The following is a 115,343-nucleotide window of genomic DNA, read 5'->3' as shown; positions in this document are numbered from 1 at the left end:
ACGTTAACTGAACCATCTGGTTTACGGCTCCACGGGCAGCCCCATAGCTCTAGTTGGGTCATTTCTGTTGGGCAGTGTTCGACAAAATAGTCGACAACATCTTGCTCACACAGCCAGTCCCCACCAGCTACAGTATCATTAAAATGATAGTCATAGGAGTCATGAGCCTGAGTAACTGCTGCTGATCCCCCCTCTGCGGCCACAGTGTGACTACGCATTGGGTATACTTTTGAGACCAGAGCAATCTTGATATTGGGATTTGCTTCAGCGGCAGCAATTGCTGCACGTAAGCCTGCGCCCCCGGCCCCGATAATCGCTAAATCGGCATTGAAGGTTTGCACTGCGCTTCTCCATTGTTCAAGTGTAAAATTGATAAATTCTTTTAAATACTTTTGATAATTAGCTACGTCATTTTCAGTTCAACTTAAAGCTAAACTACGAAATATCTGTTTTTTAATAGTAAATAATATAATAGCTAATAATGACTTATCATGCTGTGAATTATAGCGAATAGTCCTCAAGATAAATTTGATATAGAGGGGTGTTTTGGCCAAATTTAGCGATAAAGTGTGAGATAGATCTTCTTTTTATAAATTGTTTTTACATTACTGGATTTTCTAGGCTGTTAACACCGAATAAAAAGGAATTTCAAATGATTATCATTAAATTTACATAGACTTTTAGTGTATAAAACCAAGTGAATTACTCAGGTTTTATCAATAATAAGTGATTAATACTATTATTATAGCTGAAGAGTTTAATTCATATTGAATGCTAATTTGCGAGGAGTCTCACTATTTATTATTTAGAATAAATTTAATTTTGAACAGAAAATTTTAAAATAGATTGAGAAAGCGAATCGTTTCGCTTTTTTAGTAACAGATATGTCACATAATATAAGAATTAATCATGTTTCTGGCTACTTTCATTACTCTTCCCACCTCTGTAGGATAAAGCTAAAAGTAAAGGCTTTGCCTAATCGTATAAAGCAAGAGATAATCAGGCTATCTCTACTTACTCATCATCATGCCGACAGTTGCAAGTATTTACGTTCAGATAAATATGCATTATCAGTGTAAATGCATTGTGTGTTGCCTGTGAGGTGGGTACACTGCACGACTAAGTTTATTTTGGAGTCATCTTAATGAGTGATATAGCGAATTGGCAGCCAACCGCCCCCATCGCTAACCTGTTACAGCGCGCAAAAATAATTGCGGAAATCAGACGTTTTTTTACTGATCGTTGTGTACTTGAAGTCGAAACCCCCGCAATGAGTCAGGCAACAGTCACTGACATTCATCTTGTTCCATTTGAAACGCGTTTTGTGGGCCCTGGTGCAGCGCAAGGTATTAATTTATATTTAATGACCAGCCCTGAATACCACATGAAACGTTTATTAGCGGCCGGTAGTGGTCCTATCTATCAGTTAGGTCGTAGCTTTAGAAATGAAGAAGCAGGGCGACATCATAACCCTGAATTTACCATGTTAGAGTGGTACCGCCCGCATTTTGATATGTATCGCTTGATCAATGAAGTGGATGACCTACTGCAACAAGTTTTAGAATGTGAGAGTGCAGAGCTACTTTCATACCAACAAGCATTTTTACGCTATTTGGATATTGACCCGTTATCTGCTGAAAAAAGTGAATTACGTGAGGTTGCAGCCCGTTTAGATTTGAGCAATATCGCGGATCAGGAAGAAGATAAAGATACCTTACTTCAACTGCTATTTACCATGGGCGTTGAGCCTCATATTGGTAAAGAAAAGCCTGCAGTCGTGTATCATTTCCCTGCAACCCAAGCGTCTCTTGCCGTAATTAGCACGGAAGATCATCGTGTTGCTGAGCGTTTTGAGGTGTATTATAAGGGAATGGAACTAGCAAATGGTTTCCATGAACTCACTGATGCAAGCGAACAACGCCAGCGATTTGAACAAGACAACCGTAAGCGAGCGGCAATGGGGCTACCTACTGCACCTATTGATGAGCACTTGCTCGCGGCTTTAGAGCATGGTTTACCTGATTGTTCTGGTGTCGCTGTTGGGGTTGATAGGCTGATTATGATTGCTTTAAATGCAGATAAAATCAGTGATGTGATCGCATTCCCTGTCACTATCGCGTAATTTATTTTCAAAACCGATTAGACTTGCTGCCAAACATAATATGTTTGTCAGCAGTCTGAATGCAGCCAAATGGCTGCATTCTTATTTTGTCCCAGAAAACTATTTTTGTTTCTGTTGCTCTAAGAACTTAACCCCTAAATCAGGGAAGTCGGTGAAGGCACCATCGACATCAGCTTGGTTATAAATGATGTCATAAAGCTGTTGCCCATCTTTGGCGTATTTTGGCAGCTTATCAACCCGGATAGTGAACGGATGCACTGCCATTTTGTTATCATGAGCTTCTTTAACCATGCCATTCACTTTGATATTAGTTGGCGTGGATTCTTCACTAATTAGCATATGATAATCAGGGCCAATGCCATCTGCATAGGTTGCAATTTCTTTCATTGCACCCGGTTTCATCATCCAATCATAATTATAATTAACCCAAGTTCCGTCAGGTTTTTGCTCTTGAGTTTCGTTCCAATCGGTGTAAGCAATCAATTGAATTAATTTAAGATCTATCCCCATTTCTGGCATCAAGGTATTTTTGATACGTTTTAGGTCATTAGGGTCAAATGACTGTAGATAAACGTTGGAATCCTTGGTGGTATAGCCATACTCTTTAAGGACTTCGAGTGTTTTTTTGGTGATATCTTTGCCTTCTTGTAAGTGGAACCAAGGGGCTTTAATTTCTGGGTAGATACCAATATTTTTACCCGTTGATTTGTTTAGTCCTTGAACAAATTCAATCTCTTCTTGGAAGGTATGAACGCGGAAGTCTGATTTGCCCATTGGGAAGCGGTTCGGATAGCTTTGCACTTTTTTACCATCAACAATATCAAATCCTTCTGTAAAATTGAGTGATTTGATTTCATCAAGGGTAAAGTCAATCGCATAGTAACGGCCATCTTTACGGGCGCGATCAGGGAAACGTTCAGCAACATCTGTCACGCGATCGAGATAATGGTCATGTAAGACCACGAGCTCGTTATCTTTCGTCATAACTAAATCTTGCTCAAGAAAATCAGCACCTTGTGCGTAAGCCATTGCTTTTGCAGGTAGGGTATGTTCCGGTAAGTAACCACTTGCACCACGATGTGCAATGACAACTTTACTTGAAGCTTGAGCTACAGCAGACACTGACATCACTAAAACCATACTAGCCACCAATGTTTTTAATGGAAAGCTCATGATTATATCTCCTTGGCACTTTATTTGGGTAAAAAAATGGGCTACATCATTTTTTGATATAGCCCACGAGTCTAGCGATTAACAATGAACATTTGATGAATGTTTATTGTGAGTTTGCTAATTCACGTTTATGTTTGCTTTCGCTCAACATCACGATAAACAGTAGAACAACCGCTAATGCTGAACCACCGATCATGACAGCGAAGCCACCGTCCCAACCGAAGTAGTCTACGGTATAACCAACGATAGCACTTGCTGCTACAGAACCACCGAGGTAGCCGAACAAGCCTGTGAATCCTGCGGCTGTACCTGCTGCTTTTTTCGGTGCAAGTTCAAGGGCGTGCAAACCAATCAACATAACAGGACCATAGATTAGGAAACCGATGATCAACATACATGCCATATCAACATTTGGGTTACCAGCTGGGTTCATCCAGAACACGATAGTTGCAATGGTTACCAGAACCATGAAGAACACACCAGTGGCTCCACGGTTACCACGGAAGACTTTATCCGACATCCAACCACACAGTAACGTACCTGGGATACCTGCGTATTCATATAAGAAGTAAGCCCATGAAGATTTGTCCATTGCGAAGTGTTTAACTTCTCGCAGGTAAGTTGGAGACCAGTCCAAAACACCATAACGCAGTAAGTAAACGAACACGTTAGCAATCGCAATCATCCATAACAGTTTGTTTGGGAAAACATACTTCATGAAGATTTCTTTTGCAGTTAACTCTTGCTCATCTGATGCTTTATAGTCAGTTGGATAGTCGTTTTTGTACTCTTCAATTGGAGGAAGACCACAAGACTGCGGGGTGTCGCGCATTAACGCAAATGCAATGATTGCAACAAGGATAGCAGCCAATGCAGGCATATACAGCGCAGCTTTCCAGTCGTTAAACCATGCCATACCTAACATGAACAGTAATGGAGGGATACCACCACCGACGTTGTGCGCACAGTTCCAAACCGAAACGATACCGCCACGTTCTTTTTGTGACCACCAGTGAACCATGGTACGTCCACAAGGAGGCCAACCCATACCTTGGAACCAACCACAAAGGAACAGTAATACGAACATTACCATGATGCTCGATGTTGCCCATGGCACGAAGCCCATGACTAACATCACCGCGGAGGCGAGAATCAAACCTGCTGGTAAGAAATAACGCGGGTTTGCACGGTCGGAAAACGACCCCATAATAAATTTAGAAAATCCGTAAGCAATTGAGATCCCTGATAATGCAAAACCAAGGTCACCTTTAGAGAAACCTTGTTCAACAAGATATGGCATCGCTAACGCAAAGTTCTTTCGGACTAGATAATACGCTGCGTAACCAAAGAAAATACCCATGAAGATCTGCCAGCGAAGCTTACGATAGACAGGATCTACCTTATCAGCTGGCAGCCTCTGTATATGAGGTGCTGGTTTAAAAATGCTTAACATATACGCCTCCGATGGCATGCTAATTTTTATTTACACTTCCATTCTCTACTTCAGAGAAATATTGAGTGTTTATTATTGGTGAAGTAACAAAAACGAAAATAATCGAGTAATTTAAGAGTCTTTATTTTCTTAATTGCTCTAAATTGTAGTCGTTAAAAAACAATTTATCTGTAATCTAACGCACAATTATTGATTTTGTTTATGAGGTTGCATAGTAAATGACATTTGTGAATGGAATGGAACTAGAAATGTTAATTATTTTGTGATTTTCATCACGATTTTGCTCTTTAAAACACGGAAAATGGATCTATTGCTTTCGTTTTTGTTCCTTATCAAACATTGATCGCGTTTCTGGACTATATTTAATAATAGATTATAAAAATAGAACCTATACTTATCTATTATAGAAACGTTTATTAATGTGAGGAATGCGACATGAATGGCTCATCTGTGACTGAAACGGATGTCATCATTATTGGTGGTGGCGCAACAGGTGCAGGGGTCGCTCGTGACTGCGCTCGCCGAGGTCTAAGAACCGTTTTGCTCGAAAGGCATGATATTGCGACTGGTGCGACCGGGCGTAACCATGGATTACTTCATAGTGGCGCGCGCTATGCAGTCACTGATGGTGAGTCTGCCAGAGAATGTATAGAAGAGAACAAGATTTTAAAGCGTATCGCGCATCACTGTATTGAGCGAACAGATGGCTTGTTTATTACCCTCCCTGAAGACAGCTTAGAGTATCAGCAACAATTCATTACGGCTTGCCAAACTGCAGGCATTGATGCGACGGCGATTGACCCTAAAGAGGCGATTCGTCTTGAACCTTCCGTTAACCCACATCTAATCGGTGCGGTTCGTGTTCCTGATGGCACGGTTGACCCATTTCGTTTGACTGCAGCAAATATGTTAGATGCCAGAGAGCATGGCGCGAAAGTGTTAACTTATCACGAAGTCATTGGTTTGATTCGTGATGGTGATACTGTACGTGGCGTGACGGTTTATGATCACCATGCCAAAAAACAGTATGATATTTATGCAGAAATTGTCGTTAATGCAGGCGGGATTTGGGGACAAAAAATCGCAGAGTATGGCGAATTAAAAATTAAAATGTTCCCTGCAAAAGGGGCATTATTAATTTTAGGCCACCGCTTGAATAACATGGTGATAAACCGCTGCCGTAAACCTGCAGATGCCGATATTTTGGTTCCCGGCGATACGATTTCCCTGATTGGCACCACATCGACTCATATTGAATATGATCAAATTGATAATATGTATGTCACCCCTGAAGAGGTGGATATTCTTATTCGCGAAGGTTCAATGCTGTCTCCTGCACTTGCGACAACGCGCATTTTACGTGCGTATGCAGGCGTTCGACCATTAGTTGCCAGTGATGATGACCCATCAGGGCGTAATGTGAGCCGTGGTATTGTGTTGTTAGACCACGCTAAACGTGATGGCTTAGAAGGTTTCATCACCATTACGGGTGGCAAGTTGATGACTTATCGCCTGATGGCGGAATGGGCTACAGATAAAGTTTGCGAAAAACTGGGTCATAGCGCCAAATGTACAACCGCAGAAGCGCCGTTACCGGGCTCGCAGCACAGCGCAGAAGAAGCCTTACGTAACGTTGTTTCTATTCCTGCTCCTATTCGTGGCTCAGCGGTTTACCGTCATGGCGATAGAGCTTCTGCCATTCTCAGTACGGATAGGCTCGATAAAAGTTTAGTTTGTGAGTGTGAAGCCGTTACTGCTGGTGAAGTACGTTATGCTGTTAATTCATTGACGGTCAATAACTTGCTTGATTTAAGACGTCGTACCCGAGTGGGGATGGGAACTTGCCAAGGTGAATTATGTGCTTGCCGGGCTGCAGGCTTACTCAATCGTTTTAATGTCACAACACCTCATGAAACAGAGCAACAACTGGGCCACTTCCTGAATGAGCGATGGAAAGGTGTACGTCCAATTGCTTGGGGGGATGCACTGCGTGAAAGTGAATTTACCAGTTGGGTATATCATGGATTATGTGGCATGAACGAAGCGACACTAGGTAAGGGTGCACAGAAGGAGGCTGATAATGAAATATGATGCTGTGGTAATGGGCGGCGGCCTAGCCGGGTTACTTTGTGGTATTCGTTTAACACAATCAGGCCTGTCTTGTGCAATTGTTAGCGCCGGGCAAAATGCGCTGCATTTTTCTTCAGGTTCATTAGATTTACTTACACACTTACCGGATGGGCAAGTTGTTGAAAAGCCATTAGAAATGTTAAATGCTTTACAAGCGCAGGCTCCGACTCACCCTTATAGTATTATTGGTCAGGATCAGATTAATGAATTGGCGAATCTGGCTCAATCCTTATTACAACAAAGTGGCGTTCGTTTAAAAGGCAGCAGTAAAGAAAATCATTATCGCATTACACCTTTAGGCCATAAACGCATGACGTGGCTTAGCCCTGAGTCTGTCCCAACGGTGGGTTTACACCAAAAAATGGCAATGGGGAAAATTGCAGTTGTTGGTATCGAAGGGTTTTTAGATTTCCAACCACAAATGGTGGCGGATGAACTACAGCGTGATGGGATAGAAGCCAGTTCTCATTATGTTCATTTACCTTTACTTGACCGTTTGAGAGAAAATCCGAGTGAATTTAGGGCAATTAATGTCGCTCGTTGGTTGGATAGGCCGGAGAATATGGCGCAAATGGTTGAAGAAATTCTCCCGTTAGTGGCTGATGCCGACACCATATTCATGCCTGCTTGTGTAGGACTTGATAGTGATGAGCCATTAATTGAGTTACAAAAACGGTTAGGTAAACCCTTATTCTTACTGCCGACTTTACCGCCATCATTATTAGGTATTCGTTTACATGAGTTGCTATTGCGTCAATTTCGTCGCCAAGGCGGTATTGTGATGCCTGGTGATAAAGTCACTTCAGTGAATTGTATCGATGGGGTAATTGATTCGGTACAAACTCGCAATCATGGTGATATCTCTTTAAAAGCTAAGCATTTCGTTCTAGCGACAGGGAGTTTTTTCAATAATGGGTTGGTAGCCGAATTTGACCGTGTCTATGAGCCTTTGATGCAATTGGATCTGTGTGAAATTTCAGAACGTGCAAAATGGACCAATAAAGAGTTTTTCGCTTCCCAGCCTTATATGGCTTTTGGCGTGAAAACCGATGAAAAACTACGCGCACAAAAAGAGGGAAAAGCCATTTCTAATCTTTATGTAGCAGGTGCCGTATTAGGCGGTTTTGATCCTCTTACTCAAGGTTGTGGTGCGGGCGTATCAATGATTAGCGCATTATATGTAGCGAATCAAATAATCAATGAAATGAGTAAAAATAAAGCGATGCAGGCGGAGGTGGCGCAATGAGTATTCAAGATGCAAGCTTTGAAAGCTGTATTAAATGCACTGTGTGTACTACTTATTGCCCTGTTGCAAAGGTTAACCCTCTGTACCCTGGTCCTAAACAAGCGGGGCCTGACGGTGAGCGTTTACGTTTAAAAGACCCAATGTTATATGACGAGGCACTTAAATATTGTACTAACTGTAAGCGTTGTGAAGTGGCTTGCCCATCTGATGTAAAAATCGGTGATATTATCGCACGCGCACGTAATACTTATAGCCAGCAAAAACCTAAAATTCGTGATGCAATATTAAGCCACACGGATTTAATGGGCTCGTTATCGACACCATTTGCACCCGTGGTGAATACCATTACAGGGTTAAAACCGGTTCGTCAAATTCTTGATAAAGCATTGAAAATCGACCATCGCCGTGAATTACCTAAATATTCGTTTGGGACTTTCCGTCGTTGGTATGCAAAACAAGCTGCTGAACAAGCCAAATATGAAGAACAAGTTGCATTCTTCCATGGTTGCTATGTGAACTATAACCATCCTCAACTTGGGAAAGACCTGATCAAAGTCTTCAATGGGATGAATATTGGCGTTCAATTACTTAAACGCGAAAAATGTTGCGGTGTTGCGTTAATTGCCAATGGGTTCATGAAACAAGCGAAACGCCAAGCGAATGTTAATCTTGAATCATTACAAGAAACGATTCTTGAGAAACATGTACCTGTGGTGGCGACATCATCAACCTGTACCTTTACTATCCGTGATGAATATACCCATGTTTTAGACGTCGACACTTCAGCGATGCGTGACAACATTGAGCTGGCAACACGTTATATCTATCGCCTACTTGAAGAAGGGCGTGAATTGAAGCTCAAACACACACCGTTAAAAGTGGCCTATCACACACCATGCCACATGGAAAAAATGGGTTGGACTTCCTACACGTTAGAGTTAATTAAACGTGTACCAGGTGTTGAGCTGATTGTGCTGGATTCACAATGTTGTGGTATTGCTGGAACATATGGTTTCAAAAAAGAAAACTATGAAGTTTCTCAAGGGATTGGCGCAGGATTATTCCGCCAAATCGAAGAAAGTGGCGCTGATATGGTGATTACTGACTGTGAAACCTGTAAGTGGCAAATTGAGATGTCGACAAGTAAGAAGTGTGAGCACCCGATTTCACTCCTAGCAAGAGCGTTATAGCATGTAATTAATTGAATTGTAGGGTTGTTATTCTTTGTTTTAGCTCAGTTAAACTTATTTGGAGATAGCATTTAGCTATCTCCTTTTTTGTTTAGTGCTGATTGACTAACTGTTTTTTATCTGAGTTTGCAAAGAAATATTTCAAGATAAAATTCAAAAGCACACCATAAGCAGGTAAGAAAAATAGCATGCAAATAAGTAACTTGAAAACATAGTCAACTAACGCGATTTCGACCCAGTTTGCGGCCATAAAGGGGTCGCTACTGCGGAAAAATGCAATAAAGAAGAATGCGATAGTATCAATTAAGTTACCAAAGAACATAGCGCAGGCAGGTGCCACATACCAACGTGCATTTTGGCGCAACTTATTGAATACGCTGACATCTAATATTTGCCCAAGTACGTAAGCCATAAAGCTTGCCGCGGCGATACGAGCAACGAATAGGTTGAACTCAGATAAAGCGGTAAAACCTTGCCATTCACCTTGGAAAAACAACGCTGAAATAACGTAGGAAATCAGTAATGCAGGCAACATGACCGCAGTTATAATTCGGCGAGCCAGCGGTGCACCATAGATACGTACGGTTAAGTCAGTAGCAAGGAAAATAAATGGAAAAGTAAAAGCACCCCAAGTGGTATGGAAGTCAAAAATATTAATTGGCAACTGCACGAGGTAGTTACTAGAGGTAATGATTAAAATATGAAATAACGAAAGCCAAATTAACGCAGTGGCTTTTTGCTGCGCAGTAAAATTAAACATATTGTACCTTTTTAGTCACAATGGGGTGAGGGAACCCATGAAATACATCCCAACATTTGGGAACAGCGCATCATACGCTCGTTGCGCAACAAAAGCAAAACTGTTCATTTATCAATGAGCGTTTTATTATATAATCAGTCTATTGATTCCTTTTAGAAGTGTTTTTTAATGTCTGATTTATTTGCTAATCCAACGAAAACCCTTGATACGCTAGGGTTACGATGCCCAGAGCCTGTGATGTTAGTGCGCAAAACAGTTCGTAATATGGCTGATGGGGAAACGTTGTTAATTATTGCTGATGACCCAGCAACCACACGCGATATCCCAGGTTTCTGCCGCTTTATGGAGCATGATTTATTAGCGGTAGAGGCTGAGAATGCTCCGTATCGTTATTTGTTACGTAAAAAATCGAGTTAACCGCCATTAGCTAATTGCATTGTATCAATCCCTGCCAAAAGGCAGGGGGATTATTGTAGATTTAATACTTCCTGATGAGTTAACCCAGTGAGCTGACAGATAAGCTCAATACTTGTACCGAGTTGTAAACCTTTCAGAGCAACTTCATGTTGTTTTTTGTTTGCTCCAATATCTATGCCTCTATTTACACCAATATCTATGCCTTCTTGTATTCCTTGATTTTTTAATCGTTGCGCAATGTTCATAATCGCCTCTTGGTTATTTTCAATTTGATCAATAAGTTGGTTAACCACTATTTCAAAGTGAGGTGAATCCATAGTAATAAATAAGTAATTGAAAATAGTGATGATGTCATCGCTATGATGATAATTTTGATTCATCGCTTCAGCTAGCAACTGCGTGACTTTTTCTATGTTATCTCTTAAGTCCCTATGCTTCATCGCGAGTTCCATAACCGCAACTTTGCGATGGTTTACGAGTTCATTATCATCAATGACAGTAATATCGACGAGCGGAAATGGTTGACTATATAAGTTTGATGCAATTTCTGGCCACGGAAAACAGTGTGTCCACGGCTTAGCATATGGATAAGGCGTTACCTTTCCATGATAAAATAAAACTGGCACAACCAGGGGCAAATCATGATGGCCTTGTTGTAAATGTTGATTCATGGCAAGGAACGAATAATGCATCATCCGCCAACCCATTAGCTTATCGGGTGTTGATTGGTGTTCAACTAACATATAAATATAGCCTTCACCTTGCTGTGTCTCGACAGTGTAGAGCATATCCGAAAGACGAGTTCGTAGCTGGTTATCAATGAAAGAAGAATTTGTTATCGCTAATGTTTTGAAATCACATAATTGCTTAATATGGCTGGGTAAGTGAATATCAAAAAAGTCACGTGCATTATCAAGTTTAGACATAAACCCTTTAAATGCAGCGTCATGTGGCGTTGAACTGTGATTTTTTACCATACCCAATACCCGCTAATACCTTGCCAAAAGAGTGATTTTCAAAATGCATTTTAGCGGAATCTGGGGTTGATGGAGAAAAAGTTAGTCCTAATTCTTAAGTTAAAATTGTATTTAACGTATTGTAATAACAGTATTTATTGGAAAGGTTGTAAAAGAAAAAACGCCACTTATTGTGGCGTTTAAATCAGTTGATATAAATTACTTTTTCACTTGAGGTAATTTAACGCGTAATAGGCGCACTGCGTTTGCTGTTACGAGTGCTGTTGCACCGGAGTCAGCAAGAACGGCGACCCAAAGCCCGGTAATTCCCAACAAACTGGTGACGAGGAATACGGCTTTTAACCCTAAGGCAATCGCAATATTTTCACGAATGATTTTTCGTGTTGCGCGAGATAGCGCAATAATCTCTGCAAGCCCAGTTAAACGGTTATGAGTTAACGCGGCATCGGCAGTCTCTAATGCCACATCCGTACCACTGCCCATGGCAACACCGATACTAGACGCTTTCATTGCTGGAGCATCATTAATGCCATCACCGACCATCATCGTGCTGTGGTTTCGGTTAAGCTCCATAACCGCAGTGACTTTATCTTCCGGTAATAACCCTGCGCGGTATTCCATGCCTAATTGGCCTGCAATAGCACTTGCTGCTCGAGGGTTATCACCTGTCAGCATCACGGCATTCACGTTGAGCGCTTTTAGCATGCTCATCGTATCCGCAGCATCTTTGCGCAATGTATCTTGCAGTGCGGTTAAACCAATCACGCGGTTATTTTCGAGTGTGACAACAACGGTTTTCCCTTCTGCTTCTAAGGTTTCTACTTTACTTTGCCACTCACTGTTTAATGGCGTATCAAGGCGGTTTGGTGCGCTAACAAGGATATGTTTGTTATTAAGGTATCCTTCAATTCCTTTTCCTGCCAGTGCCTTACGCTCTTGCGCTTCAGTGACAGTCAAAGAAAGTTCTTCCGCTTTATTAACTACTGCTTTAGCAAGTGGGTGGTGAGAGCCAACTTCAACAGATGCGGTGATTTGTACTAATTCACTTTCTGACAAGCCTTCAACAGGGACTAAGTTAGTGACATGGGGTTTACCTTCTGTCAGTGTGCCCGTTTTGTCTAAAGCAATGGTCGTGATAGTTCCCAGTTGCTCCAATGCGGCTCCCCCTTTAATTAAAGCACCGCGCCGTGTAGCAGTTGCTAATGCGGAGGTAATTGCTGCAGGGGTTGAAATCACTAATGCACAAGGGCAACCAATCAATAACAGTGTTAACCCGCGATAAATCCATGTTTCCCATGGTTCGCTGAAGAAAATAGGTGGAATAACAATCACTAATGCGGAAATCAGCATGATGATTGGTGTGTATACACGGCTAAAGCGATCAATAAAACGTTCTATTGGTGCGCGACGTTCTTCTGCTTCTTCAATCAGCTGTAAAATGCGGTCAATCGCATTTTGACCCTGCTCTGATACCACCTGCATTTGAACGGCTCTATCAACAGATAAGCAACCTGCAGCCACTTTATCTCCAACATTACGTTCGACAGGTACAGATTCACCCGTTAACGCACTTTCATCAAAGCTGGCAAAACCAGATACTAACACGGCATCGGTAGGTAAACGCCCACCTGGTGCGATTTCGATAATGTCCCCGGGACGTAACTGCGCAACAGGAATAGTTGTTTTTTGCCCATTTTTGATTAAAACGGCATCTTCTGGAACCAGTGCCATTAAGGCGCTAACACCTCGTCTGGCCCTTCCGGCAGAATAAGATTCCAACATTTCGCCTAACATAAACAGTAAGATAACCATTGCGGCTTCTTCTGTTGCTTGAATAAAGATTGCGCCTATTGCGGCAACCGTCATCAATGTTTCGATGGCAAAAGGTGAACCCGTTCGCATTAAGCGTAATGATTTACGGGCAATTGGGTATAACCCAAACAGGGTGGTTAAAATAAAGGCAATATTACCCAACTGTGGATTGATAAATTCAATCCCCCAACTAATAGCCATTAAAATCGCTAAAATAATGACGGGCTTAGCTTCACTAATTAAGCTTGGTGGAGCTGCTGCCGCACTATTGCTACCGACTTCAAGTAATTCATAACCCGCAGTTTCAACGGTAGAGCGAACTGCCACACTAATATCTGTGTTGGCATCAACCACAAGTTTTTCTGTGGCAAATAATACTTTGGCTTGTTTTACTTCACTGATTTGCTTAACTGCAGTTTCAATTTTATTTGCGCAACTTGGGCAATCCATACCACGGATTATCCAGCTAAAGCGCTGGCTAGCCGCTTGGGTAGGCTCAACTTCATTCGCGACATCCGGAGTTAAACCACAGCTATTACCATGCTGGTGGTTATGTCCCTTATGATGATTGTCATTTACTGCATGCTCATGTGCAGAATGGTCCCCGATATGATGATGAGCTTCTTCATCGTCATCAGGGTTTTTCTTCACTGCACTGTGCTCGGAAGTATGTGAGTCGTTACTCACTTTTTTGTCATTTTCAGCGATAGCAGATGAGCAAGTACTGTTACTAGAGCAACAAGAACTGCTATGTACATGATTTTCTTTATGAGAGTGTGAGTGCATAAGCGCCCCCTTATCAAACAATGATTCGTTTTATCATTCATTGTTGATAAGTCTACACTCTGGAGTCTACTCCAGAGTCAAACCAAAAAGGGGGAGCCAATTGATAAAATTCTCAAATAGCACTTTTAGTCAATTGGCTTAGTCTTTGCGGGTAGTAATTACAAGTAAATTGCCCGCACAATAAAGAACTGCCCAAGGAAATAGAGCGCTGCAACAACAGCTTTTGAAGCTTTAAATGGAAGACGGAATCGAGCAATTAGCCAAACACAGTTAGAAAGAAATAGCAGAGATGCACCAACCATGATTGAAAAATTATATTCACGGCCGAGACCAAAATATTGGTCACCAGCAACCCATGCCATAATCATACACATTATTAGTGATGCAAAAACAATGGCTTGAAGATTTTCAAGTTTACCCCAAATAAACACTAAAGTAATGGCAGCGACAATCAGAGGGGCGGCTAGCCAAGGTAGATAGAGCCCGAAATTTAGCTGCATTCCAAAGCTGATGGTGTAAATCAAATAACTTAAGAACATCAATGCGACAGAAGCTAGTAAGTGCTCACTTGAAAGCATACGAGAAAGATCTGCAACAAGAGAAACTAGCAATCCAGCAAGAATGAGGTAGTTTTGCAGGTTAAGATCATCGGAACTCCACCCCCAAAGTAATAAAAGCAGCAGTGTGATCGGGCGAAATAACCAACGTTGCCACCCAGGTCCTCGGTAGGCGGCATCGACATATAACCAACCAGAAAAGAGTACTGCGAGGAATGGCCAACTAATCATATACACATCCTTATATGTTCAATGAATGACACGGCAGTGGTCTGGCAACTTAGAAACGTGTCCTGTTTAGTTAAATAAGATAAACTATCATGACGGATTTTTTAAGTGAAAAGCATACATTATGAACAAGCCCATACTATTGATCATTGTTTTAGCGGTTATTGCGGTTCTTGCTACTAAGCGTTTTTTTGACCAACGCAAGCAAAATGAAATTAATGATAACTCTTTGCTGGTGAGCTATTTGGTCAAGGTGGATAACAAAAAGGATTACCCTTATCCTAATATGCGTTCTCGTGAACGAGATGTTGTTTCCCCTGAAACCTTCCGCTATGAAATTTATTTCAAAACGCGCTCAAGCGGCGAAATTATCAAAACGATTGTGACAGAAGAACAATACCAAAGCGTAGCGTTAGGCAGTGAAGGAAAACTCACGATGCAAGGTACTCGGTTTATTCGTTTCGAGCCTGCATCATAAAGTTTTTACTGGTCTGATTGCCTTTTCTTTGCTTCTTCTAAAGCGGCTTTGGTTTTTTTCTGCATGGCTAACATTTCGAATACGCCAAAAAAGAAAATGCGTAGTTGAACTAAACCAGAGATTTTTTCCCCTTTAGGAAGCGTTGCTTTTAGGAAAATAGTTTGCAGTGCATGCATAAATACCATGAACACCATTGCAATATCCATGAAATATTTCAATGGCTTAGGGAATGGATGGACGAGGTTAAAGACCATAAAACCCCAAACGCAAATCATGAGCAGGCGTCCAATATTGATAAACATGTTTTTGTCCCTAAAGTGAAGTTCGAATAAAAAGGCGATATGCGACTTGCCCAGCTATTTTTTCGCGATGAAGTTGCCAGTTAGCTGGAATGTCAGTAAGTGGTGACTCCGCTTCTGACTCAACGTATATCCAGCTTTCTTCAGCTAACCATTGATTTTTTTCTAACAATTGAATGGTTTCATTGAGCAGTCCTTTGCGAAATGGTGGGTCAATGAAAACGACATCAAAAGGTGTACCTGCTTGGCTTAAAAAATTTAGGCTGTTGTGATTCACTACGGTTGCGTTATCAGCTTGTAAGCGAGTTTTATTTTCAGTCAATAATTGGGCGTTGTGTTTATCGAGCTCAATAAAGGTGACTGTTTCTGCAAAACGAGAAAGTGCTTCAAAGCCCAGTGAGCCACTGCCTGCGAAGCAATCTAAGCAACGCGCATCTCGAATGATTGGCATCAACCAGTTAAATAACGTTTCTTTAATTCTGTCTGTAGTTGGGCGTAAGCCCTCACTATCACGAACTGGCAGCTTTCTTCCGCGCCATTTTCCACCGATAATACGAATTTGCCCTAAAGAGGGGGATTGTGGTTTTTTTGCCATAATGTTTATTGCTGCTTAACGGGTTTATGTACTTAAATTTGATTGTTACTATTGTATACCTGTCAGGCGATAAGTTGCAGTGTTGTTATCTCTGATTGGCCGTATTTCAATTATAGTGCTTCATTTTCACAGTTTTAACACGAAAATTCAGATTAAATTGGCAGGATTTTTCTTTCAGATATGTGTTGCTGAGCGATGAAATGGTAGACTGCATATATTTTTATTGCGATTTGATTATCGAGTGCCATATTTTTACCGCGAGGAGTGTAGTGGCAAATGGCTAAAGACAAGAAAAAAGGTTTTTTTTCATGGTTGGGGTTTGGGCGTAAAAATGAAGAAGAAACCCAGCAACAAGAGCAACAACAAACTCAACAAAATGATGTGGTTAATGACGTCGAAAACCAATCAACCCATGAAGCTGCGGTTGATGCCGCAACAGCCGAAGCGGAACGTCAACATCAAGCTGAGCAAGCTGCTATTAAAGCGGCAGAAGATGAAGCTCAGCGTCAGTATGAAGCACAACAAGCTGCGATTGATGCGGCAACCGAGCAAGCAGAACGTGAGCGGGAAGCTAAACTAGCAGAGCTTCAAGCTGCCGAAGAGCAAGCGGAACAAGCACGCCAAGAAGCCGAAGAGAAAAAACTGGCGGAAGAAAAAGCCGAGCGTGAACGCCAAGAAGCGGAAGCAATGCGTCTTGCTGAAGAAGAAATGGCACGTCAGCGTCAAGTTGAGTTAACTGCGATTCAAGCGGCAGAGGAAGCGGAAGAGCAGCGTCGCCAAGCAGAGTTAGCTGCAATTCAAGCTGCCGAAGAACAAGCCGAACGCGAACGTCAAACAGCAGAAGCGGCGCGTTTAGCGGAAGAACAAGCCGAACGCGAACGCCAAGCAGCAGAAGCGGCACGTTTAGCGGAAGAACAAGCCGAACGCGAACGCCAAGCAGCAGAAGCGGCGCGTTTAGCGGAAGAACAAGCCGAACGCGAACGCCAAGCAGCAGAAGCGGCGCGTTTAGCGGAAGAACAAGCCGAACGCGAACGCCAAGCAGCAGAAGCGGCGCGTTTAGCGGAAGAGCAAGCCGAACGCGAACGCCAAGCAGCAGAAGCAGCCCGTTTAGCGGAAGAACAAGCCGAACGCGAACGCCAAGCAGCAGAAGCAGCCCGTTTAGCGGAAGAACAAGCTGAACGCGAACGCCAAGCAGCCGAAGCAGCCCGCTTAGCGGAAGAACAAGCCGCCGAAGATGCGAGAATTGCAGAGGAAGAAGCTGAAGCTGAGCGCTTACGTTTAGAAGAAGAAAAAAATAATTTACCAACAGAGCAAGAAAAACCTAAAAAAGAAGGTTTCTTTGCTAGGCTAAAGAAAGGGTTATTAAAAACTCGCCAGAATTTAGGTTCAGGTTTTTTTGGGCTGTTTTCAGGTAAAAAAATTGATGATGACTTATTTGAAGAGCTTGAAGAGCAGCTATTGATTGCTGATGTCGGGGTTGATACCACTCGCAAAATCATTGATAACTTAACGGCACATGCGAGCCGTAAAGAGCTCAAGGATGCAGAAGTGTTATATGGCAAATTGCGTGAGGAAATGTCTGATATTTTAGCGAAAGTGGATAAACCACTCGTGATTGAAGACAAAAAACCCTATGTTATTCTTATGGTTGGTGTTAACGGGGTCGGGAAAACGACAACAATTGGTAAATTAGCACGTCAATATCAGTCGGAAGGGAAAAGCGTCATGTTAGCCGCGGGGGATACTTTCCGTGCAGCAGCCGTTGAGCAACTTCAAGTATGGGGAGAGCGCAATAAGATCCCTGTGGTCGCTCAACATACTGGCGCAGATCCTGCATCGGTTATTTTTGATGCGATTCAATCAGCGCAGGCGAAAGGGGTTGATGTTTTAATTGCAGATACCGCTGGGCGCTTACAAAATAAATCGCACTTGATGGAAGAGTTGAAAAAAATTGTCCGGGTGATGAAAAAACTCGATGAAAATGCTCCCCATGAAATTATGTTAACGCTAGATGCAAGTACTGGACAAAATGCGGTAAGTCAGGCAAAACTTTTTGATGATGCGGTCGGTTTAACAGGTATAACATTGACTAAGCTCGATGGCACAGCAAAAGGTGGCGTAATTTTCTCTATTGCCGACCAATTTGGTATTCCAATTCGTTATATTGGTATTGGTGAGGGTATTGAAGATTTACGTCCATTTAAAGCAGATGACTTTATCGAGGCTCTATTTGCCCGAGAGGAATAATTTTCGATGATTCGCTTTGAACACGTTAGTAAAGCTTATCGCGGTGGCCGCCAAGCACTCCAAGGGGTTGATTTTCATCTTCAACCTGGAGAAATGGCATTTCTAACAGGCCACTCAGGCGCAGGTAAAAGTACATTACTTAAACTGATTTGTGGAATTGAACGCCCAAGTGCGGGTCATATTTTATTCAATGGTCATGATATCAGCCGCTTGAAAAATCGAGAGATCCCGTTTCTGCGCCGGCAGATCGGGATGATTTTTCAAGATCACCACCTGTTATTTGATCGAACGGTATATGACAATGTCTCAATGCCGCTAATCATTTCTGGTGCTAGTACCGAGGATATTCGTCGGCGAGTTTCCGCTGCATTGGATAAAGTTGGGTTATTGGGCAAAGCGAAAAACTTCCCAATTCAGTTATCTGGTGGGGAGCAACAACGTGTCGGTATTGCCCGAGCGGTGGTGAATAAGCCAACGATGTTATTAGCGGATGAACCAACAGGTAACCTTGATGGTGAATTGTCTGAAGGAATCATGCGTTTATTCGAAGAATTCAATCGTGTAGGGGTGACCGTTTTAATGGCGACCCATGATATTGCATTGATTGAGCGTCGTAACTGCCGTGTTCTTACATTGAGTGAAGGTCGTATGCTTGGAGGTCAACATGGCTAAGAATGTCCGTAAAAGCAAGCCGGAACGAGCCAAGCAATCGAAAAGTAAAGCATTAAAAGGCGGTTGGAAAGAGCAGTGGCGTTACTCGTGGTTGAATGCGCTCGCTGACATGCTAAGACAGCCTTTGGCCACCTTTTTGACTATCATGGTTATTGCGATTTCACTCACATTACCGAGCCTTTGTTATATTGTGTGGAAAAACGTTTCGCAAGCCGCGGAGCAATGGTATCCAACACCACAACTCACTGTTTATCTTGATAAATCTCTTGATGAACAAGGTGGGCAAAATGTAGTAACACAACTGCAGGCTCTTGATGGGGTTGACCATGTGAATTACCTTTCACGTGACCAAGCCATGAGTGAGTTTCGCAGTTGGTCCGGTTTTAGTACTGCACTCGATATGCTAGAGGAAAACCCTCTGCCTGCAGTCGCAATAATTACGCCTAAAATTGATTTTGAAGGTTCTAATGTATTAACAACACTGCGTGATAGAGTCAGCCAAGTCGATGGCATTGAAGAAGTTCGCATGGATGATAGCTGGTTTGCGCGGTTAGCTGCACTAACGGGTTTGGTTGGGAAAGTCGCTTCTGTCATTGGGGTTTTAATGATTGTGTCACTATTCCTTGTGATAGGTAATAGCGTACGGCTCAATATTTTTGCTCGCCGTGATACGATTAATGTGATGAAGTTAATTGGTGCTACTGATGGGTTTATCATGAGGCCATTTTTAAATGGTGGCCTTGTATTGGGTGCATTAGGTGCCATTATTTCCCTAATTATGACCTTTCTACTTGTTTGGCAGTTAGCGGACGGTGTGGCAAAAGTAGCCAGTGTATTTGGTACGCAATTTCAGATTGAAGGATTGTTATGGGAAGAGTCTTTATTAATTCTACTGTTATCCGCTATGGTTGGTTGGATAGCGGCATGGTTGGCAACACTTCAACATTTACGACACTTTACACCTGAGTAATATGTTGTTTTTTCATCATTTTTATTCAAGAGTCATGATTTGATTATATCATGACTCTTTGATTCTATTGCAAATTTTCGTTAAAAATGAACTTAGTCTGAATTGTTTTGTCCTACATTGACCTACTGTTAACAAATTTTGTATATAATTTATTTAACGCGGTTAAACTGGTAGACTAAAAATGTTTACCTCATGGCTAACCAATGCGGTTATCAATACAAACTAATCTGTTTCCTATTATTTTATTGAGGATCTGAATGACCAAAGACATGCAATCATTAGCTCTTGTTCCACAAGGAAGTATTGAAGCCTATGTTCGGGCTGCTAATGCTTACCCGATGCTCACCGCTGAGGAAGAAAAGGAACTTGCTGAACGGCTGCATTACCATGGTGATCTGGATGCTGCAAAGCAACTGATCTTATCGCACTTGCGCTTTGTTATTCATGTTGCTCGTAGTTATGCAGGGTATGGTTTACCACAAGCTGACTTAATTCAGGAAGGTAATATCGGCCTGATGAAAGCGGTGCGTCGTTTCAATCCTGAGGTTGGCGTTCGTCTTGTTTCCTTTGCGGTTCACTGGATCAAAGCTGAAATTCATGAATATGTTTTACGTAACTGGCGTATTGTCAAAGTCGCGACAACAAAATCGCAACGTAAGCTATTCTTTAACTTAAGAAAGAATAAAAAGCGTCTTGGTTGGTTTAACCAGGACGAAGTTGATATGGTTGCCCAAGAGTTAGGGGTAAGTACTAAAGATGTGCGTGAAATGGAATCACGTATGGCTGCACAAGACATGGCATTTGATATGTCAGATGACGATGACAGCAGTGATTTTGGTGGCCCTGTAGCCCCAGTCTTATACTTACAAGACAAAGCATCAGACTTTGCCGGTTCAATTGAAGATGATAACTGGGAAAGCCATGCAACTGACCGCTTAGCAGATGCGTTGGATTCTTTGGACGAGCGCAGTCAGGATATCATCCGAGCTCGTTGGTTAGACGATGACAACAAAACGACGTTGCAAGAACTCGCTGATAAATACGGTGTTTCTGCAGAGCGTGTTCGTCAGCTTGAAAAGAACGCAATGAAGAAGTTACGTTTGGCGATGGAAGAAGACGAAGATAGCGAAATGTAATTTATGACTGGCCAATTCGTTGTTCACTAAAATTATCTGCATTTATTACCCGTTAAGAGGTGGATAAATGCAGATAATCATTTCTACTTTTACATTTTTTATTGTTCAATTAATCACCGTATAACTCTAGCGGTAAGCCATCGGGATCTGTGAAAAATGTAAAACGCTTTTGGGTATAGGGGTCGATGCGTATGGCCTCACAAGCCACACCTTGCTCAGTTAAATAAGCTACCCATTTATCTAAATCATCAACACTGAAGGCTAAATGGCGCAGCCCCGTGGCTTCAGGATAACTCAACCTTGCGGGCGGATTAACAAAACTGAATAATTCAATTTGGTAATGTTCACCAAAGGCTAAATCCGCTTTCCATGAATTATTTTCTGGGCGGAAATGTTCTTCAAGTAGATTTAACCCCAAAATACGGCAATAAAAATCCTTACTGACCTCAAAATTGGATGCAATAATAGCAACATGATGAATTTTATTTAACTTCATGCTGTTTTTCCCCATATATCAGGTTGTGCGGTGGTATTGAAGCCATTAGCAGCCAAGAATAGCCGCACCGCTTCTTTTTCTTGTAGGGCTACCCCGCTAATATCAAATTTCCATAGTGTAATGTCAGGAATAGCTTGGCAAATTTCTTCTAATAAATATGAGCCAACACCGCGTCGGCGAGTGACCTCTCGTACGCAAAAATCCTGCAAAGTGGCAGTGTTATGATCCACCGTAATTTTTGCAGCTCCAAGAAGGCGTTCATTAAAACGGGCGGCATAGAATAGGTCACCTGCTTTGCACATTTTGGCTAGTTCAAAAGGACTCTGGTCAGGCCAGATTTTATGTAAGTCCAGATATTGTTGCTCAGTAGGATTGACCAGCGGGATAATAGTAAGTCTCATGATATTTTGTTTGTTTCCCTGTAAGAGTTGCAGTCACTCATCCTGCCAGAGTGATCTACAACCGATTTTTTGATTTTAGAGAGAAAAATTTGGTGATACTGAATTTTCCGAATTTCACTCGGATTAATTTAAATTTAACCCGAATATAACACTAGTATTTACAAAAAACCTACTTTAACACATCAGTTTTTTATTCTGCTTCTAATGTAAAAACCTGCCATATACATTTGCTATTTAGCATAATTATCTTGTTTAATGTTATGAAATATATAGCCTTATTCGCTGTATTTTGAAATCTCAGGCATTTTACCTGTCAACTATAATAATCTACTACAAATCAAACACAAACACTCAGAACCACGAAGACGGGGACGATAAAATGAAGAATATGAATAAAGCATTATTAGCGGGCTGTATTGCGATGGCATTCAGTTCAGCAGGATGGGCAAAGGAAATTAAAATAGCGGTTGTTGGCGCGATGTCAGGGCCTGTAGCTCAATATGGTGATATGGAATTTACAGGGGCACGCCAAGCGATCGCAGATATTAATGCTAAAGGTGGCATTAATGGAAACACATTAGTGGCAGTAGAATATGACGATGCCTGTGACCCGAAACAAGCGGTTGCGGTGGCAAATAAAGTGATTAACGATGGTATCCGCCATGTTATTGGGCATTTATGTTCCTCTTCAACACAGCCGGCATCCGATATTTATGAGGATGAAGGTGTCATTATGATCACCCCAGCTGCAACTAATGCGGATTTAACCACACGTGGTTATCAAATGGTTCTGCGTACAACCGGTTTGGATTCGGACCAAGGACCCACTGCAGCTAAGTTTATTATGGAAGATATCAAACCAACTCGTATTGCTGTTGTGCATGACAAACAACAATATGGGGAAGGTTTAGCCCGTTCTGTACGTGAAAGCCTCAATAAAGCTGGCGTTAAAGAAGTGATGTTTGAAGGGGTAACGGCGGGTGACAAAGACTTTTCCGCTTTAGTGGCAAAATTGAAGAAAGAGAATGTTGATTTTGTTTACTTTGGGGGATATTACCCAGAGATGGGGCAAATTTTACGCCAAGCGAAGCAAGCTGGCTTGAATATTCGCTTTATGGGGCCTGAAGGCGTCGGTAACTCTTCATTATCAAATATTGCAGGTGATGCCTCTGAGGGCATGTTGGTAACTTTACCAAAACGTTACGACCAAGTTGCGACTAACCAACCAATTGTTGATGCCATCAAAGCGAAGAAAGAAGACCCAACAGGGCCATTTGTTTGGACAACTTATGCTGCTATCCAAGGTTTAACGACGGCAATGGAGCGTACTGGCAGTATTGAGCCTGAAGATTTAGTGAAAGACCTGAAAGCAAATCCGGTCGAAACTGTCATGGGAACATTAAGCTGGCAGCCAAACGGTGACCTGAAAGGGTTTGAGTTTGGTGTATTTGAGTGGCACAAAGATGGGACTTCCACCTCTGTAAAATAGTACTCAGCAGTGTTCCAGCATAGTGAATAAGAACCGGAAGTAAGTCACTTGCTTCCGGCTTCTGTTCTCTATAGAGGACAAGTAGTTCGAAAGGATAGTCTTATGTCAGATCAAATTCTGTATTTTATTCAGCAACTTCTGAATGGTTTAACCCTCGGTAGCACTTATGCACTGATAGCTATCGGCTATACGATGGTGTATGGCATCATTGGGATGATTAACTTCGCCCACGGCGAAGTGTACATGATTGGTAGCTATGTCTCTTTTATTGTGATCGCAGGCTTAATGATGCTTGGGATTGATATCGGTTGGATCCTTGTTGCTGCGGCCTTCATTGCGGCAATTGTGGTCTCTAGTGCCTATGGTTGGAGTATTGAACGGGTTGCTTATCGGCCGGTCCGTCATTCTAAGCGATTGATTGCATTGATCTCTGCGATCGGAATGTCTATTTTCCTGCAAAACTATGTCAGTTTGTCACAAGGTTCGCGTGATTTAGCCCTACCCAGTTTGATTACAGGGCAATGGGTTCTCGGTGAAAGCGATGGTTTTGAAGCCACGGTGACTAAGATGCAATTGACCATCTGGGTGGTTACCGTGCTTGCGATGTTAGCTTTGACGCTATTTATTCGCTATTCAAAAATGGGAAGAGCCTGCCGAGCTTGTGCAGAAGATCTTAAAATGGCCAGTTTATTAGGCATTAATACCGATCGCGTCATTTCATTAACTTTCGTTATTGGTGCCGCAATGGCGGCTGTAGCGGGTGTGCTATTGGGGCAATTTTATGGTGTGATTAACCCCTATATTGGTTTTATGGCAGGAATGAAAGCATTTACTGCGGCGGTATTAGGGGGAATTGGGAGCATTCCCGGCGCCATGTTAGGTGGTTTAATCTTAGGTGTTGCAGAAGCGATGGCCTCTGCATATTTAAGTACAGAATATAAAGATGTTGTGTCATTTGGTTTATTGATTGGTGTGTTGTTAATCATGCCAACCGGCATTCTGGGACGCCCGGAGGTCGAAAAAGTATGAGAAAAGAAAATTGGATTAATGCCATTGTGGCTTCAGTGACTTTTTTCGTATTGGCTCTGTTCATGATGGGGTTGCAGCTCGCTCTTGATGGCACAAAACTGGTTGTTACGGTTGGGGATTCTGTACGTTGGAACTGGATCATTGCGGGTATTATTGTCATCTTTGTTTACCAGTTGGTTCGTCCGACATTAAATAAAGTATGGCAAGGAGTTCCTAAAAAGGCGTGGGCGATCCCTGATTTTGATGGTTCGACAGCCAAGCAAAAGATTCTTGCAGCTGTAATTATTATTGCCGCAATTATTTGGCCGTTTATTGTTTCTCGCGGAAGCGTGGATATTGCCACCCTGACATTAATTTATGTGATGTTAGGCTTAGGGTTAAATGTGGTTGTTGGGTTATCTGGGTTACTGGTTCTTGGGTATGCCGGCTTTTATGCCATTGGTGCTTATACTTTTGGTTTATTAAATCATTACTATGGTTTTGGTTTCTGGGAAAGTTTACCGATTGCAGGGTTAACCGCTGCGTTAGCCGGTTTTTTATTGGGATTCCCTGTTCTAAGGTTGCGGGGGGACTATCTTGCAATAGTGACGCTCGGCTTTGGGGAAATTGTTCGTATTTTATTACTGAATAATACCGAAATCACTGGCGGGCCAAATGGGATCAGTCAATTACCGAAACCGACTTTCTTTGGTTTGGAATTTAGCCGTACCGCTAAAGATGGCTGGGATACCTTCCATAACTTTTTTGGCTTAGATTACAGCCCTGGTGACCGTATTATTTTCCTGTATTTTGTCGCCTTGTTATTAGTAGTCTTAACTTTATTTGTTATCAATCGCTTACTGCGTATGCCATTAGGTCGTGCATGGGAAGCATTACGCGAAGATGAAATTGCCTGTCGCTCATTAGGGCTAAGCCCAACTCGAATAAAATTAACCGCATTTACTATTAGTGCGGCCTTTGCGGGATTTGCAGGGACGTTATTTGCCGCACGACAAGGCTTTATCAGCCCAGAATCTTTTACCTTTGTGGAGTCGGCATTTGTGTTAGCCATCGTCGTTTTAGGGGGAATGGGCTCACAAACTTCCGTGATTTTAGCCGCAATTATCTTAGTCGTATCACGGGAAATGATGCGTGACCTTAACCAATACAGCATGCTGTTATTAGGGGCATTGATGGTGCTGATGATGATCTGGCGACCACAAGGCCTATTACCGATGAAACGTCGTCAAATGCAGGTGAAAAAAGTCCCTGAAGGGGAGGGCGTATGAGCCATATAACAACGCCTTTGCTACAAGTTAATGGCTTAACAATGCGTTTTGGTGGGTTACTTGCCGTCAACAATGTTGAGTTAACCATTAATCAAGGGGAAATAGTTTCACTGATTGGCCCGAATGGGGCGGGTAAAACCACCATTTTTAACTGTTTAACGGGGTTTTATAAGCCGACCAGCGGCACGATTTTATATCGTGAAAAACACCTTGAAGGGCTGACAGGGCAGTCTATTGCTCGCCTTGGCGTCATCCGAACATTTCAGCATGTGCGGTTATTTAAAGAAATGACGGTGATTGAAAATTTACTTGTGGCGCAACATCAACATTTAAAAAGTGGCATTTTTTCTGGGCTATTGAAAACCCCTGCGTTTCGTCGGGCAGAAGCTGAAGCGCTTGATAATGCGGTAAAATGGCTTGAGCGTGTTGATTTACTCCCCTTTGCCAATCGACAAGCGGGTAATTTAGCCTATGGGCAGCAGCGTCGGTTAGAAATTGCTCGCTGTATGGTCACTCGCCCTGAAATATTAATGTTAGATGAACCAGCAGCAGGTCTTAACCCTAAAGAAACCAATGATTTGGATGACTTGATTGCTGAGTTACGAGCTCATCATAATGTTTCAATTCTCTTAATTGAACATGATATGAAATTAGTCATGGGAATTTCAGATCGCATTTATGTCGTGAATCAAGGAACGCCATTAGCGAATGGGACACCGAGTGAGATCCGTCAACATCCTGATGTGATAAAAGCCTATTTGGGGGAAGCTTACTGATGCTAGAGTTTAAAAAAGTTTCTACCCATTATGGAAAAATTCAAGCACTACATGAAATTAGTTTGAATATCCAAAAAGGTGAAATTGTGACCTTAATTGGAGCAAATGGTGCAGGGAAAACCACCTTGCTCAGTACGCTTTGTGGCGATCCACGTGCATCGGAAGGCCAAGTCATCTACCGAGGCGTGGATATCACCCAATTGCCCACTTCGAAAATTATGCGTGAAGACATTGCATTAGTACCCGAAGGGAGGCGTGTATTTTCTCGTATGACAGTGGAAGAAAATCTCGCAATGGGGGGCTTTTTTGCCGATCGCCAACAGTACCAAGAACGTATTGAGCGAGTTTATAAGCTATTTCCAAGGCTGTATGAGCGTCGAAGCCAGCGTTCAGGAACGATGTCTGGCGGTGAGCAACAAATGCTAGCGATAGGCCGTGCTTTAATGAGCCAGCCAGAGTTACTCTTACTTGATGAGCCATCCTTAGGCCTTGCTCCCATTATCATTATGCAAATTTTTGATACGATTCAGCAGCTACGCGAAGAAGGAATGACAATTTTCCTTGTCGAACAAAACGCCAACCAAGCGTTGAAACTCGCAGACCGTGGTTATGTGTTGGAAAATGGGCATATTGTGTTGGAAGATAGTGGCAAAGCGTTGCTAGCGAATGAGGCAGTACGAAGCGCCTATCTAGGCGGCTAAAATTTTAGTCATCCTTCACGCTGTGGCGTTGTTGGCTTCATTCGGCTGTTTGGGTCACATACTTAATGTATGCTCCTAATTTTCGTCATCCTTCACGCTGTGGCGTTGTTGGCTTCATTCGGCTGTTTGGGTCACATACTTGTGTATGCTCCCCAAGCTATCCTCATTTTGCCGCCTAGCCACAACGCGAATGATTTAGAAAATTAAATCATCATTCACTTTTTCTGATTGCTCGGGTTATCTGTTGATGCAGGTAACCCGTTATTGTTTCTGGTGTACACCATTTTGAGCGGTACGCATGGGTTTTCTTGCTATACATAGTTGCAACGTTCTGTGAAGTGACTCGCAATTTCGCTATTTACTTGTTTCTATGCATAAAAACAAATGTATATACAACTTTTTCTCTAGAAACATACAGCTACTTGTTGTTGTATAACTTCTCTTGTGTTCCAACCTTCACACTTCCTACAAAATTTCAAATTTAAATGTATATACTTTGTGAAGTAAATGTATATATATTTGAGTCATAGATAAACACCCTAAATGAATGGATAGTCTCGAGTAAGTTGATAGAAAATTAATTTATTGATTTTTAATTAAATAATTAATTTTAGAACACAGGTGCATCGTCACTAACTGGGTATCTCGCAGATTATTATAAATAAAATTGTTAATTTAAAGTTAATTAAAAATGGATGATAGGGGATACAACCATGTTAAATCGTACTGACTCAACTCGAGTGATCCGCGCACCACGTGGCAGTGAGAAAACCTGTAAGAGCTGGCTGACAGAAGCGGTATATCGCATGATCCAAAATAATTTAGACCCTGATGTTGCTGAGCACCCTCAAAGCTTAGTGGTCTATGGCGGTATCGGTCGAGCGGCACGTGATTGGGAATGCTATGACAAAATTTTAGATGTGCTGACCACACTAGAAGATGACCAAACATTACTCGTGCAGTCAGGTAAACCCGTCGGAGTGTTCCCTACCCATCCAGATGCGCCTCGCGTATTGATCGCAAACTCAAATATTGTTCCTCACTGGGCGAATTGGGATCACTTTAATGAGTTAGATCGTAAAGGCCTAATGATGTATGGCCAAATGACGGCTGGTTCTTGGATCTACATTGGTTCTCAAGGGATCGTCCAAGGCACCTATGAAACGTTCGTTTCACTGGCCAAACAACACTTTAATGGTAACGCAGCAGGGCGTTGGATCTTAACGGGCGGTTTAGGTGGAATGGGCGGAGCACAGCCATTAGCAGCAACCATGGCGGGCTTTAGCATGATAGCGGTGGAATGTGATGAAAGCCGTATCGATTTTCGTTTAAGAACTCGTTATGTGGACAAAAAAGCGACGACATTAGATAAAGCACTGCAATATATCGAGGAAGCCAAAGCAAATGGCCAGCCAGTTTCTGTTGGGCTATTAGGTAATGCGGCTGATGTTTACAGTGAATTGGTGAAACGCAATATCACTCCTGATTCCGTCACTGACCAAACTAGCGCCCATGACCCTGTACACGGCTACTTACCACAGGGTTGGACACTCGACCAATGGCGTGAAAAACAACAAACCGCACCTGCTGAAGTGACCAAAGCAGCGAAAAAAAGCATGGCAGTCCAAGTGGATGCGATGTTAACGATGCAAAAGCGTGGCTCAGCGGCTTTTGACTACGGCAATAATATTCGCCAAATGGCAAAAGATGAAGGCATTAGTAATGCCTTTGATTTTCCAGGCTTTGTTCCTGCTTATATTCGCCCTCTGTTTTGTGAAGGTATTGGCCCATTCCGTTGGGTTGCGTTGTCAGGTGACCCAGAAGATATCTATAAAACAGACCAAAAAGTAAAAGAATTATTACCAGATGACAAGCACTTACATAATTGGCTCGATATGGCACGTGAGCGTATCGCATTCCAAGGGCTTCCTGCACGTATTTGTTGGGTTGGTTTAAAAGACAGAGAAAGATTAGGCCGTGCTTTCAACGAAATGGTGAAAAGTGGTGAGTTAAAGGGCCCAATCGTGATCGGCCGTGATCACTTAGATTCAGGCTCTGTGGCTAGCCCTCACCGTGAAACGGAATCTATGAAAGATGGCTCTGATGCGGTATCAGACTGGCCTTTATTGAACGCACTATTAAATACCGCAGGTGGAGCAACATGGGTCAGTTTACATCACGGTGGTGGTGTTGGTATGGGTTTCTCACAACATTCAGGCGTCGTCATTGTGTGTGATGGAACGGACGCCGCTGATAAGCGTTTAGCTCGTGTTTTACATAATGACCCTGCAACGGGCGTAATGCGTCATGCAGATGCAGGTTATGACATCGCCATTAACTGTGCGAAAGAGCAAGGCTTGAACTTGCCGATGGTGAAGTAATGTCCTTTGCCAGCTGAAGTTGAGCTGGCATCTTTCTGGAATAAAAGGAATTCAGTATGAATGCTGCGTTGACTCAGAAAAGACAAGGGCCACTGGCGGGGATCAAAGTGATCGATTTAAGCCGAGTGTTAGCTGGCCCTTATTGCACAGGTATGATGGCCGATCTTGGTGCTGAAGTGATCAAAATTGAAGTGCCTAACCACGGTGATGACAGCCGCCATTTAGGGCCATTCATTGATGGGGAAAGTGTTTATTACGGTTTAATTAACCGAGGTAAACGCAGTATTGAATTGGATCTTAAAGCGGATGAAGACCGAGCGATTTTATTCCAGCTAGTCAAAGAAAGTGATGTGGTGGTTGAAAACTTTCGCCCTGGTGTGACTCAACGACTCGGTATCGATTTTGAGAGCCTAAAGCAGCACAACCCTAAATTAATCTACGCCAGTATCTCTGGATTTGGGCAAAACAGCCCACTCGCCAGTTATCCCGCTTATGACATCGTGGCACAAGCGATGTCAGGCCTAATGAGTGTCACTGGTTTCCCAGAAACAGGGCCTACACGCAGTGGTGAGTCAATTGGCGATGTGTGTGCAGGGATGTTTGCCTCATGGGCGATAAGTAGTGCGTTATTTGCGAGAGAGCGTCATGACGAAGCGGCACAGTATATTGATGTAGCGATGGTGGATGTCTTACTGAGCATGCAGTTAACTGGGCTTTCAAACCTATTTGCTCATGATAAGGCTCCGAGCCTAGTGGGTAACCGCCATCCAGTATCTACGCCATTCGATACTTATCAGGCAAAAGATGGCTTAGTGGTTATCGCGATTGCGAGTGAAAAGCTATTCCAACGCTTTTGCGAATGCATGGAAAAACCAGAGTTATGCCATGACTCACGCTACCTTAATGACCCGAGTCGAACACAGCACCAAGCTGAACTTAGAAAAGAGATTGAAAGTTGGACACGCCAAAAAACCGTTGAAGAGGTATGTGACATTTTATTAAACGCGGGCGTTCCTGCTTCACCAATTCATAATTTACACCAAGCAACACAAAGTGAGCATGCCCAAGTGAGGCAAGTTCTGACGCACCTGAATGATGGGGGAACGCCTTTGGTTTCTCAACCGGTTTTTTTCAATGGAAATAAACCTCATTCAACCCGCCGTGCACCAAAATTAGGTGAGGCAAACTTAGTGTATAAGCCAGCGAGAACAACCATTAAAAATGCGGAGACGATGCAATGAGTTTTGATATTAATGAAACAGAACAAGCGGTTGTGGATGCGATAGAAAAAGTTTGTCATGACATTTTACAGCCGAATGCACAAAGATACGATGAGACAGAAACCTTTTGCGCAGAAAGTTTACAAGCGTTAGGAGAAATGGGCTGTTGGGGAATTAATTTACCTGAGCAGTATGGCGGTTTTGGTATTGGCAGTGTGGCGATGAGTCAGGTAGTCGAAGCTGTTGCTGCCGCTTGTGCTTCGACTTCATCGGCTCTAACGGCACATTTTTTGGCGACAGATTCGATTTTAATTGGTGGTACTGAAGAGCAAAAAAATTATTGGTTACCAAAAGCCGCTGCAGGGGAATTATTAGGTGCATTTGGCTTAACTGAGCCGGCTGCAGGTTCTAATCCTGCAGATATGCGAACCGTGGCAACTCGTGAAAATAGTGGCTGGCGTATTCGGGGTAATAAACACTATATTACTAACGCCAAAGAGGCTGACTTTATCGTGTTGTATGCGAAAACGGATGTAGAAGCGGGAGCCCGCGGGATCAGCGCATTTATGATCCCTAAAGGCACGGAAGGCGTGGCATTTTCTCAACCTGAAAAAACAATGGGATTACGGGGTAGCACGATTTATGAATTAGCGCTGAATTGTTGGCTACCGGAATCGGCATTATTGGGAGAGGAAAATAAAGGGTTCCATACCGCGATGGAAGTTTTAGATAAAGGGCGTGTTGAAGTGGCCGCAACGTCACTCGGTATAGCTCGGGCTGCGATGGAAAGTGCTTTAGGTTGGGTAAAAGAACGCCAAATTGGTAAAAAGCCCTTAGCCGCATACCAAGGAACTCAATGGCGTATTGCGGATATGCATACCCAGTTGGAGGCCGCTCGTATGTTGACTTGGCAAGCTGCGGAATTACGTGATTCAGGGGAGCGTTTTAGTTTGCAATCTGCGACGGCGAAATTGTTTGCCGCTGAGTGCGCGGGTTTTGTTACGGATGCAGCATTACAGCTTCATGGCGGCTACGGCTATATTCGTGACCTTCCCCTTGAACGTTATGTGCGTGATGCACGGATTTTACGGATTTTTGAGGGCACATCAGAAATACAAAAAATTATTATTTCACGTGCCGTTTTAGATGCCCACTAAGTTATTTTAAGTATTGAGCCGAGTAAGCGGGACAGGCGTTTACTGGTTTATGGAGCACCATAGGAAGCACTACCTGACAACAGGATCATGGAATTAAAAACACAACAACAATCAGGTTTAAGAATGTATTTCAATTAGTTATTTAGGGTGAATAACAGATAAAACATCACCCAGCGTAATGCTTAATAACTGTACCTTACAACTGTAGTTATTGCGGTTCCATTACGATTAATTGGTTCATTCTTTAAGCCAGCCTTGCTTAAAGAGGAGTTACCATGACAGTTTCAAACGACATCGCTACAGGGCAAAAAAACCGGCAGGAGAATGTACCTTTAATCGAAGCGCGTTCCATCGATTACATTCCAGAGTCCGAGCGCCACGGCACTTTATCAAGCCAATTCACACTTTGGTTTGGCTCTAATTTACAAATAACTGCAATTGTAACCGGAGCCTTGGCAGTCGTACTGGGTGGGGATGTATTCTGGTCATTAATTGGCTTATTTATTGGCCAACTGTTAGGTGGTGCCGTGATGGCCTTGCATGCGGTGCAAGGGCCAAAATTGGGGTTACCACAAATGATTTCGAGTCGTGTACAGTTTGGCGTATACGGTGCGGTCATCCCTATTTTATTAGTTTGCATGATGTATGTCGGGTTTTCTGCCAGTGGTACCGTGCTGGCAGGGCAAGCGGTCGGTCAGTTATTACATGTGACGGATTGGGTTGGAATTATTATTTTTGGTGTGGTGATTATCGGCATCACAATTTGTGGTTATCGCATCATCCATATTTTAGGGAAAGTAGCGAGTGTTATCGGCATAATTACGTTCTTCTATCTATTTTTCCGTCTATTTTATATGAATGATGTTTCGGTTTTACTGGAAAACCGTCATTTTAGCTGGACTAACTTTTTATTAGCGATGTCATTGTCTGCTTCTTGGCAAATTGCATTTGGGCCTTATGTTGCGGACTATTCACGTTATTTACCGACTAAAACTCCGACAATCAAAGCCTTTTTGGCCGTAGGTTCAGGTACAGTCATTGGTACGCAAGCATCAATGATTTTAGGGGTTTTTGCCGCAGCGCTTGCCGGCAATAAGTTTGCGGGTAACGAAGTCTCGTATATTGTGGGCTTAGGTAGTACTGGTTTGATAGCGGCTCTGTTATATATCAGTATTTTCTACGGAAAAGTGACGATAACTGCACTGAATGCTTATGGCAGTTTTATGTCTATGGCGGCAATTTGGTGTGGCTTCCGTGGGAAAAGCCAAATTTCTCGTGGGCAAAGGTTGTTCTTTATTATTTTAATGGTCAGTTTCTCAACCTTACTTGGACTAGCGGGCCAGCATTCATTTTTAAAACTCTTTTCTGCTTTCTTATTGTTTTTGCTTGCATTCTTTACCCCTTGGAGCGCAATCAACTTGGTTGACTACTATTGGGTCACTAAAGGCCGCTACGACGTTCCTGAACTCGCAAACCCAAATGGCCGCTATGGGCGCTGGAATAAAGTTGGGATATTTACTTACATTGCGGGTGTGTTAATACAGTTACCCTTTATTTCAACAGGGTTTTATACCGGGCCTTTAGTCGAAAAACTCGGTGGTGTTGATATCTCATGGATTGTGGGCTTGGTGGCAACCAGTGTTATTTACTATGTTGCGATTAAAAAATGGCCTATGTCAGTGGCAGACCGATTGATATTACCCACAAGTAAATAACCATTTCATCAAAAACTAGCATTAAAAATAGTAAAAATTGAGATAGCCAGTAGCAGTGTGAATATCACTGTTACGGTTTCTCTCAACCTAAAAAACGATTTTAGAACATCATCATACCCAATAATCGTTGAAGAATTGGGATAGGAGTTGCTATGAAAATTTTAGTCGCAGTGAAGCGAGTAATAGACCATAACGTCAAAATAAGAGTAAAAGCCGATGGCTCAGGCGTTGAATTGGCGAATGTCAAAATGGCCATCAACCCCTTCGATGAAATCGCTGTCGAAGAGGCTGTACGTTTAAAAGAGGCGGGAAAAGCGACAGAAGTTATTGCTGTTTCCGTTGGTGATATTGGCTATCAAGAAACATTACGCAGTGCGATGGCGATTGGGGCTGACCGTGGCATTTTAGTCCAGAGGCCTGGAGAATTAATTTTAGAACCACTGGATATTGCGCGCTTACTTCAACGAATCGTGGAAAAGGAACAGCCGGATCTTATTTTATTAGGCAAACAAGCTATTGATGATGATTGTAATCAAATAGGCCAAATGCTTAGCGCATTATTGGATTATCCGCAGGCGACATTTGCCTCACAAATTAAGCTTGAGGGCCAACTACTGCAGGTTACAAGGGAAATTGATGGCGGGTTAGAAACGTTAGAGATGCCATTACCCGCGGTTATCACAACGGACTTAAGGCTCAATGAACCTCGTTATGCAACTTTGCCTAATATCATGAAAGCTAAGAAAAAAACGTTAGATATTATCGATATTGCTGATATGAATTTTGCTCTATTAGGGCAAATTAAAACGCTTAGTGTCTCAGAGCCTAAAAAACGGGCAGGGCAATGTACATTGTTAGGCAGTGCGACAGAGCTAGTCAGTGCATTGCAAGCGAAAGAAGTGATTTAATCGAGGAAAATATCCATGAGCCAAATATCTGTATTAGTGGTTGTCGAGCATGATAATCAAACAATAAAAAATTCTACTTATCATAGTATTAACGCTGCAAAACAGCTTCTTACCGCGGGTGATCATTTGCACTTATTAATTGCAGGAGATGAGACGGAATTGGTCGCTCAGCTAGCTGCGAGTATACAAGGTGTGAGTAAAGTTCTAGAAATACAATCAGATAACTTGAAAAACCAACTCGCAGAACCGATGGCTCACGCCGTGGTTAATATTGCAAAGGAATATACCCATTTACTGTTTCCTGCGACGACATTTGGGAAAAATATAGCCCCACGGGTTGCTGCAACGTTAGGGGTAGCACAAATTTCAGACATTACTCAAGTTATTGATTCTCAAACCTTCATTAGACCTATTTATGCAGGAAATGCGTTAGCAACAGTACAAAATAATGGCCAACAAGTCGTGATTACGGTGCGTAGTTCGGCATTTTCAGGGGGATATGAAACACAAAATAATGCTGAAATTGAAACCATTTCCCTTGCCGATATTCCCTTGCGCAGTCAGTTAAAAAGCCAATCTCTAACCCAAGTTAGCCGTGCGGAATTGAGCTCTGCAAAAGTGGTTATTTCAGGAGGGAGAGGTTTGAGCTCTGGTGAAAATTTTGCACTATTGGAAACAATAGCTGACAAATTGGGCGCTGCGGTTGGTGCCTCACGTGCTGCGGTCGATGCAGGTTTTGTTCCGAATGACTATCAAGTCGGACAAACAGGAAAAATTGTCGCGCCAGAATTATATATTGCAGTAGGAATTTCGGGTGCTATTCAGCATGTTGCAGGCATGAAAGAAAGTAAAGTAATCGTTGCGATTAATAGTGATCCTGAGGCGCCGATTTTCCAAGTTGCGGATTACGGCATTGTTGGCGATCTGTTTGAGATCTTACCGGAATTTGACAAAGCATTAGCGTAAGAGGTGGACGAATGGCTATCGACAAGATTGATAAGATAAACGAGGCTCCCGAGCGGGAATCGATGGAGTTCGATGTCCTGATTGTCGGTGGTGGACCCGCAGGGTTATCTGCAGCAATACGATTAAAACAGCTAGCCGCAGAGAAAGGAACAGATATCTCGGTTTGTTTAATTGATAAAGGCGCACAGATAGGTGCTCATGTTTTATCTGGTGCAGTGATTGATCCACGGGCTCTCGATGAATTGCTGCCAGGCTGGCAGCAAAAAGTTTCAGGCCCCTTAACACCTGTAAACCATGACCGTTTTTTATGGTTGAAAGAAAAAAAAGCAAGTCATTTACCCCTATCTTTATTACCAAACTGTTTGAAAAATGATGGTAATTTCATTGGCAGCTTAGGGCAGGTAAGTGCGGCTCTTGCTGTTGAAGCTGAAAGATTAGGGGTTGATGTTTTTGCTGGTTTTGCTGCAACTGAAGTGCTATTTGATGAGACAAACCAAGTAATTGGCATCACCACCGGAGATATGGGGCTTGATAAATCAGGTAACCCAACGGCGATGTATCAACCGGGTATGAATTTACTTGCGAAAATGACCTTTTTTGCGGAAGGGTGCCGAGGTCAACTCGGTAAACAATTAATCAACCATTTTAATTTAGCCGCAGAGAGTGGCAAACAAACCTATGGTTTGGGAATTAAGGAAATCTGGCAAATTCCAAAAGAGCAACACCAAGCAGGGTTAGTTGTCCATTCTGTTGGTTGGCCACTAGATAACCACACCTATGGCGGTGGTTTTGCTTATCACTATGGAGATAACTTAGTCGCAGTGGGTTTGGTCGTCGGGCTAAATTATGAAAACCCTTATTTATCGCCATTTGATGAGTTTCAACGCTTAAAAACTCATCCCGCTTTTAGTGAATTTTTATCGGGTGGAGAACGGATCAGTTATGGTGCTAGAACGATGGTGGCGGGGGGATTAGCCGCGTTACCTGAATTAAGCTTTCCTGGTGGGGTGCTAATTGGCGATGATGCAGGTTTTTTAAATGCGGCCCGTATTAAAGGTACCCATTGTGCCGTTAAAAGTGGCGCACTAGCGGCAGAAGCGTGCTTTAGTGCTACCCAGAATGGAATGGTTGATTATTTACAGTTTAAAAAGCAGTTCCGCCAACTATTTGAAGAGAGCTGGTTATATCAAGAGCTTTACCAAACACGGAATTTTAAGCCTTATATGAAAAAAGGGTTAGTAGTTGGTTCAATGCTATTTGGTGCAGAACAACTGTTATTAAAAGGGCGTAGCCCGTGGACGTTGAAATTAAAACAATCGGACCACGAAGGAATAAAAGAAGCGAAAGGTTTTACACCGATAAACTACCCAAAACCCGATGGTAAATTAATTTTTGATAAGCCTTCTTCCGTGTTTTTATCGAATACCAACCATGAAGAGGAACAACCCTGTCATTTAAAACTGGCTGATACTAATGTCCCTATCCAAATTAATTTAATGAAATATGCCGCACCTGAGACGCGTTATTGCCCCGCTGGAGTCTATGAAATTATAGGGAATAAAAGTGAAGAAAAACTGCAAATTAATGCACAGAACTGCCTGCATTGTAAGGCTTGTGACATAAAAGATCCGTTACAAAATATCACCTGGACCGCTCCCCAAGGAGGGGAAGGGCCTATTTATCAAGGAATGTAAAACGAATTTATTGTGATGTAGATGTGCTTGATATTTTTTGTTTTATCAGTCGCTTTGGGGCAATTTTGCCCCATTTTTTTATTTCTGCATTAATTCTCAATTCGCGAATGTAATTTTAATTTGTAGCGCGAACCAGCGGTGATCATTTTAACATAGCTAATTAGGGTACTACCCGTCCAAGTGCGTCGACTAAGTTGTAAGCAAGGTGAGCTTTCTTTAATTGATAATGATTGAGCGATGGACTTTGTGGCTAATGCGGCTTCAATGGTATGTTCCATTTCACTGACAGGAAAATGGCGTTGCAAATAACCGCTAGGTGTTTCTGTATCGCCATATTTTTGCTTCACAAAGTCAGGCACAATGGCGTGGTTAACATAACGTTCTTCTAACATTAAAGGAATATCGTTTTCAAAATGAAGAACTTTACAGTAGCCCACATCACTTCCTTCGCTAATTCCGAGCTGTAGCGCGATTTCTGCTGATGCGGAAATAGTTTTAAGTTGTAATTGGTGACCGCTATATTTGTTACCGCTCGTTGAGATCTCATCAAAAATATCAAATGCTTTTGTAACCGGAAGCTCATGTTTTTGGGTGGCAACAAATGTGCCTTTCCCTGCAATACGATTTAGGATCCCTTTTTGGCTTAACTCTGAAATGGCTTTATTCACCGTCATACGGCTTACATTAAATTGAGCGCATAGCTCTAATTCTGTCGGTATTTGAGTTTCAGGCTTAAAAATACCTAAATCAATACTGCGTAAAATGTAAGACTGAATTTGCTTATATGCAGGTTGTGATGTCATCGCTATTATTCAAAATTATTGTTAAAGGAAGGAGTGGTAAAATTGCTTTATTGCCACATTTCACTCACAAACTTTGTATTGAATGCAAGTTTATCAGTAATTGCCGGCTTTGCTAGTAGGAGACACCTATTTCTAATGATTAACCTGAGTTAAATAACAGTTTAGGGTGCTCGTCATTGTCTGAATTATTTTATTATAAGGTAAGTTTTACTAGGGCTATATACCTTTATTTATTATCATAATGTTAAATTTACTTAGCGAAATAGGCATTTACTCATGCGAGTTCAATATTTCCATGTCAGTCTTACTCAATGTGATTATCAAAATGTCAGTCCAATGGGGATGGTAAGATTGATTGCCTCTGAAAAAGTATTTTTCTTTAATCAGGATGATTTTTCAAATAGCCAAATTTTTTTAGAGCGCATACAGCAAGGTGACTCTTTGGTTATTTGTGCAGAAGAGATGAATGATGGAAGCTATTGGGTTGAATGGGTTTACCATGCAGAGCATGGCCGGCTTGAACCTGATAGAACCGTTAGCTTCAATCGTTCATTAGGAAAACAATACTTAATTTCGTTAGCCTTAATGGCCCTGATACCTGCGGTGTATTACTGTTTTACTGAGGCAGACGACAGTTTCTTGATGATCATATTAGTGGCCATTTTGGGTTGTGCTGCTTTCTCTGGGATCGTTCTTTTTGGCTTAGCACTCGCACAAACAAAGCATATTTTAAGTCCAAAACGAAAGTTAATTTTGAAAGCGCTAGATTCACTTATTGCTGGGAAATATAAACTGTTTGAAGAAACTTCATATATTGAAATCGACGGTATCAAAAATCCTAAATCTAAGCCTGTAAAGTTACATAAAGCCGCTGAAATTAATGTTGATAAAACATCACTATCAGTTACAAAAGGCAAGGTAAATATCACTGCAAATTACAACCTTACGATCGCTGCAGGAGATACTCTCCAAACACTCAATAAAGTTAATTTACAGATTAATAAAAAACACATGGGAGTTTTAGTCTCAGCAAATGAGCCTCTTTTTAATAATCATAAACTATTTATTGCGCAGGAGGATGAACTTGAGGTTTTACATAAAAACATTCAGGAAAATTCAAAGGAACAAGTGGTTTTTGGCATTCTCAATCATCAAGACGGACTAGCATATAGTCTGATTGGTAAAGGTGCTCCACAAGAAAGAGGGTTCTATATTGGTTTATGGGGTTTTATTTTTTGTATTCTAGCGCTTTTCATTCTAGTTGCTGGTTGGGCATCTATTAGTGAAACCTTTGAAAAAGGCGGCTATTGGGATTATTGGGACTGGATGAATATTATTGATACTGGTGTCATGTTTATAAGTTTCTCAGGAACTATTTTACTCGGAATAAGCTTCCTTATTGCTTTATGTGTGGCGATTTATTTTAAAGTGTCAAAACGCGGTAATGCCTATTATCAATCTCAATATTTTTTAAAACAACTTCGTCGGCAGCACGGTAAAACAGATTATGTGACGGAGGTGCGTTCATGAACCCATTTCTCAGTAAACGATTCCTTATTTTAACGTTTATTTTCTCATTCAGTTTATTGTTAACTCTTTTTATTTTTATTCGTGGTGGCACGGAAGATTGGCAATGGCAAAACCATAATGAAAATAGTGTAGCAATAGGTAGCTATGATTTCGCAACGACATTTCCATCTGAAAAGGGGATGCTAATAATAGCTCAAAAAAGCAGCCGTTCTAGCTATTATTATTCTTATAGTCCTTATGAAACGTTGAGTGAATATGATTACCAGATATTGTTTGCAGATAATCAAGGTGTCCATTTTATTACGTATGGTGACCAAAGCTTCTATAATGCTGTTTGTGAAAGAAATGAGTGCTTAATCATGCTAAGGGATGGCTACCGTACTATTAATTTAACCAACTTTTCGGTAAGTGAATTAATTCCTTGGGGAGATAAGCCCAGTACTCTATTTTCGACATTAATTATGGGTAAAATTTATCAATCTAAAGGTTCTCCTTTTTATGTGGTTGCGGATAATGAAAATATCTTTATTAGCACAGATAAAGGAATGACATGGGAACATTTTATGAATGTTCGTGATTTAGCTAAATCATTATTCCCTGAGGAAATTGCGGGTAATTCAAATTTCTCCTACGCGACTTATCGAGATAAAATCGTAATGTGGTACAGCTATGGTAATCAAATGGGATCGCTAGAAGTTATTATGGATATCCCCACTAAACAGGTTATTAGTAGTAAATGGCTACCTGTCAGAATTAATGAATCAGCACAAAATCGTCATGGCGATATTTTTGTGGTTGCTCAGGAGCCTTCACGCCGTTTATTTTCTTTGATGCAATTCCAGACTAATGGTGATTTTGACGTTATCGCAGAAAGCGGTTATAACCATTTGAACAGCTTAAAAGTTGGTAATCAGGGGGTAATTGTTTCGAATTCAGTTAGAGGTTCACAACAATACTTAATGATGGATATTGCAACGAAAGAGATCCGTTATCGCCCTGAATATCCTTTGTATAACAAAATATATAATATGACGGACCAATCCTTGATTGAAATAGAAAGTAGTTATTCTAATGAAAGTAACCTGACTAAGGGAACGTCTATTACTTATCAATCTTTGCATTGATATGCGATTGTGATTTAGCGTGTTCTCATTCAAGAAGGATAGGGGAAACTCTATCCTTTTTTATATTGGTTACTTAAAAGGTTGATTTAATGCGGAGATGGGGATAGCTTGCGGTAAAAAATTTCGAGTTAAGATGAGTAAGAGGGCCTTTCAATGGTAGATTGAAAAATAGATAAAAATTAATCAATTCTAATTAATTATATGGAAATATTACCTTTAATCAGAAAAAACAAATAAAATAAAAGAAATATAGATAATAATATATATTATTATCTATAGAGGGTGATATTCGATATCATCACTAAAGATTACTAATTAAATTATTTTTTTAAATTTATCCATGTTTAATCAAACGGTTGATTTTATTTTAGTAAACCTTAGTGACTTTATGAATATTATCGTAATTGAAAATTAAGCTAAACATAAGGTAAAAAATAGGTAGTATTGACTAGATCCTATTCTTCATTTAATGCAAAATAACAGTGCAAAAATTAATTCTAATTCTAATTTTATTTTAATTGAGATAGCTAAATGAATATATCCAAAATCAGTATTGCATCTATTTTTATTGCAAGTGCATTATTAAGTGGTTGCGCTAAAGAATCTTCTCGCTCTTTAGCTGTAGAAAAAGTTGCGACATATAATACTCAATATTCAGGTCCAAAAAGCCCAATATCAATAGGGAAATTCGATAATCGTTCTAGTTATATGAATGGTATTTTCTCTGATGGTGTAGATCGTTTAGGTAATCAATCTAAAACCATTTTGATGACACATTTACAGCAAACAGGTCGTTTTAATGTATTAGACCGTGCAAATATGCAAGAGCTTAAAGAAGAAGCTGGCATTAATGGTCAGTCTCAACAGTTAAAAGGTGCAACTTATGTGATTACTGGTGATGTTACTGAATTTGGGCGAAAAGAAGTTGGGGATCGCCAGTTATTCGGTATTTTAGGTCGTGGTAAATCACAAGTAGCATATGCCAAAGTCAATTTAAACGTTGTTAATGTTCAAACATCTGAAGTGGTATTTTCTTCACAAGGTGCTGGTGAATATGAATTATCAAATAGGGAAGTGATTGGTTTTGGTGGTACCGCTAGTTATGACTCAACATTGAATGGAAAAGTATTAGATTTAGCCATTAGGGAAGCTGTAAATAACTTAGTTTCGGGTATTGAAAGCGGTGCATGGCAGCCAGCTAAATAAGGAAATACGATGAAAATTAAATTATTGGCTGTTATGGCCGGTGCGATTTTATTAAATGGCTGTGCCAATGAACCAAAACCATTATATAACTGGGATGGTTATCAAACAACGGTTTACCAATATTATCAACAAACAGAAACTAGCCCCCAAGAACAAATTCAAGCTTTGAAAAAGAATTTGGAAATGAGCAAAGCAAAAGGTTTGGCAACTCCGCCAGGGTTACATGCACATTTAGGGTTATTGTATTCAACAACCGGAGCGGTTGATCTTGCAATGCAAGAATTCACTGCAGAAAAAGCATTGTATCCAGAATCTGCGGCTTACATGGATTTTCTCATGAAAAATAAAGGAAAAGTAAAATGAAACATTTACTTATAGTCTGCGGATTGGTGATGACATGGTTATTAACGGGATGTGTTCAGCCAACTAAAGTTGATTACACGGCATTTAATCAAAGTAAACCAAAAAGTATTCTGGTGCTATTACCACAAAATAGTTCACCAGAGATACAGGCAAGTCATGGTTTATTATCACAAGCGACCTTTCCTTTAGCTGAGGCGGGTTATTATGTGTTCCCTGTTGCTGTTGTTGAGGAAACTTTTAAGCAAAACGGGATGACAAATGCGGGTGATATTCAGGCTGTTCCTCCAGCAAAATTACGTGAAATTTTTGGTAATGATGCGGTACTCTATTTGAATATCACTGAATACGGAACAAGTTATCAGGTTATTTCCAGTGATACTCGCGTTACAGCGGATGCAAAATTGGTTGATGCTAGAACAGGGGCGTTACTATGGAGTGGCTCCGCAACTGCATCGAGTGCTGAAAATAATTCCTCGTCAAATGGTATTATTGGGGCGTTAGTGTCTGCTGTTGTTAACCAAATCGTAGATACAATGACAGATAAAAGCTATGCAATTGCAGGTATAACAAGTGTTAGGTTATTATCTGCTGGTAAGCCTAATGGTATCTTATATGGGCCTAGATCACCTAAATACGGTAAAGATGCTCAGTAATTATTAATTATTTGAATAATGGGTAAAATAGGATAAAACTATTTTACCCATTTTATTTAAGTTATCTTTTATTTAAGTTAAATTAATGTATTTAATTATGTTGTTATATTAAGTATATGTATTTTTTACTAATGTAGTTAAACTAAACTTAATAAAATTAAACTCTTATTTAATAAATAAATTAAGACTGTGACTTGAGTCAAGTTGTTCCAGCCTCTCTTACTAATAATGTGATAGAGGTACAATATTATGACAATAGCGATTACTTTAGTAATACAACTGTTATATATATAATAGTTGTCGGTTGTACTAATTCCTCGTTGATAGGAGTCATAGTATGTTCTTGTTAAACGAATCTCTTATTTCAAGGTATTTCTTCTATATGAAGAAATGGTTCAATATTGATATCTCTTTAGCCTTCTTTTTCCCAAATAAATAACCTTTCTATTTTCCTTTCTTAAAGTTTTTTTAACTTATTTCACTATGGGTTAAATCTCTATTATTTAATGAAAAATTAAAGGTATTATCATGGCTAAAAGAATCGTAGAACCATTCCGTATTAAAATGGTAGAAAATATCCGTATTCCATCAAGAGAAGAACGCGAAGCGGCGTTAAAAGAAGCAGGATATAACCCATTTTTACTACCAAGCAGTGCGGTTTATATTGATTTATTAACTGACTCAGGTACTAATGCGATGAGTGACCACCAGTGGGCAGCAATGATTACTGGTGATGAAGCGTACGCAGGATCTCGTAACTATTATGATTTAAAAGATAAAGTGAAAGAGATGTTTGACTATGATTATGTCATTCCTGCTCACCAAGGTCGCGGTGCTGAAAATATGTTATTCCCTGTTTTATTGAAAGTAAAACAGGAACAAGGCGGTGCTAAAAAACCGGTATTTATTTCTAATTTCCACTTTGATACAACAGCAGCACACGTTGAATTAAACGGTTGTAAGGCAATTAATATTGTTACCGAAAAAGCCTATGACTCGGATACTTATGATGATTGGAAAGGCAATTTTGATATCCAAAAATTAAAAGATAATATTGCTGAGCATGGTGCAGAAAACGTTGTTGCAATTGTATCTACTGTAACTTGTAATAGTGCGGGCGGTCAGCCAGTATCAATGGCGAATTTGAAAGAAGTTTATGAGATTGCTAAACAACATAATATCTTTGTTGTCATGGACTCGGCTCGTTTTTGTGAAAATGCGTATTTTATTAAAGAGCGTGATCCTAAATATAAAAATTCGACAATTAAAGAAATTATTCTTGATATGTACAAGTATGCTGATGCATTAACGATGTCAGCGAAAAAAGACCCACTATTAAATATCGGCGGGTTGGTTTGTATTAAAAATGACGAAAAAATCTTCACACTGGCAAGACAACGCTGTGTTCCAATGGAGGGTTTCGTGACCTATGGTGGCTTAGCGGGTCGTGATATGGCCGCAATGGTACAGGGTCTTGAAGAAGGGGCTGGTGAAGAATATCTGCATTATCGTATAGGGCAAGTTAAATACTTAGGCGACCGCTTACGCGAAGGTGGTATTTCAATTCAATATCCTACAGGCGGGCACGCAGTATTCGTCGACTGTAAAAAACTGGTTCCACATATTCCAGGTGACCAATTCCCTGCGCAAGCTGTTATAAACGCACTTTATTTGGAGTCTGGTGTTCGTGCGGTTGAAATTGGTTCATTCTTATTAGGCCGTGATCCTGAAACGGGCAAACAAAAACATGCAGACATGGAATTTATGCGATTAACTATTGCGAGACGCGTATATACCAATGACCATATGGATTACATTGCAGATGCTCTCATTGGGTTAAAAGATAAATTCGCAACTCTGAAAGGTCTTGATTTCGAATATGAACCACCAGTATTAAGGCACTTTACTGCAAGATTAAAACCAATTAAATAATAGGTCGTTCTTATGGTTCCCGTGCAATGCGGGAGCCTCATCCTTATTCTTAAGGTAAACACCATGAATAATTCGGCAGCCAAAAAAGAACCCTCCATAATGGTAGGGGGTTTTGTGCTAGGCGGTGCCATGATAGGGGCGGGTATGTTTAGTTTGCCCACTATTATGGCTGGAGCTTGGTTTATTAACTCTGTAGTTATCTTGTTAGTTGTTTGCTTTTTTATGTTTCATTCAGGGATTTATATTTTAGAATGTATATCGAAATATGGATCAGGAACGAATTACTTTTTCATATCTAAAGAATTATTACCAAAATGGGCATGCTATATAGCTAATATGGCATTAATATTTGTACTCTACATATTAATATATGCCTATATATCAGCCGCAGGTTCAGTGATTAAAGAAGCCGCCGCCATTTATGGATACAACATCAACTTAAGGTTAATATTTATTATCTTTACATTAATATTAGGTGCGAGTATTTGGTGGAGTGGCGTTGGAGCAAGCCGTTTAACATCATTATTTTTATTTATTAAAATAGTTTTATTTATTTTGGCTTTCTCTGGGTTATTTTTTATTGTAAAAACAGATTTGTTATTAACTTCACCGGTTGAGGGCGGACAAACAGCATTGCTACCTTTTGTCTTTATTATTATCCCCTATGCAATTACTTCTTTTGGTTATCATGGGAATGTTTGTAGTCTATATAAGCTTTATCATGAGAATGAAAGAAAGGTTGTTAAGAGTTGTGTTATCGGTTGTGTATTAGCACTGGTTCTCTATTTTCTTTGGATCATGGGGACAATGGGAAATCTACCACGGGCAGAGTTTTTAACAATTATTAATAAAGGCGGTAATTTAGACGCATTTATTGAATCATTATATGCAGTGCTGAATAGCAAAAATATTGCGACATTCTTACTGTGGTTTTCTATTAGTGCTGTATTCTGTTCATTCTTAGGTGTCGCAATTGGGTTATTTGATTACATTCTTGCTTCGCTAAATTTTAAAGATAACCCATCAGGTAGAATGAAATCTGCATTATTATGCTTCTTGCCTCCTCTTATTCTTTGCATGTTATTCCCAAATGGTTTTTTGATCGCAATAGCTTATGCAGGTATGGCGGCATGTATATGGGCGATTATTTGCCCTGCAGTTATGGCATTAAAGGTAAGAGAGCGTTTTCCTGAATCTAAATTTAAAGTGTGGGGCGGAAAGGGGTTAATCTATGCCGTAATCGCTTTTGGTGTCTTTGGTATTATTTGCCAATTGTTAGCGCAGTTTAATTTGTTACCGATATACCGTTAATTTTTCAAAATACAAGCTGTAAAATAACTGCAAAGGTACAGTGAGGGTTCGCTGTACCTTTTTTCTGTCCAACAATATGGCTGACTGTAAGCTAGTATTGAAATATGACCGTTTTTTTAAAGTACATTTTAATATTTTGTCCTTGATAAATAATGGGTTTAAAGGTCATTTTTTTAATCGCTTTCACCGCTTCTTCTTTAAAACCTAAATCAGGGATCTTGTTGTTTAATATTTCAACGGATTCAACTTGGCCATCTAATCCAACTAATAACCGAATTTGTATTTTAACCACTTTTGTATAGCCTAAGGAGCGAGCCTCTTTTGGATACTTAGGGGTCGCATCCTGTAAAATTGTATAGGAAATACCACTCGAACCGAGTGCGGTATAACTCCCATCACCATTAGCAGCGAATTGGTTATTACCCGATAATATATTATTCCCTTTACCACCTTGACTACTTTCTGAAGTTGATGAGGTGGTGGAAGAATGATTTTTAGCCGCTGAATTGGATGGTGTTTCTTTAGCTGTTTCTAGTGAGTCTTGCTGTGTTTCATGGCTTATTTTATTGGCAATAAGCTGATTTTCTGTGTTATTTCGAGTGTCATTGTTCAGTAATTTACTTTGTTTTTCTTGTTTTTTTCCTTGTACGGGCTGACTGATCTCCGGTTTTATATTTACTTTGGTTTTCTGTGTGAGCAAAGGTGATTCAATTGTATTATCAACGGGGACATTAACAGGAGTTAATGAATTTTTAAGTTGGGTTTTTGAGGGTATTTTACTTTCATTAGGTTGAGACTTGCTAAGCTGCTTCAATTGTGAAGCAGCTTCAGCCTTCGAGGAGGATTCTGATATAACTTCTTGTAATTGCGCTTGTCTCTTACTACTCTGCTCTCCTGAGCCCCCAGCGGAGCCCATTGGTCCCCCTAGAGATAGCGTTATCGTTTCCTCACCTTCGACCATAGGTAGCGCCCTACCTGCTTGTAGGGCGATAAACATAATGGCAATGATATGGATAACGAGTGACAGTGCTAAAGCAAGTTTATAACGAAAAAACGGGTTTATAGTCACTGAAACATTTCCTGTTTAAATCAATAGGTGGCTTTGATACCTGCAAAGAATGAGCGCTCATTTCCAGGAATCAATGAGCCGTAGCCTGCAGTAACATAGTCGTAGTAAGTTTTATTCATTAAGTTAGTGACCCCACCATATAATTCAATGTGTTCAATCGGTGTGTAACGAACACTCAGGTCAATGAGCTCACGTGATTTAACAACGCCATCTTCTTCTTTATTGGCATCAGAAAGGAAGTTATTGTACGAACCATAATAGGTGTACTGAATATCTCCTGATAAATCCTCAGTAAAGTCGTATTTTACTTTTAGTTTAACGGAGTGCTCTGGCACTTTAGTTAAACCACTTTTCGTGTAATCAATGGTGTTTTTGCCATTTTCTTCCAAGAATTGGCGGCCATGGTTGTTATAATCAGAACGTCCTCTGAGCCATGAATATGATTCTTGGAAGGTGAAATCACCGAGCGTTTGCTGGAAGTCAACATCGGCTCCCCAGCGGCGAGTTTTTAACAAATTCATTGTCTTCGCATCATTGACGCTAGTGAGATAAATGCGATTTAACTGATTATTTGTATTGGATGTCCAGAACGTGACATTGACAGTACTAAACGCTAATTTGTCTCTTAAGCCGACCTCAAATAAGTCATATTTCTCATCTTCTGCCTTAGTCGGCGTGTAAATTTTTTCACCATTAACGACCGATTGGTCACTGATTTGCAAGCCATCGGGAAGGGTGTAGCCTCGTTCATATCGCCCATAAACTCGACCTGTATCGCGATAAAGGTAAGCAAGAGAAAGTTCTGCAGCGGTATTCCAACGGTCTGAAGTACCTGATCCATTTACCGTACCGCTTTTATCAAATGACCATTCCGCCAATTCACGTCTTAGCCCTTGAGTAAAAACAAATTGATCTGATTTCAGGCTGTTAAGGACATAAATTGCCTTTGTGGTTTTATCATAATCGAAATTATGAGGAACCCCATAATATCGGCCTTTACTGTCCTTTTTATAGCTTCCAATATAATGAATAGAAGCCTTTTGTTTGGAATAATCTATGCCCAAAAGTAGGTTACTATCATCAAGATAGCCGATATCTAATTTGATTTTTGTTCCGTGGCTTTTTTGATTAACTTTTTGTTCCCAGTTGGCATTATTAGTATAAAAACCATCAGTGTAGAAAACATCAGTAGCAAAATTGAGTTTATCCGTAAATGCATTTTGGTAACTTAAATTATAGCTATCGACCTCGCGGTCACCAGTCAAATAACCGCTGATTGTTTTTTTAATTAACTTACCATTTTCATCAATACCGACAGTGACGGTTTTGTCTGGTGGAACGTAGTCTTTACCATACTTTTTGATATTACGTGATGTGAGCGTTTTTACGTATTGGGAACTTTCAGTGAGATGGCTTCCTCGCAACATCAGGCTTTGATCTGAAGTGAGATCCCATCTTCCACCTAATGAATAATATTCTGAATTACGGTAGGTATCTTTATAGTAAAGGTCACGATTTAGTTTACTGGCTGTGCCTAAAATTGAAAATTTATCATTAACCCGCGCTCCCAAATTAGCATTTAAACGGTATCCTTCTGAGTTCCATTCAGATAAAACACTTGTTTTGGGATTAGCCATACTTCTCAGGTTAGACGTGATATTAATGACTCCACCTGCAGTCCCTGAGCCGTAAATAACGCTTCCACCACCGGGAATGATTTCAATACGCTCAAGTTGTTCAACGGGAATAATATCGTAGTTAGTGGTGTAAGGGTGATTTGCTAATGTGGTAATTGGAGCCCCATCAAGTAATACTTGTAGGTTACGTTGTGAGGTTTCAGCCCCTTGTCCTCGCAAGTCTATATTACCTTGCCCAGAGGTATCGACACTAATACCAGGAACGGATTTAAGCACATCAGAGATTGTGCGATTTCCTTTACCTTGAATATCTTCTTTTGAAATAACAATAATTTGCTTGGTATCTCGTAAACGTTCTATTTCAACGTAGTCAGGCCTTGCATAACTATCTTGTAGCTCAATTGCATCGGTAGCATCTTGAAGCTGCGATGATTTAAGCTCTTTATTGGCTGCATGAGTTGTAAAAGAAAGTGTTGATAAAATAATGAAACAAATAAAATCTGGCTTAAATTTAACCATATTGTTTCCAACGGAGGAAATGTTTTTCATTGGAGTCGGTTTGCCTTTTTGTAATGATAATGCAAATGATAATCAATCTTATTATATTATTATTAATTTCAAGATCAATTAATTTAAACCAATTTATTCTATGTCTAATTATTTGATTTAAGTGGAAATAAATTGTTGACTTAGGGGGTATATGTTACTGAGGGGATGGTAGCTTTTACGTCAGGATAGACATGAAAATAGTATTCGAGATGGTTCATTTACTCAGGTTGGATTCTTGTATTTAGCGATCTACTTCAAATTACTCACATTAATCTCAAATTTTTAATTTTCTCTGATTCCCAAAATCAAATAGTAACCCCCTTGAAATATAAGTATTTTTACCTATTTAGGATAAAGAACAACCAAATCTAGCGGTTAAAATATTTTCCTATAACGCCGATAAAGTTAAATATTGTCAGATTATCCCACCAAAAGAGAAATTCTATGCAGAAACTTCGAAATTACTCAATTCGCACTGTGGTCTTCGTATTGTTAAGTATTTTGTGTCTGATCTTGGGGGGAACGAATGTATATAGTGGTTGGTCACTATCACGCATTGCTGATGGAAACGATATTGATAGGCAATTAGTACAACAAATGACGGTGATCAGTCAGGGAAATGACCAATACTTCCGTTTTGTTACACGGTTAACCCGGGTAATGGAAAGTAAAGGTGAAGGAAAAACAGTGGACTATGGCCCCGTCAGAGAGGCAATGTCCAATATGGAAAAATATTTAGAGCAGATGAAATTGATTTCCCCAGGGCCAATGACTCCTGAAATTGCAGAGCAGGTAATTAGCAGTTGGCAAGCACTACTTGATGATGGGGTAAAGCCTCAATTAGCCCTTAGTATGGAAAGTGATACCAATAAATATTTGTCCCACGCCCATAATATCACTCCCGCATTGAGCCGAGCGTTTGGTTCTTCAATTCAAAAATTCAACCAGACAGCAGAAGAGTTGATTAGCCAAGCTCGAAATCATGTTGATAACGTGATGGATATTACGCGAATGGTTATGATCATCACTGCAATATTAGGGATCTTTATGCTCATTTTTACGGATCGCTATATGGCAGAAATGATGCAAAAACCACTAGGTTTACTGAGACAGCATTTTATTGATATCGCAAAAGGTGATTTAAGCCATCCTGTACAGTCATTCGGAAATAGCTGTGTAGGAAAATTATTTCCAATACTTGAAGGGATGAGAAAAGATTTAAGTGAATCGGTCAATACAATCCGACAAGGAAGTGACAATATTTATTTGGGGGCAAGTGAAATTTCAAACGGTAATAGCGACCTTTCATCTCGAACCGAAGAGCAGGCCGCTGCGTTAGAAGAGACGGCAGCGAGTATGGAGGAAATTACAGCAGCAGTTCAACTGAATATGGAAAACACACTTCAAGCTAATCAGCTAGTCGGTGAAGCGTTCGTGGTCGCGAATAAAGGGAATAGCATTGTTGATTCAGTTGTCGTTACTATGAGTGAAATATCCCAAAGTTCACAAAAAATCGCAGATATCATCAACATGATTAACGATATCAGTTTCCAAACTAATATCTTAGCGCTCAATGCTTCTATCGAAGCGGCTCGTGCAGGTGTGCATGGGCGCGGTTTCATGGTGGTCGCTGCAGAGGTGCGTAAGTTAGCGAGCCACAGTGCAGAAGCAGCGATGGAAATTGAACGGTTAATTGCAGACTCAGGAACTTGTGTACAAAAAGGAACTGGTTTAGTGAACGAGATGGGCAAAACGATGGAGCATATTTTACAAGGAATTAATGAGGTGACAGCAATTATGGAGCAAATCACCGTAGCTTCAGAAGAGCAGAGCAAAGGGATCGCCCAAGTTGGGGTCGCTATTACACAGATGGACGGTGTTACACAGCAAAATGCCTCTTTAGTTGAGCAAGTGGCTACAGCAGCCAACTCATTAGCACAGCAAACTCAAGACCTACAACAAGCGGTTCAGAAGTTTAATCTATCTGCGGCTTGATAATAAAAAGCCCTCACTGGATTACAGTGAGGGCTCACAAAAATACTGCATTAACCGACTAGGATTAGTTCATGCCGTATTTTTTCAGTTTCTTACGCAGAGTGCCGCGGTTGATACCCATCATCAGGGCTGCACGGGTCTGGTTTCCACGGGTATATTGCATAACCATGTCCAACAAAGGCTGTTCTACTTCAGCCAATACCAGCTCATATAAATCATTAACATCTTGATTATTTAATTGAGCAAAATAGTTCTTCAGTGCTTGCTTGACTGAGTCACGTAACGGTTTTTGAGTTACTTGATCTTGTGAATTTACAGTAGCAACGGTTAGTACGTCAGAATTTACGCGTTGTTCGAACATAGTTCTGTCAGCTCTTATCTTTATTTACGCAAAAATTTTCAAAAAATGCCTCCAACACCTCCAGCTGTTCGCTGGCATCCTCAATGGTGTTGAATGAGCGCCGAAACTGGTCATCAGGTGCATGTTCTTTCAAGTACCAAGAAACATGTTTGCGCGCAATACGGGCTCCTTTGCCTTGACCATAGAAGTCGTGCAATTCCTGTACATGCGCTAGCATAATACGTTGTACCTCTGCCATAGGCATCGGTGGCAATATTTCACCTGTGTCCAGATAATGCTGGATTTCCCGGAAGATCCAGGGTCTTCCCTGAGCCGCTCTGCCTACCATCAAGGCATCCGCCCCTGTGTAGTCTAAAACAGCTCTGGCTTTTAGCGGGTCAGTAATGTCGCCATTGGCAATAACCGGAATGGTAACAGTCTGCTTAACTGCCCGAATATTGTCATATTCAGCTTCCCCATTAAACAGACAGGCTCTAGTTCTGCCATGAATAGTGAGAGCTTGAATGCCGCAATCTTCGGCCAATTTGGCAATCTCTATGCAGTTTCGCTCTTCAGGTGACCAGCCTGTGCGGATCTTAAGGGTAACTGGCACATCCACTGCTTTGACGACACCTTCAAGAATCGATTTCACGATTTCTGGGTAGCGTAGCAGTGCCGAGCCTGCAAGCTTACGATTCACTTTTTTAGCTGGACAGCCCATGTTGATATCGATGATTTGAGCGCCACTCTCAACGTTGATTTGAGCCGCGGCAGCCATTTCATCGGGATCATTGCCAGCTATTTGCACTGAACGAACCCCAAGTTCATCGCGATGAACCATTCTGAGTCTAGATTTGTCGGTCTTCCAAACTTGAGGATTAGAAGAAAGCATCTCTGATACTGTCATCCCAGCACCCATGTCATAACAGAGTGACCTAAACGGTTTATCTGTAATGCCTGCCATGGGGGCAGCAATAAGGCAGTTTCTCAACTGATATTGTCCGATTCGCATAACTAAATGGGGGCCATACTGTGACTGCAAGGGCGCGTATATTACGCATTTTTTACGAGATATGAAAGGACAAACTTTGAGCAAACGGTTATTTATCACTAATTTTTTTATCTTGCAGGTTTGCAATTATAAAATTAGTTATATTTAACAAATAGTTAAGTTGGTTCCATAACGATTTATTAAAATAACTGTTGTGCTGTTCAAATCTCGTGCAGAACAGATTATCGCCAGCTATTGAGCAATATTTGAGCTATAAGATAATCTATTCTGGCGTTGTTTTCAAAGAAATTATTCTCTGATTTTAATAAAAAAAATCACTAAAAATGCTTGACACCCGTAATCCGGCACCATTCTTCTTTTTCAGCGACAGGGTCAATGTCAAAAGTTGAACGGTATGCATCCGCAACACTTTCAGCTTGACTGGCGAGTACACCAGAAAGACCTAATAACCCACCCGGACGTGGTAGTACACTAATCATAGGGGCAAGTTCACGTAATGGGCCAGCAAGGATGTTAGCAACCACGACATCGGCTTGTAAGTCATTAGGTTGGTCTTTCGGTAAGTATAGGGATAAACGCTCTGAAACACCGTTACGTTGCGCATTATCGCGGCTTGCGGTGATAGCTTGGGGGTCGATGTCGATCCCAATCGCATGAGCGGCACCTAATTTTAATGCAGCGATCGCTAAAATTCCGGATCCACAACCAAAGTCGATCACGGTTTTACCTTCGAGATCAAGGCCGTCTAACCATTGAAGACATAATGAGGTGGTTGGATGTGTTCCAGTACCAAAGGCGAGACCAGGATCTAACATCACATTAACCGCTGTTGGATCGGGTACATCACGCCAGCTTGGGCAGATCCATAAACGTTCTCCAAAGCGCATTGGATGAAAATTATCCATCCACTCTCTTTCCCAATCTTTGTCTTCTAATTGTTCGATTTTATGGATAAAACCCGTGCCCAGTAGAGGACTATTTTCTAGTTGAGCGACGACAAGTTTCATGTCGGTTTCTGCATCGTAGAGCCCGATAACATCTGTATCACCCCAAAGACGTGTTTCCCCTGGAAGTGGCTCAAACACGGGTGTGTCATGGCTATCTTGAAAAGTGACGGATACCGCCCCTGTTTCGATTAACTCATCGCCAAGGTTTTCAGCATCTTTTGCGGTTGAGTTTAGTCTTATTTGTATCCAAGGCATTGTTTTTTCTCTTCTAAAATGCTCGTCATTCTTCACGCCATAGCGTTGTTGGCTGCGCTCACTAACTCTAGTCACATACTGGTGTATGCTCCTAGGGATTAGCTCGTTTGCCGCCTATCTATGACGCGAATTATCTAGAGCATTGCATTTGTTCATTTACATTAGGTAACGCCAAATTCACCTATCAGTAGATAGGAATCAGTGAGTGCTAGTTACCTGTTCGTTTGCTGGTGATTGTACTGGATTTTTGCCAAAAAGATTACCGACAAAAAAGGCAATAAGACTAAAAATCAGTGATGGGACGATAGCGTGAAAGCCCATGATTTCAATTTTAAAACTTGCCAATATGGCATAGCTGACGCCACCGACGACCATACCACTGATTGCACCTGTTCCATTGGCTTTTTCCCAATAGAGCCCGAGGACTAATGGCCACAAGAAAACGGCTTCTAAACCACCAAAAGCCAGTAAGTTCAGCCAGATAATCATTTGAGGCGGGTTCCATGCTGCAACTAAAAGCAACGCACCTAAGACCAAAGTGGAAAGGCTAGAGATCCGCGCAAGACGCTTTTCATTTTTGATTTGCTTTGGCACAGTGTTCAGATAGATATCTTTTACGATGGTCGCTGAGGATTGCAGCAGTTGTGCGTTGATCGTCGACATAATCGCAGCCATTGGTGCCGCTAGGAAGATCCCCGCAGCGAAAGGTGGCAGAACTTGTACCATCAAGGTCGGGATCACTTGGTCTGGGATCGTGAGGTCAGGTAAAATTGCGCGACCGAGAGCGCCTGCAAAGTGCATACCAAACATCAGCACTGCCATGACGATAGTTCCCAAAATAATGCCGCGGTGAACCGCTTTACTGTCTTTATATGAAATACAACGTACTGCGGTGTGAGGTAAGCCTATCACCCCAAAACAGACCAAAACCCAAAATGACGCTAAAAATGGCCCGCTTAAAATGTCATCTGCACCTTCAGGCGATACCAATTTCGGGTCTATGCTATGCATTTTTTCTATTGCAGAGGGTAGACCACCGGCATGGTAAATAATCGCCACTAGTAGGATCACCGTGCCTAATAGCATCACTAGCCCTTGCAGTGCGTCATTTAATACGCTAGCTCTAAACCCACCAATTGCGGTGTAGAGTGCGATGGAAACCCCAAAAATTATTAACCCGTAAGTATATGGAATACCTGCTGCTGTTTCTAATAAGCGCGCACCACCAATAAATTGCACTGTCATGGCACCAAAAAAGGCAATGAGCAGGCTAACACTGGCAAACCACACTAAAAATCGGCTTTGGTAGCGTGCATACAGCATATCGTTGAGCGTAACGGCATTATAGCGACGCGCCAAAATAGCAAATTTTTTACCAAGTACGCCGAGGGAAAGCCAAATAGCAGGCAGTTGGATCATCGCCAATAGCACCCAACCTAGGCCATATTTATAGGCAGCTCCCGGCCCACCAATAAAAGAACTCGCACTAATATAGGTAGCGGTAATGGTCATCGCAAGGACAAAGCCGCCCATTGAACGATTACCTAAAAAGTATTCATTTAAAAACTCGCCTTTTGTTCGTTTTTTATATGCATAAATGGATAGCAAAAAGACGAGAGCTAGGTAGCCGACGAGAGGCAGGAGAACTTCAATCTGCATCATTCTCCTCCAGAGAGATGTCTTTAAAAATCAGTTTAACCATTATAATGCAGAGCAAAATAAAAATGATGGGTAAGATGAGACAAGACCATTCAAACCACAGTGGTAGCCCTGTAACTCCAAGTGTATTGTCCGGCAGGTAGGCACTAATAACCCAGCCGACTAGATAGGCGATAGTCAAATAAAATGACCAGCGTGCTTCTTTATTTGATTGAAGAAAACGTTTATCCACCCGTTATTCCCCTTCATTCCCATAAAAAAATAATCAGCAATTGTACGATAATCCGTGGGCTGAGTGTGAAAAATAGCAGAAGAAAAGTGCAATAAAGCGTATTTAGCATAAAAAAATACCGTAACGCAGCGCGTTACGGTATCGATTAACGATGAGTTAAACAGGTTATCGCTGACTTATTCAGCAATACCCAGTTTTTTCTCTAAATAGTGGATGTTAGTTCCGCCTTTTTGGAAATTTTCATCGCTCATAATCATTTGGTGCAGTTCAATATTGGTTTTAATACCATCGACGATAAGTTCGTTTAACGCATTTTTCATACGAGAAATAGCGATTTCACGAGTTTCACCATAAGTAATTAATTTACCAATCATTGAGTCATAATACGGAGGTACAGTGTAGCCTGCGTAAATATGAGATTCCCAACGTACGCCAAAACCACCAGGAGAGTGGAAACGGGTGATTTTTCCCGGACTAGGGATGAAGGTATTCGGGTCTTCTGCGTTGATACGGCATTCCACAGCATGGCCGTGAACCACAATATCTTCCTGCTTAACTGATAATGGTAACCCAGATGCAACACGCAGCTGCTCTTTAATCAAGTCTACACCAGTGATCATTTCAGTGACTGGGTGCTCAACTTGAATACGGGTATTCATTTCGATGAAGTAGAACTCACCGTTTTCAAATAAGAATTCGAAAGTACCTGCACCGCGATAACCGATTTCAATACACGCATTGGCACAGCGCTCACCGATATTGCGGCGAATTTCAGGTGTAATACCTGGAGCTGGTGCTTCTTCAACCACTTTTTGGTGGCGACGCTGCATTGAACAGTCACGCTCAGCCAAGTAAACCGCATGGCCTTGGCCATCAGCCATGACTTGAATTTCAATATGACGTGGGTTTTCAAGGAATTTTTCCATGTAAACCATATCATTATTAAAAGCGGATTTCGCTTCAGCACGTGTTAGGTTGATAGAAGATTCTAAATCTTTCTCATTACGTACCACACGCATACCACGACCACCACCACCACCAGATGCTTTGATGATGACAGGGTAGCCGATACGTTTCGCGATGGCTTTATTTTTTTCAGTGTCGTTCCCTAATGGGCCATCAGAACCCGGAACGCAAGGTACACCGGCTTTTTTCATCGCGTTAATGGCAGAAACTTTATCACCCATTAGGCGGATGGTTTCAGCTTTTGGACCGATAAAAACAAAACCTGAGTTTTCAACTTGTTCTGCGAAATCTGCATTTTCAGCCAAGAAACCATATCCTGGGTGAATTGCTTGCGCACCTGAAATTTCCGCTGCTGAGATAATCGCAGGGATATTTAAGTAACTTTTCGCTGATGCTGCTGGGCCGATACAAATTGTTTCATCAGCCAGTAACACGTGTTTTAGATCGCTATCTGCCGTAGAGTGAACCGCTACTGTTTTGATGCCAAGTTCTTTACAGGCACGCAAAATACGTAATGCGATTTCTCCACGGTTAGCAATAACAATTTTTTCCAGCATGGAAACGCCTCGTTATTCGATGACAACTAATGGCTCGTCAAATTCTACTGCATCACCGTTTTGCAACAGAATGGCTTTAACAACGCCTGCTTTATCTGCTTCGATTTGGTTCATCATTTTCATCGCTTCAACGATGCAAAGTGGATCACCAACGCTGACCGTTTGACCAACTTCGACAAATGGCTTCGCTTCTGGGCTTGGTGCGCGGTAGAAAGTACCGACCATTGGTGAGCGAACTTGGTGACCTGCAACTGCGGCTGGTGCAGCTGGCGCTACCATTGCTTCAGATGGTGCAACTGCATTAGCCAGAGCAGGTTGTTGTGCAACCGGTGCTGAGTAATACTGTTGAGGTGCAGCCATAACCTGAGCAGCAGGTGAAACGCGGCTGATACGTACTGACTCTTCCCCTTCAGAAATTTCCAGTTCAGAAATGCCAGACTCTTCGACCAGCTCGATCAGCTTTTTAATTTTACGAATATCCATGGATATGATTCCGTACTCTTATATTTGGATTGAATTAATTAGGCGCAGACGGTTAACCGCTGCCTGTAAAGCAAAACTATAACCATCAGCACCTAGACCACAAATTACACCGATAGCTTTATCGGAGAAATAAGAATGTTGGCGAAATGATTCCCTAGCATGCACATTAGACAGGTGGATCTCGATAAACGGGATACTCACCGCGAGTAATGCATCACGTAGTGCAACACTGGTATGTGTGAATGCAGCCGGATTGATGAGGATAAAATCAACATCATGACGTGCAGCATGAATTTTATCGATGAGTTCAAATTCTGCGTTTGACTGAAAATGACTCAGTTTTACTCCTAGCGGGTTTGCCTCTGCCTCGAGCTTGGATACGATATCAGCAAGAGTTTGGTTGCCGTATTTATCAGGTTCCCGTGTACCTAGCAGGTTCAGGTTTGGCCCATTCAAGAGTAAAATGTGAATATCTTCTGCCATTATGCTGCTAACTCCGACGATATTATCAATAGCCCGACAACATAACGCGATGCTAAGCGTTTGTCATCTTTTATCATAAAAATAAATGGATTTTCTACTGACAAAGTCCGTCATTATAATTATTTCGTGACATATAGCAGCAAAATACTGGTCTTATCAGAGAAATTACCCGAATTTATTTTTGAAAATGTGCGGTAATCCCTATTTAGGCGGGAGTACCGCAATAAATGCGTTACTCCGCTAGTAGGTTAACTAGCGTACGCCCAGTGACTTCATTTTTTAAGAGTTTTTTTGCATATTCGACACAATCTTCTAATTTAATCTCATTGCTGACTTGCTCATAGAAAGCCGCGGGGAGAGTATCTGCAAGGCGCTGCCATACTTTAGTGCGATTTGCAGCAGGGTAGTAAACAGAATCCACACCTTGTAGGCGGACATTACGTAAAATGAATGGCATGACGCTAGTTGGTAAGTCGAAGCCACCGGCTAAACCGCAGGCAGCAACAGTACCATTATAGTGCGTTTGTGCAAGAAGATTGGCGAGTAATTCACCGCCTACAGTATCAATCGCCCCTGTCCATAGCTGTTTGTCTAATGGCTTAGCAGGGTGAGTGAAATCACTGCGAGGTAATACTCTCTTGGCACCTAAACTTTGCAGGTAACTGCTGTTTTCTTCTCGACCTGAAATCGCGACAACCTCATAACCCAGTAGAGACAGTAATTGCACGGCAGTACTACCAACACCACCGCTAGCGCCACTCACGATGACTTCGCCTTTATCTGGCGTCACACCCGCTTCTTCTAAAGCGTTTACGCAAAGCATAGCGGTAAAGCCAGCAGTGCCAATAACCATCGCTTGCTTTAAAGATAAATTCTCTGGAAGAGGCGTTAAATATTTAGCCGGAACCCTTGCTTGAGACGCTAAACCCCCCCAATGCGTTTCACCAACCCCCCATCCAGTCAGTAGCACATGTTGGCCAACTTGGAAGCGTGGGTCTTCACTGTGGTGGATCTCGCCTGAAAAATCGATACCAGGTACCATCGGATATTGGCGAACAACTCCCGCCTTTCCACAAATGGCTAACCCATCTTTATAATTGAGTGTGGACCAATGAATATCGACTATAATATCACCGGCCGGGAGCATTTCTGTCGTTAGAGGTTGAATGCCAGAGATAATTTTATCTTCCGATTGTTGCAGGATGAGAGCTTTCATCTTTCACTCCTAATAAAATGATTAAATATGTACTTTAAAAGTGCCTAAAATTTGCGGGTAATTCATTGACGTAGTGACAGTGTTTAAGCTATTAATATTGTAATTAATTTGTAAAAAATAATTTTTTTCTGGCATAAATAGGCTTTTATCATGCAAAATATCGCATCTCGACGGATTCATTTTGCGTATTGACATAAATTTGCCGCGTTTTTGGTAGATAATAGAGCGAACACCCAGCGAATTCACCCAATTTGTATTGGAAATAGCCAGTGTGTAGCAATAATAAAAAGAACTAAATAATATTTGAACTTGTTGCCCCAATAACTTGTCACACTGGGAAGAAAAAGATGGAGTATATAACAACCAAAGAGTAGATGTTTTTCTGTATAATTTTATCCTGTAGGTAAAGAATACAATTAATATCTATTTTTGGGGTTTTTATCTGCTTCGTTTACATAAGAAGCATGTACAGTACGGTACGTGAAAAATAGATGAATTAACCATATTTATAGAAGCAGCTCATTAACGCCTTGAGGCAGCTTCAAGTGGTTGGTAGAGTAGACGGGTTTAAATTCGTCCCCAGCTTGCAGGATAACTCTTTCGTTATGTTTAAAAAATTTCGTGGCATGTTTTCTAATGACCTGTCTATTGACTTGGGTACGGCCAATACCCTTATTTATGTCAAAGGACAAGGCGTAAAATTAAATGAACCCTCTGTAGTTGCTATTCGTCAAGACCGCTCTGGATCGCCAAAAAGCGTTGCTGCAGTCGGTGGTGAAGCGAAGCAGATGCTGGGACGTACACCAGGCAATATTTCGGCAATCAGGCCAATGAAAGACGGTGTTATCGCTGACTTTTTCTTGACTGAAAAAATGTTACAGCACTTCATCAAACAAGTTCATAGTAACAGTTTTTTACGCCCTAGTCCGCGAGTCCTTGTTTGTGTGCCTGTTGGTGCAACACAAGTTGAGCGTAAAGCCATTCGTGAGTCCGCGCTAAGTGCGGGTGCGCGTGAAGTCTTCTTAATTGAAGAGCCGATGGCTGCAGCTATTGGTGCTGGGTTACCTGTATCAGAAGCTACAGGCTCAATGGTTGTTGATATTGGTGGTGGTACGACAGAAGTCGCTGTTATTTCTTTAAATGGCGTTGTTTACTCTTCTTCGGTACGTATTGGTGGTGACCGTTTCGATGAGTCTATCATTAACTATGTACGTCGTAATTACGGCTCGCTGATAGGTGAAGCGACAGCAGAACGCATCAAACATGGAATTGGTTCTGCTTTCCCAACCGATGAAGTTTACGAGATTGAAGTTCGCGGTCGTAACCTTGCTGAAGGTGTGCCTCGCGGATTTAAAATGAATTCCAATGAAATTTTAGAAGCATTGCAAGAACCCCTGACAGGAATTGTCAGTGCGGTAATGCTAGCACTTGAACAGTGTCCTCCTGAACTGGCCTCAGATATCTCAGAACGCGGTATGGTCTTAACGGGTGGTGGCGCGCTTCTTCGTAATTTAGATCGCTTATTGATGGAAGAAACGGGTATCCCGGTTATTGTTGCAGAAGATCCACTAACTTGTGTCGCGCGTGGCGGCGGTAAAGCGTTAGAAATGATTGATATGCACGGTGGCGACCTGTTTAGCGAAGACTAAATGGCCTTTTAGAAACGGTTGGGGAGGTTCTCCAACTGTTTTGACTATTTTTTGTTCCTCTGACATTAGCGAAACTTAGCCACACATGAAGCCAATTTTTAGGCGAGGTCCATCCCTACAGTTACGCATATTTTTTGCGGTAATCATTGCACTTGTACTGGTGGTGATTGACCATCGTTTTGAGCCTTTCAATAAAGTCCGTAACTACTTAGACACGGCGGTTAGCCCATTCTATTTTTTAGCGAATGGCCCACGCCAATTTCTAGATAATATTTCGGAAAGTTTCTCTTCAAGAGAACAACTGCAATTCGAAAACAAAGCCTTACGACAAGAGCTATTACTGAAAAAAGCGGACAACTTGCTTTTAGAGCAACTTAAGCAGGAAAATGCACGCTTAAGGGAGTTACTTGGCTCACCACTTCGCCAAGATGAACACATGATGGTAACGCAAGTTATTTCAGGCGCGAATACGCCATATCGTGACCAAGTGGTTATAGATAAAGGCAGTAATGAAGGCGTTTATGAAGGGCAGCCTGTTATTAGTGATAAAGGTGTTGTTGGCCAAGTGGTTGGGGTAAGTAATTTTAATAGCCGTGTCCTGCTAATTTGTGACACTACCCATGCATTGCCTGTGCAAGTATTACGTAATGATGTTCGTGTGATTGCAGCCGGTTCTGGATGTGCTGATGATATCCAATTAGAACCGTTACCTGAAAATACCGATATTCGTGTTGGTGACGTCCTTGTCACGTCAGGGCTAGGGGGGCGTTTCCCTGAAGGTTATCCAGTAGGGGTGGTCTCTGCCGTAAAACACGACACACAACGAGCGTATACCATCATTAGCGCGAAGCCGAGCGCCGAATTGCAGCGTTTACGTTACCTTCTGTTATTATGGGGAAATGATAACGACCCTAAAACGCCACTACAGCCTTCGGAAGTCTATCGGGCAGCAAATGAACGCTTAATGAAAGTATTGCCGCAAGTATTACCTAACCCGAATGAAATTCAGGGGCCTCCATTGCCACCCTCAATGGCTCCGACGTCACAACCATAAGTAGAGGAAACACAGTATGGTTATGGGCAAGAGAGTAAATTAGCATGGATGAGTATCGTGGAAATGGCCGCGCCATCATTTGGTTATCGTTTTTTATTGCCTTGATTTTGCAAGTCATGCCTTGGCCGGAGCAACTCAGCTTTTACCGGCCATCATGGCTTCTGTTGATTCTCACTTATTGGGTGATGGCGCTACCACACCGTGTGAGTGTTGGCACGAGCTTTATCTTAGGGATTATCGTTGATTCCATTCAGGGTTCAGCACTGGGGGTACATGCCCTCTCTTTTAGCATTATTTGCTATCTCGTCTCTTATAAGCACCAGTTGTTGCGTAATATGGCGCTGTGGCAGCAAGCGTTGGTGATTATGTTGCTGACTATCATTCAGGATCTTGCTGTTTTTTGGGCTGAATTTTTATCATCACAAGTATTATTCCATCCGCAAGTATTTTGGAATAGCTTAGTGAATGGTATTCTATGGCCATGGCTATTTTTGCTTTTACGTAAAACTCGTCGGCAATTTTCAGTATGTTAGCATGTTAGTTGTCACTCTGACTGGGAATACAGTTTATGTGTTTAATTTATCTTGCGTCTGGCTCACCCCGTAGACGTGAACTTGTTCAGCAACTTAATTATACTTTTGAAATCTTACGTCCAGAGGTAGAAGAGCTGTGGCAGGAAGGGGAGACGCCTCAAGACTATGTTCAACGTCTTGCACGAGATAAATCTTTAGCTGGTGTTGCGATAGCACCCGATAATCAACCTGTTTTGGGCGCTGATACTATTGTTGTTCTTGCAGGCAAAATTTTGGAAAAACCGCGCGATTGCCAGCATGCAGAAGAGATGCTAAGTGCGTTATCGGGAAAAACTCATCAAGTGATGACGGCGATTGCCTTATCCAACCGTCAACAGACGATACAGTCACTAATTGTGACAGATGTGACATTCCGCGAGTTATCTTTACTCGAAATACGGGATTATATACAGTCAGGAGAGCCAATGGATAAGGCTGGCGCTTATGGAATTCAAGGCATTGGTGGGCGTTTTATACGTAAAATCAATGGCAGCTACCATGGGGTTGTTGGTTTACCACTGGTTGAAACAGACGAGCTAATTCAGCGATTTTTAGCGTTAAGTGATGGTAAGGGGAAGTCATGACTGCGGAACTATTAGTGAACATTACACCATCTGAAACGCGCGTTGCTTATATTGATGGTGGGATATTACAAGAAATTCATGTTGAGCGAGAAGCAAAAAGAGGATTAGTAGGGAATATTTACAAAGGCCGCGTGAGCCGTGTCTTACCGGGGATGCAGGCGGCCTTTGTTGATATTGGTCTAGATAAAGCGGCCTTTTTGCATGCTTCGGATATTATGCCCCATACGGAATGCATTGCGGGTGACGAACAAAAAAACTTTCATGTCAGGGATATTGCTGAGCTCGTTAAGCAAGGACAAGATTTAATCGTTCAAGTCGTCAAGGACCCCCTTGGCACCAAAGGCGCTCGCCTTACTACAGATATAACTCTCCCTTCTCGCTATTTGGTCTTTATGCCAGGAGCTTCCCATGTAGGCGTTTCTCAACGCATTGAAAGTGAAGTTGAAAGAGAACGCCTAAAAGAGTGTGTTTCACAGTATTGTGATGAAAATGGTGGTTTTATCATCCGTACGGCAGCAGAAGGGGTCGGGGAAGAGGAAGTTAAACAGGATGCGGCCTTCTTAAAGCGCCTGTGGGCGAAAGTGATTGAACGAAAAAAACGTAATGTGACTCGCACAAAAATCTATGGTGAATTAGCGCTTGCTTACCGCATTATCCGTGATTTTGCAGGTGCTCATCTTGATCGTATTCGTGTTGACTCCCGTTTGACCTATACTCAATTGCAAGAGTTTATCGAAGAGTATGTACCAGAAATGACGGCTAAGCTCGAACTTTATCAAGGTAATCAGCCAATATTTGACTTGTTTGACGTTGAAAACGAAATTCAGCGAGCCATGGATCGAAAAGTGGAGCTAAAATCAGGTGGTTATTTGATTATCGACCAAACTGAAGCCATGACGACGATTGATATCAATACTGGGGCATTTGTTGGCCATCGTAATCTTGAAGAAACCATCTTCAATACTAATATCGAGGCGACTCAAGCGATAGCAAGGCAACTGCGTTTACGTAACTTAGGCGGTATTATTATTATTGACTTCATCGACATGGTTGACCCTGAACATCGTCGCCGTGTGCTAGCATCATTAGAACAGGCATTGAGCAAAGATAAAGTCAAAACCACCATTAATGGTTTTTCGCAACTGGGTTTAGTTGAAATGACGCGTAAGCGCACAAGAGAAAGCCTAGAACATGTGTTATGCGACGACTGCCCAACTTGCCAAGGGCGTGGAACCGTTAAGTCAGTAGAAACAGTTTGTTATGAAATTTTACGTGAAATAGTTCGCGTTCACCGGACTATCGATGCAGATAGGTTCTTAGTTTATGCATCCCAAGCGGTGGTTGATGTCCTTAAAGGGGATGAATCACATGCCCTTGCAGAAGTTGAAATCTTTGTTGGGAAGCAAGTTAAAGTTCAGACTGAACCTCTTTACAGTCAGGAACGTTTTGACGTCGTAATGATGTAATAAGGAGATTTGAGTGAGACGACTGCCACGTGTAGCACTGGTGACGACCGCGGTTATATTATTGCTGTGTGCATTAGTGCTGTCAGGGCTGCGTTTTCTTCTGCCAAATATTGACAACTATCGACAAGATCTGGTCGATTATGTTGAAAAAAAGACCGATGTATCTGTACAAATTGGTAAAATCGAAGGGGCTTGGCAATCTTTTGGCCCTGTACTGACGTTATCCGATGTCGCTTTACAGAGTAAAACTACGGATGTTACCGCGAATACCATTACTGTTGAATTAGATATCTGGAGCTCATTATTTTCTCTACGCTGGCGCTTTCGTGATTTAACCTTCTATCAGTTAAATGTTGATTATAAAGTTCCTTTAAGCCTTGGAGACTCCGCGAAAGGCGAGTCTTTAGATAGCATTGAAGAGCTATTTTTACGGCAATTCGACCACTTTATATTAAAAGAAAGCCAATTAACCTTCCTCACACCTTCTGAACAAAAAACAACGCTGATTTTACCCGAGCTTTCATGGCTGAATGACAATGAACGGCATCGTGCTCAAGGTTTTGTGAGTCTTGAAACCATTAATAAGCAGCATGGCTATCTGCAAGTAAAGCTTGATGTGTCAGATAAAAACGGCGTGTTAAGTGACGGCATTTTTTATCTACAAGCGGATAATATTGATATGCAGCCATGGCTTAGCCGCTGGCTGCGTGACAATACTTCATTGCGGGATGCCAATTTTAGCCTGTCTTCTTGGGTAACCCTGAGAAATCATCGAATTGACAGCGGCCTTATTCAACTACGACAAGGCGAAGCTAACTGGGGAACGGGCGAATTAGCCCAAAACCTACAAGTTAATGATTTGCTTTTGCGAATGAAAAGGCAGGGGAATGGGTGGTTATTTAACATTCCTGAGCTTGATACCTTGAAAACCAATGAGTTTATCTGGCCACAAGGGAGCGTCTCTGTATTGTATTTGCCTGCCAGCAAAAAATATCAAGATAATGACCATTGGCGCATCCGTGCTAAAGATATTGAACTCGAACGTTTAAGCGAAGTTTTGCCCACATTTTCTTTTTTGACTCCTGAAATGGTACAAGATTGGCAACATCGCCAACCAACTGGTGTAGTGAGTGAATTTGCGCTTGATATCACACAAAACATGCCTGAAAACGTACAAATCAACATGGATTGGCAAAATGTCAGCTGGAAAAAATGGAAAGAGTTGCCTTCAGTTAATCATTTTTCGGGTGTTTTAATTGGTGGCATGCAAAGTGGTAGTGCCACAGTTAGCTTGCAAGATAGTGAAGTGGACTATCGCGATGAATTTAAAGCTCCTTTTTTAATAAAGACGGCAACAGGTCAGTTCCATTGGGTAAATAATGACAGTGAATTTAAACTGTGGAGCCCATCATTAGAGGTACAAGCTCAGTCTCTTTGGGCAAATGGTGAGTTTCGTTACGCAAAAGCGAAAAAAGGAAATTATGCCGATCTCGCCATTCTTGCCGGAATTCGTTTAGATGATGCAGGGGATGCGTGGCGTTATTTCCCACAAAAATTAATGGGGCAAGATGTGGCGGATTACCTGACGAAAGCCATTATCGCAGGTAGTGTAGATAATGCGACGTTGGTCTATAAAGGTGACCCAGCTCATTTCCCATACGATAACAATGATGGGCAATTCCAAGTTTATGTCCCTCTGCGTAATGCGACATTCGAATATGACAGTGAATGGCCTGCATTATTGAACTTAGATATGGATTTAGACTTTAGGCGTGCAGGGCTATTTATGCATGCACCAACGGTAAAACTGACGGATGCCACAGCAACCAATCTTGATGCCAATATCCCTGATTACACTAAAGAAATGCTGTATATCAATGCAGATATCAATGGAACTGGAAAACAAATCCAGCAATATTTTGTGCATACCCCGATGAACCACTCAATTGGCGATACGCTTGAAGAGTTACAAATTGGGGGAACTGTTAATGGCCAGTTAGGGTTATCTATTCCTCTGGTGGCGGGTAAGGATGTTGTCGCCAAAGGAAAGGTCAATCTCAATAAAAACGATTTATATATTCAGCCAATTGATAGCACTATTTCTGCTTTGACGGGCAGCTTTGAGTTTAACAATGGAGATTTACGCGGTGAAAACCTGCGTGGACACTGGTTTGAACAGCCAATTACTGTCGATTTCACTACCACTGACCAAGCAAAAAATTATTTAGTGGATGTGAATATTAGCGGAAACTGGGCGGTGAATAAGTTGGCAATGTTACCTGCTGAGATTAAACAAAAATTATCAGGAACCACTGACTGGAAAAGCCAAGTCGCTATCACCATTCCGAATACGGCAAAAGAACCCGTTGGCTTACAAATAGACGTCACCGCAGGGCTAAAACAACTGAAAAGCCAACTACCTGCTATTGATAACGCTTTGTTAGCAGAGCTTGGGCAAATTAATGTTCAAGCAAAAGGAACCACAGAACAGTTGGTGGTTGGTGGTGATATCGGTAAGCGCATTGGTTTTAATACTCAATGGGGATTGAGTGACAAACCTCTGAGTTTATTAAAAGCCCATATTGCCCAATGGCGTGACGGTATTCCTGAACTCCCTAAAAACTCAGCTTTTATTGTCGATTTGCCAGCGATTACTGATATGAACTGGGAGAAATTAGCTGGGTTACTAGTGTCATCCCATAGCCGCGAAGGTGGTATGAATATTGGCTTGCCGGATATGCTCCAGGTCAATATTCCATCAATCTACCTCGCTGGGCAGCAATGGAACGCAGTAAACTTTTCTTATGATTTACAACGGCCTGAGCAGTTGGTCAGTATCAACAGTGAAAACCTAAAAGGCTCGTTACAAATCTTTGCTTCACAGCCTTGGCAGGTCGCTATTGATTATTTGTATTACAACCCTAGCACTTCCTCTAGTGCTCAAATCAATGACCTTGCCACAACACAATTTGATTTTAGCCAATGGCCACAATTGCAGTTTCATTGTAAAGAATGTTGGGTTGCTGGGCAGAAATTGGGTGAAATTAGTGCGAATATCCAACCTAAAGGGACGTTATTGCAACTGACCGATGGCACGCTAGATAACAGTGTTACGAAATTAACGCTAGATGCTATTTGGAATAGCGAAAACGGCAATAAAACGCAAATTGCAGGTTCATTGACCGGCGAAGCTTTTGACGAAACAGCAGCGTATTTTGGTATATTGGTTCCCATTATCCAATCACCTTATACTATTGAATTTGATTTAGATTGGGCTAATTTGCCTTGGTCACCAGATATTGCCTCTTTAAATGGTAAAATGTCTGCAAAATTGGGTAAAGGAGCGATTGCACAAATGGGGGGCGGTCGTGCAGGGCAAATATTGCGTCTAGTCAGCTTTGATGCGCTGTTGCGTAAACTACGATTTGATTTTAGCGATACATTTAGTGATGACTTTGATTTTGATTCCATTAAAGGTGATGCGACCATTAAAAATGGTGTACTGGTTTCGAAAAATACCTATGTTGATGGTTTAGTTGCCGATATTGCTTTTAATGGTCAAATTGACCTCGTTAAACGCCAAATTAATGTTGAAGCCGTCATTACACCGGAAATATCTGCTACAGTAGGAGTAGCAACCGCGTTTGTGGTAAACCCATTTGCAGGCGCTGCCGTATTTGCGGCAACGAAAGTGCTCGGTCCACTATGGAGTAAAGTTTCCGTTATTCGTTACCGAGTAACAGGTAGCTTGGACGAGCCGAAAATTGATGAAGTATTACGTCAACTGAAGGAGACTCAAGAGTAATGAAAAATGGCAACGTTGCACTTTTGCAGTTATGTAGTGGAAATAATACTAAACACAATTTGGCGCAAATCGAACAACAGATCAAACAGTTACCAGAAACTGTTGAGTTAGTACTGACACCTGAAAACGCATTGTTATTTGCAGATGCAGCGACCTATCGTAAACAAGCGGAAGAGCAAGGAAAAGGCCCTTTGCAAAAAGCGATCAGCGCAATGGCCAAACGTTATCATGTTTGGATTTTAATTGGCTCAATGCCAATGATTAGCCGTGAAGATCCCGAACGTATTACAAGTAGTAGCTTATTATTTGATGCTGAAGGAAACATTAAAGCGCGCTACGATAAAATTCATATGTTTGATGTCAATATCGAAGATGAACAAGGCACTTATAACGAATCCGTGATTTATCAGCGTGGTGAACATATTACCGTTGTTGATACGCCGGTGGGTCGCCTTGGTATGACGATTTGTTATGATTTACGCTTTCCTGGTTTATTCCAAGCATTACGTGAGCAAGGTGCAGAAATTATCTCTGTACCAGCGGCATTTACTCGTTACACCGGTCAAGCACATTGGGAGCCGTTATTACGAGCTCGTGCGATAGAAAACCAATGCTATATTTTAGCACCTGCTCAAGTCGGTGTGCACGGCACACGTCGCACGTGGGGGCATAGCCTTGCGGTTGATGGGTGGGGTAAAGTGATGAAAAAGAACGTGGATGCCGTCGCTTCTACGGTACTGAATATTAAAACAGACAGCTTGAGTGTCATGCGCGAGCAAATAAAAGTGGTGAAACACAACCGTTTTAGACCGCAATTGACATCATTGATTAAAAAAGAAACCAAAGAGTAACGAATATGAGTTTAGTTTCTGTCAGCGAACATTTGCTGGCCGCCAACCGCCTTGGGCAAGAAAATCTGTATGACATTTTAGGTTTGTTATCTGAGCGCCATCTAGATTATGCGGATCTGTTCTTTCAATCGAGCTTCCATGAGTCATGGGTGCTTGAAGATAGGATCATCAAAGATGGCTCTTACAATATCGACCAAGGTGTTGGTGTGAGAGCTGTTAGTGGTGAAAAAACGGGTTTTGCTTATGCAGACCAAATTTCGCTACACGCGCTGACACAAAGTGCTACCGCTGCACGCAGCATTGTGAATGAGCAAGGCTCTGGTAAATCACAAATTTTAACTAACGTTGAATATAAAAAATTGTATTCAGTGGCAGATCCACTGCAAAGCTTATCGCGGGAACAAAAAATTGATTTGCTGCATCGTGTTGACCAAGTTGCACGCGCAGAAGACCCGCGTGTCATTGAGGTCAATGCTAGTTTAACCGGTGTTTATGAGCAAGTGTTAGTCGCCGCAACAGATGGTACTTTGGCGGCAGATATTCGCCCGTTAGTGCGTTTGTCAGTCAGCGTGCTGGTGGAACATGACGGCAAGCGCGAACGCGGTGCAAGTGGCGGTGGTGGTCGTTATGGTTATGAATATTTCTTGGAAATTCACCAAGGGCAAGTAGTTGCTGAACAATATGCACGCGAAGCGGTGCGTATGGCACTGGTGAACTTGTCTGCAGTTGCGGCTCCTGCGGGAATGATGCCTGTTGTGCTAGGTGCCGGTTGGCCTGGGGTTCTATTGCATGAAGCGGTGGGGCATGGTTTAGAGGGTGACTTTAACCGTCGCGGCACATCTGTATTTTCAGGCCAAATTGGTGAACAAGTCGCATCACCACTGTGTACCGTCGTGGATGATGGCACGATAGCGGGCCGTCGTGGCTCTCTCGCTATTGATGACGAAGGGGTGCCTGGGCAGTATAACGTCCTAATAGAAAATGGTATTTTACGTAATTATATTCAAGATAAACTGAATGCACGCCTGATGGGAGTTACTCCAACAGGTAATGCACGTCGTGAATCTTATGCGCACTTACCTATGCCGCGTATGACCAATACCTACATGTTAGCAGGGACATCAACGCCAGAAGAAATTATTGCTAGTGTGGATAAAGGCATTTATGCACCAAACTTTGGTGGTGGTCAGGTAGATATCACCTCAGGTAAATTTGTATTTTCAACATCAGAAGCTTACCTGATTGAAAAAGGTAAGATTACTTCTCCTGTGAAGGGGGCTACGTTAATAGGCTCAGGTGTTGAAGCTATGCAGCAGATTTCAATGGTTGGTAATGACTTAGCGCTAGATAAAGGTGTTGGTGTTTGTGGCAAAGAAGGCCAAAGTGTTCCTGTTGGTGTAGGCCAACCTACATTAAAACTGGACAAACTGACCGTTGGCGGTACCGCATAATCGTTTATGGCGATATAAACTAGGCTCTGCTCGCCCTGGTGACAACTTCTTGTCGGTGTTGTGACTAGGGCGATTGTGTGCCTGCAAAGCACAAAACAACTGAGGTGTTATGAATAAACGTTTTTTACCTGTCGTATTGATGGCTATTTTGATTGTGATTAGCCTTTATTTCAATGGTGGAGATAAAACACCATCTGAACCATCCATTAATCAAAGCAATCCACCTTCTCGTGAAGCGATAACACCAAAAGAAACACCACAACCGATTGATAAGCTAACTGCACAAGACAACGTGGTTAGTTTTATGGAAAAATATCAAAAACTTCCAGCTTTCTATATGACGAAGAAACAAGCCCGTGAAGCCGGATGGGATGCGAAAAAAGGTAACCTTTGCGATGTGTTACCTGGAAGAGCAATTGGCGGAGACCGTTTTTCTAACCGTGAAAAAAGTTTGCCAATTGCACAAGGGCGTCAGTGGTTTGAAGCAGATATCAATTATCGCTGTGGTCATCGCGGGGCAGACCGTTTGCTATACTCATCGGATGGAATGATTTTTGTGACTCATGACCACTATAAGAGCTTTACTCAAGTCCACTAAAGGAAAATCATAATGAGCAAACAGGTGAGCTTTGATTTCAGACATATAAACTCATTGAATGATTTTTATGATCAATTTGCTCAACAATTTTCCCTTCCTGATTGGTTTGGCTATAATCTTGATGCCCTGTGGGACATGGTTTCCGCTGGCATTGAGTTGCCTGTAACCATCACGTTTTCACATATGACAGCCGAACAACGTATAAAATTCGCAGATGTTATTGATGTGATGAATGACGCACAAGATATGTGGGAAGAAGAGTTCGTTTTTGCTTTAGATATAACAAAAAGCTCTAACTAATATTCCTATCACTCATGGTAAAGTCTAAATAAGATAACTGAGCTGATAGGGGTCTTTAGGATGAATAACGTTACCTGCACTGCATTTCCGCTAAAAGAAAAAAAATTCCTTATTGTTCACGGCTATACGGCATCCCCTGATAAAAATTGGTTTCCATGGTTGAAATCAGAGCTTGAAGCCTTAGGCGCTTTTGTTAACGTCCCCACCATGCCTGATTCTTTAACTCCCGACCCTAAAAGGTGGCAGCAGCGCTTACAACACTTACCTTTTGATATTGATGAAAATACGGTTTTGATTGGTCATAGCTTAGGTTGCATTACCGCATTACGATTTTTGCAAAATACGAGGCAATCGGTAGCGGGTTATGTATTGGTATCAGGGTTTGATGAAACGCAAGAAACATTGCCAGAATTACAGCATCACACCCTTGAGCCATTGAATTATGATGAACTCATACAGATAGCAAATAATCGAATATCGATTATATCAACCAATGATGAAATTGTGTCACCAAGGTCTTCGAAAGCATTGGCAGAGGCTTTAAAAACACAGGTTATTATTGAAGAATCTGCCGGGCATTTCCTTGATAGAGAAGGCTATACTGAGTTCAAAACACTACTTGATACAATCAAAGCGCATTTTAGCTAGTTATGGCTGGTAAGAATACTAGGTACATTTACCAAGAAAAATCCCCTAGCCGTAGCGTAGGGGATTATCGATTAAGCCATTTCAGACAGATCTTTCAAATATTGAAAGATTTGGCGATAGGCTTTTGGCGGTTTATTGCCTTCACGCTCTTTTTTCGCATTACGGACTAATGCACGCAATTGTTGCCTGTCTGTTTGTGGGAACAGGGCAACTACGTCTTCAATGACTTCATCACCGCCATCTAATAAACGGGTTCGTAAGTCTTCCAGTTTATGTAAAATGACTACTTGTTGGTTGTGACGGTTTTTAAGCTTATCCAGAGCCTCTGTAATCGGCTCAACCTCACGTGAACGTAATAACTTACCAATCAATTGTAATTGGCGACGACGGCCTTCACGTTTGATTTTTTGAGCAAGTTCAATAGCTTCAAGTAATTGAGTATCTAACGGAATACGTTCTAATTCACTTTTACTTAAATCAACGAGCTCAGCCCCTAATTTTTTGAGGATCTCAGCATCGCGCTTAATTTCGCTTTTACTGACCCAAATGATTTCCTCGTCTTCTTCGTCTTGCGGCGCTGGGATATCATCCAGCCAGTCATCAGGCTGTTTGGCCATATCGATTTTCCTTTTTACCGAACACAGTGGTTTAATTACGCGTAATTAATATGATTTACTGTGTTGTGAGTGTTAACATTCATCTATTATATATTGTAACTGGGAAAACCCCTCTATGACTACCTAGCATTTACGTGTTAGGGCAGAAAATCACGTTTCCCCCATATTATTGATTGGACTAAAGCATGAGTGTAACTGAACAAGTCACTGAACAACGTAAAAAACTCGAAGAAGCCGTCGCACACGCATTAGAATTTGCAAAAACACGTTGTGATGCTGCGGAAGTCGCAGTAAACAAAAGCACAGGAATTAGTGTGAGTACCCGCCAAGGGGAAGTCGAAAATGTTGAGTTTAACAGTGATGGGGCATTAGGGATCACCGTTTATCATCAACAACGTAAAGGTAGTGCCTCTTCTACAGATTTAAGCCCTGAAGCGATTGAACGCACCGTTCAGGCGGCAATTGATATCGCTAATTACACCTCAGAAGATCCGTGTGCAGGGCCGGCAGACAAATCTTTGTTGGCTTTTGAAGCTCCTGACCTCAATTTGTTTCAAGCGAGCGAACTTTCTCCCGAAGAAGCTATCCGCTTAGCATCAGTTGCAGAAATGTCAGCATTAAATGCAGACCCCCGCATTGTGAATACCGAAGGCGGCAGTTTTAATGGGCACTATGGTGTACGTGTGTTTGGCAACTCCCATGGTATGCTGCAAAGCTACTGCTCAAGCCGCTATTCGATGTCGAGTTGTGTGATTGCAGAGCAAAATGGTGAGATGGAACGTGATTACGCTTATACGATCGGTCGTAGCTTAGACGCATTACAGTCCCCTGAGTGGGTAGGGCAGGAGTGCGCTCGTCGCACCTTATCTCGTTTGTCACCTCGTAAATTACCTACGATGAAAGCGCCTGTTATTTTTGCGGCCGAAGTGGCAACAGGTCTATTTGGCCACTTAGTTGGTGCTATTAGTGGCAGCAGTATTTACCGTAAATCTTCTTTCTTATTAGATAGCCTAGGAAAACAAATTCTACCAAGCTGGCTAACTATCAATGAGCAACCGCATTTAATGGGGGGATTAGCATCATCACCTTTTGATAGCGAAGGTGTTCGCACTTGTGAACGCAATATCGTCGAAAATGGTGTTCTACAAACGTGGTTGATGACCAGCTATTCAGCAAGAAAGCTAGGTTTACAAAGCACTGGCCACGCGGGCGGCATCCATAACTGGCGTATTGCAGGCCAAGGGCTTTCATTTGATGCATTACTGAAACAAATGGGAACAGGGCTAATCGTTACTGAGTTAATGGGTCAAGGGGTGAGTGGGATTACAGGAGATTATTCTCGTGGCGCTTCAGGTTTTTGGGTCGAAAATGGTGAGATTCAGTACCCAGTGAGTGAAATTACTATTGCTGGAAACCTAAAAGATATGTGGGCGAATATGGTGACTATTGCTGATGATATTGAAACTCGCAGTAATATTCAGTGTGGTTCGGTATTGATCCCAGAAATGAGCATTGCAGGAGAGTAACTCCTTTTGTTCTTCCTCTGTTTTGTGTGAAACAAGGCGCCTAATACATTTGTTATTGGGCGTTTTTTATTCTATAAAATAGTATTTACCACTGTCACTGCGGTGTCGTCGCTCTGTCGTCATGCTGTCGTGGTCATGATTGCATTATGCTGACAGTATAGCCATCTCCTAAGATCATTCGATTTTTAAAGTAGGTTATGATGGAAAATAAAATTAAACAATTGAGATTAGCGCGAGCTTGGTCTCAAGAACAGCTCGCTCTACTATCATCACTGAGCACAAGAACTATCCAACGAATTGAAAACGGTGAAGTACCTAGCTTAGAAACACTCAGTGCATTAGCATCAGTATTTAATGTGAGTGTGTCTGAACTGACATCTACACCTTTACCCGAAAGTATTGAGCTAGATAATCGGATAGAAGAGGCTAAAAAGCGGGTAAGAAATGAAACAAAGTTACTTAAAAATATAATAACAGCGATTATTGTATGCGTAATACTGTATACCGCTAATTATATTTATACACCAGAGAGCCATTGGCCTATTTGGGTTAGTGCTATTTGGGGCGGGTTGTTAGCGATAAAGGTAATCAAACTGTTTTTATTGGATAAGCTCTTTCACCAATGGGAAAATAATAGATTGATAAATATGACTAAAAAGCACTAGCTTATATCCTTACTACCTATTAAAACAAAAAAGGCACTCAATTGAGTGCCTGAATAGGTTAGAGGACTTGCCTGAGTTTTTTAAATAAAACTTTTTTCGCTAAGCCTTCTTTAATTCAGCCGTTGTCGTGATTAACGGTGGAACTCACCAGCTGCTTCTGGTTGATAAACGATTTCAAGTACACGAACACGTGTTTGAACACCGTTTGGCAATTCCCAGCTGATTTCATCGTTTACATGCAAGCCCAACAAGGCTGCACCAATCGGAGCCATCACAGACAGTTGCTCCGCGCTATCTTTCAGTGACGCTGGGTAAACTAAGGTGCGTGTGCGTTCTTCGTTGCTGATTAAATCCAAAAAGCGAACGGTACTGTTCATCGTGACCACATCCGCAGGGATTTCTTGTGGGCTAAGAATATCTGCACGGTCAAGTTCATCATTGAGCGCTTCGGCAACCGGTGTGCCCGCATAAGCCGGCTGTTCCATCAGTGCATCTAAACGTTCAGCATCTAAATCATTGATAATAATTGTTGGCTTTGTCATACCACACTCCAATAGAGACATACAAAGCAAACACCCCCCACCCATAAGGTAGGGGGTGTCGCTAGAAATAAGTTTGTTTAAAATATTAGGCGCTATACGCTTTAAAGGGAAGAGATCATGATCACGATCTCTAAGCCTGCCTAGATAAAAATCTACTGATTGACATGCTATAGCTAGCTTGAAACTCTGCTATTTTTCATCATTTCATCAACTATTCTTCGTCAAACCTGTTTTCGAATAGGTTGATAATTGCAGACAAGGCCTGATTTTCATCCGGACCGCTAACCTCGATATCAATCTTACTGCCTTGTTCTGAGTCTAACATCAACATCGCAATAACGCTATCGGCCTCCGCCTCAATTTGATTATTATTACGCAAAATAACTCTAGAGTTAAATTGTTTAACTAAATCATAGAGTAACATGGCAGGCCGTGCATGCATCCCAAGCCGATTTTTGAGCGTTATTGTGGCTTTTACGGTCATTGCTGTTATTTACGCTTTTCCAATGTTCTGTGGCGTGACTGCACATTTTTACCACGGGAACGGAAATAATCGGCAAGTTGTTCTGCGACGTATACTGAACGGTGTTTCCCTCCTGTACAGCCAATCGCAACAGTTAAATAGCTACGGTTATTGGTTTCTAACATCGGTAGCCATAATTCTAAATAACTACGAGTTTGGTAGATGAAGTTATGGACTTCAGTATGCCTATCTAAGAATGCAGCAACGGGCCGGTCAAGACCTGTCATTGGGCGTAATTTCGGATCCCAGTGCGGGTTTGGTAAAAAACGCACATCGAATACATAATCGGCATCAATAGGAATACCATGTTTGAAACCAAAGGATTCAAACACCATTGTCAGTTCACGCTCACGTTTGCCCATCAAACGTGTTCTTAGCATTTCAGCTAATTCATGAACGGACATTTCTGAGGTATCAATAACTAAATCAGCACGAGAGCGTAAAGGTTCAAGTAGCTCATTTTCCTCATCTATTGCGCTTTCAAGCGAAAGATTTTTACTTGAAAGTGGGTGCAACCGACGAGTGTCACTATAACGACGTATAAGCGTGTTACGGTCGGCATCTAGAAACAATAATTGAGGAGAGAAGGTTGATGGTAATTTATCAATCGCTTCTTCGAAAATCTCTGGATTGTCGGGCATATTACGCACGTCGATGCTTACCGCTGCTGAAATATTACGATCAGCCAGTGAATTCGCTAACTCCGGCAGTAATACAACCGGTAGGTTATCTACGCAATAGAAACCCATATCTTCCAGCGCACGTAAGGCAACGGATTTCCCCGAACCGGAACGGCCGCTGACTATCATCAGCACCATGAGCTTGCTCCCTTTTGTTTCTTAATAATGTGTTTCTTGAAAAGCAGTACTTGCCAATTAATATTACTTAGAAACCATAACAATATCATTTGCATATGGCAAGATACATAATTTATCGCTTACTCTGTAATTATGCTGTATAGCTCTTCATCACTTTGTGCACTGCGCAGGCGTTTACAGAGCGTTTTATCGGCTAATTTTTTGGCGATAAGCGACAACGTATGCAGGTGCGTTTTACATTGGTCTGATGGCACGAGTAAAGCGAAAAGCAAGTCAACAGGCTGGTTATCAATTGCATCAAAAGCAATCGGCTCTTCTAAATGTAAAAAGACACCGACAGCACGGCTACTTTCATCTTCGTTCAGCTTTCCATGAGGAATGGCAATACCGCCGCCAATACCTGTTGTGCCAACTTTTTCTCTGGTTAATAACGCTTCAAATACCGTATTTTCAGGTAATTCCAATTCAACGGCAGCCAGCTCACTAATAATTTCTAAAGCTCTTTTTTTACTGGTGCACACAATATTATTACGTGTACAGGCTGATGATAAAACAACGTTTAACTGGATTTCTATATCACTATTCATTTTATTGTTCACTTAGGACTACAAAACCAGATGATGTATCCCACCATCTGGTTTGAAACATTATTCGGCTAATTAATAAGCCGCGTCAATGTATTAATGTTGTCTCAGTTTTTCTTTATGTTTGGTTAATTGGCGCGACAGTTTGTCTACGAGTATATCTATAGCAGCGTACATATCGTTTTCTTCCGCTGATGCGTGGAGATCCGCTCCATTAACTTGCACGGTTGCTTCAGCAATTTGCTGAACTTTTTCAACTTTCAAGACAACTTGGATACCATTAATACGATCAAACAATTGCTCCAATTTTTTGAGTTTTTTCTCAACAGTCTCGCGCAATGCAGGAGTAACTTCAATATTGTGTCCAGTAATCTGAAATTCCATACAATCTTCCTTATTTTATCAATTAAACCAGCTGCTTACGCTGGTTAGAGGGCGGAATGGATAACGATTCTCGATACTTAGCAACAGTTCTGCGAGCGACTTGAATGCCTTGTTCTGCCAGCATACTCGTCAATTTACTGTCACTCAATGGTTTTGCTGGGTTTTCAGCAGCAACCAGTTTTTTCACCAATGCTCGAATTGCGGTTGAGGAGGCTTCGCCACCTGTGTCCGTATTAACATGGCTGGAGAAAAAATACTTCAACTCAAAAATGCCTCGTGGACTATGGAGAAACTTTTGAGTTGTTACTCGTGAGATGGTTGATTCATGCATGTCCACTTGATAGGCGATATCGGCCAGTATCATCGGTTTCATATATTCCTCACCCAGCTCAAAGAATTCTTGTTGCTGTTCTACAATACAAGTCGCGACTTTTAAGAGTGTCTCGTGGCGGCTTTCAAGGCTTTTAATCAACCATTTTGCATCTTGCAGATGACTACGAATATATTGCGAGTCATCTTCATTTGCTGAATTATTTAGCATCGAAGCATAATGGTTATTAATACTTAGTTTAGGGATGCTATCTGTATTTAACTCAACTTGCCAGTGCCCAGCAATTTTTTTCACTAAAACATCAGGAATGACGTATTCTGATTCCCCAGTATTGATGGATTGGCCGGGTTTTGGATTCAGCGTTAAAATCAGGTCTATCGCGGTTTTTAGTGCATCTTCTTTTAAGCGAGTTAATTTACTCAGCTGGCGAAAATCACGGTTAGCCAGCAAATCAATATGGTTACTAATAATGCGCTTTGCATCTTGTAGCCCATCAGTTTGCTGAGGATACAGCGACAATTGGATTAATAAACACTCTTTTAAATCTTGTGCTGCAACACCCAGCGGGTCGAAATGCTGAATACGCTTTAGGACAGCGATGACTTCTTCTATGCTAATTTCAGGGTTATCAATCCCTTCATGTATATCAGAAATTGCTGTTGTCAGATAACCGGAATCGTCTATTGAATCAATAATGGCAGTAGCGATTGCCCTGTCTGTGTCAGTAAAAGGGGTCAGCTCAGCTTGCCATGTCAAGTAATCTTGCAGCGTTTGTGTCGTTTCACCTTGATAAACAGGCAGTTCATCAAAACTATAATCGTTACTGGTCCCTGACGGTGTTCCTGCAGTATATATTTCATCCCAATCAGCATCTAAAGGGAGCTCATCTGGCATATCATGATTTTCAAGAGCGTCTTTGGTATCGAGTTCACTGGTATCGGTATTTTCATTTAGGGAGTCAATAGATTCGGGCTCGGAATTCAACTCTTCTTGTTCAAGAAGTGGGTTGGTTTCCAAGGCAAGTTGAATTTCTTGCTGAAGCTCAAGTGTAGACAGCTGCAACAAGCGGATAGCTTGCTGCAATTGAGGGGTCATTGCAAGTTGTTGACTGACTCTAAGCTGCAAACTTTGCTTCATGAATCTGTTTTATTCTCCCTAAAAAATGACAACACGATAATTTATAACCGGAAACCTTCACCTAAGTATACACGTTTCACTTGTTCGTTCTCTAAGATCATGGTTGGTGACCCATGCGCAATTAAGTGCCCTTGGCTGACAATATAGGCTCTTTCACACACATCTAAGGTTTCCCGCACATTATGGTCGGTAATTAAAACGCCGAGGCCGTAATCTCTTAAGTGCTGAATGATTTTTTTGATATCTAAGACGGAAATAGGGTCTACACCCGCAAAAGGTTCGTCTAATAAAATAAATTTTGGGTTAGCAGCAAGTGCACGCGCAATTTCCACACGGCGGCGTTCCCCACCGGATAGCGACTGCCCCATACTGTCCCGAAGATGGGTGATACTAAATTCTTCCATCAATTCCTCAGCACGTTCTTTACGTTGCTGGGAGCTCAAATCTTCGCGAATTTCTAACACAGCCATTAAGTTATCATAAACGCTGAGGCGGCGAAAAATTGAGGCTTCTTGAGGAAGATAGCCAATTCCACGACGAGCACGTTCATGCAGTGGTAGAAGGCTGATATCTTCACCATCAATCATAATTTTGCCAGCGTCCCGCTGAACAATACCCACAACCATATAAAAGGTTGTGGTTTTACCGGCACCGTTTGGTCCCAACAAGCCAACGATTTCTCCTGATTTAACTTCCAGGCTGACATCTTCAACGACCTTACGTTTTTTATAGGCTTTAGCTAGATTTTCAGCGGTTAGTGTAGCCATAACAGTTATTTACTCTTACTTGCTGATGAATTTTTATTCGCTGCTGGGCCTTTTTCTTGCAATTGGGCTGGCAGTATTACAGTGGTGACGCGTTTACCTTTATCACTAAATGCTTCCATTTGCTGCGTAGGAACCAAATAGGTAATTTTGTCACCTTGGATATTGCTGTCTAACTGCTCAAGATAAGCATTGCCTGTTAAGGTGACGAGCTGTTTATCGACCTCATAACGGGCTTTGCTGGCATGGCCTTTAATTGGTTTGCCATCATCCTGTAATTGGTAAAAGGTAACCGGGGTACCAAAGGCCTCAATCACAATTTTATCCGAGTCACTACTTGGACGTGTTACAACCACTTTATTGGCTCTGATATCAATAGAACCTTGTTTAATAACAACATCATCAGTAAAGGTGGTGACGTTTTTTTCTAAATCAAGAGATTGTTTGACCGAATTAATCGTCATTGGCTGCTGCGTATCACTTTTTAATGCCATTGCAGGTAGGCTAAGAGCCAAGATTGCACTGGCAACAGCTCCTTGAATAAAACGTTTCTTAGTTACTTGATTCATTTTAATGCTCTTCTGGTTGTAACACATAATGAGTTTTAACATCTTCGATTAATTCAGCCGTTCTTGTACGAAGGTTTCCCTTCATTTTCATACCGGTAGAATTGAGACCTTGTCCAATAATGGTCACTTTATCATCAGATGAAACGTCTTGTGTTGTCAAATTGACAACTGCACTCTCAGTTGTAATTCGTTGGATCTGCGAGTCTTTGGTTAAGCTATCAACCTGAACATCGCTATATAAATAGAGAATTCTATCGTTCGTTAACCTAGCCTTGAAAGCCTTAACCGTCCAAGTTGGCTCGCCCGCTTCGTTATAAGTGGTTAGAACCGGTTTTGAAAACCACGTGATTTTTCCTTCAGTGTAGTTATCTATTTTATCTGAAACGAGTTTATACGCTAAATTACCCGTTGGATTATAGACAAAAGTCACTGAATCATCAGTTTGATAATTAGGTTGACCATCATTAATTACTTTATCCTCTTGGTTGTCAGAATCACTACCTGCTAAATTCCAGCCGATAAGCCCTAATACAACCAAGGATAAAATAATAATTAACCACTTCTTCGCATTGCTCATGAATTCAATCTATTCGTTATATTGATAAACCTTTTGCTTCTTCCAGTTTGCCTTGAGAAAGCAAAATAAGGTCACAAAGTTCGCGGACTGCGCCTTTTCCTCCGCCAATGCGAGTCACATAATCCGCTCGCGGTAATAACAAAGGATGGGCATCCGCGACGGCGACGGATAAGCCTACTTTAGCCATAACAGGCCAGTCAATCAGATCGTCCCCAATATAAGCTATTTCTTCAGCTGATAATTGTAGTGTATCTAACAGTTCGTGATACGCCAAAAGCTTATCGCTTTGACCTTGGTAAAGATATGTAATGCCTAATGTTTGGGCCCTATCTTCAAGAAGCTTCGCTTTTCTTCCTGTAATGATGGCGACCTCAATACCGGAAGTTAATAAGCAACGTATCCCATAGCCGTCACGGACATTAAAGGCTTTGAGTTCTTCGCCATTATTTCCCATATAGACCAAGCCATCAGACATGACACCATCAACATCGCAGATCAATAATTTGATTTTTTCTGCTTTGGTTAAAACAGTATTGGCAACAGGGCCATAGCAGGTTTCCAACAAGGTAGACGTCATGGTATTTCCTTATGTTATACAACACCTGCTTGAAGCAGATCATGCATATGTAGCACACCAACTAATTTGTTATCATTTGCAACTAATAACGAAGTCACATGCCGAGATTGCATTAAATTAAGCGCTTCAACCGCTAACATGGTTGGTGATACTCGAATTCCACCGGGGGTCATTAAATCAGCAATTTTAGCGTTATTCAGGTCGATTCCCATATCAAAGATACGGCGTAAATCCCCATCAGTGAAAATACCTTCAATATTCATATCATCATCACAAATAACGGTCATACCCAGTTTTTTGCGGGTAATTTCCACTAAAGCCTCGCGTAAAGACGCACTTTTAGGAATATGGGGGATTTCATCACCCGTATTCATTAAATCACGAACGAGGAGTAAAAGTTTGCGCCCAAGTGCGCCACCCGGATGCGAAAGTGCGAAATCATTCGCAGTGAAGCCGCGGGCGGTTAATAAGGCTATCGCTAATGCATCTCCCATCACGAGTGTAGCTGTTGTACTCGTGGTAGGAGCAAGCCCCAATGGACAGGCTTCTTGAGGGACTTTGATACATAAATGAACATCTGCATATTTTCCCATATTACTTTCAGGGTTGTTAGTCATACAGATTAAAGGCACTTTAATTCTTTTTAAAACAGGAAGTAAGGCTAAAATTTCTCCTGACTCACCAGAATTTGAAATGGCTAACACAACATCGTTATGAGTAATCATCCCAAGGTCACCGTGACTGGCCTCTCCCGGATGAACAAAAAATGATGGTGTTCCTGTACTCGCTAGTGTGGCGGCAATTTTACGGCCAATATGCCCCGATTTCCCCATTCCCATTACGACGACTTTACCTTCACAGTTAAAAATGAGCTGGCAAGCGCGGTCAAAGTCAGTATTGATATATTGTTCTAGGTTTTTTAAACCTTCGTGTTCGATATGGAGAACTTCTTTACCTACTTTCTGAAAATCGAAGTTTGACATTTCTAGTTCCATGCGTAGCTTTTAAGTTAATCGGATTAGCGAAATTAAATTGTATAACGAATACTTGGTATCAGTAAGTATTTTGTCAGTTAAGCTATTTTTAATGTTAGTTTTATACTTAATGAGTATTTTTCGGGACTTCGATGTAGAATTTAATACGTACAAGACGATTTCATTAGCATCTTGAACCAAAAATGGATAGGCAAATTCGAGTATCCTCAAGCTAGGTAAATCACAACATTCTAAGAGCTATCTGCTGTTAATAGTGAAAGCTTTTGCTGACTATAAGTAAATTATATTGTTTTTTCTCTGTTATCTGAAGGTAAAAACAGGGTTGTAACACTAAAAGTCATATTTTCAACGCTATAATACTATAAATTCTATTTTGTTGTGATATTTGACGATTTTCAGTTTATCTTTCGGTAACATCTGAACGGATAAAAATATTTACGCGTGGTGTATAACGAGTTATTTAACAATGCAAGCACAGACAGACAACTTAATTGAAGTACGGAACATGTCCTTTACTCGTGGAAGCCGGAAAATATTTGAAAATATTAATCTGGCGGTTCCTCGTGGAAAAATTACGGCAATTATGGGGCCATCAGGGATTGGTAAAACCACATTACTGCGCTTGATTGGTGGGCAATTACGGCCAAATGAAGGTGAAATTTGGTTTGATGGCGACAATATTCCAGCGCTGTCACGCTCAAAGCTGTATCAATCTCGTAAAAAGATGAGCATGCTGTTTCAATCCGGGGCGTTATTCACGGATATGAACGTATTTAATAACGTGGCTTTCCCTCTACGTGAGCACACTAACTTGCCAGAATCGCTGATTCATACGACGGTGATGATGAAACTAGAGGCGGTTGGTTTACGTGGCGCTGCTCAATTAATGCCATCTGAGTTGTCAGGAGGTATGGCACGGCGTGCTGCGTTAGCACGTGCTATCGCGCTTGACCCAGATTTAATCATGTTTGATGAACCTTTTGTCGGCCAAGATCCGATTACTATGGGTGTTTTGGTTAAATTGATTGATGAGCTTAATCAAGCGCTGGGTGTCACCTGTGTCGTGGTTTCCCATGATGTTCCAGAGGTATTGAGTATCGCAGATAATGCTTATATTGTTGCGCAGCAGCATGTCATTGCTCAGGGAACGGGTGAAGAATTGCGAGAAAACCAAGACCCTCGTGTACGACAATTCCTTGATGGCATTGCTGATGGGCCTGTTCCATTCCGTTTTCCCGCCAATGATTATCTGGCTGATTTATTAGGGTAAAATAAAATGATATTAAAGGCGATAGCAGGCTTCGGACGCCGATGGATTGATATATTTTCCGCGTTTGGTCGAGCAGGTTACATGCTGTTTCGCGCCTTACTCGGTAAACCAGAGTTTCGTAAACAATGGCCATTACTGATGAAGCAATTGTACGCCATTGGTGTGCAATCATTGCTGATCATTGCTGTCTCTGGGTTATTTATTGGGATGGTTTTGGGGTTACAAGGCTATTTGGTTCTCACGACGTTTAGTGCTGAAGCTAGCTTAGGTATGATGGTGGCGCTTTCACTATTGCGTGAGTTAGGCCCTGTTGTAACCGCATTGTTGTTTGCTGGACGAGCGGGCTCTGCATTAACTGCTGAAATTGGCTTAATGAAAGCGACAGAACAAATTTCTAGCCTTGAAATGATGGCGGTTGACCCTCTAAGGCGCGTTATCGCGCCACGTTTTTGGGCTGGTTTTATTAGTATGCCGTTGTTATCTCTAATTTTTGTTGCTGTCGGTATTTTAGGTGGCGCACTAGTTGGGGTTGACTGGAAGGGGATTGATGAAGGCTTTTTCTGGGCTTCAATGCAATCTTCCGTTGATTGGCGGCTAGATTTAGTAAACTGTGTGATTAAAAGCTTAGTCTTTGCTATCACAGTTACTTGGATCGCATTATTTAATGGCTATGATGCCATCCCAACTTCGGAGGGGATAAGCCAAGCTACAACAAGAACAGTTGTGCATGCGTCATTGTCTGTTTTAGGACTGGATTTCGTACTTACCGCACTGATGTTTGGGAACTAAGTCATGCAAAGTAAAAAAAGTGAAATATGGGTTGGTTGTTTTATGTTGCTGGCGATTGCCGCAATTATCTTTTTGTGTTTAAAAGTCGCTGATTTAAAATCGATAGGAAGCCAATCCACCTATCAAATTTCAGCATCTTTTGAAAATATTGGTGGCTTAAAAGAAGGCTCGCCAATCAAAGTGGGTGGTGTGGTGATTGGTCGAGTTGCCAGTATCACGCTAGATAAAAAGAACTATGTTCCTGAAGTTAAAATTGATTTATTGAGTGAATACGACAATATTCCTGATTCGAGCTCACTATCAATTCGGACGTCAGGGTTGTTGGGAGAACAATATATTGCGATGAATATTGGTCCAGATGACGAAGAATTAGGTATCGCAATCTTAAAAAATGGCGGGCGTCTTGAAGATACTAAGCCGGCTATGGTATTAGAAGACTTAATTGGCCAGTTTTTATATAAAAGTGGTGATAGCCAAGGTGCAGAGCCAGAGTCAACTGCACAGTAATTTGGTGTTCCCTTTGAAGAATAAAGGAATGAATTATGTTTAAACGTTTAATGATGGTTGCTATGTTGGCAATCGCGCCATTTGCCATGGCAGTAGACCAAACCAACCCTTATAAATTAATGGATGAAGCGGCGGCGAAAACGTTTAACCGCTTGAAATCAGAGCAACCGAAAATTAAGCAAGACCCCGAGTATCTTAGAACAATTGTTCGTGAGGAATTATTACCTTATGTACAAGTTAAATATGCAGGGGCTTTGGTGTTAGGAACCTATTATAAAGGGGCAACTCCAGCACAGCGTGAGGCTTATTTCAACGCATTTGAAGATTACCTCGAACAAGTCTATGGTCAAGCATTGGCAATGTACCATGGCCAAACGTATCAAATAGCCCCAGAGCAACCGTTGGGAGATAAAAACATTGTCGCCATTCGCGTGACTATTGTTGATACCAACGGCCGTCCTCCCGTCCGTTTAGATTTCCAATGGCGTAAAAATAGTAAAACAGGTTACTGGCAAGCTTACGACATGATTGCAGAAGGCGTGAGTATGATCACGACTAAGCAAAATGAGTGGGGTGATATTTTACGTAAGCAAGGTGTCGATGGCTTAACAAAACAGTTAGAAATCAGTGCAAAAGCGCCAATTACTTTAGAAGAGAAAAAGTAATATGAGTCAGTTGTTAGCATGGGAACTCAATGAAACAACACTTTATCTCACCGGGACGTTAGACCGTGATTCGCTAATGTCGTTTTGGGATAAAAAAGACTCATCGCTGGAACGCATTGAAAATATAGATGTTTCTGGTCTAAAACATGTTGACTCAACAGGGTTGGCGATGCTAGTTCGCTTAAAAGGTGAATTCCAAGCTAAAAACCGTTCACTGAATATAACCGGTGTCAGTGATAACTTGAACACATTGATTGAGCTATACGGGGTTCAAGGGGTTATCCTCAATTAGGTTAAATATCCTAAATTGGGTCAAGTTATGTAAAAATAAGCGCCTCTATGTGCTTTTCGGCACGAGAGGCGTTTTCTTTGGTTTAAGTGTTAAGCCTAATCCTTTAGGATAGAGGATTGAGCTCTGACTGTTCTTATTGCGATGCCTCTGTATGCTATGCATGCAATTTGCACTATTTAGAGTAAAATTATAAATCACAAATAATTAATAAATTGAGTCATTATGGATACCAACGAAATTAAGCAAGTATTGATGGAAAAATTGTCTCTGAATGAGGCTATTGTTACTGGTGATGGTAGCCACTTTCAGGTTATCGCGGTCGGTGACATGTTTGACGGTATGAGCCGTGTTAAGCAACAGCAAGCAATTTATGCGCCTTTAATGGAGTATATTGCGGATAACCGCATTCATGCTTTGTCTATTAAAGCGTACACCCCTGCGCAATGGGAGCGCGATCGTAAACTTAGTGGCCTTTGATTACAAAGCCTAAGCGAACAGACTGTAAAATTCGACATACGAGAATACTTGAATGGATAAGTTTTTAGTTAAAGGACCAACCCGCTTACAGGGTGAGGTCACTATATCTGGCGCAAAAAATGCGGCATTACCAATTCTGTTCGCTGCTCTGTTGGCTGAAGAGCCAGTAGAAATACAGAATGTCCCTCATTTGAGGGATATCGACACAACGATTAAATTACTGAATCAACTTGGTACTAAAGTACAACGCAATGGCTCAGTGTACGTCGATGCAAGCACTGTAACGACATACTGTGCACCTTATGACCTTGTTAAAACCATGCGTGCATCCATTTGGGCTTTGGCGCCATTGGTCGCTCGTTTTGGTCATGGTGAAGTTTCTTTACCAGGCGGCTGTGCTATCGGTGCTCGTCCAGTTGATTTACATATTTCAGGTTTAGAGCAATTAGGCGCAAAGATTGCTTTAGAAGATGGTTATGTAAAAGCAACGGTCGATGGCCGCTTAAAAGGTGCTTGCATTGTGATGGATAAAGTCAGTGTGGGTGCGACAGTCTCTATTATGACGGCTGCGACTTTAGCTGAAGGAACCACAACAATTGAAAATGCGGCACGTGAACCTGAAATTGAAGATACTGCTAATTTCTTAAATACCCTTGGTGCAAAAATTACGGGTGCAGGGACTGACCGTATTGTTATTGAAGGTGTTGAACGTTTAGGTGGGGGTGTTTATAAAGTACTACCTGACCGTATTGAAACGGGAACATTTTTAATTGCAGCCGCGGTTTCGCGCGGCAAGGTTATCTGTCGTAATGCTCGTCCAGACACTTTAGATGCGGTGTTAGCTAAATTGCGTGAAGCAGGAGCTAAAATTGAAATTGGTGATGACTGGATTAGCCTAGATATGGAAGGCAAACGCCCGAAAGCAGTGACATTACGTACGGCGCCACACCCAGGGTTCCCAACGGATATGCAAGCACAGTTTAGCTTACTTAATCTTGTTGCTGATGGTGCTGGCATGATCACTGAAACGATTTTTGAGAATCGTTTTATGCATATCCCTGAGCTAATCCGTATGGGTGCTCATGCTGAAATTGAAAGTAATACTGTGTTATGTCATGGTGTTGAAAAATTAACCAGTGCACAGGTGATGGCAACGGATTTACGAGCTTCTGCGAGTTTAGTTATAGCGGGTTGTATTGCGGAAGGGACAACGACAGTTGACCGTATTTATCATATTGACCGTGGCTATGAGCATATCGAAGATAAACTACGTGGTTTAGGTGCTGATATTCAGCGCGTGCACTCAGATGATTAATACCTTGATAAGGTAAATAGGCTGGTGGCTTTATTTACCCATTCGATGAATCAAAAAAGGTTGTTCGATATCGAACAACCTTTTTTATGCAAATGTATTTCTAATGATTACCCAGCCGGTTCTTCAGGAATTTCTTCGATAATCACATCAATATTTTTAATTTCGCCATCTCGTAAAATTTGTACTGCCGTTTTACTTCCGGGACGGATTTCTGCAACTAAATCCATAGTTTCCGCGGCTGAAATAGCCGGTTTACCATCAACCGATAAAATAATATCCCCTTGCAGTATACCAGCCTTAGCCGCTGGCCCATTTGGGGCAACTTGGAAAACCCGTAAGCCTTGTATTTGATTGATATTATTGTTATTTGACCTAATTTGAGGCAATTCGCGTGCGGTAATACCAATATAACCGCGGATCACTCGGCCATCACGAATTAGCTTATCCATGATTTTGGTGGCTAGTGCGGTAGGAATAGCAAAGCTTAGCCCTTCAGAACTAATGCCTTGACCTGCAGTGAAAGAAAGCGTGTTGATGCCTACTAACTCACCTTCGGTATTAATTAATGCTCCGCCAGAGTTACCTGAGTTGATTGAGGCGTCGGTTTGAAGAAAGTTTTGTCGGCGAGTAGAGCTTAACCCAACACGACCTGTCGCACTGATAATCCCCTGAGTAACGGTTTGACCTATGTTATAAGGATTTCCAATTGCCAGTACGACATCACCAACATGAGTGACTCGTTGCGTATTAATTGGAATAACAGGTAAGTTATCGGCATCAATTTTCAATACGGCGAGGTCAGTCAATGGGTCTGAGCCAACTAGGAGGGCATCAAAAATAGCACCATCTTGTAAAGCTACTAAAATTTGGTCTGGGTTATCAACCACATGTTTATTCGTGATGATGTAGCCATTTTGGCTCATGATCACACCTGAACCGAGGGATTTTAATTCACGTCCTGATTGAGAAAAACTGCCTTTTGAACTGCTATAAACATAGACCACTGCAGGTGCAGCACGACGTACCGCTTTATTATAACTGACGGGCTCACTATTTGTTTTACCATATAATAAGTCGGCTAAACCTTGAGGGCGCAAAGAAGGAACCGCAACGATAATAATCAATGCAGTCAACAGGCCAAGCATGACAGATAAAGTTAGCTTCTTCACCATAGGATATAGAATATTTAGTTATTGCTTAAACATGTTCAGAGCATAACATAAAAAAACAGGTACAGCAGAGTGATACTGTACCTGTTTTATTGGTTTTCAGATGGTTTTTGATGAATTAATTTCTCATCAGTAAATATAAGGTTTCACCATCACGCAATACTTTCATGGCTAATACCGGAGGTTTAGCATCGATAATCTTACGGAATTGTTCAATCGTCTCAACACGAGCGTCATTGACACCAAAGATTAAATCGCCTTTTACTAGGCCAATGGCAGCCGCCGGTGATTTAGGCGCGACGCTATCAACTTGAACACCTTTGGTGTTGCTTACCGTTGCATTCGAAATCGTTGCACCTAATAAAGATTCACTCAATTTTTCGGCTTTAGTTGCAGAGCCTTCGTCGTTCTCGAGAACCACTTTGACTTCCATTGGTTTACCTGAGCGAATCAAGCCAATAGTAATTTCTTTACCAATTTGGCTAGTACCGATTTTAGCTCTTAACTCTGCAAAGCTATTAATACGTTTACCATCAACAGAGACTAAAACGTCACCGGATTTAATGCCTGCTTTAGCTGCGGATGATTTAGGTAAAACTTCGCTCACGAAAGCGCCACGCTGTGCATCAATATTGAATGCTTTAGCGATATCGGAGTTCATTTCAGTACCTTTGATACCTAAGATCCCGCGTTTTACTTCACCATGCTTAATTAACTGCTCGCTAAGGTTTTTAGCCATATTACTTGGGATCGCGAAGCCGATACCGATATTACCGCCGCCAGGTGCTAAGATTGCGGTATTGATACCGATTAATTCACCGTTTAGGTTAACGAGTGCGCCACCAGAGTTACCACGGTTAATGGAAGCATCGGTCTGGATAAAGTTTTCTAGACCTTCAAGGTTCAAACCGCTACGGCCTAATGCGGAGATAATGCCTGATGTCGCTGTTTGCCCTAAACCAAATGGGTTACCGACGGCAACCGCAAAATCACCCACACGTAATTTGTCGGAGTCTGCAATACTAACAGCTGTTAAGTTTTTGATATCTTTTGCATTACTGATTTTCAATAACGCGATATCTGTTTGCGGGTCTTTACCAATTAAGTTAACGGCAATTTCACGGCCATCATTTAATTGAATTTGAATTTTGTCAGCGCCATCAATAACATGGTTATTGGTTAAAATATAACCTTGCTGAGCATCAATAATGACCCCCGAACCTAAGCCTTCAAATGGACGTACGCTTTGTTGCTGTTGTGGTACATTTGGGCCAAAAAAGAATTTAAGTTCTTCTGGAATTTGCTGGTTTTGTACGCGCGTACCCGACACGTGAATATTAACTACAGCAGGCAATACTTTTTCAAGCATTGGAGCTAAGCTAGGCATGTTCTGGCTTTGTGCTGTTGCAGGTAAAGTTGCAGGTAATGCTGCGCTACTTACGGCAGGGATAGCCGCTAAAGATAAACCTAAACTCATTGCTACCGCGGTAAGAAAAAAGTTTTTTCTTTTCATAATTTAGTCGATTCTCTCAAGAATAAATTATCAACTCATTGTAGATACAATTTTAGAATAAACACAATGCGTTGAGATAATATTGGTTGGTATCAGATTCAATTTTACTGATGACTATGACTACCGATTATGCGCAAAAGTTCCCCTTACGGGTAGCGAATATCCACTCTTTTACATCTATTTACATGCAACTTAAGTGAAACCATAACTTCTATACAGTAGGTAAATAAATTATTAATTTATATTTGGATGGAAATCTTGTTCAGAATTATTAAATAAAAATTTAATCATGAAAGATACACGGAAAGCGACTAAATTTAGTGTATTTGGTAGAAAATCACCAGTAAGTGGTGCTTACTGGTGATAAAAGATAAAAACTTACTTCTCTTTCTCTTCGATAGGCCTGAAAAGACCCGATGCACCATCTGAGTAATCTCTTGGTGGCATTTTAACTGGCGCTTGATCGTTATCTGCTTCAGATTCGGTTAAACGATAGTTAAATGGGTTGTCTTGCGCTGGCATATCAGGCATTAATTCAGACGAACTTTGTGCCATGTGTTGATAAAGCTGACGGTAATCACGCGCCATTTTATCCAATAATTCTGCGCTACGAGCAAAATGGCTCACAAGCTCTTTACGGTACTCTTCAAGTTCAGTACTTTTTTTGTCTAGCTCAGCCTGCGCTGTTTTTTGCTGGCGAAGCTTTGGGTTGCCATAGCGCACAACTAATGCACCGATGATAAAACCCACAATCAATCCGATTAATGCATACTCCCAGGTCATGCTGACTCCTTCATTACTTCAATGTTCACAGATTCAATGTTCGCAGAAACGTAGTGTTGTTACCGTTACTATACCTTAAATAATTCAAGTTGCATGTAAGCGTCAAGTAAAGCGTCTTAACATATTGTAATTTGACTAGTTAAGTGATGACAAAATCGACAAGCTTTGAATTAGACAGGCTAAATTAGTCAACAACTTATTAAGATATTAAGAGTGGAATCTTAAATCGAATTTCCTTACTCTATAGCGGCTCGTTAACCGAAAGTTAAATGATAACTGAATCTGGTTATAATAAAGGCAGTGTATATCAAATAACGGTAAAAAAACCGAAAAATTTTTAAGGATTATTCAGTTAATGTCGCCGATGACCCCTATAATGCGTTATCAACAAGCGCTAGCTGATGGAAACTATCAGCCAGATGACGTACAAAAGCTCGCTGTAGAACGCCTAGATAAAATATATCAGCAGCTTGTTGATGCAACCTCTTCCACTTTACAAGATAAGCCTTCAGGTTTAAAGCAGCGCTTTAACCGCCTTCTAGGTAAAACGTCAACAGTACCGGTTGTCCCCATACAAGGGCTATATATGTGGGGCGGGGTGGGGCGTGGAAAGACGTGGCTAATGGATATGTTTTATGAAAGTTTACCGGGTACGCGTAAACTTCGCTTACATTTTCATCGCTTTATGAAAAAAGTACAAGAAGATTTGATGGCACTGCAAGGGCAAGAGAACCCACTAGATATCATTGCGGATGAGTTTAAAAAACAAACAGATGTCTTGTGTTTTGATGAATTTTTTGTGTCAGATATTACAGACGCTATGATCCTAGGCACTTTACTAGAAGGGCTCTTTGCTCGGGGCATCACTCTTGTCGCCACTTCAAATATCATCCCTGATAATCTTTATCGAAATGGCTTGCAGCGGGCACGTTTTTTACCTGCGATTGAGCAAATTAAAAAATACTGTGATGTGATGAATGTCGATGCAGGTATTGATTACCGTTTAAGAACTTTAACGCAAGCACATTTATTTTTATCGCCAATTAACCATGAAAACCGACAACATCTTGATGAGGTGTTTGTGAAATTGGCAGGAAAAGAAGGTGAGGTGAACCCTGTTTTAGAGGTTAACCACCGAAAAATGCCCGTTATCCGTGCTGCAGAAGGTGTTCTTGCGATAGGCTTCAAAGTATTGTGTGAGGAGCCTCGTAGTCAAAATGACTATATTTACCTGTCCAACTGTTATCACACCGTCTTACTGTACGATGTACCTGTGATGGGAACCAACGATGAAAACCCGGCTCGGCGGTTTTTAGCGTTAATTGATGAGTTTTACGAACGAAAAGTTAAATTAGTGATTAACGCTGAAGTGCCAATGGAATCGCTGTATCAGGGGCAATTGTTAGCATTCGAATACCAACGTTGCTTATCTCGATTGCAAGAAATGCAAAGTGAAGAGTACCTGAAAATACCGCATTTAACTTAAGGTTAACGATAAAACCGAGTTGTTAGCGAACAAATCATCTAAATCGCATAATTTAAATACAAGATGCGATGTTTATTTGAGCAAACGTAAAAAAAATGCATTTGGGGTCGATTTTTGTTTCTGACTTCTCTATAATCTTGCGACCCCACGTTACAGCGTTGTTTTTTATTTCCCAAAAAATAACGCATTAATGCCAGTTAGGCTGCTCGAAGGGGTAGGTTTACTGGACAAAGAGTCGTGTGAACCTCAGAAAGCTTATGAACATGAGTGTTCACCAACGTGTAACTTCAATATTGGGTAAGTTTTAATGAAAACTTTTACAGCTAAACCAGAGACCGTAAAACGCGACTGGTACGTTGTTGATGCAGATGGCAAAACTTTAGGCCGTCTTGCAACTGAAATTGCTAGCCGTCTGCGCGGTAAGCATAAAGCGGAATATACTCCGCACGTGGATACTGGTGATTACATCATCGTTCTGAATGCAGAAAAAATTGCTGTTACCGGCAATAAACGCGAAGACAAAATCTACTATCGCCATACTGGCCATGTAGGTGGAATCAAGCAAGCAACTTTCGAAGAAATGATTGCTCGCAGTCCTGAGCGTGTGCTTGAAATCGCGGTTAAAGGCATGTTGCCAAAAGGACCTCTGGGTCGTGCAATGTACCGTAAACTGAAAGTTTACGCAGGTAATGAGCACAACCACGCGGCTCAACAACCGCAAGTTCTTGACATTTAATCGGGATTATAGCAATGGCTGAAAATCAATACTACGGCACTGGTCGCCGCAAAAGCTCATCTGCTCGTGTCTTTATTAAGCCGGGTAGCGGTAACATCACAATCAATCAACGTACACTGGAACAATACTTTGGTCGCGAAACTGCGCGCATGGTAGTTCGTCAGCCGTTAGAATTGGTTGAAATGTTGGAAAAACTGGATCTGTACATCACTGTTAAAGGTGGTGGTATTTCAGGTCAGGCAGGCGCAATCCGTCACGGTATTACACGTGCACTGATGGCTTATGATGAGACTCTTCGTTCTGATCTGCGTAAAGCTGGTTTCGTTACCCGTGATGCGCGTTCTGTTGAACGTAAAAAAGTGGGTCTGCGCAAAGCACGTCGTCGTCCACAGTTCTCCAAACGTTAATTTATTACCCTTTGGGTATAAAATTGATGAAAAAACCCGTCTTATGGCGGGTTTTTTATTGCCTATTGTTTTACTTACATTTTTATTATTTATGACAGGTAACAGTGTCTAATTATGACTCTTTATAAAAGAACGAATATAATCTAAAGTTAAACATCATAATTTAGTCTAAAATAATCACTAGTGAGCGATACTGAGATACTTTAATTAAACATAGTCCAAACTATAGAGTTAACTTTAAGGTTTTTATTCTGTATTTTTTGTTTTTATATTGCCATAACTCTAAATTTTTTACTATTTTATCCTTAAAATGAAATAAATCTATGATTTTTTCGATGTAGCCCCCCTAAGTTGTACAAAATCTGTTAGAATACGCCCCTGTTTTTTTATTTCGCATTTCTCGCCTTTACTGTGCGGGAGGGTTGTGTTGACTTCCAATATGGATAAATGAAAGTTAAACACAGGGGATTTTAAAATGGGTAATGGGTAATTAAAAATTAATTACATTTCGTCCATTTTGTATTTTGGAGGTTTTAATGGCTGTCGCTCCTAATAAACGCTCGGTAATGACATTGTTCTCTGGCCCTACTGACATTTTTAGCCATCAGGTACGGATTGTTCTGGCTGAAAAAGGGGTAAGTGTTGAAATTGAACATGTTGAACCCGGTCATCTGCCTCAAGATCTGATCGATCTCAACCCATACCAGAGTGTTCCAACATTAGTCGATCGTGACCTGACTCTCTATGACCCACACATTATCATGGAATATCTTGATGAGCGTTTTCCTCATCCACCATTAATGCCTGTTTACCCAGTTGCACGTGGGACGAGTCGTCAATTGATGCACCGTATTCAAAGCGATTGGTATTCATTAATGAGCAAAATAGAGAACGGTAGTGCGCAAGAGGCAGCAAATGCCCGCCGTCAACTATCTGAAGAGCTGATCGCGGTTTCACCTGTTTTTGCTGAAATGGAATTCTTCATGAGCGAAGAATTTAGTCTCGTAGATTGCTATTTAGCGCCGTTACTATGGCGTTTACCTGTACTTGGTATTGAATTGAACCCATCTAGTAGCAAATACTTGCAGTTGTATATGCAACGTGTATTTGCACGTGACGCATTTTTAGCATCGTTGACTGAATCTGAGCGCGAAATGCGTTTGTCTACAAGAGGCTAAAAGAATGATGGAAATGACAGCAATGTCACCACGTCGCCCTTATTTGTTACGCGCTCACTATGAGTGGTTGCTCGATAACGATATGACTCCGCATTTGGTGGTTGATGTCACCGTTCCTGCTGTTAACGTTCCTATGGAATTTGCTCGTGATGGGCAAATTGTATTGAATGTTGCGCCAAGAGCTGTTGGTAATTTTGAAATAACCAATGAAGAAGTGCGTTTTAATGCTCGCTTTGGTGGAATACCTCGCCAAGTTTATGTCCCAATGGCCGCAATTATGGCGGTATATGCACGTGAAAATGGGGCTGGAATGATGTTTGAGCCTGAAGCTGCGTATGATGCAGAGTTATCAGCAGGTTTTGAACAAGTTGAAGAGCTTGAAGACAACATTGCTTTAGTTCATGAAGCTGAATCTGTGGATGAAAATTCACATGAGCCATCAGATGATGAGCCACCGCGGCCACCAAAAGGTCGGCCTTCATTAAGGATTGTCAAATAATCCATTGGTCAGGTTAACAGTATATTAATCAACAGAGGGCAAAACCCTCTGTTTTTTTATATCAATGAGAAATTAAACTTCTAGAAATAATAAAATACCTTCGGCAGCATTACGCCCATCAGCAACAGCAGTCACAACAAGATCTGAGCCTCTGATTATATCCCCTCCGGCAAATACTTTTTCATGAGAAGTTTGAAACGGAAATCGGCTATTACGGTTTGCTAAAATATGACCATACTTATCACGCTTAATTAACGGTTTTTCTAACCAAGTTTGGTTATGAGGGGCAAATCCATAAGCGACAATTATGGTGTCGGTTTCGATAAAAAAGGTTGAATCTTCAAGTGGTTCTACTTGATAACGACCATTTTCTAATTCGCCATTTTGTGTACGAGTGGCATAAACGCCTATAAGTTGTTGCTGCTCATTAACGACAAATTCAGTGACTTGTATATTAAAATGGAACTGAGTGCCTTCTTCTAACGCATTGGCGACTTCTTTTTGTGAGGCTGGCATACTTTGTTCATCTCTACGATAGAGACAGCTAACCTGCTTTGCGCCTTGACGAATAGCGGTACGTACACAATCCATCGCGGTATCTCCACCTCCTAATACGATAACTCTTTTTGAGTGTAAATTAACATAGGGTTCGTTTTTAGAGATGGGAAGTTGCATTAAATGGCGTGTATTTGCGATTAGATAGGGAAGTGCTTCAAAAACGCCCTGAATCGATTTTTTAGGTAAGTTGCCTCGAATTGCTTGGTAAGTACCTGTACCAATAAAAATGGCGTCATAACTGCAAAGAAGCTCATCTAGAGAGACATCTATACCTACCTCGGTATTTAATTGAAATTGAATGCCCATTTCTGTAAATATTTCCCGTCGTTGGATCATCAGTTCCTTTTCTAGCTTAAATGACGGAATACCAAAGGTTAGTAGCCCACCTATTTCAGGGTGCTTATCAAAAACGACGACATTTACACCATTACGAATAAGCACATCGGCGCAAGAAAGACCCGCCGGGCCTGCGCCAACAATGGCGACACGTTTGTTAACGGGGCTAATATGGGAAAGGTTTGGGCGCCACCCCATCGCAAAAGCAGTATCATTAATATACCGCTCAATATGACCGATAGTGATAGAACCAGTTGTATCATTAAGTACACATGCTAATTCGCACAGTTTTTCTTGTGGGCAAACACGCCCACAAATTTCAGGTAAACTATTGGTATGATGAGATAATTCAGCAGCTTCGATAATTTTTCCTTCAGCAGCAAGCCTGAGCCACTTTGATATTGGATTATGTAGTGGGCACCTCCATTCACAAAATGAGCTACCACAAGATAGACAGCGGCTCGCTTGCTGTTGTGCATCGACGGCATTATCGGGCGCATAGATTTCAGTAAACGCTATTTTGCGGATTGCCAGCGCTTTTTTGGGCGGCTCGCGACGTTGGGAACCGAAAATATTTGAATTCATGGCATTCCTTACTGAATTTTGTCTGATTTTACTTGAGATAGCAGGGGCTTTTTCTTTGATTTTAGCGGTCTTGCCCAAGGAACAATAGCGTTATTGTTTTGATTTTTATGTAATTATGATTAAAAACTATCCAAGGTAAATTTTTACTTTATCTAACACAAAGAAAATACCTGATTGTTTTTTATCATTAATAGTAAAAAATGGCTATTGAATGAGCGGGATCGACATTTCGAGTGAATAATCATCCGAAACTGCCTTGTTTGATATATGATTCAAAGAGAATTTAACTAAGGGGTGGTTATGAAAGTACTTCGCGGCCTTGCGCAATACTATGTCGATTTAATGATGAAGCTCGGGTTAGTGCGTTTTTCCCTATTACTCGCATCGGCACTGGTTGTTCTCGCCATGATAATGCAAATGGCAGTGACAATTTTTTTAAGAGGGCATGTTGATAGCCTCGATATGGTCGGGTCAATTTTCTTTGGGTTAATCATCACTCCGTTAGCCGTTTATTTTTTGTCCGTGGTGGTTGAGCAACTTGAGGAATCTCGGCAGCGTTTATCGCGAATGGTTGATAAACTTGAAGTTATGAGAAAGCGTGATGCTGATTTAAACACTCAATTACAGGGAAATATTGAACAGCTTAACCTTGAAATTCAAGAGCGAGAAAAGGCTGAGCGTGCTCATTTAGAGCTCCTTGAACAATTAAAGCAAGAAATGAAATATCGTGAGCAAACACAAATTGAACTTGAGCAGCAATCTGTTTTACTTCGTTCATTTCTTGATGCCTCACCTGACTTGGTTTATTACCGCAACGAAAATAATGAGTTTTCAGGTTGTAACCGGGCAATGGAACTGTTGACTGGAAAAAGTGAAAAACACTTAGTTGGGCTAACTCCGTTAGATATTTATGATGTTGAAATTGCCTCTAAGGTTATGGAAACCGATGAAAAAGTTTTTCGTCATAATGTTTCTCTTACCTATGAGCAATGGTTGGTATATCCAGACGGCCGTAAAGCCTGTTTTGAACTCCGTAAAGTGCCTTTTTATGATCGAGTTGGCAAACGACATGGTCTGATGGGCTTTGGGCGCGATATAACGGAACGTAAACGCTACCAGGAGGCGTTAGAGAACGCGAGTAGGGAGAAAACCACCTTTATTTCTACAATCAGCCACGAGCTTCGTACACCCCTTAACGGCATTGTTGGCTTGAGCCGGATTTTATTAGACACAGATTTAACTTCGGAACAATCTAGCTATTTAAAAACGATCCATGTAAGTGCGGTTACATTGGGTAATATATTCAATGATATTATAGAGATGGACAAAATTGAGCGTCGCAAGGTTCAGTTAGATAACCAACCAATCACATTATCTGAATTTGTGAATGATTTAGAGAATTTAAGTGGGTTATTAGTGCAGCCGAAAGGGCTTAAATTTGTCATGGATGTCGCTCCTGCATTACCAAAAACGGTGTTAACTGATGGGACCCGTTTGCGGCAGATATTGTGGAATTTAATTGGTAACGCAGTTAAGTTTACGCAAAAAGGTGAAGTGAAGCTTAGTATTTGGCAAGAAGCTGAAAATAAATTGTTTTTCAGGGTTCAGGATAGTGGCATAGGTATCCCTAGGGATGAGCTAGATAAAATCTTTGCAATGTATTATCAAGTGACAGATTCTGCTGGCGGTAAACCGGCTACTGGAACGGGGATTGGGCTTTCTGTATCTCGTCGTTTAGCACAAAATATGGGCGGCGATATTCAAGTTGAAAGTGAAATAGGGCAAGGCTCTACTTTTACTTTATCCATTACAGCGCCTGTGGTTGAAAGTGATGTTGTTGAACAGCAAGAGAGTGAAGACGATTACCCATTGCCTGCATTACATATTTTACTCGTAGAAGATATCGAACTGAATGTCGTTGTTGCCTGTTCTGTATTAGAAAATTTAGGTAATACCGTTGATGTGGCAATGAATGGTAAAGATGCCCTCGAGATGTTTGCTCCTGGTGAATATGATTTAGTGTTATTGGATATCCAATTACCTGATATGACAGGCCTTGATATTTCTAGGAAACTCAAACAGCAGTACGATAAGCAAGATTTACCACCATTAATTGCATTAACTGCAAATGTTCTGAAAGACAAAAAAGAATACTTTGATGCCGGTATGGATGGTGTATTGAGTAAGCCATTATCAGTTCCAGCACTGACCCAGGTTATTGAACAATTTTGGGGGGATCAATCCTTGCGACCTGAAGAAGCACCGAGTAAGCATGAGGCTTCAAGTGTTGATGAATCCAAATTAGATTGCGATATGCTAGAGCAGTATATTGAATTAGTTGGCCCTAAGCTTATTTATGACGGGCTAGATGTCTTTGAAAAAATGCTTCCAGGCTACTTAGCTATTCTTGATTCGAACATGGTGGCTAAAGACCAAAAAGGCATTGTGGAGGAAGCCCATAAAATCAAAGGAGCGGCAGGTTCTGTTGGCTTAAAGAACTTACAGAAAATTGCACAACAGATTCAATCTCCTGATTTACCAGCATGGTGGGACAATGTACAGGAATGGGTGGATGAATTAAAACAGGATTGGAAAGCAGATATAGAAACTTTGAGAAACTGGGTTGATCAGCGTACAAAAAAATAACCCCAACCGAAGTTGGGGTGCGCGAATACTGCGCCAACACCAGGGAAATCATTGATTTGCATATTTTTTTTGTATTTTGCAAATCATTAAATTAGGTATATCACTGTAAAGGGCAACATCAAGATACCAAAATTTTGCGAATCTGTTACAAGATTCATTAAAATCTGTGATGAAGATTGATGTTTGTGCACCTTAGCGCCTGAGAGATAATTTACTACAAATGGAGGAAGATATGAAATCAATTGCGGTTATTTTAAGTGGCTGTGGTGTTTTTGATGGAAGTGAGATCCATGAGTCAGTATTAACTATGCTAGCTTTGAGCCAAAATAATGCTGAAGTTCATTTTTTTGCGCCTGATGATTCTCAATCTACTGTTATTAATCATATTAATGGTGAGTTAAAATCAGAAAAACGTAACCAAATGGAAGAGTCTGCACGCATTACACGTGGAAAAATATCGCCTTTATCCTTAGCTGATGCTTCAAAGCTGGATGCCCTCATAATTCCTGGTGGTTTTGGTGTGGCAAAAAATTTATGTGATTTCGCCGTTAAAGGAAGTGAGTGTGAAATTAATAAAGAACTATTAAGTTTAGTACGCCAAATGCACCAACAAAAAAAGCCGCTAGGACTGATGTGTATTGCTCCTGTGATGCTTCCTAAAATGTTAAATACATCAGTAGTACTAACTATTGGTGATGATAGTGAAACGATTGCTCAAATAGAACTTATGGGTGGGAAACATATTAAATGTGCTGTTGATGATATTGTAATTGATGAAGTTAACCGAGTTGTTACAACACCTGCTTATATGCTGGCTCAATCAATTTCTGAAGCAAATACGGGTATTAATAAGCTTGTTAAGAAAGTATTGGAAATGGCGTGATTATTTGAATGCGAACTATTGTTTCTAAATTATGGCACTGGTTAAAGAAGATCACATTTTCATTACTTGTGGTGTGGATTTGTTCAGTCGTTTTATTTAAATACATACCAGTGCCTTTTTCTGCAGTGATGATTGAACGACAAATCACTGCATGGATAAACTTAAATTTTTCTTATGTATCTCATTCTGAATGGGTAGATGAAAATCACATTTCTCCGTATATTTATTTAGCAGTAATTGCTGCGGAAGATCAAAATTTTCCTCATCACTGGGGTTTTGACCTTGATGCAATAGAGCGTGCTTACAAACACAACTTGAGTAATAAACAAACAATTAGAGGGGCTTCAACGATCTCGCAGCAAACAGTGAAAAACTTGTGGTTATGGGATGGAAGAAGCTGGTTAAGAAAGGGGCTGGAGACAGTAATGACTCCTATTATGGAGCTCTTATGGTCAAAGCAAAGAGTATTGACAGTTTACCTTAATATAGTTGAGTTTGGTGATGGTGTTTTTGGTGTAGAAGAGGCTGCAAATAAATTCTTTAATAAGCCGGCTAGCAAGCTTTCAATGAATGAAGCAGCACTATTAGCAGCAGTTTTACCTAATCCTCATAGGTATAGCGTGAAAAACCCATCTTCTTATGTTCTCAAAAGGCAGGCTTGGATCTTGAATCAAATGCACTTATTAGGAGGTAAGAATTATCTGAAAATAAACCAATTAGTGGATGAATAAGAAAAAAGCCATGGTTTTTAACCCACGGCTTTTGTTTTTATAACAATATATTATTGTTTATGATTAATTAAGATAAGTGAAAGCGGTCGTAACTCGACGAACACCGTCTGTTTCACTAGCAATTTTTGCCGCTGCATCACCTTCTTGCCTTGTTAAAACACCTAGCAAGAAAACCTCACCGTTTTCAGTAATGACTTTTACACTACCAGATTTAACGCTATCACTAGCAAGAATTTTCGATTTCACTTTGGTTGTTAACCAAGTGTCCTTTGAAGCCGTACCCAAATCAACGGGCTCACCGCTACGAACTTCATTATAGACTGCGATGGTGCCATCAACGTTAGAGGCGATTTGTTTTGCTCGTTCAGCCCAAGCCATATCAGGACTTTGGCCAGTTAACAGGACATTACCTTTATAAGCGGTCGCAATGATACGAGCCTTACCTGTGATTTCCTTATCTTTATTCAGCTGCCCACTAACTCGAGCTTCTAAAGTTCCATCGTCAACTTGCTGGCCAACGCTGCGAGGATCTGTGGCACTTTTCGTTGCAACAGCAGCAGAACCTACGACTGCAGCCCCAATACAGCCTTGTAATAAAACAGTACTGATGACTATGGCAAAAATCGGTATTAATCGCATTTTGTCTCCTTAATCGTCCTGATGTGGGAAAAGAGTATTGTCTATAAGGTCACACAGACAATTTACAGTAAGAAGATGAACTTCTTGAATTCGAACACTTCGTTGGGATGGTATGCGGATTTCAACATCTTGAGGACCCAGTAAGCCAGCGAGTTCCCCTCCGTCATAACCTGTTAAGGCGACAATTGTCATGTCTCTAGTCACCGCAGCTTCAACGGCCTTAATAATATCACTACTATTACCATGGGTTGAAATCGCCATCAAAACATCACCATGTTGCCCTAATGCTCTAACTTGTTTCGCATAAATTTCAGAAGGTTGCTTACTACCTGAAATCGCAGTTAGCACGGCATTATCGGTATTAAGCGCTAAGGCGGGTAAGCTAGGGCGCTCAGTTTCAAAGCGATGGATCATACTCGCAGCAAAACGTTGTGCGGTAGCGGCGGAAGCACCGTTACCACAACATAGAATTTTGTTGCCATTGAGTAAAGATTGAACCATCATCATTGCGGCTCTTGATATGGCATCAGGCAGCGCTTCAGCCGCTGCTATTTGAGTTTGGATGCTTTCAGTGAAACAAACTTTTATTCGGTCTAGCACGAGTTTTTCCTTTGTCGCCTCGATATAATTCAAATCATTTTTGTGTCGCTATTATATTTGAATTATAGCTTTGTTGACTGCATGATCAGTATATAAAGCTGATTATCACATTTGTTAATAAACATCATTTTCGTTAAATGCATTTTGTATCCAATCAAATTGGTTTCCAGTGATGGCGCAGATATCAAAACGGCATGCGCTGGTTTCAAAACTTTCTTGCCTTTGTGAGAGCCAAAATTTGGCGGCAGCTAATAGCTTTCGACGTTTGCGCCAGTTTACTGATAAAAGTGCATCTCCGTAATCACAATTTTTGCGAAAACGAACTTCAACAAATACCCAACCTGTATTATCTCGCATAATGAGGTCGATTTCTCCGCCTCGGTTTCTTGCGTTACGTTCGACAAATGTTAGTCCCTGCTGTTTCAGGAAAGCGAGCACTTGATTTTCATAGTACCGGCCTGTTAACCATTGTATGGCTTTTGGCATAATTTTCATGACGTCCTTGTCTGAAAAAAGATGAAGTATTGAACAATATTATTGCGCGGAAACCACTTTACCTTGTTTAAATTGTAACCAAGGTAATTCTCGGAACACCACACAGTTTGGTGTGGTGCTTAAGGTTCCAGATGCGCCATTAATACGAAATTGCCCCGATTGTTGAAGCTTGTCGTAATTGTTGGCTAAAGACCATGCGTCAATACCCATGGCATATAAGCGGAATAACGAGTAATCATTGTTCAGCTTTTGTTGGGCTTGTTTACGTAAGTTATTGTTTGCACCTGCGAGTAAAGGAATTTCGCTAAATTTAACGCCATCCATTTCAAAGCGGTAGTCTGCGCCAGATCCGGCTTGGTTACTGCGAGAGCTTGCATAAAGTGCAGGGCGGGAACGGGAACTAATCGCCATTTCAATCATTGGTTTGATTAAGGTGAGCTCATCACGAGTGGCAACAATATAAACACCGTCAATCGCACCGGTTGAATCGACATATTGTGAATCTATCGATTGTGCTCCGGTATTCACTGGCGTTCCTGTCATACGGATACCTGCACCACGATTAATTGACTCTTTTAGTGAAGGGATGGACCCAAAGGTTTGCATTAAAACAGTTCCCCCCCCTTTTTCTTGCCACCCTTGAGCAAAGGCTTTGGCTATCCTATCGCCGAAAGCATTAGCGGGAACTAATACCAATGGCATTTGCTTACCTTCAGCTTTCATATAAGCGGCCGCATTCTGTGCTTCATCTTCTGGTGATAATGAAAAATAGCAAAGATTTGGTCGAGGCTGTAATTGGTTCGCATCAAGCTCATTGAGCGCAAGCACGCTAACTGGAGCCCCCATTTGGGTAATAACTTGAACGTCACTTTTTAATAATGGCCCAACAATCAGGTTAAAGCCTTCATTTTTTGCTTGCTCAATAAGCGCAGGCATTTGTTTATTAGTGGTATCAAACACCTTGACGCTTTGGGTATTCACAGGGGCTGCATCGATACGTAAAGTGGATGCCACTACATCGCTATCGCTAGCAGTAGGGGTATTACCTGTTGTTGCAGCAACTTGTTCATAAATTTGGTCGAGGACATCATTTCCACTACTTGGGGGATCTATAGCGTCTTGAGAGGGAGACCCTTGAGGCAGACCTTTTTGCGCATCCATAAAGCCTTGCATAATCGCCTGGCCGAATACTTGTCCTTGCCCACTCATGGGTAAAAACAACGCAATCTTAGGATTTTTACCCACTTGAGGTATCATCGCTTGCAGTAAAAGGGTTGGTGTTGTCGTCACTCCAGGGTTATTTGAGTAACGCATTTTCCAATCGTTGTAGCCAGCAAGTAAGGCATCTGTGTCATCTCGGTTATTTTGATAAATATCTAAAAGATCGACCCAGCCTTGGAGAATATTTTCATCGGCACTAATTCCATGAATTTGTTCTGGCGTTAACTGTGTTAACATCTGCCATAACCCATCAATGTTAGCTTGGCGTTCAGTGGTTGTTTTTAATAAAGGTTCTTGGCTAATGTAGGCACGTATCGCCTCCATTGAAGGCTTACCTTGTGCTGCATCAATGATTGCTTGGTAACGGCTAGCATCATCAGATGCGCTTTGCTCAGGTGTTTTTTGGGTTGACGGAAAATATTCCGAGACAATTTGGCACCCAGACAGAGCAAATGTGGACAGCATTGCTGTGCAGATTAACCCTTTTTTCAAATGCAAAAAAATTGAAGGACGCATACTGTATCCAATGGTGTATTTTTCAATTGCTTAATTTTAAACCGGCTATTCGGATGAAACAATGAACCAACCTAATCAAGCTGTGGTTATGGCATCCACGCTGTATATCGTTCCTACCCCAATTGGTAATTTGAGGGATATCACGCAACGTGCGTTGGATGTTCTTAAACATGTTGACCTTATTGCTGCAGAGGACACTCGGCATTCAGGCATTCTATTACAGAATTTTGCGATAAATGCACGGTTGTTTGCTCTGCATGATCATAATGAACAGCAAAAGGCAGATCAATTAATTAGTCGACTTCAACAAGGTGATAGTATCGCATTAGTCTCCGATGCGGGTACACCTTTAATTAATGATCCGGGTTATCATCTCGTCAATCGTTGTCGCGAAGCGGGTATTCGTGTTGTACCTTTACCGGGGCCTTGTGCTGCTATTACTGCGTTATCCGCCGCGGGTTTACCTTCAGACCGTTTTTGTTATGAAGGTTTTTTACCGGCTAAAACGAAAGGCCGTAAAGATGTATTGCAATCACTCGAACAAGAAACCCGCACGCTGATTTTCTATGAATCAACCCACCGTTTGTTAGACAGTTTAGCAGATATGGTGGAAGTCTGGGGGCCGGAGCGTCATGTTGTTTTAGCGCGTGAAATCACTAAAACATGGGAGTCTATTGAAGGTCGCCCTGTGGGAGAGTTACTCGCTTGGGTAAAAGAAGATGAAAATCGTCACCGTGGCGAAATGGTGTTGATTGTCGAAGGGTATAAAAAACCAGTCGATGACTCCGCAGTTTCCCCTGAAGTGGTGAGAACATTAAATTTATTACAAAAAGAATTACCCCCTAAAAAAGCGGCGGCGATCACGGCTGAAATTTATGGCCTCAAGAAAAATATGCTGTATAAATTGATGCTTGATAATCAAGATAGTGAATGATTCTTGAGCAAATAGACGAGTTCATTTATATAAGTGGTAAATGAAAGTCGTTAGAGTCTGTACAAGACTCAGCAAAGTGCCTATAATTCGCCGCGGAGTTGGCCAGACAACCGCTGCTTTATCGTAGTCCCTTCGGGAGACGGGTAGAGGGGAGGAAAGTCCGGGCTCCATAGGGCAGGGTGCCAGATAACGTCTGGGAGGCGCGAGCCTACGACTAGTGCAACAGAGAGCAAACCGCCGATGGCCTGTTTACAGGATCAGGTAAGGGTGAAAGGGTGCGGTAAGAGCGCACCGCGCGACTGGCAACAGTTCGTGGCACGGTAAACTCCACCCGGAGCAAGACCAAATAGGGGTTCATATGGTGCGGCCCGCATTGAACTCGGGTAGGTTGCTGGAGCCAGTGCGTAAGTGCTGGCCTAGATGAATGGTTGTCCAAGACAGAACCCGGCTTATCGGCCAACTCCCATTTTTTCGTCATACTTCAAGCTGTGCCTGTGTTGGCGTCACTCGTCAGCCCTAGTCACATACTTTTGTATGCTCCCCGCGCTGTCTTCATTTTGCCGCCTCGGTATAACACGAACTATTTAGAAAAAATCATAATCTTTTGATTTAATATAAAAATACTTCTCTTCTTTCTTTTCTGGCTTGTCTTCACCATTTGATACATCAACTCATCAACTCATCAACTCATCAACATCACAACCCTCTGATGCAAATCAATGCGCCCTGTGAATATGTAAATACAATAGTGGTATTTATAATGCATGTTAAAGAGATGTGCGGACATGAAAGAAAAACCACGTGTAAGGTACCAACGTCGCCCTGGTACTACAGGGGGTAAGCTCCCTTGGAATGATTGGCGTAATGCATCAACATGGCGTAAATTTGTACAGTTAACGCTATTGGCGATCAATATTTATATTGGCATCACCTTCTATTTTTGGGTGCGTTACTACGAAACCGGAGGAGCGACAGTTCACCTTCCTCGCCCTGGTGGAATTGAAGGTTGGCTGCCGATTGCGGGGTTAATGAATTTAAAATATACGTTGGAGACGGGGAGTTTCCCGCCAATTCATGCGGCTTCAATGTTTCTGCTTGTTTCTTTTATTTTGATTAGCTTACTGCTCAAAAAAGCATTTTGTTCATGGATGTGCCCGATAGGCACTATATCGGAATATACGGGAAAAATAGGCCAAAAACTGTTTGGTTATCAAAAACAAATCAGTTTACCTAAATGGCTAGATATCACCCTACGAGGTTTAAAATATTTACTATTAAGCTTCTTTCTCTATATTGCATTTTCCATGTCTGCGCAGATGATCCAATACTTTATGATGTCACCTTATGGGATCATCATTGACGTCAAAATGTTGGATTTCTTTCGCTATATTAGCTTGTTTGCGCTGGTCAGTGTTGCGGTTTTAGTGGTGGCAAGCTTGTTTATTCGTAATGCTTGGTGCCGTTATTTGTGTCCTTATGGTGCATTGCTAGGGCTGTTTTCGTTATTTTCACCATTTAAAATTCGGCGAAATGTGGAAAGTTGCATTGATTGTGGAAAATGTGCGAAAAACTGCCCATCCCGCATCCCTGTTGATAAATTAATTCAGGTAAGAACGCTCGAATGTACGGGGTGTATGACTTGCGTGGAATCTTGCCCTGTTACATCAACACTGGATTTTTCATTGCAATTGCCAGCAAAAAAACATCAATTTCGGTTATCGGGTAGGATGATGGCTATTTTAACCTTGGCAATTTTATTTATCACTATTGGGGTTGCTATGTATTTTGGCGTTTGGGATAGCCCAGTACCCGATAATTATTGGTTTCATATTATTCCAAATGCAAGAATGATAGGCCATTGATGCACAATAAAAAACCCCGCTACATATGATAATAAGCGGGGCAACTTGTTGTTTTGTCGTGATGACAGATTTTGTACTGCTTATTTATACTTATTTCTCGCTTATATTTATTTTCTTACATACTACTTACTACCCCATCAGTTAACAGCTTGCTTAACCATCTGCAATAACTGACGTACATCTTCAGGGCGCGTATTGCCAGTATCTTTATCAATAATTGAGCTATAGATATGAGGAATGATTTTTTTCACGCCTGCATCAAGAGCAATTTGCAAAATTTCAGCAAAGTTATCTAAATCAATGCCGCCTGTAGGCTCTAAAGAAAAATCAAAGTCAGCGCAAGCTTTGGCAATGGCTTTATATTCTTCAATATATGTTAACCCTTTCATATTAAAGAATTTAACAGAGTCAGCACCCATGTCTTTAAGCATCATAATGGCAGTTTCAATCGGAACAATGCCATCTGGCGCTTGAGAACTTAATGGGCCTGTGGAAATTTTTACCATACCCACCGTGCCTGTCGGTGATATGAGCGCATTCACGAAGGTTTCGTTTTGGCCTAATAGTGCACGGCTAATTGGGGCACCAGTGAATACTTGGTTAACGTGCTGCGGTTGCACTTCTTTTGAAATCAACGATACCATGGTTGATTGATTTGGGTCGCCAGCACCCAGGCCAACTGATAATGCATTATCGGTTTTTTGGGCATAAATACGCATATCTGCAATCGCGCTTTCTAAGTCAGGGTAATTTTTAGATAAAACACCAACAACAACAAAGGTTTCTGCTGCAGCATAGATATCTTTTGCATTTTGATGGCTGCCTGCCAAGACGTTTAAACACACGCGGTCACGATAAAAATTCGGTGACAATTTCATTTTAAATTCCTTCTACTAACAAACGAATATTCTGAGAAATAACATCAAGTTGTTCAGTACTAACACTACGAATGTCAGCTTCCACTTTTCCTTCGTTGGCTTTGTACTCACGGAAGTAAATCGCGGTATCACCTTGTTTTAACTCAGCCATGATTTGGTAGGTAGTTTTGCCTATTGTTTTTTCATCAAAGCTAATTTCAGTACGAGCAATATCACGTCCAGCGCCATCCCAGACCACTTGAGCAGAGATACCTTTAATTGCATTCAAATCGCTGATGAATTTACTCATTCGATTGACCATTTCTGGGCCAGTTTCTTTTGTCGCTGTCAGGTACTGTTCGATAGCAAGAGTGAGGCCTAAAATACCTTCTTTACCCACTTTCATCGCACGGCCAATACCTTGGCTTTGGCGTTTTACCCACTCAACATATTGTTTTTTACCAATAACTAGGCCACTTGTTGGGCCTTCAATCGCTTTTGCGCCACTGTAAATCACAATATCGCCGCCTGCTTGGTAGTAAGCTGTGAGCTCTTCTTCAGCGGCAGCATCAACGATCAGTGGTAGCTGGTGGTCATGAGCCACTTTGGCGGCTTGTTCCACGGTTAACATGCTTTTTTGTACGGTATGATGGGATTTGATATACAGAATAGCGGCGGTATTGGGGGTGATTTTTGCAGCTAACTGGGCGGCGTTGCACTCGTTAGCAAAGCCCGCTTCGACCACTTTACCACCACCTAAGCTCACCATTGTATCGACAGGGGCACCGAAATTAACGTTATGACCTTTAGGTAAAATAATTTCACGTGGCACAATTTTGTCGGATGAATGCAAATTAAGCAGTAAATCATCATCATCTTGTACAATCACCGCTGCAACAGCTTGTGCGATACCGGCAGATGCGCAGGAAACAACAACTGCGGCTTCAACACCTAATAGATTAGCAATGTATTCGCCAGTTTTATTAACTAATTCTTTAATTTCAAAGTAATTATTTAATCCGTAAGCAACGCGTTCAACAACTTCCGGAGTTGGCGTTGAAACACCCAGAATTGTCATGCGACCAGAGGCATTAATAACGTGTTTTAACTGATATTTATCATAAATCGATTGCATGTTCTGATTCACCTTGTGCATGAATAATGTGTTTTCCACCGACGATAGCAGCCAATGGTACGAAGCGGTGAGTGCCTATACGGTGTTCGCCTTCTGCATCCGTGAGCTCGGTTTGCTCTTCTTTAAGGTCAAAAAGGGTTATGTCGGCGTCAAAGCCCGGCCTTAAATAGCCTTTCGCGGGTAATGATAAGAAATTGGCGGCTTTTTCGGTAACGCAGCGAAGCACTTGTTCCGCACTAAAGCCCATACACAGGAATTTGGTCATCACAAAAGCGAGGCTATAAACAGGGCCATTAACGCGGTTGCGGTGGTAAATATCGGAACTGATAATGTCAGGGTAAGTGCCGATGCGCATGGCTTGTTCGGCAACTTTAAAGCTAAAACTCTCACCGCCATGGCCAACATCTAATATGACTCCGCGTGCGAGTGCGCGAGCAATTGAGGGCTTTAGGTAGCCATCTTCGCCTAAAATTTTATTGGGTTTGCCATTAAAGCAGTGAGTGATGATATCGCCACGTGTCAGTAAATCAGCGACTTCATCGATATCCGGTGGGTTGTTGCCGATATGCACCATGAGTGGAAGATGGTGTTTTTTCTGCATTTCTTTAGCTTTAATCAGTGGTGCAATACCATTTTCACCAACCACACTTTTACTCATACGCGCTTTCATACCAACAACAAAGCCTGAGTGGCGCTCGATAGCGTCTTGAAAGCAGGCATCATTGATGTTGTTCATATCGGACAATTCATTTTGTGCAATGATGCCAATGCGTGAAATATTTAACAGAGAAAAGACATTGGTTTTCGATTTTTGTGTCAGTTGATAAAATTTATCAATATCATCAGCACCGACACTGCCTGCATCAACCAGTGAGGTAACTCCGCCAGCGGCTCCTGCTAAATCAGGGTCATCGAAGTAAATAGGTGACTCAACAAAACAGTGTGCGTGAGAATCAATCCATCCGGCGCTGACATAAGTTTTACCTTGGAGATCAATAATTTTGTCAGCTTGCTGGTTACAGGCTAACTCAGGGCCTGCTGCTTCGATTTTTCCATCTTTGATAAGAATATCGATAATCGAGCCATCGATACGCTTACCTTGTTTGATGATTAGAGTGTACATAGTTGCCCTCTTTATACTCATACTCGATGCTCGTCATACTTCAAACCGCAGCGTTGTTGGCAGCACTTCCGCTACCCTAGTCACATACTTTTGTATGCTCCTAGGGATATCGTCGTTTGCCGCCTAGCTGCAATTTGAATTATTTAGAGCATGCTTAAATACTTGAATACTTGTTCTAAATAATGCCAACCACAGCGTTGTTGGCATCACTTCCGCTACCCTAGTCACATACTTTTGTATGCTCCTAGGGATATCGTCGTTTGCCGCCTAGCTGCAATTTGAATTATCTAGAGCATGCTTAAATACTTGAATACTTGTTCTAAATAATGCCAACCACAGCGTTGTTGGCATCACTTCCGCTACCCTAGTCATATACTTTTGTATGCTCCTAGGGATATCGTCGTTTGCCGCCTAGCTGCAATTTGAATTATCTAGAGCATGCTTAAATACTTGAATACTTGTTCTAAATAATGCCAACCGCAGCGTTGTTGGTTACTCTTACGCTACTCTTTGAACTATTTCGAGCCTGTTTTTAATGATGTTATTCAGTAACCCGGAGCAGATGCTCCGGGAGGATACTAGTTAGGCGACGATTGGGAAGAAATAACCAAATAACATCGCACCTAAAATGGCGCCACCGGCAACCGGTTTTTGCCATACATAGAAAATCAATGCGCCGATTAATGAACCAATTCCGATTGGAATAGAAGCTGCCATGGCGGCTAAGATAATCAATGGGCCTAAGAATCGACCTGAAGTATTACCCGCACCCATCATGACGTCTGCACCAAAGGTTGAGTTGGCTTGGGCAATGGTGAATTTACGTGCAAAGACAATCAGTAAACCGATTAATACCCCAAGGAATAAACCTGTCACTAATGAAAGCCAGAAGTTAGTGACTAGAATATCCCAACCCGCAGCGAGGAATAGAGCAGGAACACCCAGCCCAATACCAGTTTGCAGCGCCCCACCAATATCTAAAATACCAACCAGTGACCCTTCGATGATTCGAGCAAATAAGAAACTTGCACCGAATGCGGCGACTGCACCGTAAACCCCTGTATCTAAGCCTGCACGTAACATGGCGACGAACGCTACTTCGTTAAATGCACCAAAGCCGTAGACGACATACATGTGGGTACCTGCGAAGATCCCTGCGGATAGCAGCCCAACAAAAATCGGAAAGGACCATTCTGCGTACCAAAAATCTTGTTTGTTAATTTCAGTTGTCATGATTATTTCCCGCTCAGCAGACCGTGGACGTATTCAAGCCACAATGGTTTATCTAGGTTGAAAGAGGTGATCATCTTCAGGTCGAACTCACGGAAGAAGCCGCTGAGAACGAACAAGAGAACCACGGTTATCATCATTGTGCGAGTGATACGGTTCCAGCCGTTGTCATCAACGCCTTTACCAATCAAGATACCTAAAACTAAACCAGGGATAGCATTCCCCATGATTAACTGAGCACAACCACCAAATAATGTTGCCCAAAAACCTGAACGACGCCCGGCATCCATAGCGGCTAACCAGAAGATAACTGGCATCACCGTGTTAACTAACAAGTTAGCGGCAGGCACTAGTACGTTAATGGCTGTTGTTTGCAGTGCAGCCGGAACTGCGGAAGCAGTTGTGTTTAAGAAGGCGACAACTAATGCCCCGATGATGGCACAAGCAATCGCCATTTTTTTCGGATTATGCAGTGTGTCAGCGACACTACGGTTTTTGGTTAACAGCGCTGCCGCACCCCAGTTTGGGATGATGCGGTGGTCAACGTCTTGTGTAAATGCCCCTGCAGCAACTGATGATGCCCATGCATTAAAGAAAAATCCTAAGCCAAAAGAAAAGTGAGATGCTGGGTCGCCTTCACACGCGTTCAGCTCACCCAATGTACGGAATGCCCCCATACCTTGTACGGTTGGTGCGTGGAACATACGCGCAGCCCCTGCGCCTAAGCCAAAGCCGCAGAGCCCACCGATGATCAGGGACATGCCCAATATTTCTAGAAAAGATGCAGTTTCACTCATGGAATTAACTCCAGACCTGATTGCTATTATTGTTCTGTAAATGGTATTTCGTTGACAGAAAGTAAAGTGACATCCAGCGAAACGTCGAGTACAACACGAAAATGTTCACGTTTGCGTGGCAAAAAGAGAAAAAGAAATTTTTCTGTCCGCGAATGAGAGTGAGCACTAATCACTTCAACATCCTTTGGTTCAATTCGTAGGATGATGTCTGTGCTGTTTTTCAGTACGGTTTTTTGAATTGAATTTAAGGCGTCAGCTATCGCTTTTTGCTTAGTGTCGCCTTGCCCTGTAACCCGTACAACCGTTTCGATAGATTTTTTCATTAAGCGTTGCCGTATTTTTTATTGAATGCTTTTACTAAGCGCTCGCCTAACTCTTCCTTGTCCATAAAACCGAAACCTAATACATTGCAACCGTCTGCAATTGCGGTTTCTCCCTCTTCAATGGAGCGCATCCCATAGCGAGCTTTATAGCCATACTTAGTTTGAGCTGTGATTGCACCAGCGCCACCACTTCCACAAAATGAGATACCTAAATCGGCTTGTTCTGCGTTCATCACATCGCCAAGTTTCATGTCAGCGGCGACACCTGGAACAACAATCGCTTTACCGCCAGCAGCTTCAACACCCGCCGCTACTTTTTGGCCTTTACCTAAACGGTCACCGATAACAACAACTATCTGTTTCATAAAATATTCTCCAAATCCTACCAAATTAGTAATTAATCATTTGAACGTGCAACTTCAAAGTGAACAGAGAGTAAATAGGTCTCTTCAGGTGCTAAACCGGGAAGTGTGTCAACAACCCGTTGCGCGAGCGTAATCGAATGTTCAGAGATTTCATCAAATAGGCTGATATCAACTTCTGGTAAGGCTTCACCCGTTTTTGCTCTACCGACCATGGCACGTAAATGAGACTCCAACATCTGTTGTTGTACATCCGTGGTGTAGCAATCCTCCTGCTTGAGCCAGTCAGTAATCACTGCTAGCAGTTTTTGTGTCACCTCATCAATATCAAGGTTATGTTCTAACATTTTAAAAACGACAACTGATTCACTCATAACTATTTAAAATCCAAAGTAATATTGCAAGTTAGACTACTCTGTTCCTTCATGCCTTATACATTAGACGTTTATTGGTATTTTTTGCAGGTAGTGAATTTCCACTTCAAAGTGGAAATTATTTGGAAATAAATATTAGTTGTGTTGGTATGTTTTTTGTTCTATGTGGAAGTTAAGTGGAAAAATTGACATCAATCAATTATCTAAAAAGGATAAAAATAACAATACTTCGAATAAAATATGTTGTTTATCAATTGATTATTTTTTTACATAAAAAATGGAATTGAAAAAAGGAACTGGAAAGAAAAGTGGAAACAATAAATGGAAATTATGTTGTGTTGATTGCAATAGCTTCCACTTAGTTACTCTGTGCGTAAAACAGTCCGTTTAGGATAGGAAAATATTTGCGAGAGTTGTGGTTAGGATCACGTAAAAGTCAGCAACTTCCACTTTTCCACTACGAAGTGGAAGTTGCTATCAGATTAGAGGATACGTGCTAAGCTGTCTTTAGCTATCACTTGGAATTCATTGAAATTTTTGACACTTACTAAGCGACGAGTCGTTTTTTCCTTTACAAAGGTAACGAATAAATCATAAATAGCCATCGCTTCTTCATAGTCTGTTTTACTAATAGCCAACAAGAAAATGACATAAGCGTTCTCTTTGGTTTCTTTATTCCATTCAATGCCTTT

The 115,343-nt window shown here is 41.5% G+C and carries 112 protein-coding genes and 1 other RNA gene (2 of these 113 running past the window's edge); 61 read left to right on the top strand and 52 right to left on the bottom strand.

Features of this window, described 5'->3' with window-relative positions; genetic code table 11:
* Window positions 1-341, bottom strand: partial view of a fumarate reductase (quinol) flavoprotein subunit gene (frdA, locus tag ACU696_RS19570; protein ID WP_004258614.1) — the 5' end (the start) only. The gene continues 1,456 nt to the left of window position 1, outside the view; 341 of the gene's 1,797 nt are visible here — the first part of the coding sequence; the start codon lies at window positions 339-341; its stop codon lies off the left edge, out of view.
* 803 nt (window positions 342-1,144) lie between these two features.
* On the opposite strand from frdA, the gene epmA reads away from it, so the two are divergent.
* Window positions 1,145-2,122, top strand: a complete 978-nt coding sequence (gene epmA / locus ACU696_RS19565) for an elongation factor P--(R)-beta-lysine ligase (protein ID WP_004908119.1) — start codon at window positions 1,145-1,147, stop codon at window positions 2,120-2,122.
* Window positions 2,123-2,221: 99 nt separating this feature from the next.
* On the opposite strand, the gene glpQ is transcribed toward epmA, so the two are convergent.
* Both glpQ and glpT read right to left on the bottom strand, forming a co-directional pair.
* A complete protein-coding gene (gene glpQ / locus ACU696_RS19560; protein ID WP_004908121.1) occupies window positions 2,222-3,295 on the bottom strand; it encodes a glycerophosphodiester phosphodiesterase in 1,074 nt (357 codons plus the stop codon).
* Between the two features lie 103 nt (window positions 3,296-3,398).
* Window positions 3,399-4,748, bottom strand: a complete 1,350-nt coding sequence (gene glpT / locus ACU696_RS19555) for a glycerol-3-phosphate transporter (RefSeq protein WP_109911651.1) — start codon at window positions 4,746-4,748, stop codon at window positions 3,399-3,401.
* 435 nt (window positions 4,749-5,183) lie between these two features.
* Between glpT and glpA the strand changes: the two genes are divergently transcribed.
* The 3 genes from glpA to glpC are packed head-to-tail and all read left to right on the top strand — an operon-like array spanning window position 5,184 to window position 9,314.
* Window positions 5,184-6,839 carry an anaerobic glycerol-3-phosphate dehydrogenase subunit A gene (glpA, locus tag ACU696_RS19550; protein ID WP_004908124.1) on the top strand — a complete coding sequence of 552 codons (1,656 nt, stop codon included), beginning with the start codon at window positions 5,184-5,186 and terminating at the stop codon, window positions 6,837-6,839.
* A complete protein-coding gene (gene glpB, locus ACU696_RS19545; RefSeq protein ID WP_117162570.1) occupies window positions 6,829-8,124 on the top strand; it encodes a glycerol-3-phosphate dehydrogenase subunit GlpB in 1,296 nt (431 codons plus the stop codon). Before glpA ends, glpB begins: the two co-directional genes overlap by 11 nt.
* Window positions 8,121-9,314, top strand: a complete 1,194-nt coding sequence (glpC, locus tag ACU696_RS19540) for an anaerobic glycerol-3-phosphate dehydrogenase subunit GlpC (RefSeq protein WP_109911654.1) — start codon at window positions 8,121-8,123, stop codon at window positions 9,312-9,314. Before glpB ends, glpC begins: the two co-directional genes overlap by 4 nt.
* Before the next feature lie 91 nt (window positions 9,315-9,405).
* Here the strand turns inward: glpC and ACU696_RS19535 are convergent, their stop codons facing one another.
* On the bottom strand, window positions 9,406-10,074 hold the full coding sequence (locus ACU696_RS19535; protein WP_209101823.1) for a 7-cyano-7-deazaguanine/7-aminomethyl-7-deazaguanine transporter: 669 nt from the start codon (window positions 10,072-10,074) through the stop codon (window positions 9,406-9,408).
* Window positions 10,075-10,242: 168 nt separating this feature from the next.
* Here ACU696_RS19535 and tusA point away from each other — a divergent pair, with 168 nt between their 5' ends.
* Window positions 10,243-10,491 carry a sulfurtransferase TusA gene (gene tusA / locus ACU696_RS19530; protein WP_004908132.1) on the top strand — a complete coding sequence of 83 codons (249 nt, stop codon included), beginning with the start codon at window positions 10,243-10,245 and terminating at the stop codon, window positions 10,489-10,491.
* Between the two features lie 50 nt (window positions 10,492-10,541).
* On the opposite strand, the gene ACU696_RS19525 is transcribed toward tusA, so the two are convergent.
* The 3 genes from ACU696_RS19525 to ACU696_RS19515 all read right to left on the bottom strand — a co-directional run bounded on the left by ACU696_RS19525 (window position 10,542) and on the right by ACU696_RS19515 (window position 14,854).
* Window positions 10,542-11,468 carry an Rpn family recombination-promoting nuclease/putative transposase gene (locus ACU696_RS19525; RefSeq protein WP_117162569.1) on the bottom strand — a complete coding sequence of 309 codons (927 nt, stop codon included), beginning with the start codon at window positions 11,466-11,468 and terminating at the stop codon, window positions 10,542-10,544.
* 198 nt (window positions 11,469-11,666) lie between these two features.
* The gene (locus ACU696_RS19520; RefSeq protein ID WP_209101826.1) at window positions 11,667-14,066 is read right to left on the bottom strand and encodes a zinc/cadmium/mercury/lead-transporting ATPase; all 2,400 of its coding nucleotides are present in this window, start codon (window positions 14,064-14,066) and stop codon (window positions 11,667-11,669) included.
* Between the two features lie 158 nt (window positions 14,067-14,224).
* Window positions 14,225-14,854, bottom strand: coding sequence for a lysoplasmalogenase (locus tag ACU696_RS19515; protein WP_004908138.1), 630 nt, complete (start codon window positions 14,852-14,854; stop codon window positions 14,225-14,227).
* A gap of 121 nt (window positions 14,855-14,975) precedes the next feature.
* Here ACU696_RS19515 and ACU696_RS19510 point away from each other — a divergent pair, with 121 nt between their 5' ends.
* On the top strand, window positions 14,976-15,329 hold the full coding sequence (locus ACU696_RS19510; RefSeq protein ID WP_109911656.1) for a DUF2500 domain-containing protein: 354 nt from the start codon (window positions 14,976-14,978) through the stop codon (window positions 15,327-15,329).
* Window positions 15,330-15,334: 5 nt separating this feature from the next.
* Here ACU696_RS19510 and ACU696_RS19505 read toward each other — a convergent pair whose 3' ends face one another.
* Together ACU696_RS19505 and rsmD are read right to left on the bottom strand one after the other, a co-directional pair.
* Complete coding sequence (locus ACU696_RS19505) at window positions 15,335-15,631, bottom strand: DUF1145 family protein (RefSeq protein ID WP_004908141.1); 297 nt, start codon at window positions 15,629-15,631, stop codon at window positions 15,335-15,337.
* A 10-nt stretch (window positions 15,632-15,641) separates the two neighbouring features.
* The gene (gene rsmD, locus ACU696_RS19500; protein ID WP_164529175.1) at window positions 15,642-16,223 is read right to left on the bottom strand and encodes a 16S rRNA (guanine(966)-N(2))-methyltransferase; all 582 of its coding nucleotides are present in this window, start codon (window positions 16,221-16,223) and stop codon (window positions 15,642-15,644) included.
* A 276-nt stretch (window positions 16,224-16,499) separates the two neighbouring features.
* Between rsmD and ftsY the strand changes: the two genes are divergently transcribed.
* The 4 genes from ftsY to rpoH all read left to right on the top strand — a co-directional run bounded on the left by ftsY (window position 16,500) and on the right by rpoH (window position 21,248).
* Entirely contained in the window at window positions 16,500-18,470 is a 1,971-nt protein-coding gene (gene ftsY, locus ACU696_RS19495) for a signal recognition particle-docking protein FtsY (protein WP_210845090.1), read from the top strand.
* 6 nt (window positions 18,471-18,476) lie between these two features.
* On the top strand, window positions 18,477-19,142 hold the full coding sequence (ftsE, locus tag ACU696_RS19490) for a cell division ATP-binding protein FtsE (RefSeq protein WP_209101832.1): 666 nt from the start codon (window positions 18,477-18,479) through the stop codon (window positions 19,140-19,142).
* Window positions 19,135-20,112 carry a permease-like cell division protein FtsX gene (gene ftsX, locus ACU696_RS19485; RefSeq protein ID WP_109911659.1) on the top strand — a complete coding sequence of 326 codons (978 nt, stop codon included), beginning with the start codon at window positions 19,135-19,137 and terminating at the stop codon, window positions 20,110-20,112. The genes ftsE and ftsX overlap by 8 nt, the downstream gene beginning before the upstream one ends.
* 257 nt (window positions 20,113-20,369) lie before the next feature.
* Entirely contained in the window at window positions 20,370-21,248 is an 879-nt protein-coding gene (gene rpoH, locus ACU696_RS19480) for an RNA polymerase sigma factor RpoH (protein WP_004908152.1), read from the top strand.
* Between the two features lie 109 nt (window positions 21,249-21,357).
* Here rpoH and gloA2 read toward each other — a convergent pair whose 3' ends face one another.
* Together gloA2 and panM are read right to left on the bottom strand one after the other, a co-directional pair.
* The gene (gene gloA2 / locus ACU696_RS19475; RefSeq protein WP_004908154.1) at window positions 21,358-21,744 is read right to left on the bottom strand and encodes an SMU1112c/YaeR family gloxylase I-like metalloprotein; all 387 of its coding nucleotides are present in this window, start codon (window positions 21,742-21,744) and stop codon (window positions 21,358-21,360) included.
* Entirely contained in the window at window positions 21,741-22,145 is a 405-nt protein-coding gene (gene panM, locus ACU696_RS19470; RefSeq protein ID WP_123382261.1) for an aspartate 1-decarboxylase autocleavage activator PanM, read from the bottom strand. The genes gloA2 and panM overlap by 4 nt, the downstream gene beginning before the upstream one ends.
* A gap of 379 nt (window positions 22,146-22,524) precedes the next feature.
* Between panM and ACU696_RS19465 the strand changes: the two genes are divergently transcribed.
* The 12 genes from ACU696_RS19465 (at window position 22,525) to ACU696_RS19410 (ending at window position 37,449) form a co-directional block, all read left to right on the top strand.
* Window positions 22,525-23,634, top strand: coding sequence for a branched-chain amino acid ABC transporter substrate-binding protein (locus ACU696_RS19465; protein WP_004908157.1), 1,110 nt, complete (start codon window positions 22,525-22,527; stop codon window positions 23,632-23,634).
* A 102-nt stretch (window positions 23,635-23,736) separates the two neighbouring features.
* Window positions 23,737-24,663, top strand: coding sequence for a high-affinity branched-chain amino acid ABC transporter permease LivH (livH, locus tag ACU696_RS19460; RefSeq protein ID WP_209101837.1), 927 nt, complete (start codon window positions 23,737-23,739; stop codon window positions 24,661-24,663).
* On the top strand, window positions 24,660-25,931 hold the full coding sequence (locus tag ACU696_RS19455; protein WP_109911662.1) for a high-affinity branched-chain amino acid ABC transporter permease LivM: 1,272 nt from the start codon (window positions 24,660-24,662) through the stop codon (window positions 25,929-25,931). Before livH ends, ACU696_RS19455 begins: the two co-directional genes overlap by 4 nt.
* Entirely contained in the window at window positions 25,928-26,707 is a 780-nt protein-coding gene (livG, locus tag ACU696_RS19450) for a high-affinity branched-chain amino acid ABC transporter ATP-binding protein LivG (protein WP_004908162.1), read from the top strand. Before ACU696_RS19455 ends, livG begins: the two co-directional genes overlap by 4 nt.
* Window positions 26,707-27,408, top strand: a complete 702-nt coding sequence (livF, locus tag ACU696_RS19445) for a high-affinity branched-chain amino acid ABC transporter ATP-binding protein LivF (protein ID WP_004258508.1) — start codon at window positions 26,707-26,709, stop codon at window positions 27,406-27,408. Before livG ends, livF begins: the two co-directional genes overlap by 1 nt.
* A 713-nt stretch (window positions 27,409-28,121) precedes the next feature.
* Window positions 28,122-29,789, top strand: coding sequence for a urocanate hydratase (gene hutU / locus ACU696_RS19440; RefSeq protein ID WP_447343213.1), 1,668 nt, complete (start codon window positions 28,122-28,124; stop codon window positions 29,787-29,789).
* A 56-nt stretch (window positions 29,790-29,845) separates the two neighbouring features.
* Window positions 29,846-31,030, top strand: a complete 1,185-nt coding sequence (locus tag ACU696_RS19435) for a CaiB/BaiF CoA transferase family protein (protein ID WP_004908167.1) — start codon at window positions 29,846-29,848, stop codon at window positions 31,028-31,030.
* Window positions 31,027-32,166 (top strand): acyl-CoA dehydrogenase family protein, encoded by a 1,140-nt coding sequence (locus ACU696_RS19430; RefSeq protein WP_004908169.1) that lies wholly within the window; start codon window positions 31,027-31,029, stop codon window positions 32,164-32,166. Before ACU696_RS19435 ends, ACU696_RS19430 begins: the two co-directional genes overlap by 4 nt.
* A 275-nt stretch (window positions 32,167-32,441) precedes the next feature.
* Entirely contained in the window at window positions 32,442-33,881 is a 1,440-nt protein-coding gene (locus ACU696_RS19425) for a purine-cytosine permease family protein (protein ID WP_004908172.1), read from the top strand.
* A 152-nt stretch (window positions 33,882-34,033) separates the two neighbouring features.
* Window positions 34,034-34,789, top strand: a complete 756-nt coding sequence (locus tag ACU696_RS19420; protein WP_109911663.1) for an electron transfer flavoprotein subunit beta/FixA family protein — start codon at window positions 34,034-34,036, stop codon at window positions 34,787-34,789.
* 15 nt (window positions 34,790-34,804) lie between these two features.
* Window positions 34,805-35,755 carry an electron transfer flavoprotein subunit alpha/FixB family protein gene (locus ACU696_RS19415; protein WP_004908175.1) on the top strand — a complete coding sequence of 317 codons (951 nt, stop codon included), beginning with the start codon at window positions 34,805-34,807 and terminating at the stop codon, window positions 35,753-35,755.
* A gap of 11 nt (window positions 35,756-35,766) precedes the next feature.
* The gene (locus ACU696_RS19410) at window positions 35,767-37,449 is read left to right on the top strand and encodes an electron transfer flavoprotein-ubiquinone oxidoreductase (protein WP_209101839.1); all 1,683 of its coding nucleotides are present in this window, start codon (window positions 35,767-35,769) and stop codon (window positions 37,447-37,449) included.
* Window positions 37,450-37,538: 89 nt separating this feature from the next.
* On the opposite strand, the gene ACU696_RS19405 is transcribed toward ACU696_RS19410, so the two are convergent.
* The gene (locus tag ACU696_RS19405) at window positions 37,539-38,252 is read right to left on the bottom strand and encodes a UTRA domain-containing protein (RefSeq protein WP_004908180.1); all 714 of its coding nucleotides are present in this window, start codon (window positions 38,250-38,252) and stop codon (window positions 37,539-37,541) included.
* 276 nt (window positions 38,253-38,528) lie between these two features.
* On the opposite strand from ACU696_RS19405, the gene ACU696_RS19400 reads away from it, so the two are divergent.
* The 7 genes from ACU696_RS19400 (at window position 38,529) to ACU696_RS19370 (ending at window position 46,371) form a co-directional block, all read left to right on the top strand.
* Window positions 38,529-39,782 (top strand): hypothetical protein, encoded by a 1,254-nt coding sequence (locus ACU696_RS19400; protein ID WP_228367264.1) that lies wholly within the window; start codon window positions 38,529-38,531, stop codon window positions 39,780-39,782.
* Window positions 39,779-40,906 carry a hypothetical protein gene (locus ACU696_RS19395; protein ID WP_110731664.1) on the top strand — a complete coding sequence of 376 codons (1,128 nt, stop codon included), beginning with the start codon at window positions 39,779-39,781 and terminating at the stop codon, window positions 40,904-40,906. Before ACU696_RS19400 ends, ACU696_RS19395 begins: the two co-directional genes overlap by 4 nt.
* Before the next feature lie 531 nt (window positions 40,907-41,437).
* A complete protein-coding gene (locus tag ACU696_RS19390) occupies window positions 41,438-42,112 on the top strand; it encodes a CsgG/HfaB family protein (RefSeq protein ID WP_110731665.1) in 675 nt (224 codons plus the stop codon).
* A 9-nt stretch (window positions 42,113-42,121) separates the two neighbouring features.
* Entirely contained in the window at window positions 42,122-42,475 is a 354-nt protein-coding gene (locus tag ACU696_RS19385; protein ID WP_004908184.1) for a DUF4810 domain-containing protein, read from the top strand.
* A complete protein-coding gene (locus ACU696_RS19380) occupies window positions 42,472-43,128 on the top strand; it encodes a DUF799 domain-containing protein (RefSeq protein WP_209101842.1) in 657 nt (218 codons plus the stop codon). Before ACU696_RS19385 ends, ACU696_RS19380 begins: the two co-directional genes overlap by 4 nt.
* Window positions 43,129-43,656: 528 nt before the next feature.
* Window positions 43,657-45,060 (top strand): tryptophanase, encoded by a 1,404-nt coding sequence (locus ACU696_RS19375; RefSeq protein WP_004908186.1) that lies wholly within the window; start codon window positions 43,657-43,659, stop codon window positions 45,058-45,060.
* A 63-nt stretch (window positions 45,061-45,123) separates the two neighbouring features.
* Window positions 45,124-46,371 carry an aromatic amino acid transporter gene (locus ACU696_RS19370; RefSeq protein ID WP_004908187.1) on the top strand — a complete coding sequence of 416 codons (1,248 nt, stop codon included), beginning with the start codon at window positions 45,124-45,126 and terminating at the stop codon, window positions 46,369-46,371.
* Between the two features lie 91 nt (window positions 46,372-46,462).
* On the opposite strand, the gene ACU696_RS19365 is transcribed toward ACU696_RS19370, so the two are convergent.
* Complete coding sequence (locus tag ACU696_RS19365; protein ID WP_209101844.1) at window positions 46,463-47,440, bottom strand: energy transducer TonB; 978 nt, start codon at window positions 47,438-47,440, stop codon at window positions 46,463-46,465.
* Between the two features lie 20 nt (window positions 47,441-47,460).
* Window positions 47,461-49,596: a TonB-dependent receptor gene (locus ACU696_RS19360; RefSeq protein ID WP_226537895.1), complete on the bottom strand. Its 2,136-nt coding sequence runs from the start codon at window positions 49,594-49,596 to the stop codon at window positions 47,461-47,463.
* 474 nt (window positions 49,597-50,070) lie between these two features.
* Between ACU696_RS19360 and ACU696_RS19355 the strand changes: the two genes are divergently transcribed.
* The gene (locus ACU696_RS19355; protein WP_004908190.1) at window positions 50,071-51,621 is read left to right on the top strand and encodes a methyl-accepting chemotaxis protein; all 1,551 of its coding nucleotides are present in this window, start codon (window positions 50,071-50,073) and stop codon (window positions 51,619-51,621) included.
* 64 nt (window positions 51,622-51,685) lie between these two features.
* On the opposite strand, the gene fis is transcribed toward ACU696_RS19355, so the two are convergent.
* The 9 genes from fis to acuI form a co-directional block, all read right to left on the bottom strand.
* Window positions 51,686-51,982: a DNA-binding transcriptional regulator Fis gene (fis, locus tag ACU696_RS19350; protein WP_004258438.1), complete on the bottom strand. Its 297-nt coding sequence runs from the start codon at window positions 51,980-51,982 to the stop codon at window positions 51,686-51,688.
* Between the two features lie 7 nt (window positions 51,983-51,989).
* Window positions 51,990-52,973, bottom strand: a complete 984-nt coding sequence (gene dusB / locus ACU696_RS19345; RefSeq protein WP_004908195.1) for a tRNA dihydrouridine synthase DusB — start codon at window positions 52,971-52,973, stop codon at window positions 51,990-51,992.
* A gap of 317 nt (window positions 52,974-53,290) precedes the next feature.
* Window positions 53,291-54,175: a 50S ribosomal protein L11 methyltransferase gene (gene prmA, locus ACU696_RS19340; RefSeq protein ID WP_004908197.1), complete on the bottom strand. Its 885-nt coding sequence runs from the start codon at window positions 54,173-54,175 to the stop codon at window positions 53,291-53,293.
* A 198-nt stretch (window positions 54,176-54,373) separates the two neighbouring features.
* Window positions 54,374-55,834, bottom strand: coding sequence for a sodium/pantothenate symporter (panF, locus tag ACU696_RS19335; protein WP_004908200.1), 1,461 nt, complete (start codon window positions 55,832-55,834; stop codon window positions 54,374-54,376).
* Entirely contained in the window at window positions 55,824-56,066 is a 243-nt protein-coding gene (locus ACU696_RS19330; protein WP_447343212.1) for a YhdT family protein, read from the bottom strand. The genes panF and ACU696_RS19330 overlap by 11 nt, the downstream gene beginning before the upstream one ends.
* 176 nt (window positions 56,067-56,242) lie before the next feature.
* Window positions 56,243-57,589 (bottom strand): acetyl-CoA carboxylase biotin carboxylase subunit, encoded by a 1,347-nt coding sequence (gene accC / locus ACU696_RS19325; RefSeq protein WP_004908205.1) that lies wholly within the window; start codon window positions 57,587-57,589, stop codon window positions 56,243-56,245.
* Window positions 57,590-57,601: 12 nt separating this feature from the next.
* The gene (gene accB / locus ACU696_RS19320) at window positions 57,602-58,072 is read right to left on the bottom strand and encodes an acetyl-CoA carboxylase biotin carboxyl carrier protein (RefSeq protein ID WP_004908206.1); all 471 of its coding nucleotides are present in this window, start codon (window positions 58,070-58,072) and stop codon (window positions 57,602-57,604) included.
* A gap of 18 nt (window positions 58,073-58,090) precedes the next feature.
* On the bottom strand, window positions 58,091-58,555 hold the full coding sequence (gene aroQ, locus ACU696_RS19315) for a type II 3-dehydroquinate dehydratase (protein WP_004908209.1): 465 nt from the start codon (window positions 58,553-58,555) through the stop codon (window positions 58,091-58,093).
* A gap of 232 nt (window positions 58,556-58,787) precedes the next feature.
* Complete coding sequence (gene acuI, locus ACU696_RS19310) at window positions 58,788-59,771, bottom strand: acrylyl-CoA reductase (NADPH) (protein WP_447343211.1); 984 nt, start codon at window positions 59,769-59,771, stop codon at window positions 58,788-58,790.
* Between the two features lie 605 nt (window positions 59,772-60,376).
* On the opposite strand from acuI, the gene ACU696_RS19305 reads away from it, so the two are divergent.
* From ACU696_RS19305 to ACU696_RS19255, 11 genes are all read left to right on the top strand, one after another.
* Entirely contained in the window at window positions 60,377-61,420 is a 1,044-nt protein-coding gene (locus ACU696_RS19305) for a rod shape-determining protein (RefSeq protein ID WP_004908213.1), read from the top strand.
* Window positions 61,421-61,505: 85 nt separating this feature from the next.
* Window positions 61,506-62,474, top strand: a complete 969-nt coding sequence (gene mreC, locus ACU696_RS19300; protein WP_109911672.1) for a rod shape-determining protein MreC — start codon at window positions 61,506-61,508, stop codon at window positions 62,472-62,474.
* Between the two features lie 44 nt (window positions 62,475-62,518).
* Window positions 62,519-63,007, top strand: a complete 489-nt coding sequence (mreD, locus tag ACU696_RS19295) for a rod shape-determining protein MreD (RefSeq protein WP_004908217.1) — start codon at window positions 62,519-62,521, stop codon at window positions 63,005-63,007.
* 35 nt (window positions 63,008-63,042) lie between these two features.
* Window positions 63,043-63,630, top strand: a complete 588-nt coding sequence (locus ACU696_RS19290; protein ID WP_109911673.1) for a Maf family protein — start codon at window positions 63,043-63,045, stop codon at window positions 63,628-63,630.
* The gene (gene rng / locus ACU696_RS19285; RefSeq protein ID WP_004908223.1) at window positions 63,627-65,096 is read left to right on the top strand and encodes a ribonuclease G; all 1,470 of its coding nucleotides are present in this window, start codon (window positions 63,627-63,629) and stop codon (window positions 65,094-65,096) included. Before ACU696_RS19290 ends, rng begins: the two co-directional genes overlap by 4 nt.
* Window positions 65,097-65,109: 13 nt before the next feature.
* Window positions 65,110-68,901 (top strand): AsmA2 domain-containing protein YhdP, encoded by a 3,792-nt coding sequence (gene yhdP / locus ACU696_RS19280; protein WP_209101849.1) that lies wholly within the window; start codon window positions 65,110-65,112, stop codon window positions 68,899-68,901.
* A complete protein-coding gene (nit1, locus tag ACU696_RS19275; RefSeq protein ID WP_004908231.1) occupies window positions 68,901-69,752 on the top strand; it encodes a deaminated glutathione amidase in 852 nt (283 codons plus the stop codon). The genes yhdP and nit1 overlap by 1 nt, the downstream gene beginning before the upstream one ends.
* Window positions 69,753-69,757: 5 nt before the next feature.
* On the top strand, window positions 69,758-71,203 hold the full coding sequence (gene tldD / locus ACU696_RS19270; RefSeq protein ID WP_004908235.1) for a metalloprotease TldD: 1,446 nt from the start codon (window positions 69,758-69,760) through the stop codon (window positions 71,201-71,203).
* Window positions 71,204-71,312: 109 nt separating this feature from the next.
* Window positions 71,313-71,801: a ribonuclease domain-containing protein gene (locus ACU696_RS19265; RefSeq protein ID WP_110731670.1), complete on the top strand. Its 489-nt coding sequence runs from the start codon at window positions 71,313-71,315 to the stop codon at window positions 71,799-71,801.
* A gap of 12 nt (window positions 71,802-71,813) precedes the next feature.
* Window positions 71,814-72,101: a barstar family protein gene (locus ACU696_RS19260; protein WP_109911675.1), complete on the top strand. Its 288-nt coding sequence runs from the start codon at window positions 71,814-71,816 to the stop codon at window positions 72,099-72,101.
* Window positions 72,102-72,161: 60 nt separating this feature from the next.
* The gene (locus ACU696_RS19255) at window positions 72,162-72,749 is read left to right on the top strand and encodes an RBBP9/YdeN family alpha/beta hydrolase (protein WP_004908243.1); all 588 of its coding nucleotides are present in this window, start codon (window positions 72,162-72,164) and stop codon (window positions 72,747-72,749) included.
* 71 nt (window positions 72,750-72,820) lie between these two features.
* Here the strand turns inward: ACU696_RS19255 and yjgA are convergent, their stop codons facing one another.
* Window positions 72,821-73,366, bottom strand: a complete 546-nt coding sequence (yjgA, locus tag ACU696_RS19250; RefSeq protein WP_004258329.1) for a ribosome biogenesis factor YjgA — start codon at window positions 73,364-73,366, stop codon at window positions 72,821-72,823.
* Window positions 73,367-73,551: 185 nt separating this feature from the next.
* On the opposite strand from yjgA, the gene pmbA reads away from it, so the two are divergent.
* Window positions 73,552-74,892 (top strand): metalloprotease PmbA, encoded by a 1,341-nt coding sequence (gene pmbA, locus ACU696_RS19245; protein ID WP_164529166.1) that lies wholly within the window; start codon window positions 73,552-73,554, stop codon window positions 74,890-74,892.
* A 200-nt stretch (window positions 74,893-75,092) separates the two neighbouring features.
* Complete coding sequence (locus ACU696_RS19240; RefSeq protein WP_004908249.1) at window positions 75,093-75,557, top strand: helix-turn-helix domain-containing protein; 465 nt, start codon at window positions 75,093-75,095, stop codon at window positions 75,555-75,557.
* 131 nt (window positions 75,558-75,688) lie between these two features.
* On the opposite strand, the gene rnk is transcribed toward ACU696_RS19240, so the two are convergent.
* The 11 genes from rnk to kdsD all read right to left on the bottom strand — a co-directional run bounded on the left by rnk (window position 75,689) and on the right by kdsD (window position 83,346).
* Window positions 75,689-76,099, bottom strand: coding sequence for a nucleoside diphosphate kinase regulator (rnk, locus tag ACU696_RS19235; RefSeq protein ID WP_004908251.1), 411 nt, complete (start codon window positions 76,097-76,099; stop codon window positions 75,689-75,691).
* A 211-nt stretch (window positions 76,100-76,310) separates the two neighbouring features.
* A complete protein-coding gene (gene npr / locus ACU696_RS19230) occupies window positions 76,311-76,583 on the bottom strand; it encodes a PTS phosphocarrier protein NPr (protein ID WP_004258320.1) in 273 nt (90 codons plus the stop codon).
* Window positions 76,584-76,588: 5 nt separating this feature from the next.
* Entirely contained in the window at window positions 76,589-77,440 is an 852-nt protein-coding gene (gene rapZ, locus ACU696_RS19225; RefSeq protein WP_004258318.1) for an RNase adapter RapZ, read from the bottom strand.
* 119 nt (window positions 77,441-77,559) lie between these two features.
* The gene (gene ptsN / locus ACU696_RS19220; protein ID WP_196719666.1) at window positions 77,560-78,027 is read right to left on the bottom strand and encodes a PTS IIA-like nitrogen regulatory protein PtsN; all 468 of its coding nucleotides are present in this window, start codon (window positions 78,025-78,027) and stop codon (window positions 77,560-77,562) included.
* Window positions 78,028-78,120: 93 nt separating this feature from the next.
* A complete protein-coding gene (gene hpf / locus ACU696_RS19215; protein WP_004258306.1) occupies window positions 78,121-78,408 on the bottom strand; it encodes a ribosome hibernation promoting factor in 288 nt (95 codons plus the stop codon).
* Between the two features lie 22 nt (window positions 78,409-78,430).
* Window positions 78,431-79,876, bottom strand: coding sequence for an RNA polymerase factor sigma-54 (rpoN, locus tag ACU696_RS19210; protein ID WP_004908258.1), 1,446 nt, complete (start codon window positions 79,874-79,876; stop codon window positions 78,431-78,433).
* A 41-nt stretch (window positions 79,877-79,917) separates the two neighbouring features.
* Window positions 79,918-80,643 (bottom strand): LPS export ABC transporter ATP-binding protein, encoded by a 726-nt coding sequence (gene lptB / locus ACU696_RS19205; RefSeq protein WP_004908261.1) that lies wholly within the window; start codon window positions 80,641-80,643, stop codon window positions 79,918-79,920.
* 5 nt (window positions 80,644-80,648) lie between these two features.
* Window positions 80,649-81,209 carry a lipopolysaccharide ABC transporter substrate-binding protein LptA gene (gene lptA, locus ACU696_RS19200; RefSeq protein ID WP_004908264.1) on the bottom strand — a complete coding sequence of 187 codons (561 nt, stop codon included), beginning with the start codon at window positions 81,207-81,209 and terminating at the stop codon, window positions 80,649-80,651.
* 1 nt (window position 81,210) lies between these two features.
* Window positions 81,211-81,786, bottom strand: a complete 576-nt coding sequence (gene lptC, locus ACU696_RS19195) for an LPS export ABC transporter periplasmic protein LptC (protein ID WP_004908267.1) — start codon at window positions 81,784-81,786, stop codon at window positions 81,211-81,213.
* Between the two features lie 16 nt (window positions 81,787-81,802).
* The gene (gene kdsC, locus ACU696_RS19190; RefSeq protein ID WP_004908270.1) at window positions 81,803-82,363 is read right to left on the bottom strand and encodes a 3-deoxy-manno-octulosonate-8-phosphatase KdsC; all 561 of its coding nucleotides are present in this window, start codon (window positions 82,361-82,363) and stop codon (window positions 81,803-81,805) included.
* Window positions 82,364-82,377: 14 nt separating this feature from the next.
* Window positions 82,378-83,346, bottom strand: a complete 969-nt coding sequence (gene kdsD, locus ACU696_RS19185) for an arabinose-5-phosphate isomerase KdsD (RefSeq protein ID WP_004908272.1) — start codon at window positions 83,344-83,346, stop codon at window positions 82,378-82,380.
* 478 nt (window positions 83,347-83,824) lie between these two features.
* Here kdsD and mlaF point away from each other — a divergent pair, with 478 nt between their 5' ends.
* The 7 genes from mlaF to murA all read left to right on the top strand — a co-directional run bounded on the left by mlaF (window position 83,825) and on the right by murA (window position 88,673).
* On the top strand, window positions 83,825-84,628 hold the full coding sequence (mlaF, locus tag ACU696_RS19180) for a phospholipid ABC transporter ATP-binding protein MlaF (protein WP_004908275.1): 804 nt from the start codon (window positions 83,825-83,827) through the stop codon (window positions 84,626-84,628).
* A gap of 6 nt (window positions 84,629-84,634) precedes the next feature.
* Window positions 84,635-85,417 carry a lipid asymmetry maintenance ABC transporter permease subunit MlaE gene (gene mlaE / locus ACU696_RS19175; RefSeq protein WP_004908276.1) on the top strand — a complete coding sequence of 261 codons (783 nt, stop codon included), beginning with the start codon at window positions 84,635-84,637 and terminating at the stop codon, window positions 85,415-85,417.
* A 3-nt stretch (window positions 85,418-85,420) separates the two neighbouring features.
* A complete protein-coding gene (gene mlaD, locus ACU696_RS19170; RefSeq protein WP_102137924.1) occupies window positions 85,421-85,924 on the top strand; it encodes an outer membrane lipid asymmetry maintenance protein MlaD in 504 nt (167 codons plus the stop codon).
* Window positions 85,925-85,959: 35 nt separating this feature from the next.
* Entirely contained in the window at window positions 85,960-86,589 is a 630-nt protein-coding gene (gene mlaC / locus ACU696_RS19165) for a phospholipid-binding protein MlaC (protein WP_004908281.1), read from the top strand.
* Between the two features lies 1 nt (window position 86,590).
* Window positions 86,591-86,881: a lipid asymmetry maintenance protein MlaB gene (mlaB, locus tag ACU696_RS19160; protein ID WP_109911682.1), complete on the top strand. Its 291-nt coding sequence runs from the start codon at window positions 86,591-86,593 to the stop codon at window positions 86,879-86,881.
* Between the two features lie 222 nt (window positions 86,882-87,103).
* Window positions 87,104-87,358 carry a BolA family iron metabolism protein IbaG gene (gene ibaG, locus ACU696_RS19155; RefSeq protein ID WP_004258269.1) on the top strand — a complete coding sequence of 85 codons (255 nt, stop codon included), beginning with the start codon at window positions 87,104-87,106 and terminating at the stop codon, window positions 87,356-87,358.
* Window positions 87,359-87,410: 52 nt separating this feature from the next.
* On the top strand, window positions 87,411-88,673 hold the full coding sequence (murA, locus tag ACU696_RS19150) for a UDP-N-acetylglucosamine 1-carboxyvinyltransferase (protein ID WP_115167915.1): 1,263 nt from the start codon (window positions 87,411-87,413) through the stop codon (window positions 88,671-88,673).
* A gap of 107 nt (window positions 88,674-88,780) precedes the next feature.
* Here the strand turns inward: murA and degS are convergent, their stop codons facing one another.
* From degS to zapG, 3 genes are all read right to left on the bottom strand, one after another.
* Window positions 88,781-89,845, bottom strand: a complete 1,065-nt coding sequence (gene degS / locus ACU696_RS19145) for an outer membrane-stress sensor serine endopeptidase DegS (RefSeq protein WP_209101852.1) — start codon at window positions 89,843-89,845, stop codon at window positions 88,781-88,783.
* Between the two features lie 115 nt (window positions 89,846-89,960).
* On the bottom strand, window positions 89,961-91,355 hold the full coding sequence (locus tag ACU696_RS19140) for a Do family serine endopeptidase (protein WP_004908295.1): 1,395 nt from the start codon (window positions 91,353-91,355) through the stop codon (window positions 89,961-89,963).
* Between the two features lie 378 nt (window positions 91,356-91,733).
* The gene (gene zapG / locus ACU696_RS19135; RefSeq protein WP_004908297.1) at window positions 91,734-92,138 is read right to left on the bottom strand and encodes a Z-ring associated protein ZapG; all 405 of its coding nucleotides are present in this window, start codon (window positions 92,136-92,138) and stop codon (window positions 91,734-91,736) included.
* Window positions 92,139-92,493: 355 nt separating this feature from the next.
* Here zapG and zapE point away from each other — a divergent pair, with 355 nt between their 5' ends.
* The 5 genes from zapE (at window position 92,494) to sspB (ending at window position 96,444) form a co-directional block, all read left to right on the top strand.
* The gene (gene zapE, locus ACU696_RS19130; protein WP_117162555.1) at window positions 92,494-93,624 is read left to right on the top strand and encodes a cell division protein ZapE; all 1,131 of its coding nucleotides are present in this window, start codon (window positions 92,494-92,496) and stop codon (window positions 93,622-93,624) included.
* Between the two features lie 307 nt (window positions 93,625-93,931).
* Window positions 93,932-94,360, top strand: a complete 429-nt coding sequence (gene rplM, locus ACU696_RS19125) for a 50S ribosomal protein L13 (RefSeq protein ID WP_004258237.1) — start codon at window positions 93,932-93,934, stop codon at window positions 94,358-94,360.
* Between the two features lie 14 nt (window positions 94,361-94,374).
* Window positions 94,375-94,767, top strand: a complete 393-nt coding sequence (gene rpsI, locus ACU696_RS19120; RefSeq protein ID WP_004258235.1) for a 30S ribosomal protein S9 — start codon at window positions 94,375-94,377, stop codon at window positions 94,765-94,767.
* A gap of 536 nt (window positions 94,768-95,303) precedes the next feature.
* A complete protein-coding gene (gene sspA, locus ACU696_RS19115; protein ID WP_004908304.1) occupies window positions 95,304-95,945 on the top strand; it encodes a stringent starvation protein SspA in 642 nt (213 codons plus the stop codon).
* A 7-nt stretch (window positions 95,946-95,952) separates the two neighbouring features.
* Window positions 95,953-96,444: a ClpXP protease specificity-enhancing factor gene (sspB, locus tag ACU696_RS19110; protein WP_004908309.1), complete on the top strand. Its 492-nt coding sequence runs from the start codon at window positions 95,953-95,955 to the stop codon at window positions 96,442-96,444.
* 72 nt (window positions 96,445-96,516) lie between these two features.
* Here the strand turns inward: sspB and ACU696_RS19105 are convergent, their stop codons facing one another.
* On the bottom strand, window positions 96,517-97,923 hold the full coding sequence (locus tag ACU696_RS19105) for an FAD-dependent oxidoreductase (protein WP_447343210.1): 1,407 nt from the start codon (window positions 97,921-97,923) through the stop codon (window positions 96,517-96,519).
* Between the two features lie 300 nt (window positions 97,924-98,223).
* On the opposite strand from ACU696_RS19105, the gene arcB reads away from it, so the two are divergent.
* From arcB to mtgA, 3 genes are all read left to right on the top strand, one after another.
* Complete coding sequence (gene arcB / locus ACU696_RS19100) at window positions 98,224-100,569, top strand: aerobic respiration two-component sensor histidine kinase ArcB (protein WP_004908312.1); 2,346 nt, start codon at window positions 98,224-98,226, stop codon at window positions 100,567-100,569.
* Window positions 100,570-100,801: 232 nt separating this feature from the next.
* Window positions 100,802-101,452, top strand: coding sequence for an isoprenoid biosynthesis glyoxalase ElbB (elbB, locus tag ACU696_RS19095; protein ID WP_109911688.1), 651 nt, complete (start codon window positions 100,802-100,804; stop codon window positions 101,450-101,452).
* A gap of 8 nt (window positions 101,453-101,460) precedes the next feature.
* The gene (gene mtgA, locus ACU696_RS19090; RefSeq protein WP_004908320.1) at window positions 101,461-102,183 is read left to right on the top strand and encodes a monofunctional biosynthetic peptidoglycan transglycosylase; all 723 of its coding nucleotides are present in this window, start codon (window positions 101,461-101,463) and stop codon (window positions 102,181-102,183) included.
* Window positions 102,184-102,246: 63 nt separating this feature from the next.
* On the opposite strand, the gene dolP is transcribed toward mtgA, so the two are convergent.
* The 4 genes from dolP to ACU696_RS19070 form a co-directional block, all read right to left on the bottom strand.
* Window positions 102,247-102,822: a division/outer membrane stress-associated lipid-binding lipoprotein gene (gene dolP, locus ACU696_RS19085; protein ID WP_109911689.1), complete on the bottom strand. Its 576-nt coding sequence runs from the start codon at window positions 102,820-102,822 to the stop codon at window positions 102,247-102,249.
* Window positions 102,823-102,831: 9 nt separating this feature from the next.
* A complete protein-coding gene (gene diaA, locus ACU696_RS19080; RefSeq protein ID WP_004908326.1) occupies window positions 102,832-103,422 on the bottom strand; it encodes a DnaA initiator-associating protein DiaA in 591 nt (196 codons plus the stop codon).
* Between the two features lie 114 nt (window positions 103,423-103,536).
* Complete coding sequence (locus ACU696_RS19075) at window positions 103,537-103,917, bottom strand: YraN family protein (protein ID WP_004908329.1); 381 nt, start codon at window positions 103,915-103,917, stop codon at window positions 103,537-103,539.
* 39 nt (window positions 103,918-103,956) lie between these two features.
* Window positions 103,957-105,654: a penicillin-binding protein activator gene (locus tag ACU696_RS19070; RefSeq protein WP_109911690.1), complete on the bottom strand. Its 1,698-nt coding sequence runs from the start codon at window positions 105,652-105,654 to the stop codon at window positions 103,957-103,959.
* Between the two features lie 61 nt (window positions 105,655-105,715).
* Here ACU696_RS19070 and rsmI point away from each other — a divergent pair, with 61 nt between their 5' ends.
* From rsmI to ACU696_RS19055, 3 genes are all read left to right on the top strand, one after another.
* Complete coding sequence (gene rsmI, locus ACU696_RS19065; RefSeq protein WP_209101855.1) at window positions 105,716-106,588, top strand: 16S rRNA (cytidine(1402)-2'-O)-methyltransferase; 873 nt, start codon at window positions 105,716-105,718, stop codon at window positions 106,586-106,588.
* 94 nt (window positions 106,589-106,682) lie between these two features.
* Window positions 106,683-107,056: RNase P RNA component class A (gene rnpB, locus ACU696_RS19060), an RNA gene on the top strand.
* A 317-nt stretch (window positions 107,057-107,373) separates the two neighbouring features.
* The gene (locus tag ACU696_RS19055) at window positions 107,374-108,450 is read left to right on the top strand and encodes a 4Fe-4S binding protein (RefSeq protein ID WP_209101858.1); all 1,077 of its coding nucleotides are present in this window, start codon (window positions 107,374-107,376) and stop codon (window positions 108,448-108,450) included.
* A gap of 137 nt (window positions 108,451-108,587) precedes the next feature.
* Here ACU696_RS19055 and dagF read toward each other — a convergent pair whose 3' ends face one another.
* The 9 genes from dagF to ACU696_RS19010 all read right to left on the bottom strand — a co-directional run.
* On the bottom strand, window positions 108,588-109,328 hold the full coding sequence (dagF, locus tag ACU696_RS19050) for a 2-dehydro-3-deoxy-phosphogluconate aldolase (protein WP_109911693.1): 741 nt from the start codon (window positions 109,326-109,328) through the stop codon (window positions 108,588-108,590).
* 1 nt (window position 109,329) lies between these two features.
* On the bottom strand, window positions 109,330-110,442 hold the full coding sequence (locus ACU696_RS19045) for a DgaE family pyridoxal phosphate-dependent ammonia lyase (protein ID WP_196723994.1): 1,113 nt from the start codon (window positions 110,440-110,442) through the stop codon (window positions 109,330-109,332).
* Window positions 110,426-111,565 (bottom strand): amidohydrolase/deacetylase family metallohydrolase, encoded by a 1,140-nt coding sequence (locus ACU696_RS19040; protein ID WP_109911695.1) that lies wholly within the window; start codon window positions 111,563-111,565, stop codon window positions 110,426-110,428. The genes ACU696_RS19045 and ACU696_RS19040 overlap by 17 nt, the downstream gene beginning before the upstream one ends.
* Before the next feature lie 582 nt (window positions 111,566-112,147).
* Complete coding sequence (locus tag ACU696_RS19035) at window positions 112,148-112,798, bottom strand: DUF4310 family protein (protein ID WP_004908356.1); 651 nt, start codon at window positions 112,796-112,798, stop codon at window positions 112,148-112,150.
* A 2-nt stretch (window positions 112,799-112,800) separates the two neighbouring features.
* Entirely contained in the window at window positions 112,801-113,592 is a 792-nt protein-coding gene (locus tag ACU696_RS19030) for a DUF4311 domain-containing protein (RefSeq protein ID WP_004258184.1), read from the bottom strand.
* 26 nt (window positions 113,593-113,618) lie between these two features.
* Complete coding sequence (locus ACU696_RS19025; RefSeq protein ID WP_004258180.1) at window positions 113,619-113,915, bottom strand: DUF4312 family protein; 297 nt, start codon at window positions 113,913-113,915, stop codon at window positions 113,619-113,621.
* Window positions 113,915-114,280 (bottom strand): SFCGS family glycine-rich protein, encoded by a 366-nt coding sequence (locus ACU696_RS19020; protein ID WP_004908363.1) that lies wholly within the window; start codon window positions 114,278-114,280, stop codon window positions 113,915-113,917. The genes ACU696_RS19025 and ACU696_RS19020 overlap by 1 nt, the downstream gene beginning before the upstream one ends.
* Before the next feature lie 32 nt (window positions 114,281-114,312).
* Window positions 114,313-114,651, bottom strand: a complete 339-nt coding sequence (locus ACU696_RS19015; protein ID WP_004908366.1) for a PRD domain-containing protein — start codon at window positions 114,649-114,651, stop codon at window positions 114,313-114,315.
* Window positions 114,652-115,133: 482 nt separating this feature from the next.
* Window positions 115,134-115,343: the final stretch of a BglG family transcription antiterminator gene (locus ACU696_RS19010; protein ID WP_109911696.1), read on the bottom strand. The gene runs 1,761 nt beyond the window's last position; the window shows 210 of its 1,971 coding nt (coding positions 1,762-1,971); its start codon lies beyond the right edge, outside the window; the stop codon is at window positions 115,134-115,136.

The organism is Providencia sp. PROV_01 (assembly GCF_053098325.1).
The sequence above is the reverse complement of the archived record's forward strand: the minus strand, read 5'-3'. Positions and strand labels throughout refer to the sequence as shown.

Coding starts and splice junctions, on each gene's coding strand:
- ftsY (WP_210845090.1), top strand. CDS start 16,500: ATGGCTAAAGACAAGAAAAAAGGTTTTTTTTCATGGTTGGGGTTTGGG.
- ACU696_RS19390 (WP_110731665.1), top strand. CDS start 41,438: ATGAATATATCCAAAATCAGTATTGCATCTATTTTTATTGCAAGTGCA.
- panM (WP_123382261.1), bottom strand. CDS start 22,145: ATGAGACTTACTATTATCCCGCTGGTCAATCCTACTGAGCAACAATAT.
- ACU696_RS19435 (WP_004908167.1), top strand. CDS start 29,846: ATGAATGCTGCGTTGACTCAGAAAAGACAAGGGCCACTGGCGGGGATC.
- rpoN (WP_004908258.1), bottom strand. CDS start 79,876: ATGAAGCAAAGTTTGCAGCTTAGAGTCAGTCAACAACTTGCAATGACC.
- mlaB (WP_109911682.1), top strand. CDS start 86,591: ATGAGTCAGTTGTTAGCATGGGAACTCAATGAAACAACACTTTATCTC.
- ACU696_RS19075 (WP_004908329.1), bottom strand. CDS start 103,917: ATGAAAATTATGCCAAAAGCCATACAATGGTTAACAGGCCGGTACTAT.
- ACU696_RS19395 (WP_110731664.1), top strand. CDS start 39,779: ATGAACCCATTTCTCAGTAAACGATTCCTTATTTTAACGTTTATTTTC.
- lptA (WP_004908264.1), bottom strand. CDS start 81,209: ATGAATCAAGTAACTAAGAAACGTTTTATTCAAGGAGCTGTTGCCAGT.
- ACU696_RS19025 (WP_004258180.1), bottom strand. CDS start 113,915: ATGAAAAAATCTATCGAAACGGTTGTACGGGTTACAGGGCAAGGCGAC.
- ACU696_RS19410 (WP_209101839.1), top strand. CDS start 35,767: ATGGCTATCGACAAGATTGATAAGATAAACGAGGCTCCCGAGCGGGAA.
- ACU696_RS19370 (WP_004908187.1), top strand. CDS start 45,124: ATGAATAATTCGGCAGCCAAAAAAGAACCCTCCATAATGGTAGGGGGT.
- gloA2 (WP_004908154.1), bottom strand. CDS start 21,744: ATGAAGTTAAATAAAATTCATCATGTTGCTATTATTGCATCCAATTTT.
- ptsN (WP_196719666.1), bottom strand. CDS start 78,027: ATGAATAGTGATATAGAAATCCAGTTAAACGTTGTTTTATCATCAGCC.
- ACU696_RS19255 (WP_004908243.1), top strand. CDS start 72,162: ATGAATAACGTTACCTGCACTGCATTTCCGCTAAAAGAAAAAAAATTC.
- ACU696_RS19400 (WP_228367264.1), top strand. CDS start 38,529: ATGCGAGTTCAATATTTCCATGTCAGTCTTACTCAATGTGATTATCAA.
- ACU696_RS19455 (WP_109911662.1), top strand. CDS start 24,660: ATGAGAAAAGAAAATTGGATTAATGCCATTGTGGCTTCAGTGACTTTT.
- nit1 (WP_004908231.1), top strand. CDS start 68,901: ATGAAAAATGGCAACGTTGCACTTTTGCAGTTATGTAGTGGAAATAAT.
- ACU696_RS19520 (WP_209101826.1), bottom strand. CDS start 14,066: ATGCACTCACACTCTCATAAAGAAAATCATGTACATAGCAGTTCTTGT.
- aroQ (WP_004908209.1), bottom strand. CDS start 58,555: ATGGCAGAAGATATTCACATTTTACTCTTGAATGGGCCAAACCTGAAC.
- hpf (WP_004258306.1), bottom strand. CDS start 78,408: ATGGAATTTCAGATTACTGGACACAATATTGAAGTTACTCCTGCATTG.
- mlaD (WP_102137924.1), top strand. CDS start 85,421: ATGCAAAGTAAAAAAAGTGAAATATGGGTTGGTTGTTTTATGTTGCTG.
- sspA (WP_004908304.1), top strand. CDS start 95,304: ATGGCTGTCGCTCCTAATAAACGCTCGGTAATGACATTGTTCTCTGGC.
- accC (WP_004908205.1), bottom strand. CDS start 57,589: ATGCTGGAAAAAATTGTTATTGCTAACCGTGGAGAAATCGCATTACGT.
- ACU696_RS19055 (WP_209101858.1), top strand. CDS start 107,374: ATGAAAGAAAAACCACGTGTAAGGTACCAACGTCGCCCTGGTACTACA.
- glpB (WP_117162570.1), top strand. CDS start 6,829: ATGAAATATGATGCTGTGGTAATGGGCGGCGGCCTAGCCGGGTTACTT.
- fis (WP_004258438.1), bottom strand. CDS start 51,982: ATGTTCGAACAACGCGTAAATTCTGACGTACTAACCGTTGCTACTGTA.
- ACU696_RS19505 (WP_004908141.1), bottom strand. CDS start 15,631: ATGTTTATCAATATTGGACGCCTGCTCATGATTTGCGTTTGGGGTTTT.
- rnk (WP_004908251.1), bottom strand. CDS start 76,099: ATGACAAAGCCAACAATTATTATCAATGATTTAGATGCTGAACGTTTA.
- dagF (WP_109911693.1), bottom strand. CDS start 109,328: ATGAAATTGTCACCGAATTTTTATCGTGACCGCGTGTGTTTAAACGTC.
- pmbA (WP_164529166.1), top strand. CDS start 73,552: ATGAGTGTAACTGAACAAGTCACTGAACAACGTAAAAAACTCGAAGAA.
- degS (WP_209101852.1), bottom strand. CDS start 89,845: ATGGTGAAGAAGCTAACTTTATCTGTCATGCTTGGCCTGTTGACTGCA.
- rsmD (WP_164529175.1), bottom strand. CDS start 16,223: ATGGCAAAAAAACCACAATCCCCCTCTTTAGGGCAAATTCGTATTATC.
- hutU (WP_447343213.1), top strand. CDS start 28,122: ATGTTAAATCGTACTGACTCAACTCGAGTGATCCGCGCACCACGTGGC.
- rapZ (WP_004258318.1), bottom strand. CDS start 77,440: ATGGTGCTGATGATAGTCAGCGGCCGTTCCGGTTCGGGGAAATCCGTT.
- ACU696_RS19070 (WP_109911690.1), bottom strand. CDS start 105,654: ATGCGTCCTTCAATTTTTTTGCATTTGAAAAAAGGGTTAATCTGCACA.
- elbB (WP_109911688.1), top strand. CDS start 100,802: ATGAAATCAATTGCGGTTATTTTAAGTGGCTGTGGTGTTTTTGATGGA.
- ACU696_RS19030 (WP_004258184.1), bottom strand. CDS start 113,592: ATGAGTGAAACTGCATCTTTTCTAGAAATATTGGGCATGTCCCTGATC.
- mlaC (WP_004908281.1), top strand. CDS start 85,960: ATGTTTAAACGTTTAATGATGGTTGCTATGTTGGCAATCGCGCCATTT.
- dusB (WP_004908195.1), bottom strand. CDS start 52,973: ATGCGAATCGGACAATATCAGTTGAGAAACTGCCTTATTGCTGCCCCC.
- ACU696_RS19380 (WP_209101842.1), top strand. CDS start 42,472: ATGAAACATTTACTTATAGTCTGCGGATTGGTGATGACATGGTTATTA.
- ftsE (WP_209101832.1), top strand. CDS start 18,477: ATGATTCGCTTTGAACACGTTAGTAAAGCTTATCGCGGTGGCCGCCAA.
- glpC (WP_109911654.1), top strand. CDS start 8,121: ATGAGTATTCAAGATGCAAGCTTTGAAAGCTGTATTAAATGCACTGTG.
- rsmI (WP_209101855.1), top strand. CDS start 105,716: ATGAACCAACCTAATCAAGCTGTGGTTATGGCATCCACGCTGTATATC.
- murA (WP_115167915.1), top strand. CDS start 87,411: ATGGATAAGTTTTTAGTTAAAGGACCAACCCGCTTACAGGGTGAGGTC.
- mlaF (WP_004908275.1), top strand. CDS start 83,825: ATGCAAGCACAGACAGACAACTTAATTGAAGTACGGAACATGTCCTTT.
- ACU696_RS19035 (WP_004908356.1), bottom strand. CDS start 112,798: ATGACAACTGAAATTAACAAACAAGATTTTTGGTACGCAGAATGGTCC.
- rpsI (WP_004258235.1), top strand. CDS start 94,375: ATGGCTGAAAATCAATACTACGGCACTGGTCGCCGCAAAAGCTCATCT.
- epmA (WP_004908119.1), top strand. CDS start 1,145: ATGAGTGATATAGCGAATTGGCAGCCAACCGCCCCCATCGCTAACCTG.
- prmA (WP_004908197.1), bottom strand. CDS start 54,175: ATGCCTTGGATACAAATAAGACTAAACTCAACCGCAAAAGATGCTGAA.
- mreD (WP_004908217.1), top strand. CDS start 62,519: ATGGATGAGTATCGTGGAAATGGCCGCGCCATCATTTGGTTATCGTTT.
- livG (WP_004908162.1), top strand. CDS start 25,928: ATGAGCCATATAACAACGCCTTTGCTACAAGTTAATGGCTTAACAATG.
- lptB (WP_004908261.1), bottom strand. CDS start 80,643: ATGGCTACACTAACCGCTGAAAATCTAGCTAAAGCCTATAAAAAACGT.
- ACU696_RS19015 (WP_004908366.1), bottom strand. CDS start 114,651: ATGAGTGAATCAGTTGTCGTTTTTAAAATGTTAGAACATAACCTTGAT.
- tldD (WP_004908235.1), top strand. CDS start 69,758: ATGAGTTTAGTTTCTGTCAGCGAACATTTGCTGGCCGCCAACCGCCTT.
- ACU696_RS19240 (WP_004908249.1), top strand. CDS start 75,093: ATGGAAAATAAAATTAAACAATTGAGATTAGCGCGAGCTTGGTCTCAA.
- ACU696_RS19405 (WP_004908180.1), bottom strand. CDS start 38,252: ATGACATCACAACCTGCATATAAGCAAATTCAGTCTTACATTTTACGC.
- kdsC (WP_004908270.1), bottom strand. CDS start 82,363: ATGACGTCTACCTTGTTGGAAACCTGCTATGGCCCTGTTGCCAATACT.
- ACU696_RS19040 (WP_109911695.1), bottom strand. CDS start 111,565: ATGTACACTCTAATCATCAAACAAGGTAAGCGTATCGATGGCTCGATT.
- sspB (WP_004908309.1), top strand. CDS start 95,953: ATGGAAATGACAGCAATGTCACCACGTCGCCCTTATTTGTTACGCGCT.
- ACU696_RS19465 (WP_004908157.1), top strand. CDS start 22,525: ATGAAGAATATGAATAAAGCATTATTAGCGGGCTGTATTGCGATGGCA.
- npr (WP_004258320.1), bottom strand. CDS start 76,583: ATGACCGTAAAAGCCACAATAACGCTCAAAAATCGGCTTGGGATGCAT.
- accB (WP_004908206.1), bottom strand. CDS start 58,072: ATGGATATTCGTAAAATTAAAAAGCTGATCGAGCTGGTCGAAGAGTCT.
- mlaE (WP_004908276.1), top strand. CDS start 84,635: ATGATATTAAAGGCGATAGCAGGCTTCGGACGCCGATGGATTGATATA.
- ACU696_RS19375 (WP_004908186.1), top strand. CDS start 43,657: ATGGCTAAAAGAATCGTAGAACCATTCCGTATTAAAATGGTAGAAAAT.
- ACU696_RS19305 (WP_004908213.1), top strand. CDS start 60,377: ATGTTTAAAAAATTTCGTGGCATGTTTTCTAATGACCTGTCTATTGAC.
- glpT (WP_109911651.1), bottom strand. CDS start 4,748: ATGTTAAGCATTTTTAAACCAGCACCTCATATACAGAGGCTGCCAGCT.
- panF (WP_004908200.1), bottom strand. CDS start 55,834: ATGCAGATTGAAGTTCTCCTGCCTCTCGTCGGCTACCTAGCTCTCGTC.
- rng (WP_004908223.1), top strand. CDS start 63,627: ATGACTGCGGAACTATTAGTGAACATTACACCATCTGAAACGCGCGTT.
- ACU696_RS19140 (WP_004908295.1), bottom strand. CDS start 91,355: ATGAAAAGAAAAAACTTTTTTCTTACCGCGGTAGCAATGAGTTTAGGT.
- zapG (WP_004908297.1), bottom strand. CDS start 92,138: ATGACCTGGGAGTATGCATTAATCGGATTGATTGTGGGTTTTATCATC.
- ACU696_RS19045 (WP_196723994.1), bottom strand. CDS start 110,442: ATGCAATCGATTTATGATAAATATCAGTTAAAACACGTTATTAATGCC.
- ACU696_RS19105 (WP_447343210.1), bottom strand. CDS start 97,923: ATGAATTCAAATATTTTCGGTTCCCAACGTCGCGAGCCGCCCAAAAAA.
- ACU696_RS19430 (WP_004908169.1), top strand. CDS start 31,027: ATGAGTTTTGATATTAATGAAACAGAACAAGCGGTTGTGGATGCGATA.
- ACU696_RS19385 (WP_004908184.1), top strand. CDS start 42,122: ATGAAAATTAAATTATTGGCTGTTATGGCCGGTGCGATTTTATTAAAT.
- ftsX (WP_109911659.1), top strand. CDS start 19,135: ATGGCTAAGAATGTCCGTAAAAGCAAGCCGGAACGAGCCAAGCAATCG.
- ibaG (WP_004258269.1), top strand. CDS start 87,104: ATGGATACCAACGAAATTAAGCAAGTATTGATGGAAAAATTGTCTCTG.
- ACU696_RS19290 (WP_109911673.1), top strand. CDS start 63,043: ATGTGTTTAATTTATCTTGCGTCTGGCTCACCCCGTAGACGTGAACTT.
- rplM (WP_004258237.1), top strand. CDS start 93,932: ATGAAAACTTTTACAGCTAAACCAGAGACCGTAAAACGCGACTGGTAC.
- mtgA (WP_004908320.1), top strand. CDS start 101,461: ATGCGAACTATTGTTTCTAAATTATGGCACTGGTTAAAGAAGATCACA.
- ACU696_RS19535 (WP_209101823.1), bottom strand. CDS start 10,074: ATGTTTAATTTTACTGCGCAGCAAAAAGCCACTGCGTTAATTTGGCTT.
- arcB (WP_004908312.1), top strand. CDS start 98,224: ATGAAAGTACTTCGCGGCCTTGCGCAATACTATGTCGATTTAATGATG.
- ACU696_RS19425 (WP_004908172.1), top strand. CDS start 32,442: ATGACAGTTTCAAACGACATCGCTACAGGGCAAAAAAACCGGCAGGAG.
- lptC (WP_004908267.1), bottom strand. CDS start 81,786: ATGAGCAATGCGAAGAAGTGGTTAATTATTATTTTATCCTTGGTTGTA.
- ACU696_RS19515 (WP_004908138.1), bottom strand. CDS start 14,854: ATGATTAGTTGGCCATTCCTCGCAGTACTCTTTTCTGGTTGGTTATAT.
- ACU696_RS19415 (WP_004908175.1), top strand. CDS start 34,805: ATGAGCCAAATATCTGTATTAGTGGTTGTCGAGCATGATAATCAAACA.
- zapE (WP_117162555.1), top strand. CDS start 92,494: ATGTCGCCGATGACCCCTATAATGCGTTATCAACAAGCGCTAGCTGAT.
- ACU696_RS19360 (WP_226537895.1), bottom strand. CDS start 49,596: ATGGTTAAATTTAAGCCAGATTTTATTTGTTTCATTATTTTATCAACA.
- ACU696_RS19260 (WP_109911675.1), top strand. CDS start 71,814: ATGAGCAAACAGGTGAGCTTTGATTTCAGACATATAAACTCATTGAAT.
- kdsD (WP_004908272.1), bottom strand. CDS start 83,346: ATGTCAAACTTCGATTTTCAGAAAGTAGGTAAAGAAGTTCTCCATATC.
- livH (WP_209101837.1), top strand. CDS start 23,737: ATGTCAGATCAAATTCTGTATTTTATTCAGCAACTTCTGAATGGTTTA.
- ACU696_RS19510 (WP_109911656.1), top strand. CDS start 14,976: ATGAACAAGCCCATACTATTGATCATTGTTTTAGCGGTTATTGCGGTT.
- ACU696_RS19265 (WP_110731670.1), top strand. CDS start 71,313: ATGAATAAACGTTTTTTACCTGTCGTATTGATGGCTATTTTGATTGTG.
- ACU696_RS19355 (WP_004908190.1), top strand. CDS start 50,071: ATGCAGAAACTTCGAAATTACTCAATTCGCACTGTGGTCTTCGTATTG.
- ACU696_RS19020 (WP_004908363.1), bottom strand. CDS start 114,280: ATGAAACAGATAGTTGTTGTTATCGGTGACCGTTTAGGTAAAGGCCAA.
- acuI (WP_447343211.1), bottom strand. CDS start 59,771: ATGAAAGCTCTCATCCTGCAACAATCGGAAGATAAAATTATCTCTGGC.
- mreC (WP_109911672.1), top strand. CDS start 61,506: ATGAAGCCAATTTTTAGGCGAGGTCCATCCCTACAGTTACGCATATTT.
- rpoH (WP_004908152.1), top strand. CDS start 20,370: ATGACCAAAGACATGCAATCATTAGCTCTTGTTCCACAAGGAAGTATT.
- glpQ (WP_004908121.1), bottom strand. CDS start 3,295: ATGAGCTTTCCATTAAAAACATTGGTGGCTAGTATGGTTTTAGTGATG.
- livF (WP_004258508.1), top strand. CDS start 26,707: ATGCTAGAGTTTAAAAAAGTTTCTACCCATTATGGAAAAATTCAAGCA.
- yjgA (WP_004258329.1), bottom strand. CDS start 73,366: ATGGCCAAACAGCCTGATGACTGGCTGGATGATATCCCAGCGCCGCAA.
- ACU696_RS19420 (WP_109911663.1), top strand. CDS start 34,034: ATGAAAATTTTAGTCGCAGTGAAGCGAGTAATAGACCATAACGTCAAA.
- dolP (WP_109911689.1), bottom strand. CDS start 102,822: ATGCGATTAATACCGATTTTTGCCATAGTCATCAGTACTGTTTTATTA.
- tusA (WP_004908132.1), top strand. CDS start 10,243: ATGTCTGATTTATTTGCTAATCCAACGAAAACCCTTGATACGCTAGGG.
- glpA (WP_004908124.1), top strand. CDS start 5,184: ATGAATGGCTCATCTGTGACTGAAACGGATGTCATCATTATTGGTGGT.
- ACU696_RS19525 (WP_117162569.1), bottom strand. CDS start 11,468: ATGGTAAAAAATCACAGTTCAACGCCACATGACGCTGCATTTAAAGGG.